The sequence below is a fragment of the Paenibacillus wuxiensis genome (genome assembly GCF_040195695.1).
GTDB classification, from domain to species: domain Bacteria; phylum Bacillota; class Bacilli; order Paenibacillales; family Paenibacillaceae; genus Paenibacillus_B; species Paenibacillus_B suaedae.
The window spans coordinates 209,785-325,127 of the sequence record NZ_JBEFZI010000003.1; the positions used below are offsets into that span (position 1 = coordinate 209,785).

A 115,343-nucleotide genomic window follows, 5' to 3' on the forward strand; every position below is an offset into this window, starting at 1 on the left:
CGCGAGCAATTCGCGGAGGCTGTGCGCAGCGGCAGCATCGAGCTGTCCGGTACGTATTTGAATATGACGGAGCTGCCGGACTATTCCTTATTGCATAGCATTCATCGTAAAGCACAGACATACGCAGAGTCGATTGGGCAACATGTGGACTCAGCGATGACTGCTGACATTAATGGCTATGGATGGGGGTATGCCCAGAGCCTCCTCGACAATGGCATCAAGCATTTATTCAGCTGCATCCACACCCACCATGGCATGTTCGCACTTGGCCGCAAGCAGACGCCTTTCTGGTGGCAGGCGCCGAATGGCGAGAGATTACTCGTCTGGAACGGAGAGCACTACATGTTCGGCAACGAGCTTGGCTTATGTCCCGGTGCACTCGGCAAGTATATGATCCAAGACGAGTTCGATAACCAGTTAATCGATGCGCATCATGACGAGATTGCCCGCGTCCGTATGCACCGTTATGTATGCCGGCTTGAGGAAGAAGGGTATCCCTATGACTTTGTACCGGTCATGCTGTCTGGTCTAGGTACAGACAATGCCGCACCCAACGGCCGAATTATGGAGTTCATTCGTAATTGGAACGATAAATACGGCGATTCGATACGTATCGAGATGACGACGCTTCATGATTTCTTTGCTAAATTGAAGCAGGAAGATGTTGACCAATTACCGGTCTATACAGGGGATTGGCCGGATTGGTGGTCTGACGGCGTCAGTTCGACAGCCATGCATACACAGCTGTTCCGTGACGCGCAGCGCACACTGCGCAAGGTGAAGTGTCTCGACTCGAAGGCCAGCATCGTGGACATCTCGAAGCTGAATCAAGTCGAGCAAGCACTTGTCATGTATGCGGAGCATACGTGGGGCTACCATTCCTCCATCTATGAGCCATGGCACCCGAACGTACAGCTGCTCGAAGTACGCAAGCAGGCCTATGCAGCCGAGGCCAGCCGCCTTGCGCACCAAGCGCTGGATCAGGTGCTGTTCGCGCAAGGTGCTGCACCTCTATATCCTGAGCGTCCATTCCGCTATCGCATTGTGAACACGGAGCATGCACCCGCTGCCAAGCTTGTCACCCTATCCTTGGACGGATGGGAGCCTGCTCTATTCGAAGGTGGATTGGAAGTCGTACATGAAGGAACCGGGAATGTGCTTCCGCATCAGTCCCCTCACCCACAGTCCGTTGTCGTTCAAGTCACGCTCGATCCAGGTGAAGAGTGCTTCCTTAACCTTCGTAAGGCACCAGCTCTCCCTACAAATCTGACAACATCCAATACCCGCCTGATGGGAAGTGATCGAGTCTATGATATGGAGGACTTGCATGCAGAGGAGTCTACACATGGTCCTATTCGTATTGCTCAGCATTCGATTGAATCACCCTATGTACGGATTGAATGGAAGGAAAACGAGGGCATTATCTCTTGGATCGATAAACAAACGGGATGCGAAATGCTGGCAGCCAATCGCGAGCACGGTGCATTCACACCCATTTACGAGGTCACTCCGGCTGCTGATTCAAGCGATCAGAGCCAAGTCTGGGCTGTTCGCAGCCGGATGGGACGCAATCGCAAGGGTATAAACGTAGAGCGAAGCACCGGTCGCCTCGTCCGTGCACGTCCAATCGAGAATGGTCCGTTATATGCGACAATAGAGCTGACTTACGTGATCGAAGGAATGAGCTATTACGCACTATTCCTGAAGGTACATGCTGCATCGAATCGGGTCGAGATATCTGTTCGGCTTCACAAAGACAGCGTATGGCTTCCCGAGAACGTATATGTCGCACTGCCGTTCACGACTGGCGAACATCACAAAGATACCTTGTATGTAGAGAAAGCAGGAGCCATCGTACGTCCATGGATCGATCAGCTGCCAGGCACGTGCCTGGATTATACGTGCATTCAAGAAGGTCTGGCATGGTGCAATCATACGCATGCATCGCATCCTAATTCAGCTGATCCTAGCGATAAACCTCCAGTGACAGACTATACAGGTTCACAGTCCGAAGAGCTTACACTGCTTCTCGCTATGCCCGATACACCGCTGCTGCAACTGGGATCGCTTGAGCATGGCCGCAGACTTGTTCATACCCAGCAGTCGCTGGACACTAAGCCGTCTACCTATGCTTGGTTAATGACGAACTATTGGGAAACGAATTTCAAAGCCACACTCGGAGGCTTCTACGAATTCTGTTATGCTGTGGAATTGCGTCATGATGTAAGCGCAGCGCAATTGTCCAATGAAATTTCCACGCTTGCCACATCGTTTACTGTTGCTCGCATGAGTTAAGGCTGCCGCATCTTTCAAAGTGCAGTATCATCCGCCCCCTGATGCCCGCTCTATCAAGGCGTTAGGGGGATTTACCCTTCATTAACCATCACACACAACCTTGTCTCCTTAATAAAAAAAGACCCAAACGGGCTCCATACTCTCCCATTCAGGCCTTCTTGGCATATTGTTAACTTGCTTGTGTACACGCTGATGCTGCAATTCAAATGAACACTGTACGGGTACTGATGTACGAGTACAGGTACGGGAACTATGAATGTACGAGTACAGGGTACGATGCGTACGTTCAACGTGCGGGTTCTACGTTTGCTTACCAGCAGGCTTGACTATCGGATCAACCTTCTGCCTTCGCAATTTCTGCATCAAGATCGCGGCTCGTCAGGTCAGCGTTCATGAACGCTTCGGTCTCAGGGAAATGCATATGCACCTCTGACGGCTTGCCTATCTGCACGATGCCTGATTTAAGCTGCAAGTCCAGCACATGCCCGCCGCCTGTGCGCGCATCATCAACGAAGTGATGGTGATAGCCCGCTACAGCTATTCCTTGAGCAAATGCTGGCATGCGGAACGCTGCTACAGTTCCCTTTTTCTTCTCCAATGTGAATGTTGGCTGAGATTCGATTGCCTCCAAGAACGGGCGGAATGGCGGCTTCTGCTTCGCAACGGTACGTGTTACTACACATTCGAACTCCCCGTCAATACGAATCGCATAGAACAGGTTCAGGCTCGGGAGCAGGCTGTCTATCAGCTGCTCTAGCTGGCTGCGGCTCATTGGCTGGTTCACACGGAATGTCTTGACTGGCTGGAAGAACGTTACGGAAGCAAATGGAGTTCCGTCTTCCGGCTTCACGGGCGTTACACTGCTGTCGGAGCGCAAGCGATAATAGTCTCCATCGAAGGCGATTAATTCCCCATCCAATTCATTGAATGTGCCTATACCGAAGTCGCCATGCTGCTTCAGCTCAGCCATTGTCATGCTTCCCTCGAATACACCGTCGAGCAGAGCGCTCATGGTAGATGTCTGAAAAATGGCGCTCGGCTGCTCTGAGCGGTGTTCCGCTTCTCGTTCCGTTGTTGTATATGAGTCCGATGGACGTAATGTTTCGTTAACTGGATGTTCCAATACGGCATTCATCTTATCTGTTCCTCCTTGTTGCAAGCTGTACTTTTCTTACGCTGCCAGATGCTTTCTTAGTGGAATTGGTCTGGGAGCAGCGTATCTCCAAGCGCGATATTATCACTGTAATCGACCGGAATGTCGATAACGACAGGCCCTTCTGCTTCAAGCGCCTTCCTCAGTGTCGGTACCAGTTCGGCAGGATCCGTGACACGGTAGCCAGTAGCTCCGTAGCTCTCTGCATACTGCACCATGTCAGGCTGGCCGAATTCGACACCTGCAGTCCGGCCATATTTCATTTGCTGCTGGAACGCAACCATATCGTACGTGCCGTCATTCCAGACGAGATGGACAATTGGCAGTTTCAAGCGTACGGCTGTTTCAAGCTCCATCGCAGAGAACAAGAAGCCCCCATCCCCTGATACGGATACCACCTTCTCATTCGGACGAACCAAGGCAGCGGCGATGGCCCAAGGCAAGGCGACGCCAAGTGTCTGCATGCCATTGCTGAACAGCAGGCGGCGCGGCTCATAAGAGCGGAAGTAACGCGCCATCCATATATAATGAGAGCCCACGTCACACGTTACCGTAACGTGGTCATCGATGACGCTGCGCAGACCATGAATAATTTGCAAGGGATGAACCGTTCCCGGCTTCACCTTCTGCGGCGGCTCGCACGCCTCTACCAGCTTCGCAAGCAAGGAATCGCACAGCACCTTCGCTTCTGGCGTCCGCTGCAAGCCGGCCAAGTGCTTCGTCAATTCCTGCACGGTACGATCGATGCTTCCGAGCAGCTCCATCTCAGGCTGGTAATCATGATCAATGTCAGCTTGGACATCATCGAGATGAATGATGTGGCGCTTGCCATCATGATTCCAGAACTTCGGATCATATTCCACGGGATCGTACCCGATGGTCAGCACAACATCCGATTGTTCAATCAGCTCATCCCCCGGCTGATTGCGGAACAATCCGATACGGCCGAAGAAGTGAGCCTCCAATTCGCGAGAGATAGCACCTGCTGCTTGGAAGGTCTCTACAACCGGAATGTTGGTATGTGCGACCAACTGCCGAATCGCATAGACTGCTTCCGGCGAGCTTGCCCGCATCCCAAGGAGAATGACCGGGATGCGCGCACTGCGCAATGCTTCAGCCGCCTCGGCTATTCCTTCAGAAGGAGCCGCTCCAAGCCGTGGCGAAGGCAGCGGGCCAATCGCCGATACCTGTACCGGACTAGTAATTACATCCTGCGGCAGGCTGACGAAGGTTGCGCCCTGACGCGGCGAGGTCGCTGCACGGAAGGCGTTCGTCAGGACCTCCGGCAGGTTGTCTGGATGCTGCACTTCTGCGCTGTACTTCGTTACCGGCTGGAACAGTGCTGCATTGTCCATGGATTGGTGTGTCCGCTTCAAGCGATCTGCGCGTGATACAGCGCCACCTAAAGCAACCACTGGATCACCTTCCGCCGTTGCAGTAACAAGACCTGTTGCCAAGTTGGAGGCCCCTGGTCCAGATGTCACCAGGCACACCCCAGGTTTGCCTGTTAATCGCCCTACCGCGGCAGCCATGAACGCTGCGTTCTGTTCATGCCGACACACAATTAAAGAGGGGCCACGATCAACAAGTGCGTCAAAAACGCTGTCAACCTTAGCCCCTGGAATTCCAAATATATGAGTGACGCCTTGACGATTCAGGCAGTCTACGACAATGTCTGCTCCACGCATAGTGGATGATTGTGAATGGGTAACGGAATCAACTCGATGGTTTTCAACGCGTTCGCTTGCTTGATGGTTCGTGCGAGTCTTCGTATTGTTCATGACGGTCATTCCTTTCCTCATGGAGATAATTGGCATGATACTAGTACAGTATAAAACACATGTTGTGAAAACACGTGAAAATAATCAGTCTGTATTATATATAATACTCCTTTTTTTTATTTTGTCTATTCGCAATTTTCAATCGGTCATGGTACAGTCGAAAATAGAAGCAATACTAGCAATGACCTTACACCACCTAATTCCAACGTACGAAAGGATAGATTTTCGATGAATGATAAATGGAACAAGCTCCATTCCGCCATGGAGCAAAGCAGCATTGACGTGATGCTGATTACCGATCCGAAACATGTCTATTATTTGACTGGCTTTGCTTGTGATCCGCATGAGCGCTTCCTTGGAATCGTAGTCCCTCAACAGGGCGAACCAACACTCATTGTACCTGTACTGGACGGGGACAAAGCAGCCGCTGTATCTGTGGTGCAGCAGATTGCTACCCATACAGATACAGACAACCCTTATGACATCCTGAAGCAGCATCTGCCACAGCAGGCAGCTCGCTTCGCGATCGAGAAGGGACATATGTCCGTACAGCGCTATGAAGCATTAACGAGTGCCACAGCAGCGGAAAGCTTCGTAGATGCGGGCCCAATTCTGCAGGCGATGCGTGTTATCAAGTCGGAAGAAGAAGTCGTTCGCATGAAGGAAGCAGTTCGACTTGTCGAAGCTGTTCTGCTGGAAGGCGTAAGCCGAGTTAAAGTAGGCATGAGTGAAATCGAAATGGTGGCAGAGCTTGAATATTTGATGAAGAAGCTTGGTTCAGACGGCCCATCCTTCAGCACGATGGTGCTGGCTGGAGAGAATGCAGCACTCCCGCACGGCGTACCAGGTTCCCGCAAAATCAAGGAAGGCGAGCTTCTCTTGTTCGATATGGGCGTATACGCGAACGGGTATGCCTCTGACATCACGCGCACATTCGCCGTAGGTGAAGTGAATGATACTTGCAAGGAAATTTACAATACGGTGCTCGCCGCGAACATGGCAGCCATTGAAGCTGTGAAGCCAGGTGTTACGTTCGGCAGCCTTGATCGCACAGCACGCAAGGTCATTGCGGACAAAGGCTACGGCGATTATTTCACCCATCGTCTCGGTCATGGCCTCGGCATCGATGTCCATGAGTACCCATCTGTACATGAGCGCAACGAGGATGTGCTTGAGCCGGGCATGCTGTTCACGATTGAACCGGGCATCTATGTGCCGAAGGTGGCTGGCGTGCGCATCGAGGATGATGTCATCGTAACCGCAGACGGTGTTGAAGTGTTAACTTCTTATCCAAAGGAACTTACGATCATCGGCGGGTAAGGCATTTCCTTCTAAAAGAATCCATACGTAACTTGGAGAAGCATTGTATGTACCGTACAAACCTCCAAAAACAAACACCCACCCTCCTGCTTATCTTAAGCATGGAGGGTGGGTGTTCTTCTGCATATTCGATTAACCTTAACATTGTCCCAAATTTGAACAAAGATTACCATCAAATATCCATCAATCATGATTCATATTCTCGTTACCATCGACAGATTCCCGGTTCGGGACATCCTTTAGGCGGTAGCTGAGCATGACGAACACGTATTCATCCTTGGTCGTCTGCTCTCGCAATTGTTCATCATTAGCAATCGAGGACTCGTCTGGATTGAAAGGTGGCGGCGTGTAATTAGCTGAGGTTGCTTGCTGTACATAATACGCTTTCTCCGCCCATTCCATCGGCGTCATGGACGAATAGGAAATCTTTGCTTCCGCAAGCAAGTCCTCTCCGTACTGTCCTTTTCGCATTCCGTCCTCGATTACATCTATACCTTGATGGGTAATGCGCAGAAGCTCTTGTACAATCAGACTAGAATGCTCCTGTGATAATTCCTTCCCCAACGTATAGCTACGCTTCTCTTGATTTGCAAGATAATACTTCTCGATTAGATTCCCCTGCTGCTTCGTCTCAACGAGCTCCAGCAGCCCAGCCTCCTCCAGCTTTTTCACATGGTAATACAGTCTGGATGGCTTCTCATCCATTATCTCTGCCATCTGCTTCACCGTAATCGGCTCGTCTTGCGCAAACCGCAATATTTGCATCCGGCGTGGATCTAGCATGATCTTCAACAGCTCGACATCGTTAATTACTCGCTGCTCTTGCAAGCTGTCCCCTCCCTTAGTCTGAAGAAGACATCGCCAGGTCTCCTCCCGTCATTTTCGCTTCGTTCGTAGTCCGAAGTGCTTGGTTATATTTTAACAGAGGGAAAATGACAACGACAATAATAAGCAGCAATCCGGCAAGCGCAGTGGCAAACAATACGCCGAACATAGAAGCGAATAACCCACCTATGCCTATGCCAAGAACCGTGCCGGCTTGCGACACAGAATCGAATACTCCCGATCCGCGGCCTCTCATTTCATCTGGCATAATGGTAATAAACAAACTGCTGAGCGGCACATTCGTGCAGGCAATTGATACGCCTAGACCAATCGACCATACATATACGCTGAGAACCCCGCTCGCTTGGTACAGCGAGTGCAATGGAACAATGAGCAAGCAGAATAAGCCGATAACCCCTACTGCCCCGAGCAGCAGAACATTGGAAGCCATTCGCTTCATGAGATAAGGTGCAGCGAGCGCCCCTAATATGCTTCCCACGGCTACCATACTGGAGATGAAACCAAAGTGCTCGGCCGGGATGCGGAAGGTTTGCAGCAAAGCCGCATTCAAGTTTGTATTAATAACACCCATGACAAGCATGATCGGCACAAGCAGCAGAAGGAGTGCAAATAATCCATCGTGGCGGTAAATTGTGCGCAGCCCCGCCTTCAAGGATTTCCAGTACGGTTCCTTCTCAGCAGCTGACTGCTTGCGCACCCCGCGTTCATCTTGGATATCTTCATGGGTTCGATCAGGAATAGGTATTGCTTTGGACATCGCATAAATAAACAAAGCAGATAGCACAAACGTAAGTCCATTAAAAAGGAATAGCCGGTCAAAATGACCTAGTGGAATTAGCAGCCCCGCAATCGATGGCCCCACCAGCCTCATAGCCATATAAGTAGCCTGCGAGAAAGAAACGGCCTGTGTGATGTTCTCTTTCCCAATAAGACTGGGCACAATAGCGGAACGCGCAGGCTCAAAAAACACGGTGCCGATGTTTTGCAGCAATACTAAAGCATAAATTCCGTATAAATTGTGCTGGGATGCGATAAGAAGGACAACAATGATCGCACGGTAGATATCAGCGGCCATCATGATGTGGCTGCGCTGGAAGCGATCAGCGATCGGGCCTACGAATGTTCCAAGGAGCATGCTTGGCAGTACATTAGCGAGTACGACAAGACTAATAGCCAGCGGATCGCTTGATAAATGAGCGACAAGAAAGATAACAACGAGCCGTGTAATACCGTCACCAAGCTCAGAAATGATTTGGGCAAGCCATAGAAATCGGAATGCGGGATTGTTTATGAGCAGCTTCATAAGGAACCCTCCACTAAGGTTATTTTTATCGTTAAAATTTATTTTAGCGATAAAAATGCTTTTGTAAAGGGGTTATTTTCCTGTTCGTAAAATAAATATGAATTGCTATGCAAGCTCATCTGACAACAAAAAAGACGCTTGCGAGTCTTCGCAAGCGTCTTTCCTATGATCATACGTATTATTTTTGGATACCGAGCGAGAAGATCTCAGCACTGATCAACGCAACACTTACTTCAAGGTTATTCGTGGAAGCAATGTTCTCTTGAACTTCTTCCATGATGTTGCTGCGGTAGAAGCCTTTCGCAGCTTCTGGAAGCGATACGTTCAGAGCAGCTTCTTCATGCTTGAAGTTGAACCAACGGCCGACCATGTCGCCTGTCTCTTCTGCCATCTTCAAGGAGGAGAACGCTACGCCTTCGCCGTTCCATGCCAGGAATGCATGGTTCACTGGGAACTTGCCTTCCTGCACTTCTACTTGGCGTACAACCCAAGGCACTTGGAACGAATGTGCTTCCGCGTAAGCCCCAGAAGCAACTACGTCGCCAGCATGCGGGATGATTGCATATTCAGCCGTATGAACGCCGATGCACTGCGCTTCTGGTGTCGGGAAGTAGCCCCAGTCGCCAAGCTCGCCGGAAGAGCGAAGCAGCGTAACTGCAATCGTGTTCTTGTTGTCTTGCGATACTTCGTATTCGAACAAGCCCTTGTTCGCAACCGTCAAGCCCAGCTTGCCGTCGCTTACGCTGACAAATGTGTGCTGATGCTGATCGTTGCTAGGGTTCTCCCATTCCTTCGCCGGAATGTTGTTGCGGCGTGCCGCTTCGAAGATCGATTCCGCCAGGTGTGTTTCGGACTCAAAGCCGCTCGGGAACAACGCTCTTACGCGGTGATCCTTGGACTTGTTATCCATCGTTACATGAACATCGACGCGCTTCGCACCACGTTCGAGCGTATAGCGAGTAATAATGCGGAATGTAACCAATTCAGTCGAGCGCTGTGCCTTGCGAAGGTTGAAGTCCACAATGTCGCGGCGCTCTTCTTCCAATTTATCGTCAGCGGATACCGGAATGCTCCAGTTATGCGCCACTTCGATTACCGCATGGTATGGCGTATTTTCTACAACCTTGCGCTCTGCCTTCAGCCCTGCCGTCGTAAGCGGCTTGGAGCCTGCAGGCATACGGAACATGTACTCGTTCCCGATGTCGCCTGCATCTTCATATACGTTCAGGCCAGCATGCGTATGGCCAGTCGACTTGTCTGTCAACGTAAGCGAACCATCTTCCGCAACAACTGCCTTCAAGCGATCATTTTCAAGTGTGAACTCGCCTGTCACAAGGCTAGCCCCTTGCTCCTTCGATGCACCTGTCACCCAGGCAAGCGTCTTATAACCGAATGCAGGGATGTCTTGTACTTGCAAGCGCACCTTCACTGCACGCGCCATATATGGCTGACGGAACTTATCCTTCGGCAAGTCATAGCCGAAGACTACGCCCGCATCTTCCCATTCGCAATCCAGCACGTTGCCGTCTGCGTCGACAACTGCGCCTGGTACGATTGGATCCTTCTTCATTTCCGCTGCCAGCTTCATCGGATGAGCTTCGCGGAAGTAGCGGCGAGACAATTCGATTGTCACTTCCACTACGCCGTCGCGATTGTATCCTGTCGAGTTGAATACGGTAAATGGCACAGCTTGCTTGCCGCTATATACGGATGTATCAATCTGCTTCAGCAGGCTGTCTACCGTTTCATTAATAATTGTCTCTGTTGTATGCTTCGACTTCTCGAAGCGTGTCACCATTTCACGGTGCACTTCGTCCACGCTGCAGCCGCAAATGCTATCATGCGGATGGTTCTGCATCAATGTCTTCCACGCATACACGAACAGGTGGTGTGGGTATGGCTTGCCTGCTTGGTGCGCAATTGCCGCAAGCGGCTCTGCTACCTTCTCAAGCAGCGTCTGGTTCTCTGCGTTCATTTGCTTCAAGTACACACGGGAGGACGCTGTATTAACGAGCGTATACCAGCCGTCTGTACGTTGGCTGCGCAATTCGCCGTGTACTGTCTGCAGGTTCTCAGGCAGCTCCTTGCGAAGCTCATCTACATAATCGTTGAAGTTGGAATGAACGAAGTCCACATCCGGGAACAGCTTCTTCGCCACTTCAATCGCTTTGGACAGATCCGTTTGAATCGGCTGGTGGTCACACCCGTTCATGAACAACAAGTGGCGTGTAGATGCGAATTTCTCCGCATTCGGAATTTGCTTGTCCCAATAAGCGACTGCCTGCGGCTCATCAACAGGTACTTCCATTCCGTTACAGTACCAGTTCGCGAACAAAATGCCGATGACGCGCGAGCCGTCTGGGGATTCCCAGATCATCTCGGAGAACGGCGATTCATATGCTGCATCTTCCGATACTTGGTTGTTGAATCCAGTTGGCTTAACACCGCGGCCGAATACAGCCACATCAATGCCGGATTGCTTCAAAATCTGCGGCGCTTGGCCCATATTACCGAATGAATCCGGGAAGTAGCCAACCTTGGAAATGTTGCCGCCATACTGCTTCGCATCGCGATGACCGATTTGCATATTGCGCACATTCGCCTCGCTGCTTGTCAAGAACTCATCCTGCAGGATGTACCAAGGGCCGATATGAATGCGGCCTTCTTGAATGTACTTCGTCAGCTTCTCCTTCATTTCAGGGCGAACCTGCAAGTAGTCTTCCAACATGATCGTTTGTCCGTCCAGATGGAAGCTCTTGAAGCCTGGATCGTTATCGAGTGTATCAAGGAGCGTATCCATCAATTCAATCAATAAAGTGTGATGATACTCGTAAGGCATATACCATTCGCGATCCCAGTGTGTATGAGAAATGATATGGGCTGTCTTTTTTGTCATGTTGTTTCCCTCTCTTCCATGATGTGTGTGATAGAGGTGCCAGTATTCCTAATGATCTGACTTTGCTGCATGAGCAATTGGCTTGCTTATTGCTTATTCCCCTTTAAGCCAATGTTCGCGGAAAATCAGTTCTGAGAACAAGCTGTTCGACCAAGCGAACCATTCACGTGTGAACTGTGCAGGATCATCCACATGGAAGCCTTCATGCATGTAACCTGTGCCTGCATCTGTCGTTGTGAGTAGCTCGATCAGGGAAGCAATCTCTTCCTGCGAGTTTGCTGTCAAGCCTTGCATCGACAAGGCAATATGCCAAATGTATTGATCCGGCGTATGCGGGCTGCCGATACCCTTCGCTGCTTTACCGGAGTAGAAGTAAGGATTCTCTTCACTCAGAATGAAGCGGCGTGTATTTTGATAGATTGGATCGTCTGCCGTTGTATAACCAAGGTACGGAATCGCGAGCAAGCTAGGCACGTTCGCATCGTCCATCAGGTTATAGTTGCCGAAGCCATCTGTTTCATAAGCATAGATTTTGCCGTATTTCGGGTGGTGGAAGATGCCGTACGCTTGAATGCCTTCGTCGATTTCTTCCATCAGTGCGTGAGCCTTCGCGGCAAACGGCGCATCTTCATAAACCGTTGTTGCGATTTCTTCCAAGTACCGCAGCACAACAACCGCGAACATGTTGGAAGGAACCAAATAGCCAAATGTGCACGCATCGTCACTTGGACGGAATGCAGACCATGTCATGCCTGTATAGTTGACCGGCATACCCATGCCATTGTTCTTGAGCGTATCTGTCTTGCGGCAATCCATCCGCTCGAAGCGGTATGGCGATTGCGCAAAGTGACGCTGTTCCGTCGTCCACAGATCCATGATGAGATGGGCAACCGTCTTATATTCACCGTCAAATAGGGAAGTGTCCCCTGTCTCTTTCCAATACAAATAGGACAATTGAAGCGGATAGCAGAGGGAGTCAATCTCATACTTGCGTTCCCATACCCAGCCGTTCAGCTTCGTTTGGTCACGGTGATGAATTTCATCCAGTGCTACTTCTTGTTCATTAAATGCATTTGCATAAGGGTCGATTTGAATATATTTCAGCTGCTTGCGTACTAATCCGGCAATGACGCGTCGCACATCCGCATCGTCCTTCGCAAGCGGCATGTATTGGCGTACCTGAGCGCTGGAATCGCGCAGCCACATGGCTGGAATATCTCCAGTAAAGACGTAGGATGTACCGTCTTCATGCAGCTTAGTTGTTGTTTGCAGCGTATTCGGGAAGCAGTTCAGGAACTGCTCCATCAATTTCGGGTTATAGGCCAATTTCGTCTTTGCTTCTTCCATCACGCGAAGCACGGCTTGTGGTAGACGTTCCATGTCGGCTCTCTCCTTTTCACTTATGATCACAACGCAAGTGAATTATTTGTATTATAGCAAATAAGATAATTAATATATCAATTATATTGTAATGATTAGGATGTGAAAAAACAACCAATTATTTGTCCAAAATAGTACACAATCAGGTGAAGCGAAGCGCTCCACCTGATTGGATACAAAGGGCTATTCATTTCGCTCTGCACGTTGTTGTCGCCATGCTCTAGTTGTCAAATCTGCTGCTGGGCGAAATTCAATCATGCCCCGGTATTGATTACTTCTTGGATGCTTTCCACTCATCCAATTGTTTTTGCATTTCAGCCATTACTTTGTCCAAGCCAGCTTGCTTGAACTTCTCTACTGCTTTAGGAACGTAAACTTTAGGGTCTACAGAACCTGTATACAGAGATGCATAGAACTCTTCTTTTACGTTTGTCAAAGCCGTAATCTCAGTTTTCACGCTGTCAGCGTTGAAGTGGAAGCCGAGAAGCGGCGCATTTTTCGCGGAATCGTTGAATTTCGCGAATTGTTCCCATTTGTCTTTAGGGTCAGAAGGCAACTTATCCAAGATGAAGAAGTTACCAAGTGTAAATGCTGGCATATCGTAACCTTCTGTCTTAGCAGGCAAGTATTCTACTGTGCTATCGTCAATACGTTTGTAGTGAACGTCTTCGATACCGTTGTTCACCAGGTTGCGCAAGTACTTGTCAGAGTTGAGCAAGTTCAAGAATTCCATTGCTTTCTCTGGGTACTTGGAGTTCGCGGAAATACCGTGCATCGAACCCATTACAGACCAGTTGTAAACATAAGGCTCTGTGTAAGGAGTAGATACAACTGGATAGCCGAGCGTTTGTGACCATTGGTTGTCTGCGAACGGTTGAGTGTCCGGCATGTCAACGAACCATTTGCCCGTTTTCATTTCATCGCCGTTTTGTGCTGTAGCCGCGTCTTTCTTTACGTAACCTTTTTTGTAGTATTCATGCATCGTCTCGAAGCTCTTCATCATGTCTGGTTGTTCCAGAACGTTGACGAGTTTCAAGTCGTTCGTATCCGTCAATGCTACACCGATTGGCAAGTTTTCGTTAACCAAGTCGTAAGGAACACCGAACTTGAATTGCTTGTCAGCAGACACTGGATACAATCCAGGCTCGCCTGCTTTTACTTTTGCAAGAACTGGCTCCAAATCGTCCAAAGTCTTGATGGAGTTGATGTCGATGTTGTACTTATCAACATATTTCTTGTTGAAGCGGAATACTTTTTGAGCTGGAAGTTCTTTATTTACAGGAATCGCGTATGTTTTACCTTCGATTTTAGCACCTTCCAAGAAGGATGGATGAACGTTCTTTTTAATATCTTGACCGTATTTGTCTAGCAGCTCATCCAGTTCATAGAACGCGCCTTTTTTAGCGTTCTGTACATAATCAAATGCCCATGAGGACGTGAAAGCGATATCAAAAGGTTCCCCAGAAGCGGCGATTACCTGCATCTTTTGGTTGTAATCGCCCCAGTCGAACATTTTCATTTTGATTGTAGCGCCGATTTTTTCTTTCGTGTACTCGCTGACTTTCTCCATTACCTTGTCAACGTCTTTTTGCGGAGTACCGATCGTGTACCAGATCAGTTCTACTGGCTTTTCGTCTTTTTTGTCTCCTGCTGTGCCAGCCGCTTCATCTTTTTTATTTCCGCAACCTGCGAGAACCAAAGATGCGACCATGATGAGGCAGAATGTCATCATCAGCATTTTTTTTGCCTTAGCCATTTTGTTACCTCCCCTTTTTGTACCACGCTGAATGTTTATATTATTTCCAGAGGCGGCAATGATCATCGCCGCCATCCGGGAATAACCATAGGGTAAAGAGTTATTCTTTTACCGCACCAATCGTCAAGCCTTGAACGAAGTAGCGTTGGAAGAATGGATAAGCACATGCGATTGGCAATGTTGCCAGTACGACAAGCGCCATCCGAGTTGCTTCCTGCGGCAATGTCCGCAGCATTTCGAGCGATTGACCGGAAGAGTTCAACTGTGCGTTCGACAGCAAGAACTGCATACTGTTCTCGATACGCATCAACATGGACTGCAATGGTACGAGCGACGGATTGTCGATATAGAGCAAAGCGTTAAACCAGTCGTTCCAGAAGCCAAGTGTCGCGAACAAGCCGATTGTGGCAATCCCCGGTAATGAGATTGGAAGTACAATCGTAATGAATGCCCGCAATTCACCAGCACCATCAATTTTTGCAGATTCGATAATCGCGTCTGGTACCGTCGTATTATAGAAAGTACGCATGATGAGTACGTAGAACGCGTTCATGATGAGCGGCAAGATAAGCGCCCAGATCGAATCCTTCAACCCCAACACTTGCGTAATGACCATGTACGTTGGTACGAGACCACCGTTGAACAGCATCGTAAAGAATGCGATGAAGGAGAAGAATCCCCGGTACTCGAAGTTTTTGCGAGATATCGCATAAGCATACAAGCTGATAACCACCAAGCTAATCAACGTACCAATTAACGTAATAAATATCGTAATACCGTAGGAATTGAGCAACTGATCCCCAGCTTTGAAAATGTACTCATAAGCCGAGAAGCTCCATTTTTCAGGAAACAGTGTGTATCCCTTACGTGCCAATGATTCTTCATCCGTTAACGAGATTACGATAACGAAAAGGAATGGGTATACACACAAGAGAGCGAATCCACCAGCAATAATATTGAACAAAAGGTTCGTACCTCTGGACAACTCATGAACGTCGCGATGTTTAGTCTTACGCAAAGTCATTCCCCCCTAGCCTAGAACAACGCATTGTCTTTGTTGAATTTTCGAACGATCCAGTTCGAGGTCATGACAAGAATGAATCCGACTAATGATTGATACAAGCCAGCTGCCGTACTCATTGAAATTTCCCCTGTCGCCTTCAAACCGCGATATACGTAGGTATCGATTACGTTCGTTACCGCATACAATGGACCGGAGTCACGCGGAATTTGATAGAACAAACCGAAGTCTGCATAGAAGATACGTCCCACGGCGAGTAGCGTTAAAATCGTAATGAGCGGTGTAATCGCTGGAAGCGTAATGTGGCGAATTTGCTGCCACTTGTTCGCGCCGTCAATCATCGCTGCTTCATAATACGTCTTGTCGATACCAACAATGGCTGCCAAGTATACGACACTGGAGTAACCGACGCCCTTCCAAATATTCAGGAAGACGAGAATGTAAGGCCAATACGTCGTATCGGAGTACCAGGATACAGGGTCTTTGCCCATCCAAGTAAGGAATTGGTTCATTACCCCTTTATCTACACTCAAGAAGCTGAATGTAAAGTAACCGACGATAACCCAAGACAAGAAGTGAGGCAGGAACATCCCGGTTTGATACAATTTTGCCAACCGTTTATTCACAATTTCGCTCAAGATGATTGCCATTGCTACGGCACATACAAGACCGATAACGATGAAAACTACGTTGTATAGTATCGTGTTTCTTGTGATGACATAAGCATCATTCGTTTTGAAAAGGTATTCAAAATTTTTAAAACCTACCCATTCGCTTTGCTGCAAGCTGGCAAGGAAGCCGTCTCGGCTGAAACGATAGTCCTTGAAAGCGATCACAGTTCCGAACATCGGCAGGTAGGAGAAGAACAAAAACCACAAGGCTCCCGGAAGAACCATTAGCAGAAAGATTCGATTGCGGTTTAAGCTCCGAAAGGCATTTTTGATGAATTGCATCCCATCATCCCCCGTTGCTATGTTGTACTTATAGGGTAACTCAACTGATGCGCTTCCAATAGTCAATAAACTTTAGATTTGGTGTACAAAATAAAGAAAGGGCTTACACAGCGTCACTTCGCCATGGATGCCCTTTCCAATGCTGGTTATTATGCCAATTCATTCGCTGCACTATGGATCTCTCGATACTCTTTTGGAGAAATGCCAACATACTTTTTGAACTGCTTGTAGAAGTAGCTTTTATCCCAGTAACCAACCTTGGCTGCAATATCCGTCATCCGATAATTTGTACCTGTCAGCATTTCCTTCGCCTTGTTAATCCGTGTCTTATTCAAAAAATCTGAGAACGTCGACTGGACTTCCTTCTGGAACAACTGTCCCAGATAGACCGGGTTAATATTGTACACCTGACTGAGCGTCTTAAGCGACAGTTCTTCCGCATAACGTTCTTGGATATCATGGAGTACCTGTCTGACGACAGGACTCATGTCCTCCGGTTCACTCATCAATTCAATCACATGTGCCGCCACTTGTAGAACATGATCCTTCAAGGCATCAAGCGTCTGAATATGATACACGTCATCGAACCAATCGCGTTCATCATTCAATTGCAGCACCGCTGACCCCTTCACAGATTGTTTCCATGCGATGAGCAGCTCTACAGCGAAGTTCCGCATATCGCGCGGCGTGACACCGTCCGTATCCGACAAACGCTCGAAATCTGCTTCAAGCTGTTCGCGCAGCCCTTCCTTATTTCGTGCATAGAGCAGCTTCACGTAAGGTTCCGTCTCCGGCTGTACCGAAGAAGGACGCGAGGAGCGATAACTCTCAATTTCATCACAATCTATAATACTGTCATCTACTCGAACGAGATGGTATGGCTGCACCTGCTTCGCATGATCGAAGCTGACAGAGGCTTTGGCATACCCCTCCTGCACGCTGCCGACAGTGACTTCCAGCACCGATTGCAGATTCTGCTCCGTCTCTGCCTTCCATTGCACCAGCTTCTCTATCGCTTCCTGCTTGTCCTCGCGATTATATAAACCAAGAACAATCGCCGTTTCTCCGTCCCACTCGCGCACGCAAAATCCACCGAACTTCTCATCCAACAGATGCTTCGCCTGAGAAGCAACCTCATCTTGCTTCATATAGTCCATTTCATTGTCCTTCCGAACCTCAGGACGAACAAGAACGACCATATAATAAGGATGCACGAAATGAATATCCAACAGATCCGCACGCTGCTGCAGCTCCTCCATATGAATGCGGTCACGCAGCCAGCGGAACAGCACGTTGTCACGCAGGATGTCCCGATTGTGCAGATCCACCATATGATGCATGCGGGATTGATCCAGCTTCTGAACTGTATTCTCCAGCGTAGAGCGGAATTCATCAATGTTGATTGGCTTCAATAAGTAGTTCTCAACCCCGTGCTTAATGCCTTCCTTCACGTAGACGAATTCATTGTACCCGCTCAAAATAATAAAACGTGTATGCGGATGCGCCTGCTTCACCTTCTCAATCAACTGCAAGCCTGTCATCTTCGGCATCATAATATCAGTCACAACCAAATCGACAGGGTGATCTTTCAGAATGTCCCAGGCGGCCTCTCCATTCTCCGCTTGCCCAACGATACGGAGACCATAATCATTCCACTCTAATATAGATTGCAATCCTTCAATAATAAACGGCTCATCATCGACTAAGAATACATCGTACATCTATATCCCCCCAACCCTAGTCACACGAAAGTTTGTCTGCTTTCCATTATGAAGTGGTACTAGAAGTGTTCACCACGCTATTATTGCAGCGGCACCCGAACGGTTGCCGTCGTACCTACATGCAAGGTACTGTCTATCGTCAATCCATATTCATTCCCATACAGAATGCGGAGGCGCTCTTGCACATTCTTCAGACCAAGCGAACCGTGATCCTGAATTTGCGGCTGCTCCAGATCATTCTGAATCTCCTGCAGCCGTTCTGGTTCAATCCCCTTGCCATTATCGCTCACCCGAATGATCAGATCTCCCTGGTGCTGCGTAACCTCAATGCGGATATGATTATCCTTCCGATCCAAGACAATGCCATGTACGAGATAATTCTCGATGAGTGGCTGAACCGACAGCTTCATCGTATTATAGCCGCCAAGCCGCTCATCCATTTGAATGGTGAATTGCAGCTTGTCTCGATATCGTATTCGGGTCAGCTCCAAGTATCGGCGGCAATTCTCAATCTCTTCGTTCACGGTAATGATCGTCTTGTCCTTGACCATATGACGGAACATCGCTGCCAGGCTGTAGATCATTTCCCCGACATCATGAGCGCCCTTGGATACTGCCCGCATCCGGATAACCTCTAACGTGTTATATAGGAAGTGCGGCTTAATTTGCGCCTGCAGCGCTATCAGTTCCGCGTGTTTCTGCTTCAATTCGGACTTATACACCTTATTAATGTACTGCTTCAAATCCTCACACATCTGATTGAAACTACCCGCGATGAGACCGAGCTCATCTTCACGCGTAACGGGCAACCTTGCGTTCAAATTGCCTTCCTGCACTTTCTTCATCGCCATCACAATCGTCTGCGTACGGCGGGATAAATGGAGTACCGATAAATATGTCACCATCAGAACGGCAAATATACAGAGTATCGTCACAATGCCAATCGTATTCTTCAGTCCAGACAAATGATCGGTAATGGCTGCCTCCGGCAATGCGCCTACAACATACAGTCCCAGCTTATTCGTCTGAGAGACCGTTACATAGGAGGACTTCCCATCTACCTGAATCGACTGCGGCTTATTGCGCTCGAGCTTGGACAGTTCCTCAACATCGGCCCATGTCGACGTCCCCTGTGATTGGGAAGCCGGATAGATGATCTCACCTTTTTGATCCAGTACAATCCATTGCTCACCTCGAAGGGAATACCCAATCTGACGCCCAATTCCGTTCGCATTGAAATCAATCGTAATGTGTCCTGCTGTCAGCAAAGATTCTGGACTGCTCACTCGATTCGTGAAGCTGATAAGCGGCAGCTTCTCCGACTCTGACTTAATCACATTGGTCTTTGTAGGAATAGAAGCCTGAGCCTGCTTCTCTAATCGCTTGGATCCATCTTGGTCAAGCATATCGACCAAGCGATCCGAGTGCCGCAGTAACGGTATATCTTGTATATCGGCTGAAGTCTCTTCCTTTTTACTCTGATTCGTATAAGAAGAGACGCGTTCACCATAGCGATTCATCTTCCACTGTGTATTCATCTGCGGATCTTGGCTCCAGTCATAGAGCCCGCCCTTCACTCCATCACTTGTATACATATAAGCGAACTGCTTCGTAGGGCTTATGAGATTAATATTTTGCAAATCGGGATCCTTCCAGAACTGGAGCATGAAGAATTCCTGCATCTTGCGCACATAGAACATGTTGCTCGAGCTGTAGGCATCCAAGCGATAGCGGATATATTGTTCATATCCCTCATTCAGCAAGTAGACGGTATCCTGGATGAGCAGATTATCCTGATACACCTGCTGGACGATCGCCTGGGCTAGATCATTCTTCTGATCAATGTATCGGTTAATGGTATCTACCGTGCGCTGCTGCTCCATGAGTGCGTTGCTGACATCCTTACGCGCAAAGAACTCATAGGCAAACACAGATACCGTCACTAAGGAAGCAACTGCAATGAGTGAATATATCGCAATTAATTTATTGAATAATTTCTTCTTAAAGTGCTTCTGATACATCTGGTGAAACGGTTTCAACAAGGCCTATACCTCCATCCCTTGCCGGCACACGAGCACGGTAGCGGTTCGGTACCGCTTTCTTTTTCCTATACTTCACATTCACAGCTAAGGATAATCACCCTATTCAGCTGCGTGTCTTCAAGCTTTATAATATCATAATCAATATATTGAACATAACTCAAAGTGTGAATCTATTGTTGCATGAGATGGATCTTCGCCCTACCTCTATGATTACATATATACGACACAAACGATATCTTTTAGAATTATTAATATATTCCAATTGAGGGTGTATGAAGAAACCCAGCATCCTATAGAGGGTGCTGGGTTTTATTGCGGCTTCATTCATTCGTTCGCAAGCCGATCAGCAAAATACATTTCAATCTCTTTGTTCACCAGTCTTAGCAGTGTACAAGTAGTCCGCACTGCACTGAATACTTCGTCGCGTTCTTCCTTCTGAAGTCCAGCTGCTGTTATGTGAAATGTAACGTACAGGAGCTTGCCCTGATCACTCACTTCATCCACCGCATCGACTTGAAGGGACTGTAAATCCCATGCTTTCTCCGTTGCATAACTGCGAATCGATTCCGCAACCGCGAATGCTAAGCTCATCATCCATAGGTCGAAGGGCCTATTTAATGAAGCAGATCCAGACGAATCTGCCTGTTGCCTGATCATGATTTGATTATTGCCGCAACTACCGATCCATTCATGTGGTTTCATTTCTTTTACATGGACTTGCAAGACTGTCACCTCTCCTCTGTTCTATTTCACTATTACAGCGTTCTCCGCGCCAGGCCTGAGTTTGCTGCGCCTGTTTTCAGTCGAATATCGAATAAATTGCAACAGAAATAACATCTACTTACATTTCCATTATTATTTTTTCACAGTTCGTATTCAATTCAAATTCCTCAAATCCCTTGCTGTATAAGGGTTAACACTTCGGTTACAGTTTAGTTACATTTTTGTCATTTTTAATACTTCCAGACTATTGCCAGCTTTTTTAAAATTATGTTAGTCTGGTTTTGTCGATTTTTTAGTAATCAATTTACATTTTTAACAGCTGAGGAGGAGATGTAGTGAAAACCGCCATACGGACTGCTCTTGCAGCAAGCGCAGTCATCGGATGCTTGCTGTTTGCAGATAGCACACTAGGTACGAAGGCTTTTGCTGCCGACGCGCCTAAGCAAGCCACGATCCACGTCAACGGTAATGCCTTACAATTTACCGATATTATTCCCATTATTGATGAAAATCAAAATATGTATGTCCCAGTCCGCGCCTTCGCGGAGCAAATGGGTTACTCCCTGTCTTGGTCCGCTGTCAACTCCAGCGTGAACAATGTTGAATTCTCGAATGGTATGACGACTGTCCGTTTCCGTACAGACAGCGCTTCTGCCGATGTGAATGGCGAGACGATTGACATGGGTGGCAAGCCTTGGACATACAGAGATAATACATATATTCCGTTTCGTTTTTTGATGAACGCTTTTGATTTGGATTTTGAGTGGACACCCGATTATTTGAAGAGTATTCCTCGCGTTGATCGCGTTCCGCAAAAGAAGTCTGTCACGACCGCTTCTGTACAAAGCGCAGCTTCTCGCATCATCAACACAGGACGCAGTTACCTCGGCGTACCGTATGTATGGGGCGGATCAACACCTAGCGGCTTCGACTGCTCGGGATATATTCAATATATATTCCGTAAGAACGGCGTATCGCTGCCAAGGACATCCCGAGAGATGTATAATGTCGGATATCGCGTAAGCAATCCAATACCTGGCGATCTCGTATTCTTCGCGAACAATGGCAGCACAATCTCTCACGTTGGTGTCTATATCGGCAATAACCAATACTTGAATGCTTCTTCAGGCAGTGCATACCAAGTCGTAGTGACCAGCATGTCATCTTCATGGTCCAAGCGCACGTATGTCGGTGCCAAGCGCGTTCTATAGTCATCCTACGAGACATTCTTCAGCCCGCAGCTTTTGCGGGCTTTTTATTTTCCCGCTGCCAATCTCGATATGTGCAATCGTCCGTATTCTGAAGATACAGTGCGTTCAAGTATTCATTTAATATGAAAACGGTGTCATTATGGCGAATTTAGCACATTGTCCACGCTTACACAATCTGCTACTCTCGAATCAAACTCACTTCCCATACCTTCTCACAGATGAAATACCGAGTTTCAAGTTCATTATTCCCAAGATACGAAAGCAAGCTCATCACCTTTCGCATAAGGAGGAACAGCATGAAACTATCTATTGGCGGATTTTCGTTCAATAATTTGCGAGTTGAGGGCAAGATGGATATTTTCGCTTATATTGCAACTGTCCATAAACGGTACCAATTGCAGGCCATTGATTTCTGGAACGCCTTTTTTGCAGATACGACACGCCCGCTATGGCAGGTTGCGGATGATGATATGCTGCAGCGAATTCGCGACGCACTTATGGAACGAGAGATGGCTCTCGTGAATATTGCGGTTGATCGAGCCCACATCTGGGATCCCGATCCAGAAATACGCGAGGCACTGCATCAGAATGCACTTGCCCATCTGCGCGCAGCCGAAATTATGGGGGCACAGTCTGTACGTATTGATGCTGTTCACCATGGAGATGATGTGCTCAGCGATGAGGCATTTGAATACATCACGATGCGATACCGTGAGTACGCACAGCGCGCTGCTGAGGGAGGGTACTGGGTTGGGCCTGAGAATCATACCGGCTGTGCGCTGCAACCTGACACGCTGGTTCGCATATCTGAAGCAGTAAATCACCCGAACTACGGAATTCTGCTTCATCTTGGGCGATGGAAGCCTACGGGAGATTCCTTCTCGCTTCGCATGACGTCATCGGACACATTAGACGCTTATGCCGCGGAAGGCGACCTGCAGGCTGCGCCATGGGTACGACATACCCATGTTGATTATCGCTTGATTGAATCACCGCATGCCAAGGAACGATTGGCATCATTGAAGAACGCTGGTTATGACGGGTATTGGGCAATTGAGTACAATGCGCCACATGAACAGCTAACTGCTATGGAAGAGGCTATCGGGAAGCTGAAGGGTCATCTGGCTTCATTGCCCGCCTAACAGGGAGAGCTCCGTGTAATTCCTGTTACGCTGCGCCCCCGCAACAGCGCTCCCGCATGCAGATGCAGCCTAGCTGCTTAGAACAGAGTACCAAGGGGGAGAACGATGGAATCAAAACGTATTGCCATCATTGGCGTCGGACAAATCGGCAAGCATCATCTGGATGAATACGCCCGCGTCAGCGGTGCAGAAATCGTTGCTGTGTGCGATGTGAATGAAGCAGAAGCTCGGAAAGTAGCCGAGCAGTATCAAGTCCCGCATGTGTATACGGACTTCCGCGAGCTGCTGAAGCGTGATGATATTGAGGCTGTTGATGTATGCCTGCACAACAACTTCCATGCGCCAATCACCATAGCAGCATTGGAAGCAGGCAAGCATGTATATTGCGAGAAGCCGATTGCCGGTTCTTATTATGACGGTGCAGCCATGCTTGAAGCTGCTAAGGCAACCGGACGCAAGCTGCATATCCAGCTTGCTACCTTATATAACGCGGAGACGAAGGCCGCAAAGACGCTAATTGAGGATGGGCAGCTAGGCAAGCTGTACCACGCTCGTTCAACGGGCTTCCGCCGTCGTGGACGACCTTATGTTGACGGCTATGGCACTCCGTCCTTCACGCAGAAATCCATCGCTTCTGGAGGCGCCCTATACGATATGGGCGTATACCATATCTCTCAGCTGCTTTACTTGCTTGGTATGCCTCGGGTAACACGGATTAGCGGACAGACCTATCAAGAGATGGAGATGCTCCAGGAACGCCGGGAAACTAGCAAATTCGACGTTGAAGAGCTCGGCCTCGGTCTCGTAAAATTCGAGGGAGGCTTGACGCTCGATATCATCGAAGCGTGGGCAATCTACTTGGATGGCTTCGAAGGAAGCAGCATAGTGGGCTCCAAGGGCGGACTTCGCATGCCATACCAAACGAGCCAAGGACAGCATCCGTTCAGTTTCCATCATACTGTGTCAGATATGGATCTCAACGCAACAGTGGACGTCCAAGCGATGAATCGTCGCAGACACCTTCTTAATCCGAATGAATGGGCTTATGATTCTTCCCAAGGTCATTGGATTGCAGCGCTGAACGGGATTGTACCGCTGCTTCCTACCGCAGAGCTGGCACTGAATACGATGCTGATCAGCCAGGGCATCTATATGTCCAGTGCGCTAGGACGCGAAGTCACTGCCGATGAGATTATCGATGAATCGGTATCTACCGCAGTTCGTCTATAGGAATAGGGATCGGATAATCAATTGCATAAATGGCAGAAAGGCAGGATCGGTAGTGAACTGCACCCCAATTGTTAGACACCATCTAGCGATTGGAGGTGCAGTTCATAGCGCTGTTCCTGCCTTTCCTGTTCATTCCGTATACATGATGAAGATGCTACTCCATTCCCTCTCATGACTCCGACATCATCTCACGCATCATCTTTCACGTACAAGCAGCTTATGATTTCACATTACTCCATACATTAAGGGCAAATACCAAAGCCGCCAGCACTGAAATCACTCCGCCCCCGATCAACAAGGCCGTCGCAGCCGCTACCTCATTAACCGCTAATGCTAATCCAACAAGAAAAATTGGAAGTCCGATGTTGTGCAGCCAGAAATGCACGTTGCCAAGCGAACTATCCCCCGCCTTCGGGAACCTCACGTATACAAGTCCGCTGATGGCGAGCGATACCCATCCCAGCAAGCTGATATGCGCATGAAGCGACGCATATTGAAATTGCTTCGTTGCGCCTGCAATCAGTCCTGCAAGTACGCCGATAACGAAATAAAAAGCAGCCACCTTAATAAATCGCGCTCCTACAGCCATCCTCATCCCCATCCTTTACGTAATCTCGTGATTATACGTATGAATGAAGAAAATCTATTATTCCACACCTCTTGATAAGTTCATTCTGCCTGTCTTTACATCTGATTCCATTACTAGATAGAATCCGTGCCCCTTACATAAAAAGCAAAGACCGGACTCTCCGTAGAGAATCCGGTCTTGTGGGCAGCTCCATCATTGAGCTGTTGTTATGCAACTTAAGCCTAGCCGCTATCCAATAGTCAGCACTTCATGACTGGCTGCGAGTTCGACGAACGTACCCATGCCAGAGATTTGCCCTGCTGCCAGCTTGTCTGCAATTCCATAATGATCAGCACATGTCTTGCAAGCAAGCACTGGCACACCGAGCTTCTCCAGCTCAGCAAGCTGCAAGGATGCGAGCGATTGAGAAGTCAGCGCGAGCACTCCGCGATTCATGCAGAACACTGCGGCTGGAAGCTGTTCCTGCTGCTTCACAAGTGTCAGGAATGTCTCCAGAATCGTTGCTCCAAGGCCATTCTCAGCAGCACCAATTGTATCTGATGTTAGTAATACGACTTTGCCTTTCATCGAAAGACCTCCTTCATCTTCACGCCTGCTAGATGCACTGTTTCACTATCGATCAACAGCACACCAGCAGGTGTCTATCGCGTCAAGATGCGGCGCTATAGGGGACACAAGGTCACTCCCGTTATTTCTTACTGCTTCGGTAATGCGAACGAGCTCTTCAAGGATACCGTCAAGTTGAACACAGGCTTGCCTGGTTCTGAGCTTTTCGGATCCACATTGAAGTACCCGTGACGGAAGAATTGGAACTTGTCATGCGGCTCCACATCCTTCATATTCGGCTCGATGAAGCCTTGCTCCACCACGAGGGAGTTCGGGTTAATGCGCTCCAAGAAGGACGCGGACTCGTCCTCTTCCTCTTGCTCATCAAGAATGAGCGGCTCGTACAATCGGAACTCAGCCGGAACTGCATGTGTAGCATCCACCCAGTGAAGGGTCCCTTTCACTTTGCGGCCGGTAAACCCGCTTCCGCTCTTCGTCTCAGGGTCGTACGTACAATGGATCTCTACTACATTGCCGTTCTCATCCTTCACGAAGTCGTTGCATTTGATGAAGTACGCATGCTTCAAGCGCACTTCATTGCCTGGGAACAGGCGGAAGTACTTGTTCGGCGGATTCTCCATAAAGTCATCTTGCTCGATGTAAATCTCGCGAGAGAATGGGATCTGGCGAACGCCCATTTCCGGGTTCTCTGGATTTACTTCCGCATCCAGCCATTCTACTTGTCCTTCCGGATAGTTCGTAATGACGACCTTAAGCGGCTTCAATACGCCCATTGTCCGTGGCGCCTTCAGCTTCAAGTCTTCCCGCAGGAAGTGCTCCAAATATTTAAAATCAATAACACCGCTCGACTTCGTTACCCCGATCTCGCGACAGAACGTACGGATCGACTCTGGTGTAAATCCACGGCGGCGAAGACCGGATACAGTCGGCATGCGCGGATCGTCCCAACCGTCTACAACATTCTCGTCTACGAGCAGCTTCAGCTTACGCTTACTCATCACGGTATTCGTCAAGTTCAAGCGCCCGAATTCATACTGATGCGGCGTCTTCTCCATCTCGCTTTGCTCGACGACCCAGTCATACAACGGACGTTGATCCTCGAACTCAACCGTACAGATCGAGTGCGTTACACCTTCAATTGCATCCTCAAGCGGATGTGCGAATGCATACATCGGGTAGATGCACCATGCATCGCCTGTATTGTGATGAGTAGCGTGCGCGATACGGTAAATAACCGGGTCACGCAAGTTAATGTTCGGTGACGACATGTCGATTTTGGCACGAAGCACCTTCTCGCCGTTGCCGAATTCGCCACCCCGCATACGAGCGAACAGATCAAGATTCTCTTCTACCGAACGCTCCCGGTACGGGCTGTTCTGTCCAGGCTCTGTGAGCGTACCGCGTGTCTCGCGAATTTGATCCGCAGACAGATCGTCTACGTACGCAAGCCCCTTGTTAATCAGCAATACTGCACGATTGTACATCTCTTCGAAGTAGTCAGACGCGAAAAAGAGTCCGTCCCACTTAAAGCCGAGCCACTCCACATCTTTTTTAATGGACTCGACGTATTCAGTATCTTCCTTCAGCGGATTCGTATCATCGAAGCGCAGATGCGCACGGCCTTTGAACTCACGCGCCAGCTCAAAGTTCAAGCATATCGACTTCGCGTGTCCGATATGCAAGTAGCCGTTCGGCTCAGGCGGAAAGCGTGTAACGATATCGTTTACGCGGCCTTCCTTCAAGTCATCAACAATGATGTTGCGTATAAAGTTGGAGCTATGATTTGGATTCGGATTGTCCACCAGTCATCAACCTTTCTTTGCCCTAACACACTTTGTTAATAAATATACCCGTATCGTCCAGCGAGTTCAACACCGATTGTCCACTCCTCGCGTACTGCGAGTGCAAACTTGAACCCTCGAACAGTTCTATCATCCAAGTCCAAGTACTATCCGATTACACCAGAAGATCGAACAGCGTCTTGTCTTTGTTCACCTCAATGTATTGGATGCCCCTCTTGTTCATCCGCTCAATGAGCGGCTCATAATCTTCCTTATACTTCAGCTCAATGCCGACAAGTGCAGACCCATTGTCCTTGTTATGCTTCTTATTATACTCGAAGCGCGTAATATCATCGTTCGGACCGAGCACATCCTGCAAGAACTCACGGAGGGCTCCTGCCCGCTGCGGGAAGTTCACCGTGAAGTAGTATTTCAGGCCTTCATAAATGAGAGAACGCTCTTTAATTTCCTGCATGCGATCAATATCATTGTTGCCTCCGCTAATAACACATACGATATTTTTACCGCGAATCTGTTCCCGGTACAGATCCAAGGCTGCAATCGGTAGGGAGCCCGCGGGTTCAACTACAATCGCATTCTCGTTATACAACTGAAGAATTGTCGTACAGGCCTTGCCTTCCGGTACCTGAATCACATCATCCAGCAGATTCGAGCAAATTTCATAAGGCAGTTGTCCAACCCGCTTGACCGCAGCGCCATCGACGAACTTATCGATCGTATCCAGCGTAAGTACTTCCTTGCGTTCCAATGCCGCAGTCATCGACGCTGCTCCTTCTGGCTCCACACCGATGATGCGAGTTGTTGGACTAACGGTCTTCACATAGGTGCTTACCCCCGCCGCCAAGCCGCCACCGCCAATCGTTACGAACACATAGTCTGCTGCGCCTTCCAGCGACTCCATAATCTCCATGCCTACCGTTCCGTTGCCCGCCACGATATAAGGATCATCGAACGGATGGATGAACGTACTGCCCTTCTCGTCACAGATGTTCATAGCTGCCTCGTACGCATCGTCATACGTATCCCCAGTCAGCACGACATTGACATATGATCCACCGAAACGCTTCACCTGCGTTACCTTCTGGCTTGGCGTCGTGCTCGGCATTACGATCGTGCCTTGAATTTGCAGTGCTTGGCAGGAATAGGCGACTCCCTGCGCATGGTTGCCTGCGCTTGCACAGACGATACCGCGCTCAAGCTCCTCCTCCGTCAGGTGGCGAATCATGTTATAGGCGCCGCGAATCTTGAATGAGCGGACAATCTGCAAATCCTCACGCTTCAAGTACACGTTGCAGTCATACTTAGCGGACAATATGGGGTCACGCTGAAGCGGTGTCCGAACGATGACTTCTTTGAGCACGTGATGTGCACGAACGATATGTTCCATAGTAACTGCAGGTGCTGCTTGGGTCGTTTCCATTGTCGGTTCCTCGCTTTCGATCGAATATACGTATTTTGTACACAGTGATAATGAAAGTACAACCTCTACAAATAGAAAAAACTCATCCCTAAGAAGGGACGAGTTTGAGCTCGTGGTACCACCCTTGTTCTGCAGCTGTACATCGCTCCCTCTTCGGAAATCGACCTGTTCTGCTGCAGCGCTTGGCCGCGTATTCATCGCGAATCCGGGTAACGGTGGAACTGCCGTCCTTGCTTACTCACACATCTGTGCCCTGCAACCCCAAAGAATAGGAGGCGCACAGTTCGCATTCAGCAGGGAATCTCGGAGAGGATATTCGGCCATGTCAGCCATCGACTCGCACCACCCGTCGACTCTCTTCAGACTGCTTCATAGCGTACTCGTTCTCGTCATCAATTGTTGACCTGTCTTGCAACTATTATCCCTATATTATGAACACGCGGCGTACCCAATGTCAATGGGCCGCCGCAGTTGTTCCGATATTCTATTCGAGCAGGATTCGTGTATGTCTGTTACGGACAAATAGAATCAGCATCTCTCGTATTGAAAAGCATTAGCCTTCCGTACCTGTCGTCCGCTGAAGCGAATCATTCGGCGATGGCTTGCGCGTAAGCAAGATTGGAAGCATCACGAGAATACCCAATATGAAGAGCACGGTTGCTACCTCATATATAAATACAATAGAAGTAAGCTGCTTAATACCTCCTGATAATGACATCGTCAGTACCATGGCACCCGTGAACATCGGGCTAAGAATACCATTAACGCGACCGATGAAATCACCTTCAGTATTTTGCAAAATCATCGTGTTAATCCCGATTTGAATGCAAGGCAAGAACAACCCACTGATGAATTGAGCAACCAACGTCAGCCACAACTGCGTAGAGAGGCCTGCCATCAGCATGCCTCCGCTGCTCATCAGCATCCCGACAGCCAGCATGTGCTGCGGAAGCAGCTTCTTCGAAATGCCCATGGCTAGCGCACCGCCAATAAGCATTGCACCGCCGTTAACCATCACCAAGTAACTAAGATTTTCCTTCGGCAACCCAAGCCGTTCAGTTACAAGGAAGGCACCCATCGGTTGAATCAATCCAATTGCCAATCCAGCAAAAGCAAAACAACCGCCAAGCGGCTTCAATAGGCGACTCTTCATGACATAGCGGAAGCCTGCCGCCAGTTCCTGCGCCACATTCGTTTGCTTATGCTTCTCTTTGTCCTCTGCATGATCAGCAGGAAGGAACAGAAGTGCTACTGCCGACAGAATGAACGCAATCCCTGTAATCACAAGCGACACTTGTATCCCATAATGTTGGAAGATGGTTGTGCCGATTGCTGGACCTAGAACCATGAACAAGGCTACCATCGTCTGGAATATCGACATGCCGGCCTGCAGCATCTCCTCTGGCACGTGCTGCTTGAACAGCTTCATGGATGAAGGCTGCGAGAATTGAGACAAAATAGCCGAAATAAAGGTCGTGAAGAAAACGGCATGCCAATCTCCTAAGACGATCGTCCACATCACGGCGAACACAGACAAAGCACTTAGGAAGTCACACCATATCATGGTCCGCTTTGGACGCCACCGGTCTGCGAATGTTCCTCCGATAAAGGAAAAAATAAAGATAGGCGCAAACTCAGCTACGGATACCATTGAGACGGCGAACGGATCTCCATTCGTCATTTCCATGACAAACAAAAGGACAGCAAAGTTCCGTACCCATACCCCAATTTGCATAAATAGACCCGCAACCATAATCGCTTGGACAAAGCGATTGCGGAACAAACTAAAGACGGACTTGTTCTCGCCCGACTGTACATTCCCAGATTGTGCATGAGTCATAGACAACTCTCCCTCCACATATAACAAATAGCAGTTCATTTATCTCTAATTTGACATGAACTTTATTAGTGTATAGCAATCAGGCAAAGATCACATCAGTTCGAAGACGGATATTATTAGTAATTTTTGTAAAGAACACATCGTACGTTAAAAATACAAAGAGGTTGAGCTTTACAGGAAATGATTGTACGTTGCTATGGTAAAGTGGTAATGTTTTAATTAGGTATCATAGTGACGCAAACGTAAAGTTGAAATAAAGGTGGCATCAGACGATGAATGCAGTACTACTATCATTGGCAATATTATTCGGATTAAGTATGCTTCGCGTACATGTTGTACTTGCGATGCTGACAGCTACTGTTGTAGGCGGGCTAGCAGGAGGCCTTAGCATATCTCGCGTACTCGATGTCTTCGGAGAAGGACTGAAAGACAATGCCGGAATTGCTCTAAGCTACGCACTGCTGGGGGCATTCGCCGCTGGCTTGACGGAAACAGGATTGCCGGACAAGCTGGTGCGCGGCGCGGTAAGCTTAGTACAGGGAAAGGATAGCACGAAGGCTCCTCGTGCCGCTGCACGGTATCTCGTGTTGGCCGCCATTGCACTCATTGCTTGCATGTCGCAAAATGCTGTTCCCGTGCATATCGCCTTCATTCCCGTGCTCATTCCACCGCTGCTCGTGCTGTTCAATTCACTGCACATCGATCGGAGAGCCGTTGCATGCGCGCTTACATTCGGTCTTATTACACCATACATGCTTCTGCCTGTTGGATTCGGGGCAATCTTCCACGACACCGTAGCAGGCAATATAACCAAGAATGGCCTTGCAGTCGATGCATCACTGCTCCCACGAGCCATGCTGATTCCGGCTGTTGGTATGGTGATCGGACTTATTGTCTCACTTGCAATCTCTTATCGCAAGCCGCGTCAATACACAACAATAGAAGGAACAACGCAGTCTGGATCTTCTCCCATTCCAGGTCAAGACGGAAAGACAAACAAGTGGGCAGCTTGGTCAGGACTCGCTGCTATCGCGGCAATGCTGACGGTACAGCTCAGCACGGGATCTATGATCTATGGGGCGGCCGCCGGATTGGCAATCCTCATCCTATCACGCGTCATTCCATGGAGCAGAGCAGATCGTGTCCTAACAGACGGCATGCGGTCGATGGCCTATATTGGCTTCGTCATGATGTCAGCCTCTGGCTTCGGCGCTGTACTGCGAGATACGGGACATATTGAGACACTTGTGCGGGCTTCTGTGGAGGCAGTTGGCGACAACCGAGCAATAGCTGCGCTGTTAATGCTTGCGATCGGACTGCTTGTTACACTTGGCATCGGTTCCTCGTTCTCCACCATTCCGATTATCGCCACTGTATTCGTGCCGCTGTGCATCGGACTAGGATTCAGCCCGCTAGCCACTGTTGCCCTTATCGGAACAGCAGGCGCACTGGGTGATGCTGGTTCACCTGCCTCGGACAGTACACTTGGTCCTACGGCCGGCTTGAACGCGGATGGGCAGCACGATCATATTTGGGATACCTGCGTGCCAACCTTCCTCCATTACAATGTGCCGCTGCTTGTCGCAGGTTTCATTGCTGCAATGGTGTTGTAATGGATTGAAAAGCATCTTGCAGCGAGCTGCGCATGGTACCACCACCTCATAAAAGCAAGGGATTGTCTGTGCTTCGTCGGAGCATTGACTCGTATGGGTATGGACAATCCCCTGTTAAGTATCCATAAATACGCCATCCACATAAATCAGCGAATTCCTATCTACAATCATCTATTCTTATTGACTAAGCCAAGCAGCATACTTGCTGCATCAACATGTGTCCTTTCTACCTTTATACCCCGTAACAGCGCCGCGCATTCGCACGCAGCAGTTTCGTTGCTTCCATGATATCCATACCTCGCAGAGTGGCCCACTCTATGGCAACATCTCGTGCCATCATGGGCATCGTATGTCGGCCTGTATACGCTCCTTCGAATGGCCATGGTCCATCCGTTTCCGTCATCACCTGCTCCACTGGATACTGTCTGGCCAACGCCCGGATCTCATCCTCATAATGGATGTCTGGCGTAAATGAGATGAAATAACCGTTGTCAGCCATGCGGGATATCGTCTTCCCATCTCCCTTGAACCAGTGAAAATGCGCGCGACGCACACTATATCGCTCAAGTAAATCAACGACAATCGGAGCGTCATCGTACACGGCGTGAAGCACAATTGGCAAATCCCATGCAGCAGCCCGCTCTACAAACAATTCAAGCAGCTCTATATAGGGCAAGCGGTCAAATGAGTCGCCGCGCTTCTGCGACTCCTCCCGCATATAATACGGCAAACCAACCTCACCAATGGCAATCATGCTCTCCTTATGCAGCTCAAGCCAGGCCAGCAGCCCTTCCTGCTCGTCAGCACTTGGAAGAGCTTGCTCAGGATGGAATCCGTATGCAGGGAGTACCTTGCCGGGATAACGATTCGCCCATTGCTCGGTGTGGTAGCAAGAGGCAAGATTCATAGACACCGCAATCACATAATCCAAGTATGGATGGTTTAGTGACGCTTCCAGTTCTGCGACTGCTGCTTGCTTATATCCATCAATATGTATATGTGCATCCACAACATGCACTTCATATTCGTTCATTGTGTTCAACCCCCATCTCAAAAAACGCCGCAGGCGTCACGTCTTAGACGAGTATCCTGCGGCGATTCACTTCAAAGGCTACGGCCTTGCTTTCTTTACATTTCTCCGGCTCTCAATTCACTTGCCTCATTCGAATTTCCGCCACGACCCTGACCTTGATCCCCTCGAATCATCCGAGCATTCCCCATAAGCGCAATACATACAAGCGCACATGCTACTGGGATGAGGGCCCATTGGAAGGTGCTAGCAATCGAGTCCGCGAGAGCCGTTGTCAGACCCCGGGCCACTTCAGGCGGAAGATCGCCCATCTGCCCGCTCATTAGTGTCTCGGGTTTAAGCTCCATCGCTGGACCGCCCGCAGGCATTACCTCCTGTAAACGCCCTTGGAACATATGCGACTGGATCGTACCGAACAAGGTGATACCAATCGTCATCCCAAGCGAGCGTGAGAAGGAAGCGGTCGAGTTCGCTGCGCCACGCTGATGAAACTCCATGCCGTGCATAGAGGACATGCTGAGCAAGGAGAAGGAGAAGCCAACACCAAGTCCCGTTAAGACCATATATAGCGTCAACAACGTACGCGGTGTATCTGTCGAAATCGTACTGAGCGCGAACATACCGCCGATGAAGAAAATACCGGATACGATCATCAAACTGCGGTAGCTGCGCTTCGCAACCATAATACCGGCAATCGAACTCGTCACAACGGAACCGATCATCATCGGTGTCAAGACGAGACCACTATCTGTTGCCGAGCCTCCATATACCCATTGGACAAACAGCGGGATATATACGGTAGCAATCACGAACGACACCCCGTAGAAGAAGCCGACACCCTGGCTTGCCGCAAACAAGCGGCGCTTGAACAGATTGAACGAAATAATCGGTTCCTGCACCCGTGTCTCAATGATCAAGAAGGCGATCAAGAACACAAGGAATATCGCAAATAGACTGATAATAACTGTTGAATCCCAAGCGTACTCTTTGCCTCCAAGCTCAAGCGCGAACATAAAGCTGACGATTGCGACAACGAGCGTAATGGCTCCGCCCCAATCAATGCGCTGCTTCTTGGTCGTAGTCTTCTCCTTGTAGAACTGCATAATGAACCATAAGGAGATAAGGCCAAGCGGCAAGTTGATGTAGAATACCCACTCCCAACCGATATATTGGGTAATGTATGCGCCAAGCAGAGGGCCCGCCACACTCGATACTCCGAACACCGCACCAAATAGCCCCGTCATCTTGCCCCGTTTCTCAGGCGGGAACACATCGAAAATAATCGTAAACGCGATCGGCATGACGGCACCGCCGCCAATCCCTTGAATCGCGCGGTAAATTGCAAGCTGAATCATGCTGTCCGCCGTTCCGCACAGCGCACTGCCGACCAAGAAGACGAGCAAACCGAACACATAGAACCGCTTGCGGCCATACATGTCGGACAGCTTTCCGAAAATCGGCATCCCTGCCATTGTCGCTACCATGTAGGCTGACGTCACCCACACGTACAAATTGAAGCCGCCCATCTCGCCTACAATCGTTGGCATCGCCGTTGCAACAATCGTATTGTCCATGGCTGCCATCAGGATACCAAGCAGCAGGCCGGCAACGACCATCCGCAGATTGCTTTCTTTCGTAATCATTTGAATTCATTCCTCCTCAGGACACACCGTCATCTCTATACAGCAATGCACAGAGTTACGGCTATCCATGTCTAACGAGATTTAATTATAATCTTTGCCTCTAACTTTTTCCACCAGAAAATGAACAGCGGGTCATTCCAGGCAGCGGGCAGGATACATATATAAGATTTGAGATGGATAGACAATAAGGGATTAGAAAGGGCTGCATCTCATCTCTATATTCTCCCCAAAAAAAGCTGCCTCTTATTAAGAGACAGCTTCACGCTTCAACGTATAGGAGATGAAGATTGTATACTACGCAGCAGATCGGACAGTTCGCGCTTCATGCGGACGAACTCGGCCTCAGAAGCCAGCGCTTCCGTTCGCGGCCGTACGAACGGAACATCCACTTGCTCTAACACTTGCGCGGGGCGGTTGGATAGTACATATATCGTATCTGACAGCAGCAGCGCTTCCTCAATGCTGTGTGTAATGAACAGCACCGAGCGGCGATTGCGTTCCCACAGGTCAATGAGCCAGCGCTGCATATCACTGCGTGTTAGCGCGTCAAGTGCACTGAACGGCTCATCAAGCAGCATCAGCTCATGGGGGCTCATCATTGCGCGTAGGAAGGCGACACGCTGCTGCATGCCACCGGACAGCTCATGCGGATACGAGCGTTCATAACCCGTCAATCCAACATTGCTTAGCCAGCGGCGCGCTTGCTCCCGCGCCTCCTTCTTCGGCTTGCCTGCAATTTCTGGAGCGAGGATAACATTGTCCTCCACCGTTCTCCATGGGAACAACGCGGGCTGCTGCGGCATATAGCTGATATGGCCTGTCTGACCAACCACGTTCTGCCCATGGACGAGAATATCCCCTTCTGATGGACGAAGCAGACCGCCAATAAGATGGAACAGTGTGCTCTTCCCCGATCCGGATGGGCCAATAATTGAGACGAACTCTCCTGCTTGCACCGTAATGGATACTTGATCGAGCACATGAAGCCGTCCCGCTCGACCGTCAAATGACATGCTGACATCACGCAGCTCAAGAGCGGCCTGCTTCTGTACTGCCTCATGCTGATGCACATGATCAGCATCTCGCTGGGCAACTGGCTGTTGTTCGTTTGTTGTGATCATCTTTAACGCTCCCCCTTCACCCCTGTTTATTGTCACGGCGCCAATGAATGAGCAGCCGTTCCAATGCACATACGAGGCCGAACATGGCCAAGCTCAATAGAATGACAACTGCGATTGCCACGAACATTCGATCCGTGCGATAAGCTGCTTTTTGCAGTACCATGTAATAGCCGATCCCTTTGTCCGTCCCGAGCCACTCGGAAATAATCGCACTCATCACGCTATACGTCCCTGCTATTTTCAAGCCTGAGAAGACAGATGGAAGTGCATGGGGCAGCTCCAGCTTCCAGAACAGCTGCGACCGGCTCGCGCCCGCCATACGCATATAATTCATCATCGTACGGTCTGTCTGGGCAAGACCATCCAGAGTAGCCACGCATACGGGAAAAAAGCACACCAGCGTAATGGTGACAATCTTCGGCATGAGACCGAAGCCGAACCAGATCATGAGCAGCGGCAGCAGCGCAATTGTCGGGATATTCTGACTGACTATGACAAGTGGATAGATCGCCCGCTTCAGCCACGGCATTGGATGAAGCGCACAAGCCAGCAGCAGGCCCACAGCTGTGCCTACACAGAAGCCAATGAGCGTCAACTGAACAGAAGCCCATGTGTGCATAAGCAGACCGCCCCCATTGCTTACAGCCTCTTGTGCAATATCGAGCGGACTGGGCAGCATCCATTTCTCAATGCCTGACACCATTACTCCTGCCTGCCATATGGCGAGGAATATAATAAATGCAATGATCGGGGGGCCGATCTTCGCGATTCGACGTCCACTCATGGCCGGTACTTCACTGTCAATTCATCCATCGTAATGCCAGATGGCTTATACACAATCTTCACTTGCGACAACACATTGCTGCTTCCCATCTCAATCATGGCCTTGTTCATATCCTCAATAATACGGAAGAGTTCGCTAAGTTCGCCTTCCATCGTTGTCTCCAGTGGATTTACCTGATATTTCACACCCGATGCTTGAATGACTTCGATTGCACGATCTACATAGGGAATTACGTCTTCCCCATTTTTCGTCTTCGGAACGATCTGAATGCTTACTAAACTGTTCGCCATCTTGCTTCTCCTCCTCTTTCTCAATCCTCATGTAATGATCAACTTGTAACGGTCTTGGTGACGATTATCTCGTATCGATACCCTGTAACGATATACACAGGTAACGATATACAGCAAAAGGGCGCATATGCGCCCATTGCCGATTCCTATAACCGTATAGGCTTATGAAGCTGGCAAGAAGTCATTCGTAAACGCCTTGTCTACATCAATGCTCTTATCCATTAATTTGTTCCCCACGAGCCAATTCATGTAATTTGCCCATACGTCACGCTTTTGCTCGCCCCAGCGAGGTGCATCGTCCTTATACTTCGGACTCAGCCATTTCTGGCTTGCGATAACTAGGTCTTTGTTCAAATCCGGCACAGCTTTAAGCAGCAGGTTGGCTGCATCTTCTGGATTGTCGATCGCATATTGATAGCCCTTGGACGTAGCACGCATGAATGCCTTAATCAATTCAGGATCTTCTTTGATCAGCTTCTCGCTTGTCGATAGAACCGGTGTATAATAGTCGAGTTCCTTCGCATATTGATTGACGTACAGCATATCAATCGGCTCACCGCGAAGCTCTGCTTCGATACCTGTCCAAGCGTAGAAGATCCACGCGAAATCAATATCCTTCTTCACGGCTGTAAAGTAATCGGCATTGCCCATGTTGACGCTCTTCAGCTTGCTGTAGTCGCCGCCGTCCTTTTCCATAATCGTGCGGATAATCATCTCCTCAACCGGAGAGCCCCAGCCGCCATACGTTTTCCCTTCAAAGTCCTTAGGTGACTTGATGTTCTTGTCCTTCGGCGCGGCAAAGCCTGATGTATTATGCTGAATGATCGCACCAATCGACACGATCGGAACATTTTGTTGTCGAGCCATCGTAATACTTTCCTGAACACTAACACCGAATTGCGCTTCTCCCGATGCGATCATCGCCTCTGATGCGCCAGTACTCGGCTGCAATATCTCAACATTCAGACCTTCTTCCTCATAGTAGCCCTTCTCCTTAGCGACATACAAGCCAGTATGGTTCGTATTCGGCGTCCAATCAAGCACAAGCTTAATGTCGCGTTTCTCCTTCGACTTATCCGTTCCTTGCTCCTGAGTCGTGTTCCCCTCTGCCTGACTCCCTTGTCCTGCTTCTTGACCCTTGCCGCCGCAAGCAGCGAGCGCAAATGTCATCATGATAACGAGCGCCAGCATCAACCCTCGTGTAAAGCGTGTCCGTTGCATATGATGAATCCCCCTTCTCTTCCTTCCCTCACTAGTGGAGAGCCGATCATGAAATTAGAAAGTGCTTCGATAACGCCTGCCGCGTTCACCAGTTGGACGATCCGCTCGATCGTATATGTGTGGATGAGCAAGTTCCCGTCCCGCCGTCCTGCAACACGATTCAGATCCACAAAAAAAAGCGCCCCCTCTGGGACGCTTTGTGTGCCGTTCTACGCGTATATGCGAATGTGCATCATACGATGAATCACGTCAATAAGGTCATCCGGCATTCGTTCATCCGTACAGCAATTATGTCCATTCTGCCCAAAGCAGCGCACATTCATGCAGAGCATGACGAATAAGCAAGCAACCTAATTATAACAATAATGACGCGGTTCAACGTCTTTCCTACGCTGGCATTACCCAGATCAGGTGTAAGGGTCGGTATCTTAATGGGATACAATCTCAGCCGGCCAAATTCCAGCACCCCTAGCGTGCATATGCAGTTATCGAAGCTACCATATTACACGGGTAATTATAGTCCTCATCCATCAGAAAGTCCAGTGACAAACAGAAATTGCAAAGTGTCCGCTGATCATTGGGGCAATGCTTATATCTCCCATCAACTTCGTTATTCGTATGCTTTATGACAGCAGATTGCTCATATTCACTAGATTCCTGTCGAAAAAAGTTCCATGTGAAACAAGGGACAATCTTCCATTTTAGCTCAAAATAATTACCTCATTGATTTCTTGGCGTAGAGGATGTCTGTATGATACGATCACCAAATATCAATTCAATTCGAATACCGGATTCGAGCAAGGGGATGAAGAGTAGTATGACAGAAGCGTTAATCGGCAGCACCATTTCCGCCTTATCCACAGGCATCGGGGCCATCCCGATCTTGTTCATGAGGAGCATGTCTCACCGTATGAGGGATATCCTTCTCGCCTATACAGCAGGGATCATGACAACAGCTTCAATGTTCAATCTTATCCCCGAAGCGCTTGCCAGCTCTAATGTGTTCGTGATTGCATTCGGCTTACTGCTTGGCTGCTTCGTGCTGCTGTGGCTGGAGCATTCCCTGCCTCATATGGATTTGGAGAATCCGAATCAACGAATTCGCATCAATATCGAACAGAAATCATTCCTTATCATTGCGGCCATCACCCTTCATAATTTGCCGGAAGGCTTGTCTGTCGGCGTCAGTTATGCGAGCAGCAATGATACACTTGGGCCGTTAATCGCGTTTTCCATTGGATTGCAGAATGCACCAGAGGGCTTCCTCGTCGCCCTATTCCTCGTCAATCAGAACATCAATCGCTGGAAAGCGCTTGGCATCGCCACCTTAACAGGCGTCGTTGAGATTGTCACCAGCATGCTCGGATACACACTTAGCTCTTATGTGAGCAATCTGGTTCCATATGGGCTGTCCTTTGCAGCAGGGGCAATGATGTTCATTGTGTATAAAGAACTGATTCCTGAAAGTCATGGAGACGGACATCAGCGGTCGGCCACCGTCTCCTTCATTCTTGGCCTTATTACGATGATTGGATTGACAGACTGGTTCTAAACAATGATGCTTCAATCGTTTAATAGAACATGTTCATCAATCAAAGCTCATGCAAGGGCTACCAATTGACTAGGCAGCGTTTTATATCATTACTTAACCGGCGTAATATTTACTGTTCTGCTTGGATTATCCCACTTTACGCTGGCTCCCATGACTTTCGAAATAAAGCTTAACGGAACAAAGGTGCGTTCCCCGTTTTTTTCAACCGGACCATCGAGTTGGATCTGTTGATCACCTGCCAATGCGGTTTTACCTCCCACGTTAACTGAATTGATTTTGCCGTTGTAGTTGATTTGAATGGTTTGAAAATCATTATTCCATTCCACTGTTGCACCCAAAGCCTCTGAAACGAAACGTACAGGAACATAAATGATGTCGGCTTTGGATTTATAATAAGGATACTCTTCACTTTGAATCGGATTGCCTTTAACATTGACCTTGACATCATAATAAATATCATCTTTATCGCTTACAGTATCAAGAATCATACCAGCCTTCACATCCACTCGAGAAATGGAGAGATCGCGATTAAGGACATAAGCAAAGTTCCCATCCTTGCTGAAGCTGATCGCTTGCCGGGGCTCTAAAAATCCTTTTATACTCCCGATGCTGCTGTTGTCGGAGGTGCTGATTATATTAATGGAGTTATCCAGCTTGTTGCTGGCAAAAAGGATCTTTCCATCAGGAGAAAGGGATGCGCCGTAAGGATCGCGCCCAACCTTTACCTCGCCAATTATTTTGCCTTGTGAGATGTCCACTATGGCAATACTATTACGCCCGCCGTTTGCCGCATACATGGTAGAGCCATCGGCGGATATTGAAATCGCTCGAATCTTCGAGAATCCGTGGATCTCATGGACGATTGCATTGGTTTTGACATCCACAACCGATACCTTGTCTCCCTTGAAGTTAGTAACAAACACATAACGACCGTCGGGAGATACTTTTATCCCTTGACGAGGTTGGGAGAATCCCTGAATGACAGCGGTCGTCTTATGCTGCCCGATATCAACAACCGTTACTGTACTTTTGGCTTCATTGTTGACATACATGGTATTTCCGTCCGCGGTGACATCAGTTCCAAATGCGCCTTGACCCACTGCAACCTCATCCTTCAATGCCAGGTCTTCCGTGTTGTAAAATCGCAGGGTGCCCAGTGTGCTATCCGAAACGACAAACTGCAAACCGCCGTTAATGAACATAATGTTTCTTGGTGTGACAAAGCCGCGGATCTCCTTACGCAAAGTTCCTTGGGCAAGATCATAGACTCGAATCCATGGCTGACGACTATCCGAGACAACCGCAGTTTGCTCGTCGGGACTTACGGCCAGTGAGTTATTGATAATCTCGCCGTCAAAGGGGCGAATTGCCGCAATGGTGTTGTTTCCTGCAGCCGAGATCGAAGCCAAATTGTTGTCAGCAGCCAAAATAATGGCCGGTTGAATAACGGAAAGTACCATTCCGGCAAAAAGTACAGGTTTTATCATTTTGTTTACCATCATTCACTCATCGCCTCTCTGAAAAGGTTTTGAGCCAACGTAAGACGGGGCTCTTGACCAATGTAACGGAGAATTGTAAAGATCATATAAAGAACACGAGAGCATCATGTCTGATAAAATGATAGCCGTGGAGGTGAATGTTCCGATGGATAAGCTGCAGCTTGAAGGCCCTATTCTGATTGCGGACGATGATGCTTCGCTCGTCTCGTTTTTGCAGGAATACTTTGGGGCACTGAACTGCCGAGTGCTTGCCGCGAGCGATGGGCAGCGAGCTGTTGAACTGGTGAAAACTAAGGCTCCATCTTTCATCATTCTGGATATTATGATGCCTTTCATGGACGGTACTACGGCATGCTGGGAAATACGCAAAATCAGCAGCGCGCCTATCGTCATGCTTACGGCTAAAATCGAGGAAGAGGACAAAATCCGGGGTTTGGAACGCGGGGCCGACGATTACTTGTGCAAACCGTTCAGCCCGCGAGAACTCGTCGCCCGGATGCAGGCAATTCTACGCCGGATGCGTACGTCGGAGCGGAAAGCTTCGGGGCTCATTTTGAACAATAACGCGAATTTGTTATACGAATCCGAAAGCCATCGGTTTTATTGGAAGAAAGCACCCCTGCAATTCACGTACCAGGAAGCTCAAATTGTCATCACCTTGCTCAAAATGCAAGGAAAAGTCTGTACCCGCGAGCATTTGCTGAACGTGCTGTATCCGCTGGGCGATAAAGATGTTGTCGACCGCATCGTGGATGTGCATATCGGCAATATCCGGCAAAAGATCCGTGATACTGATCCCGGATTCGATCTCATTGAAACCGTCCGGAGCATCGGCTACCGGTTAAAGGAAGGGTAAACGGTGAAAATCAAACTCATTTACAAGCTCCTGGCGATTAACGCGCTAGTCTTAATTTTGCTGGTAGCCGGAATAAGCATTGGATTTAGTCAGTACACGCTTCAACTGATAGAAGAAAACCGCTTGATGGTGTACCAAAATTTCCTCATGTTCCAATCGGCTACGGGGCGTTATCTTCTATATACCAGTCTAGCGATCATCCCCCTCTCCATTGGGATTAACTGGATATTCACCCGTTCGATCGTCCGCCCCTTGTCCGGGATGCGGAAGCTGACTGAGCGAGTCGCGAGCGGGGATTATACCGTGAGGGCAAAGATTCGATCGAACGACGAAATCGGCGATTTGGCTCGTTCATTCAACCAAATGGGCAAGGAACTTGAGAGGATCGAACAGCTTCGAAGAAGCCTTGTGGCGGACGTAGCCCACGAGCTCAGAAATCCGCTATCTACGGTACGGGGCTATATGGAAGCGATGAAAGACGGCGTCCTCTCCGCAAAGCCCGAAACGCTCGATAAATGTTACCACGAAGTAGAGCGGCTCGTTTGTCTGGTGGAGGACATTCACCGTCTGGCTGTGGCGGAGAGCGATTTGAAAGCGGCCATTCCCTCAAATCCGGTCGATCTCCGATCCGTTGCCCAAGAAGCCGCTTCAAGGTATATGCCGATATGGGAGGAAAAAGCAATTGTTTTTCAAGAGGATGTACCTTCCTCCCCGGTCTGCGTCATGATCGACAAAGTTCACGCCCTACGCGTATTTGAGAATCTGTTCGACAACGCGATGCGCTATACGCCGAATGGTCATTCGGTTCGTTTATCGATGCAAGCAAACGCTAAAATGCTCCGCGTGGAGGTTATGAATACTGGAGCGGAGATTGCACCCGAGCATCTGACGCTTTTGTTCGAACGATTTTACCGGGTTGATCCTTCACGCTCGCGCACGTACGGTGGTGCGGGCATTGGGCTTTCGATCGTGCGCGACATCGTGGAACGGGCAGGAGGACGCGTGTGGGCAACGAGCGAGAATGGTTCCGTGACGATACATGCGGAACTGCCGGTTGAATCATGATCATAAAAAAAATCCCTCAGGGAGCGAACCGCTCGGACAAACTCCCTATACAAAGACCCCAACACCATGATAGGCTCCCATCACTTGACAGGGAGAACTTCATATCGGTATCGGGGTCTTCATTTATTAAGAAAGCTAGAACCGGTTACTAAGTCAACCATTGGCGCTCCCTACTTCGCTTGCTGCCCTTCCATATCTTCACGAACAGGGAAGCTTCTAGCCCAATATAGAACTGGTGTCGACAACACCGAGATGATGAGCTTAATGACATAAGTAGTAATAAAGATTTGGAACCATACATCCCAAGGGACGATGCCGGCAAACGCAATCGTACAAAATACGAGCGAATCCGCCATTTGGCTAATTCCTGTACTACCATTGCTTCGAATCCACAATTGGCCTGCCTTCGGGTATCGTTCCTTCACCCAACTAAAGAGCTTCACATCTAAGAACTGACTGACGAAATACGCGGTCAAGCTTGCTACGACAAGGCGCGGCATCAAATCAAAAATATTCGACAGCGATGCTTGTGCCGTACGCGCCATATCAGAAGCCTCAGGCGTAAAGCGAAGAGCCATCTGCATAATAATCGTCGTCATAATCAACGTGAAGAACCCGAACCACACTGCGCGCTTCGCTTCCTTACGGCCGAACTTTTCATTCAACAGATCCGTTGTCAAGAACAGCGTTGCATTCGCCGTGTTGCCGAGCGTCATGACGATGCCGAACATTTCAATCGTCTTCCCAACTTGGATATTGGCGATAACCGTCATTACACCAATCCAAGCATATAGTCCCGACTTGCCAAATGCCCGGTAACAAATCAAGAAGAAGGCAAAGTTCGCAAGTACGAACAGAATGCCCCAAGTAAAGTTGAACATATAATAAACTTCCTCCCTAGTTTTGATTACGCGGGATGGTTACGAACCGCGGCGCCTAGGCGCAAGCCATAACTTTACCATATGCATATCGTTCATGCCAATAGAAAAATATCACTGAAATGCGATGCAATTATCCTTTATATTAAGTGGAAGCAATTATTTAACATGGATGGATGAACGTTACCGTCGCATCTCTCGTATATTGTGAGCGATATGGAGGGAATATATTGTCATACATAGCTGCATCGTCAATGCGCAGCTAATAAACCGTCGTGGAAAAAGTTTGGTTTAGTTAAAGATTTACCCTTTAAGTGTGACATATATCACATTCAATAGAGGTAGTTAATGTTAAAATGACAGTGTAAATCAGTTAGTTATAATTTTCACAAAGTAATTTTGAACTAAAGAAAAGGTGGGGACTCTTTATGAAAAAGAAACTTGTACTGTTACTATCCGCAGTATTGGTAGTAGGTATGTTGGCTGGTTGTGGAGATAAGAAAGAGGAAACTGCAAAACAACCTGAAACAAACACATCAACAGAAGCGAATAAAGACGCTGCTCAAGTAACATTGAAAGACGGCGACTTCCATGCAGAATCTCCTGATTTCGATGAGAAATCCGGTTGGAAAGAAACAATGGACATCACAGTTAAAGACGGCAAAATCACAGCTGTAAACTGGGATGGCGTTCATAAAGACGGCGGAGATTCCAAGAAAAAGCAATCTCAAGACGGCAAATACGGTATGAAAGCTGGCGGTGCTTCTTCTGAATGGCACGAGCAAGCTGAAAAAATGGAGCAAGAACTTATCGCTAAGCAAGATCCAGCTGCGATCGCTGTAAACAACGAAGGTAAAACAGACGCTGTATCCGGCGTATCCATCCACGTTGGCAGCTTCGTGAAACTTGCTCAAGAAGCACTGGCTAACGCGAAGTAAGATAAGTCTACTCCTTCCTTGATCACATAGAGATAACACGGAAGCTCCGCAGTAGGAAAGCAAAATGGGCACAAGCAGCGTATGAATGCTTGAGAGCCATATATCGCTTTTTTATTCGCGGAGCTCCCTTGTTCGCATTAGATAGTTCAATTTTTAAATATTGACAAATAAGCATTACAACGGGGTGAAACCATGAAAGAGATCGTTGTATTGGGCGGCGGTTATGGTGGCGTACTGACAGCGAAAAAGCTGGCGAAGCGTCTGAAGAAAGACAAAGACATTCGCATTACGCTCATCGACCGTAAACCTTTCCATACGATGATGACGGAGCTGCACGAGGTTGCAGCATGCCGCGTCGAAGAAGAAGCAATCAAAATGGACCTGAAGCAAATCTTTGCAGGTCTGAAAGTAGACGTTGTGCTGGATGAGATCGAGAACATTGATTTCAACGGACAGAAGCTGCATGGCAGAAAGAAATCCTACAATTACGACCATCTTGTTATCGGTACAGGCTGTAAGCCATCCTTCTTCGGTATCGAGGGTGCAGAAGAGAATTCCTTCTCCCTCTGGTCGTTCGAGGATGCAGTTAAACTGAAACAACAAATTCGTCAAATGTTCATGGACGGGACGAAGATCTCAGATCCAGAGCTGCGCAAGCAAATGCTCACATTCGTCGTTGTTGGCGCCGGCTTCACTGGTGTCGAAATGGTCGGCGAATTGGCGGAATATCGCGAAGAGCTGTGCCATGAGTTCCATGTGGACGAGTCTGAGGTTCGCCTCGTCGTAGCAGATATGGCTCCGAAAATCCTGCCAATCCTGCCGCAGAAGCTCATTGACAAAGCGGACAAGTATCTCCGCAAAATGAAAGTTGAAATTATCACAGGTGCGAAGATTTCCGGCGTTACGCCGAATTCCGTTGTCCTTGGCGATAATGAAATCAAATCGAGCACGGTTATCTGGACTGCCGGTGTCGAAGGTTCTGACCTTGTAGGCAACCTCGATGTTCAGCAGCAAGGACGCAAGCGCATTTTGACAAATGACAAATTGCAGTCCGTTGATCACAAAAATGTGTATGTTGTCGGCGACAACATCTTCTATATTCCGGAAGGCGAAGAGCGTCCTGTACCGCAAATGGTTGAGAACGCCGAGCACTCTGCTGGTCTTATCGCACATAATATCGTGGCTGACTTGAAGAATGGCACACATAAGTCGTATAAGCCAACCTTCCACGGTACGATGGTATGTATCGGTGGACGCTACGGGGTAGCCGCTATCGGCACGCCGAAGAAAATGTTCCACTTCACTGGCTTCATGGCCATGTTCTTCAAGCATATGATTAATATTGTGTACTTCCTGCAAGTACTTGGCTTCCATAAGATCTGGTCTTACATGATGCACGAATTCTTCCATGTGAAGAATCGCCGCAGCTTCGTCGGTGGACATTTTGCTAAGCGTTCCCCGAATTTCTGGCTTGTTCCGCTTCGGATCTATATCGGTTTCATGTGGTTATCCCAAGGTTGGGAGAAGGCATCGAAATTGCTGAAGGATCCTTCGCAGATGTTCCTCATCCCGCCTAAGGCGATGGATGGTGTGACTGCAGCTTCTCAAGCGGTTGATGCAGTTCATACAACGGTTGACGCACAGACAGCAGCATCCGCTGTTGAAGGTGCAAGTACGGCTATCAAGGCGATTCCAGTGCCTGATTTCGTCAAGGGCATTGTCGATTGGTCGATGGATTTGATGTTCTATACAAACGATGGCGGCTATACAGCAATGGCTTACATCTTCCAAGGCTGCATGGTTGCAGCTGAGGTTATCTTCGGTATTATGTTGATCTTGGGCTTGTTCACAGCGATCGCATCGATCGGAACTGTTGCGATGGGCGTCATGATCTACACGTCCGGTATGGCTCCTTATGAAATGTTCTGGTACTTCTTCGGCGGCATCGCGCTTATCGGCGGTTCCGGCAGCACGTTCGGTCTGGACTACTACCTGTATCCACGCCTGAAGCGAATTTGGAAGAAGATTCCGTTCGTGAAGCGCTGGTACCTGTATACGGATTAATTGCTCAACAAGAATAGATGGTATGGTGTACTGGAAAAGTAATGTGTACTTCGTGTCACATTACTTTCCTTATTTCTGAGGGAAGCGGGGGGTTCCCATGAATCGGCAACTATTGAATCAAACAAGTGACCTTCTGGCACAGCATCTCCCGCCGATCACCGGCATTCAATTGGCGGCTGGAACGGATGAACATCTGCTGCTCGACATGGCTCGCATGCTGAATGCGTACGATATGCAGCAGCAGGAACGTCAAGTGCTGCTCGGCTGCTACTGGCTGCTTCGTCAAGCACTGCGTACACATCAACATGTTCCGCAGGATGAACAGCTCGCGGGCAAGGCTGTGTTGGACGGTGATTTCCTGCTCAGCCTGTACTATCAATTCGCCGTTCGCCACGGAATGACACAGCTCATTATAGACTTGGCAACGACGAACAAGCGCATCCAGATTCGCCGTGTCGAGGGCACTGCCTCGGATATGATGCTTCATCAACGAATGGGCCGTTTCGTGTCCACTCATTATAAGCAGGTGGCTTCCTATGGCATCATTTAACGGTACGCTGAGCGATCAGCTGAACATCTCCCTAAGGCGAATTAATCGGGATTTGGAACGCGTTATTCTGCACGATCCGGATGTCCCCTCCCGATCCATTGTCGCGAAGAGCGTGTTGGATCTCATCCGTGCAGGAGGCAAGCGTCTTAGACCTATGATGACAATCGTAGGCAGCCGCTTCGGCACAGACGTGGAATCCGAAGATGTCTACCGACTTGCCTCTGCTGCCGAGCTTATTCATGTAGCGTCACTTATTCACGACGACATCCTGGATCAGTCTGATACGCGCCGAGGCCAGCCAGCGCTGCACTGCAAGACAGGCATTTATGACGCGGTTCACATTGGCAACTACATTATGTGCCGTGTCATCGAATTGCTAACAGCTAGCGGCAAGGATCATGAGCCTTACGCACATGATCTGGCGTCGATTACAACGACACAGCTGTGTCTAGGTGAATATCAGCAGCTGGAGTTGAAATACAACTTCGACCTGTCACTTGATGCGTATTGGGAGAAGACGCGCAACAAGACGGCACTCTTGATGGCAACTTGCCTGCAGCTAGGTGCGAAGGCAGCAGGCGCTGATGAACACGTAATCGATCAGTTGTACGCATTCGGCGATCAGCTCGGGATGGCGTTCCAAGTCAGAGATGACATTCTCGACTTCACCCAATCTTCGGAATCACTCGGCAAGCCTGCTGGGGTCGATCTGCGAAACGGACATGCAACGCTGCCGGTCATTCTGGCCATGCGTGACGCATCGATCGCAGCGAAGATACATGAGTTGAAGGCAGATTCACCAGATGATGCATTCGACGAGGCAATTGCGCTTATTCATCGCAGTGGCACATTGGATGAAGCGCTCCAAATGAGTCATGAGTTCATGAAGCAGGCTTGGAATATAACGGAGCAGCTGTCTTCTTATCCTGCCCACCGGGATTTGAAGGCACTGTGGCATTATTTCGAAGCCCGCACCTACTAGTAAACTACGTTAAATGGCCGAATCCTTGTTCAAATAAGGGTTTGGCTATTTTTTTAGTATCAATTGTTTACAAATTGTACCGTTTACTCTTTTGTGCGTTAGGGCAAGGTGGTATTATAAATATGTACAGGCTGCTTGTCTGTCACTTACACCATAGATGAAGGAGGTTGAGGTACGACGATGAAGCCTCGCCAATTCGTAATAGAAGCAGTCATGCTGGCGGTCTATGGTCAACTGTCTGTGCCGACGCGTCCAGTCGAATATATAATTCCATACACGACGATACTCGAGCTGTACGAAATGCGTCTGGAAGGTGACCAGGTCATGCCTGATCCCGAGGAAGATGTATATGCCAAGCAGCAAATTGAGGAGCTCATCTCCTACTTCGAGAGCGAGCTGAACAAGAAGAAGATCGAACGTGCACTGACAGCCCCTTGGCGCCACAGTCCACCGCTTATTTTGCAGGGCAACGTATCCTGCATTGTCGTCAATGCGATGGATAACGCCCGCTATGGCGAGACATTTGACCCCGTCGAAACGGAACTTATCCTTACCGCTATACGTGAGCAGGCTCCCTTACTTACTGATCAGTTCGAATATGTAGACCGCCTGATTACGAACGAAATCCCGATTCCCATTTACGATATCGATGATTTTGAATATGCAATGGAGCACGAAGAAGTGTCCGGTGATTCAAGTACGAAATAACAAGAAACCTGCCCCTATTGTTAAGGAGGCGGGTTTCTTGTTTTATATGGCTCTTCAATTCGGAGCAAATGGCCACAGCATTTGAGAATATGAAGTGCTTAACCGCCCTGCTCACCTGTTCCACGATTTCTCTGAGTATCCGTTTCCCCCATACTCCAGGATATTCATCCCCCCCACTTACATACACTTGCTTCTCTCTGCTCTGAAGCGTATCCCAGCTACCCTCCAAAAACACCCAATTAACAGCATCGAAAAAAGAGTGATGAATACCTCAGTCATGTGGAATAGTAATATTGGAAGAAGCATATTTATTTTTACTTATATTGCTATCTGTGGATGGTTGCTGTAAAACCACAATAAGTATTATAATTAATTTACATTCATTATTATACAATTCGCTGCAGCAGGATATCGACATCAAAGGAGAGTTGTTATGCCCAATTATGATAAGAAGAAGATAATAGAAAGTGTCCCACAACAAGGGTTTTTTGGACATCCTAAGGGCCTTTTCACCCTCTTTTTCACTGAGTTCTGGGAGCGATTTTCTTACTATGGGATGAGGGCTATCCTTGTATTCTTTATGTATTATGAGGTGACGCAGGGCGGACTTGGGTTACCGGAAGACATCGCGCTTGCCATCATGTCCATTTATGGATCACTCGTATATATGTCAGGAATCATTGGAGGTTGGTTGGCTGACCGAATATTCGGTACGTCGAAAGCGGTTTTTTATGGTGGAGTCTTGATTATGTGCGGGCATATCGTGCTGGCCATACCGGGAAATACCGCGCTTTTCTTTGTATCCATGATCTTGATTGTATTAGGTACAGGACTGTTGAAACCCAATGTATCCAGTTTAGTGGGGGATATTTATAAGGAAGAGGATAATCGCCGAGATGCGGGCTTCAGTATTTTTTATATGGGGATTAACCTAGGAAGCTTCCTCGCTCCTCTGGTTGTAGGAACAGTTGGGATGAATAATTTCCACCTTGGCTTCGGTCTTGCCGCTGTCGGGATGCTGCTAGGTCTAATTGTTTTCGTAGTAACTCGTCCTAAAAATTTGGGTATTGCCGGTACAGTCGTCGTTAACCCGCTGTCACCTGCCGAGAAGAAAAAGGTATTTACCATTCTTGGTGTAAGCATTGTTGTTCTCGCTGCTTTAATTACGATTGCGATACTATTAGGCGCACTTACGTTTGACACCTTTATCAAGCTTGTTGGCGTGTTGGGAATACTGATTCCAACCTTGTATTTTGTCGTGATGTACCGCAGTCCGAAAACAACGCCCGTTGAGCGTTCCCGAATCATTGCGTACATTCCTTTGTTTATTGCTGCGATTATGTTCTGGGCCATTCAGGAGCAAGGATCTACGATTCTGGCTAACTACGCGGACAAGCGTACCCAATTGGACTTCGCGGGTATTCATCTTTCACCGGCTTGGTTTCAATCGTTGAATCCACTATTCATCATCCTATTCGCACCTGTATTTGCGTGGCTGTGGGTTAAGCTCGGCAATCGCCAACCGACTGTACCGCAGAAGTTCTCTCTGGGCTTGCTGTTTGCTGGTCTGTCCTTCTTGATCATTTTACTGCCGGCTTACTTTGGCGGTGCTGGTTCGCTCGTTAACCCATTGTGGCTCGTCCTCAGCTACTTCGTCGTTGTACTCGGAGAGTTGTGCTTGTCGCCAGTTGGCCTCTCGGCTACCACGAAGCTTGCACCTGCGGCCTTCTCGGCTCAGACCATGAGCTTATGGTTCCTGTCGAACGCCGCTGCTCAAGCCATTAACGCACAGATTGTGAAGTTCTATACGCCCGAAACTGAGATGCTATACTTCGGAGTTATTGGTGGGGTGGCCCTCGTGCTGAGTCTGGTGCTTTATTTGCTGTCACCTAAGATTCAGAGTTACATGAAAGGTGTAAAGTAAGTAGCACACTTCTCCAAATAGTGTGATCCGTTGTTTCCAACATCAAAAAATCAACAAACCCGCCTCTTAAGATAAAGGGGCGGGTTCTTATTGCTTGTATAAGATTTGGATTAGATCTGGTGGGGGGCAGAATATCTATACAATACTTAACACAACGATTAGAAAAGATGCACAACGGCTTCTTTTCATCAATTTACGTAACACATTACAGGCTCATCTGACATTGACACTGTGTATTGATGTAATTGTGGGTTTTCGCTGAGCAGTTCATACATCATCAGGCATTAATTTGGCCGAGATGAGTTTTGGTTTTGTAAACCGTCGACTTTCAATAATAATAAAATAGTTTTTATTCACCTTCAACGTTTGAACAATTTCATCAGTACTGTCTATTACAATTCGCTCTTCTTCCCTATTTAAAAATACAAGTGATTTCTTATTTTGATCAGAGTTGCAACAGCGCCTGTTTTGTCTGTGCTCAGTAAAAAAGGCATTATAACAAAAAGGAAAAAGCACAAAACAAATAATACAAAAAAATTCCTTTTGACAATACAACCCCCTAAATATTTACGATTTATTATATATACATTCTACTAAAAAAGAACGGCATACACAATTTTACAAATTAGGAGGGGTTTTATTGAAGCTCTTATCGCGTCAATATGTTTTATCAGTTGTTGTCCTTTTGTTCAGTTCATTTTTTCCGTCGAATGTAAAAGCACAATCACAAGTGGAAGCACTTAAAACACTTACACTCAACAATGTTAGTGTTCAACAATTTGAGGAAGGGTATATCAAAGGCATTACTGCGCCTCAAGAGCTATCTGTAGATCAAAAAGACGCAATTCTCAAACTTTTAATTTTCACTGATGAAGATATTATTGATATTCCTGATTCATTAAAAAATCAAAGAAGGCGGCGTCAAAGTTAACGTATCTTTGGACAATATGAAGCATGTTTATACTGATTTAAATTAAATGGTAACGCCTATCCCTTATTAATATTATCAATTTGCCCGAAACCCATAATTCAGCGGCAGTTAGCGGGGTATCGATACTGTTCGTAGCACTTCCAATATAAGAATTGAATTCGTCTTGGTCATGAAGAGGTACTTAGCAACTAGGGTACGTCATGAATTATTTCTTTTAATCTCTATGCGAACAAATGTAGATAAAAGAAATGTAGTTATGTAGAAGTAAAAAATGTATAAATTAGTGGAACGATCTTGTGAAACATATATTTTATTGTGGCAATGGCACATTAACACTTATTTGTTGTTGAATGTTTCTTTCTAAACAATCATTCATTTCTATACTAAGTTATAAACATAAACTTGTATCAAAACAATTGCAATAAAAGTTATAGCTCCGATCACCTTGGCAGGATGAGTCTGCTTGTAAGTATTGAAAGGCGAGATCCGATTAACAGTCATCCAAAACAATAAAGCACCAACGAACAGGATCAATCCGCCCGAGATGTGGTTCATTGAATTTGCAATACTATTAATATGTTTAACAAATATGACCCATAAATAACCAAGAAAAGCATAGATAACAATTGATAGTACTGCCTCTTTAATATTCATACAACCCTCTCCTTTTTTTCTGATATCTATGCATTATTGAAAGCAAGTCAAAGCAGATGATTTACATTTGCTTTGACTTGCTTAATAAAAATTACCCCTTAAATCCCTCAACAGGACATCTAGTATTCCATCGTCCCTCTGCACAAATTTTGTAGGGTGGAACGTAACAACCTATTATGTAGGCTCCCGCACAAATGAGTCTGCCATAAGGAACTTTATCACCCCATAGACAGGCTGTGCCAACTACAGTCTGACACATACCTTCATATGTACCACCATATTCCTCATACTTTGTACAAGTCCAACAATAGTTATCTACTAAAGTCGCGTTATTATCATTTGATTTTTTAAGTGCTTCAGTTTTTTCCGTCAATGATGCAAGGTAATTTTTCAAATTCTTATTTGCATCAACTTGGTAAGAAGTTTGGACATTACCTGCATAATCCCTTACATATATTTCTCCATCAGAGTACGATTTACTATAATCGATGATAAGAGTCTCAACTTGTTTTTTCTTTATGTCATAAGTGAAAGTCAAAAGAGAAGCTAATTGAATTATTTCTTTCTCTTTATAACCGTACTCAAATTCGAACTGAGCAATATAACCATACGGATTATTATTCTCATCTCTCAAATAATTAACTAATTTTGGTTCGCTTTTGATAAAATCTTGTTGGTATTTCACGTAGTTCCCATTGCTAATCACCATTTGCAAAAACTCTTCTTTACTTGGCAATTCATTACCCGCAGTTGCAAATGAATCTGTACTGAAAAAAATACTACTCACCACAAACACAGTTAGTAACATAACAAGCGTTGTTTTAGTAATGCTTTTCAAATAGAGTCTCCTCCTTATTCTATGATCATTCAATTTATGTATGACCCTGTTGTGATAATAATTAAGGTATTAGAAACTAAAAAGTTCCCTTATTATCTTTTCGAAACGTTAAAAAAACTAGAAGGTAACATGAACCCAGTTGTTTGCTGTGCGTTGGTTTTGATGAGTCCAGGTAATTGTGGCAATGATAGTTTGGTAGGTAATCGTTTTCATGGAAAGATTCATGGGGACAAACATATTGTGAATTGCTTCTGAAGGATTTTTATGATATTCCGACTTAAATTTTAGTTATAAATTACATCCAATAATCAGCCCCTCCATCTTCAAGATGATGGTAATAAATGAAATATGTAGATATATTGTGTTAATTAGAAACATACCATATTTTTACCTAAGTGTAAATATTGATAATATCAAGGACTGTCGGGACATCGGACTTAATCCATATATACTAGTGAACGACATAAGATTTGTCCATATAGGATAGAATCGCACTCCAAATCAAACAAACACTCGTTTTAATCCAAGCCTGACGGCCTCCAAAATCATTCAACAACTAATTCTAATCATCTCCTGTGAAGATCAACATATTTTAGTTCCCAGATATCCTAATTACTAAGACTGTCAAGTAAAATATAGATACGATCAAGTTTCTGATGTTAAATAGTTTCTACTTAATGGATACTGAACAAAATATAAAAAACAGGAGCGGTGTCATTGAGACAAAACTCCTGTTTTTATTTATCCTAATTCTTATTTCAGGAAAAAGTCAGCCATCGTACAAAACAGAATGGTCATGCTGATAACTTGATTCAAGTTGTACGACGCGACATTCATCCGTTTGCGGCTGGATGGCTTGATGATGTTATGTTCCAGCATCAGCAATATGACCGCGATACCGATGCCGATTAAGTAAACGGTGCCTAGACCCCGAATGACGAACAGTACGAGCAGCAGCACGACCATGATCGTATGCAATGAACGCGCGATGAAGAGCGAGTCTTCATAGCCAAAGATGCTCGGCACCGACCATAATCCGGTCTTGCGGTCGAACTCAATATCCTGCGTCGCATAGATGATATCGAATCCCGCAATCCACAGCATGACGATTGTGCCCAATATAAACGGCGTTACTGCAAACTTCCCAGTCACGGCGAACCAAGCACCAATAGGAGCTGATGCAATCGTAAAGCCCAAGTACAGGTGGCACAGCCAGGTGAACCGCTTCGTAAACGAGTACGAGCAGATAAGTACAATCGCCACAGGCGACAGCCATAGGCAGAGAGGGTTCAGCATCCCTGCCGCTGCGATAAAGATCGCAAAGTTGATGATGACGAACAGCGTCACTTCACGCCCATGCAGCAGCTTCTGCGGCATATGCCTATGCGCCGTGCGCGGATTCGCTGCATCGAATGGCAAATCGGCCAAGCGATTGAACGCATTCGCTCCATTACGGGCTGCTACCAGCGCGATGAGCGACCAGAGCATAACGTGGAAGGAAGGAATCCCTCCTGCTGCCCATACCATCGAAATGATGGCGAACGGCAGTGAGAACAGCGTATGGGAGAACATGACCAGTTCTCCGAACATGCGCGTTTTGCGAATAACCTTTTGAATAGTAACCATAGCTTACATACACCCCATGAGTGTTCAAATATCTATTCTATTGTCCTTAACAGGCAAAATTCCAACCCGCTAGATGCGATCATGTTGCCCTACTAGGAGCTCTCTATTCAACAGAGCCCAATGGACGTTTCCTAATCGAGGCGAAGCAGCCTATTGCACCGCCTCCGCCAATACTGCATCCAGTTCCTTCAGCATCCCCTCAATATCTTGCTCGTTCATCACGAGCGGTGGCTGGAAGGCTAGCACGTTACGGCCAATGCCGTTTTTCCCAATAATATAGCCGCGATCCTTCATCGCTTCCAATACGCGATCCGTCAGTGCTGCGCTATCTTGTTCGTCTGTACCGTGCAGCTCCGCACCAAGCATCATGCCCTTGCCGCGTACATCAACGAGTACCGCATGCTTCGCCTGCAGTGCCTGCAAGCCTGACTTCAACTGATTCCCGAGCCGTTCTGCACGGCCTACCAAGTCTTCCTGTTCAATATAATCGAGTACAGCCAGCGCAGTAACAGAAGATACCGGATTACCGCCAAATGTCGATGCCGACGCACGGTTGAAGCTTGCCGCGATCTCATCTGTTGTCGCAAATGCACCGATTGGCACACCGTTGCCTAGTGCTTTTGCCATCGAAATAATATCTGGCACAACGCCGTAATGCTCCATGGCAAATATACGGCCTGTACGACCGAAGCCGGTTTGGATCTCGTCGGCTATCATCAATACGCCATGTTCCTCAAGCAGCGCCTTCACCTCGCGGAAATACCAATCTGGCGGTGCAATCATGCCTCCATTGCCTTGAATCGGTTCCACGAGCATCGCTGCAAATGTATCTCCCTTCTCCTCCAGCACCTGCTTCAGCGCCTCAATCGAGCGGCGTGCCGCCGTCTCATCGTCTGTCTCTGGATCATATGGACGCGGGATGAAGGTCACTCCGCTGTCCAAATAATCATCAGCACGCCACATCGGGATGCCCGTTACGCCCATCGTCAGGAATGTGCGCCCGTGCAGGCCATACTCCAGCGCAATGAAATTGCGGCGCTTCGTATAAAGTCTAGCAAGCAGCATCGCACCCTCATTCGCTTCCGAACCGCTGTTGCAGAAGAAGGTACGTTTCAGATCACCCGGTAGGATACCGTTCGCGAGCCGCTCCGCCAAATCGACCATCGGCTGCGTCAAGTAAATCGTTGTCGTATGCTGCAGTGTCTCCAACTGCTTGATCGTTGCTCCTGTAATCGCTGGATTGCAGTGACCGCTCGCCACGACCGATACCCCTGCGAAGAAATCAGTATATTGTGTGCCCTTCTCGTCGTACAAATACTGCATCGAGCCGCGTACAATTTGCGGTGGATTGCGATAGAAGTGATGCGTGCACGGGAAGAAATATTGCTTCCGCTTCTCTATAACACCCTCTGGTCCGATATACGTTGTTTGCTCCTTGCTCACTTCGTAGCCACCCTTTCTCATCTTGAACTGAAGAAACGACAGACTGTAACTTGGCCATTCAAGTCAAGCCCTGCCGCTTCTTGTTCTCTCTACTCCATTACTGCCTTTATTCTCTATATAGGAAAAACTATTTAGGACACCGTAATAGCAAAATAAGAAGCCTAAGCCCGCCGCTATAGATCTATTAAGAATGCAAACTAAGCATGAACTGGCTGTAAATCAATCGACAGCGCTTCGCCGAATTGCAGCGACCCTAGTGTGTAGCCTGCATATTCCGGCTTCATGCCGGCATACAATTCACCACAGAGCGACAAGTCCTGCAGCGCTGTACGGTACGTGCCTACGATGCTGCGCAGCTGCTCAGTTGTGTACGACTTGCCCTCGATACGGAAGTGGTTCACGCCCGCTTCATGCAGTTCCTTCAAGAACGGCAAGTAACACAGTTCCTTGGCCAATGCCAAGTGGTTGCGTCCGCTCCAATCGCGGTACACCGGATTCTCGCCCTTGTCTGTCATCAGCACCAGGTGCTGATTGTCGACGTACTTGTTGTCCTCCTGCATGATCGGCTCTATCGCGACTGTATTTTCATACAGATCCAATTCCAGATACATGGCGATTGGCGAGCCGTGAACGATCATCTCGACCGGCACCTTCTCCGTCTCTTGCAGCAGATTCGCTAGGTCGTTCAGCGGAAGCTCTAGAGACGCATGTACCCGCTCCAATCCGAAGTGTTCATGGTACAGCTTCGCCGACATATGATTATATACGTTTAGATTGAAATCGCCAACCATCGGTAGACCGATATCACGGAACTTATGCATAGCCCCAATATTGCTGACGAGCAAACCATCAAGCCCATATTGCCCGCCCCGCAGGAAGTGATTGTATTGCTCCATGTGCAGCTCATTCATCATGCGCGGCATACCAAGAATGATTTGCGAAGAGCCCTTCATCTCAACCAGCATCTCAATATCATGGCGTGTGAATGGCATATCTGGCTGGAATACGTCTCCTGTCAAATAGACAATGTCTGCACCCGCTTCGAGCACCGTCTTCGCCTGCTCCACATTGTTGACATGTACAGACAATTGCGGCTGCTTCATCTTCTCCGGCTGACGAACTCCCGCCAAGGCATCACGAACCTGTTCCAGTCGCTCTGGCTTCACTTCACGCTCAGCTGTTGGTGTACTGAATACTTTACCTGTACTATAGAATTTCCCGGTTCCCTCATAACGCGTGTTGATATAATCAAGCCCTGGCTTGCCGAACGCATAGGCCGTCGAGAAGTCCCGCTTGCGGTTCTCATACAGCGTGTCGCTGTTCTCCTTCCGATCATAGCCGAACGGATCCGCAATGTAGCGATCAATTGCATCGCCATAGCTGTTCACAATCATCATCAGGAATTCCAGATCCCGCATCCGTCCCTCTAGCTTGAACGAAGTAATGCCCGATTTAATTAGCTCTGGAATATGCTCATACATGTACATATCCTTCGCCGCCAGCGGATATTCGGTTGGATACACGTTGCCGTCCTTCTTCACCCGATAATCCCAGCGGCAAGGCTTCATGCAGCGTCCACGATTCGCACTATTGCCATACAACATCGAGCTGTAGAAGCAGTTTGCACCATGCACCGTACACATATCCCCATGGACGAAATATTCAAACTCCATGCCTGTCTTCGCTTGCAGCAGCTCTGCGGTATGCAGATCCATCTCGCGGGATGCCACAACACGTGTAACGCCCATTTCCTTCAATGCTTCGATCATCTCTAAGTTGTGCACGTTCATCATAACTGAAGAGTGAACCGGTACATTCGATAAATTCATGTCTTGGATGAGTGGGAATACGGCCAAATCTTGCGCAATAATCGCGTCTGGACCTACCTCGTTCAAGAACGACAGGTAACGCTTCGCTTCGTCCAGATCACCTTCATTGAGCAAGTTGTTCACAGTAATATAGGCACGCTTGCCGCGGTCATGCGCCATGTTCACGGCTTCACGTACTTCTTCATAGCTAAGATTGTAGCCCTTGCGCATCATCCGCATGTTCAGAGACGGTCCCCCGAAGTATACAGCATCGCAGTTCATATCAATAACAGCTTTGAAGATGTCAAACGTTCCGGCAGGTGCCAACAATTCAATTTCTTTCCCATTAAAATATCTAGCCACAGTCGCTCTCCTCCAAGTCCATTCGTTTCAAGTAGTAGTCACTTCTAAGGTATCGCCTTGCGTTCTTTCGAATAACCAAATATTTATATTCTAAATATAACATATTTAAACTGTCATTGTGACAAGTTTCACAATATATACAATAAATACGCGCAATCCGCTGCCGCTCCTCTTTTTCTTAGAGGAAAGCAACGGATTGCGCACCGATCTACCATAGTAGAATAAGTACTAACATCCCAATAAATAACGCCATGAACCAGGTATCAGCCTGCTTCCATTGCAGTTGGCGCAGCGACGTACGCGGTGCATTCAATACATAGCCACGTGCCTCCATCGCCTGTACCAGTTCCTCCGCACGACGGAAGGCACTCACGATTACTGGCACCATTAGCGTCATGACCAGCTTGCCCTTCTGCGTGAAGGACAAATCCGCATAATCCGCTCCACGTGAAGCCTGTGCCTTCATTACCTTCTCCGCTTCCTCGAATATGGTTGGAATGAAGCGCAGCGATATCCCTATCATCATCGACCAGCGCTGCGGAGAGCCTCCTACGAATCGAATTGGCTTGAGTACGCGCTCAAGACCCAGATTCAGTTCAACGGGTGCTGTTGTAAACGTTAATATCGCAGTCAGCGTCACGAGCAGCGCCATTCTCCATACGGCATATGCCCCATAAGTAACGCCGCCTGTCGTAATCTTCAAACCGCCTACTTGGACAAGTGCACTGCCGCTTGAATCAAATAGAAGATAGAAAATAAACATGAAGGCCATAATGAGCCACAGCGGCCGGGAGGCGCGGAAGTAGCGGTATAGCGAGATACGCGAGCTTATCATCATGAGCAGCGCGAACACCGTAAGCGCCGCAAGCTCAGCGAACTGCTCTGCAAGAATGACCGCGATTAGATAGATGACCATCGCAGTCAGCTTGGCGCGCGGATCAAGACGATGAATCCATGAATCGGCTGCCACGTAGCGGCCGAGCATCATTTTCGCCTGCATAAGGCTACTCCTCCTTCTCCTCCAATGAATCTGCCTGCTGCCCCAACTGCTTGCCTGCAAAATGTGATCTTCCTTCGATCCCTACGCCTGCAATCGTGGCAGCGAGCCATTCCGTCCATCCCTCTACCGAGCAAGGAAGCTGATCCATTGGCACACCTGATCGCTCCATAACAAGTGCTGCTAGACGCATCGTTGCAGGCAGAAGAATTCCTGCCTCCCCTAGTCGTTCCGGCTGCGCCATAAGCTGCGAACGCGTGCCTTGAAAGGTCACTTGCCCATCCTTCATTAAGGCGAACGAATCTGCATAGGCAAACAGCTCATCCAGACGATGCGTTACCATAATGATCGTCTTGCCCTCTTCCTTGCAGAGTTTATGCAGCAGCGCAATGAGCTCTGCTCTGCTCACCGGATCAAGGGTAGCCGTCGGCTCATCAAGTACGACAATCTCAGGATTCGAGGCGAGTACGGTCGCAATCGCTACCTTGCGAATCTGTCCGCCGCTCAGCTCAAATGGACTGACCTGCAGCAGCGATTCAGGCAGACCTACCTGCATCATTGCCTTGCGAGCGGATGCCTTCGCCTCCTCCTCGCTCTGTCCGAACTGCAAGGGTCCGAACAAGACATCCCGCTCCACCGTTTCCTCGAACAGCTGCTGCTCCGGAAATTGAAAGACAAGCCCAACACGGCGTCTAAGTTCCTTCAAGCCGCGCTCTGGCGTGCCTCCTTGGAAGGTGAACTCTAGTACCTTCAAGCTTCCAGAAGTCGGCTGCAAGATCCCGTTCAAATGCTGAAGCAAGGTTGACTTGCCCGAGCCCGTTGAACCGAGAAGCGCGACGAATTGTCCTTCCTCGAACGTGACATTCAATCCATCTAGTGCGGGGACACCATGCGCCCCTTGCCCTTGATAGCGATACGTGACCCGTTCCGCAGTTATGATCGCCATAGTGCATTCACCAGCTCTCTCTCGTCATTCGTATCCGGCACGTCCATGCCTCTTGCTTGCAGCGCCCTAGCCAATTGGAGGGTAAATGGCGCCTGCAAGCGGCACTCCTTCATGAGCGCCTCGTCTGCGAACAGCTCAGATGGCGTCAGATCCGCCGCTATCGTCCCGTCCTTTACGACAATAACCCGATCCGAAGCGAGTATTTCCTCCGCATCATGTGTAACCGATAGAATTGTGTAGCGCCCAGACGCATGCAAGCTCTGAAGCTGAGCTGTCAGCTCCCGCTTCGAGCGCTCATCCAACATCGAGGTCGCTTCATCGAATATCAAAATGTCCGGATTCAATACCATCATACCTGCGATCGCCACGCGCTGCTTCTGTCCCCCCGACAGTTCTGCGGGATGCCGATCGAGCCATTCCCGCACACGGTACTCATCTGCTACCTGCTCCAGTCGGCGTTCCATGTCAGCAAGCGGCAGTTGGCGATTCTCCATGCCGAACGCAATATCATCGCGCACCGTTGTGGCGAAGAACTGATTGTCTGGATTCTGGAACAAAAAGCCGACTTGGCGGCGAATATCTGCAACGCTCTCTTCATTGAGGTGCTTCCCGTTGACATAAATTTGCCCAGCATGCGGGGTGAACAATCCATTAATGAGCTTCAACAGTGTCGATTTGCCCGAGCCGTTAGGCCCTATTACGGATACCCATTGCCCCCGCGGAACTTGAAGCGATATCCCATGGAATAGCGGAGAGCGGTGCGGATATTGGAAATGGATGTTCTCCATAAACACTGCACTTTCATATGCAGAACTGGCATGGGCAGTACCAACATCATTGGCAGTGCCCGCAACAGCAGCAGTAACATTAGCGGCACTATCAGCACTTGTCTCCTTGCCATGCGCCACCCCAATTTGCGGCGCAAGCGAGTCGAACAGCGGCAGCTTCGCCAGTGCTGCGACGATGTATTTAACCGCGATGCCGATAAAGATGCCTGTTACAACACCCGTAATAAGCAAAACCGGCAAGTAGTAGAAAATATTTGCCGTACCAAACACAATATACGCCGCAGTCAGCTGACCGGCGTTGTGCGCGGCGCCGCCTACGACGCTAATACCTATCAGGCTGACGTTATCGCGGCCAATTTTCAAAATGGCGTACATCACCATGAAGCTGAACAAAGATCCTAAGAAACTAAATAGGAAGGCAGAGAAGGTTCCCAGCATGAGCGTCATGAGCAGCGTCTTCAAGATGACGAGCGTCAATGCGTCCCTTCCGTTCAAGAAGTATAAGCATGCCAAGATCATAACATTGGCTAAACCGAGCTTCGCCCCCGGGATAGGCAGAATCGTCTGCACCGGGAGCATGGCCTCTACGAAGCCGAGAACAACAGCAACAGCGCTGAATATGGCGATAATGACCGCCTTCTTCAACGCTTCGGACTGTTTGGACACGGCAATTCGATTCGCATTATTGTACGACGGCATCGATGTCACTCTCCTGGCCAGCATCGCCCTCGCTGAATAGCTCGACAAGCACGCGATGAGGCAAACATACGATTGTATCATTCGGTCTCGATACGAAGCCGAACGACAGGCATACCTTGTCGGAGCAATCGGCATCAATCATTTCGATCCCCTTGTCATGCACCTTCAGTAGGTTGAAGCCATGATCGGTTTCGACGCGAATCGTTTGTTCTTCCTCAGTTAATTCCACTTGTTTATAAGGTTTCCCATCTACGGAAATATGAGCGACCACCTTGGAATTGTGCAAATTTTCACTTTCGTTTTGAAAGAACCACTTCGGCACAAGAAATGCGAGCGCCGCGACAATAATGACTCCGATGAGAATCAGATCTCCACGTTTCATCTTGTTGACTCCTCGGGTTACATTTTAATTTTGAAGCTATTTTTATTATACCTCTTCGTGAAAGAAGGTTCAATGTTCGTCCATGTCATAACCGTGAACTTCAGCGGAATATGCACGTGATAGTCTGCATTTCTGTGATATGCTTGGTTTGCAACTTTTTGGGGAACTGCTATAATAAAATGCTTGGTTACGAGCCTATTTCCTTAATACAAGGATGTTCAAATCCTGTCTATTTCATTACACATATATATGGAGGAATCGCCTTATGATACGTTCACGCAGCCTGCTTCGCAGTGCCATCGTTCTGTTCTCTGCTTGCGCCCTTATTTTGAGTGGTTGCGGCAGCAGTAAAGATGCATCTGGAACGAGCGATACTGCAAGCCAGAAATCCGCCATTAAGCAGCAATCCTACTTTATTTTTGATACGATCGTTACCGTCAAGATTTATGATGAGCGAGCGGATCAAAAACAATTCAAAGATATCGAGAACCTGTTAAAAGAAATCGATTCACGCCTGAACCGTACGAAGGATACGAGCGAGCTAGCGAAGATCCATGCTGCATCCGGCAAGCAAGCTGTCGCGGTTACGCCAGAATCCTATGATCTGATTGCCAAGTCGCTCGATTACGCGAAGCGTACCGAAGGGCGATTCGATCCAACCGTCGGCCCGATCGTGGACTTATGGAATATTGGCCATGAGAATGCGAAAGTGCCGGATGCGAAGAAACTCGCAGAAACCTTGAAGCTGGTTGATTATAAGGATGTTACACTCAACCCGGACAAGCATGAAATTAAGCTGAACCGTGAAGGCATGGAACTGGATATGGGCAGTATCGGTAAAGGCTATGCAGCAGACCGTATTGCTGACTACTTGCGCACGAACGGCTTCCCCAGCGCCATTATTGACCTTGGCGGCAATATTTTTGCCGTTGGACCGAAGCCTGGCGGTTCCGACTGGACCATTGGCGTCCAAGACCCGGATGAATCTCGCGGCAACCAAATCGGCAAGATGAGGGTAACTGATAAGACGATTGTTACATCCGGCGTCTATGAGCGTTACTTTGTGGAGAACGGCAAACACTACCACCACATTCTTGACCCAGCTAACGGGTATCCGGTTGACAATGGTCTTAGCAGTGTAACGATTGTGACGAACAACTCGACGGATGCCGATGCGCTGTCAACTTCTTTATTCGCACTCGGTGTAGAGAAGGGATTGAAGTTCGTCGAGGCAGATCCGAATATTGAAGCCATCTTCATTACTACGGATCATAAGGTGTACGTTACATCAGGCATTAAGAAAATTTTCGAGCTGACGAACGATAAATATAAGATTGTTAATTAACACGAGAGTCCCTCGTGGACATAGAGCGCCCGCTGTCTCAACTGATCCGCTTCATACAGACGATCATTGAGGGCGGGCGCTTTTTTTTGCTTATATATTACATTCACTCATTCAAATGCAAATGGGTCGCAAGCAAGTCGCACTGAACAACGAACCGGAAGATTCCTGCTATCCACGCTATCCCCACATGCTGATCAAGGCCATACCGGCTGCTACGACCCCCGAAGTCGCAATTCTCGTCCAGCCCTGCTGTTCCTTCAACACAACGATGCCTAGCAATGTCCCGATCACAATGCTGAATTCACGAATGGGCGCCAAGTGTGCAAGCGGACCAAGCGTCATCGCGAACAAGAACAGCAAATAGGAGCCTGGCGAGACGACGGAGCCAAGTACAATCGTGTGCCAATTGATGCGCCATTCCTCGCGCAGCCGCTTCGTTCTCAGGACAGAAGGCGCTAAGAATAGGAGTGCACCTAAGTTCGATATTTGAATCAGACCCAAGGGGCTGAAGAACTGCACCACCATCTTATCCGTCAGCGTATAGCTGGCCGTACACAATCCTACCGTCGTCGTAATTGCCAAGGTAAGCCACCATGTCCTGTCACGCGGCTCCTTCGCGGAGAACATGCCGCTAAGTGCGAACAAACCTCCAACAATGAGCAGCCAGCCGAGCCAGCCAACAAGAGACAGGCTCTCTCGGTATAGCACCACACTAACAACTGGCACAATGAGTGCGGCCGTTCCACGCATCATCGGGTATACCTTGGACAGATCCCCAATCTGATAGGCCTTGGATACGAGCCAGAGGTATATCCCTTGCAGCAGTAAGGACACAACAAGCAGCAAGCCATTCGTCCAAGTCCAGTGCATGATCACAAGATCATGGATGAAGAATGGCATGAACACGACGGTTGCCAACCCATGTAAGCAAAATAAAAAGGATTCCTTATGAATGCTCCGCTTCGCGAACATATTCCAAGCTGCATGCGCGAAGGCTGAAGCAATAACTAGCAGGAGGGCGTATATAGCCAATCTAGCATCTCCTTTGCAGCAGATATCTTCCATCATCCGATTTCCCATCGTATAAAAGGTGAAGCTCCATCATGCCTAGCACCACAACAACAAGAAAACCCGGGTCGTAACCGACCGGGCCCCCTCGCTGCTGTATACAGCAGCCTATTACCATAGTTCGCTGTAGCAGCATCGTGCTTGCCATCGAACCTTGCACATGTCTCCTGCAAGCACGATAAGGTATTTACATCCCATTGACTTCGCTGCCTGACGATATTAGATTGCCGAGAACACGGTACCCGTCACCATGCGATGGAAGAACGGCTGATGTGCGATGCGATCCCCTGCCACTGGATCATCACTGTAGAATGGCAGACGTTCTGCATCAAGCTCCTCCAAGCGATCTACGCGGCCTTCCACGAAGTCGAGAATCCGATCTTCCGCCGACTGCAGCCGTGCAAGCACGGTACCATAGCGGCTGTCGAGCACTTCCCAGCCGAATGGCTTGCTTGTCGCCATCCATAATGCACGATGCGCCTTGCGCGCTTCATCGACCAGCGGACGAACGGACGGAATGACATCAGCGGCAATGCGGCGAAGCTCATCCTTATCACCATTCTGGTACGCGCGCGTGACCTGCACGCCAAGCATCGACTTTGCGCCAACAGCCTTGGACAACTTCGCATACATATCAAACACGAGCGCATGATCGCCTGCGGTATTGTCTCGTGCAGCCAAGAGGCGTTCAGCAAGCTCACCGTAATGCTTCGGCAGCTGCGACTCCAGCTCTTCTGTCAAATAGATATCAAACAACCCGATCAGTGTGTCTTGGAACAACAGGAACTTCGAACCGTTCGAACCGTGCATGTTGTTCTTCGTTACACCCGGTGTCTCATCCAAGTAAGTGAGCTGCCAGTAATCATCGAAGCTCTGTCCGGTGCACAGCTGGAAGCGTTCCTTCATCTTCGCTTCATCGACTTCCCCTTCGGTATAGCCGTGCTCAGCGAACAATTGCAAGCCTGGCAGAATTGTCATATGATTCGTCTCCTGCCCGTTGTCGCCCCATGCTGTCGCGAACACTTCCTTAATGCCCTTCGACTTGCAGGCAAGCAGCGCCGGATTCGTATTCTGCCACGTCTTCCCGTAGTTCGGACTCATCGCGCCCCATACCCAGACGCCGCCAGCGAATACCGGATCAGAGCCCAGTTGGCGATGCTTCTCGATAAATTCCTCGTAGAAGCCTTGATCATCATGGTAGTAATCCCAGTAGACGAATTGTACACCCTTCGGAATTTGATCAACAACTTCATTCGAGAAGTTAATGTCGAGATCATAGTAGTGGCCGCCGTTTTTCATAAGCAGGTGGAAGTACATATCACTCCACATCATCGGCGTAAGGCCATGTTTGCTCGTAATCTCTAATACGCGCGCCAAATGCTCGTTCATAATATCGAATCGTTCGCGGAAGCCATGCTTGTGCATATATTTGCCTAGACCAAGCCCGAACGCCTCATCCATCCCGATGTGAATGCGCTTGGAACGCAGCGGCTTCGTTGACGCTACAATCATATCCTCAATGAATCGATAGGTCTCCTCTTCTCCTACAAGAAGGACGTCCTCTGTATCCTTCATCTCATTCGCATAGTCCCATTTCAGCGCCTGCGCCAAGTGACCAAGCGTCTGAATGCATGCCACTACCTCAATTCCGAACAACGCGGCATACTGGTCAATCTCATAGAGTTCCTCCGCGGTATAGCGTCCGCGCATGTAGCCGAAATACGGACGGCCTGGAACCTCATACGTATCTTCGGTATATATCATTGCGCCGTTCAAGCCCATTAACGCCATTGAGCGCAGCGTCTGCTTCATCATATGTACATTCGGAACTGCGTTCCGAGATGCATCAATCATCGTTCCGTTATACGTGAATTGCGGATGCTCTATAATATCGAATGGCTGCCCCTTGCGCAGCTGCTCAACGAACAAGCCCAGTGCACGGAAGAAATGAATATCCGACTCATAGCGGATCAAGCCTTCTGCACCATCCCATGCGGCACGAAGCGGCCCCTCTCCCTGCTCTACGCGAACTGTAGTGCCTTCTGTCCCCACTTCCACCTTCAATAATGACTTCAATTCGAGAATCCCTGGTAATACATGTTCGATACTGCCCGTAAAATGCAACTTCACAGCCAGATCCCTCCCCACGAGTTAGTTGGATACGCTTACAGATACAGCGAGGTATCGGTATCTTTTTATAGAATGCGAAATGCGGAAATAAATTTGTCACCCGTAGTTTACCACATCTATCTCCCGCGAAAGTGACAAGCCCGTGAATTCCTATGAAAAAAACGTCATATCGATGACGCAAAAAAGGCCTAGCCTCGATGGACTAGACCTTACCAATCTTCTTTTTCAACATCACTTGGCATGCTCTAATCCCAATACCCTCTAATGGACAGGTGCACTTGCACTTCCTGACGATGCCACCTTGTTTGCATTGCCCACTTCTTGCACATCCATTGATGTGTTTGAGACACCTGCCGCAGCTGCCTGCTTCTGCTCTTGCTGCGAACGCAAATATACTATATAGTAAGCCCCTGCAACGAACACGACGCCTCCAACCAAATTGCCTAGCCATACCGGCACGAAGTTCGTCAAATATTGTCCCCAGCTAAAATGACCCTCAAAGATCGCAGCCGGAATTACGAACATATTCGCTACAACGTGCTGGAAGCCAATCGCAACGAACGCCATCGTTGGGAACCATATTCCCATGATTTTGCCGCTGAAGCTCTTCGCTCCATAGGCGAGCCATACCGCAAGTGCAACTAACCAGTTGCAGCCAATCCCACTTACAAAGGCTTGAATGAAACTATCGTCCAGCTTATGCGCAGCCACATCTACCGTCTTCTGCAAATAAACGCCGGAGCCAGTCAAACCAACCACGTGACCGAAGAAGTATGCCACGAACAGCGCACCTAAGAAGTTGGCAATCGTAATGACGACAAGATTGCGAATGACCTCTACCGTGGATATGCGTCCCTTCATCCGAGCAAGCGGCACAGCCATCATATTCCCTGTCAACAGCTCACCCCCTGCTAACAAGACCAGAATAAGACCAACCGGGAACAGCGACGCTCCAATTAGGCTATTGATGCTCCCCCATTCCGCAGGTGCTCCAGCTGTTACACGTATATATAAGAGATAACCAAGCGCAATAAATGCGCCGGCAAGGAATCCTAGAATCATCATGGCGGACAATGGGTTCTTCGCTTTAATTGTTCCGGTATCTACTGTCGCTTCCGCAATTTGCTGCGGCTTCAAATATCCTGACATCGACATGACCTCCTGCTTATGCTTATTCGGATGCAAGCCCCATCATTTCCAAGGCCACACCCCATCCGCACCTACTCAGATACGAATAATTCCAGTTGGAATGTCAGCTGAACAGGTTGCAAATTCATTGTAACGGAGCCCCAATTCCGATGTTGTGCATTTTATCACAAAGTATATTTCAAATATTGTCCATTTTGCGTATAACCCCGTGCATATCCGATCTACGCAAAAAAGCCAGTAAGTCGCACAATCGACTCACTGGCCTTAAGCTGTATATGTTATTGACCTGCAATGTGAAATTATGCGCCGCGCTTTGCAACAATGCTCCGTGCAATGTGTACACCTGCAGCACCCGCTTGTGCGAGTCCACGCGTAATGCCCGCGCCGTCTCCACCGCAGTACAAGCCATCAATTTCAGACTCCAACGTCGTGTCCAGCTTCGGGCGAGCGGAGTAGAACTTCGCCTCTACCCCATAGAATAACGTATGCTCAGAAGCGATGCCTGGTGTTACGCGATCAAGCGCTTCAACCATCTCGATTAGACTCTTCATCGTATTATACGGAAGAACAAGACCTAAATCTCCAGCAACAGCTTCTTTCAAGGTAGGCTCCAAGAATCCTTCTTGGATGCGCTTCTCTGTAGAACGGCGGCCGCGAATGATATCCCCGTACTTCTGAACGATAATCCCGCCTCCGGACAAATCATTTGCACGCTTGCAGATTTCACGAGCGTACTCATTTGGCTTGTCGAACGGTTCCGTGAACTTGTGCGAGACAAGCAATGCAAAGTTCGTATTCGCAGAGCCAAGCTTCGGATCCTTGTAGGAGTGCCCATTGGCACACATGATCCCACTATGGTTCTCAACCACGACATGGCCAGATGGATTGCTGCAGAAGGTACGCACTTGTGTGCCGACAGACGTGTTGAACACGAATTTCCCTTCATACAGGTGCTCGTTGATTTCGCGCATGACAATATCCGATGTCTCCACACGCACCCCAACGTCCACTTGGTTGTTGTACATTTTCAAGCGGCGCTTCTTCAATATCTCCGTCAGCCATGCAGAACCGTCACGTCCTGGTACGATGACCACTTGATCCGCTTCATGCTTCTCGCCGCTCTTCAGTTCAATCCCCTTCACAATATAGCGTCCATCCTGCTTCTCTGTAACCAGATCCGCTACTTCAGTCTTATAGGCCATATCGATACGAGTCTTCAAATATTCATAAATGGATTTCAAAATCTCCAAGTTCTGTTCAGTGCCCAGATGTCGAACTTGTGCGCGAAGCAGCTTCAAGCCAGCAGAATATCCAAGCTGCTCAATACGGCGAACCGTTTCTGTCGTTGGATCGGTAATGTCCGTCGTCGCTCCATGCTCCAAGTTGATTGCATCTACATATTTAATCAAGTCCAGTACTTGCGAAGCTGGCAAGAAGTCTGTCAGCCAACCCCCGAACTCTGTAGTTACGTTAAATTTCCCATCACTATATGCCCCTGCTCCACCGAAGCCGTTCGTAATCGAACAAGCTGGAAGGCAGCCTGCAAAGTCCTTCTTCCCTGCCGCTGGAGGACACTTCTGAATCTTCTCCTCCAAAATCGGACAGTTGCGGCGATAAATATCATGTCCCTTATCTACAAGCAAAACCCTCAATTGCGGTGCCTTCAAAGATAATTCATAACAAGTGAAAATACCGGCCGGACCTGCTCCTACAACAATTACATCATATTTACTCATTGTTTCCTCCTCGATGCTCACGATGTCTCGGTCTATTTCTCTTCTATCCGATGAGCCTGCACCTATTTGGGCAAAAAAAATATCCCGTTACGTTCAGGTATGCCAAAGCATACCTACTCGTAGTCAGGAATTTACGGCTCCTGGTAGAGACCCCTAGACCTTATCTCTGGGATATACGAACAGGATAAACAAAAAAATGGCCAATCAATCCTTGCCACCCACTTCTGTGGGAGCAACCTTATTGTATCGAAATTTAGCGAACAAGTCAACATCATTCCCGCCCAATGTTCGTAAATTATTTCTAAATATCATTTTTCTTTACTTTGGTAAATGACATTATGGTCGAAATCCGAACATTAACAACACGTCCCCCTTGCTTAATGTCTTACTCTATCTCTCCCCCCAGCAAGGAAAGTACATATTAGTCAGGTTAATATCTACCCAAATCTAGGTTCTCGATATATCATTTACCTATATGATCTATCTCACAACAATGAATGGGCATACTGATTGGAGGTTCGCGTATGAACGCGCAGGAACCCCCCTACGGGGAAGGACTTATTATTGATAAGTTATATGTGACGAAGGGCAATTCCACACTGTTAGATGCGCTGAGCGTACAAATACATCCCGGGCAATGCATTGCAGTGCAAAGCAACCATATTACGGGACAGTTAATTATCGATCTGCTTATGAATCGAGCTAAGCCCTCTGCCGGCAGTGTAACCTGGCGTGGAGTGCCACTCTCCTCTGCCTCACTCGCCTCCAAGATCGGCTGGATTCGGCAGGGCGATTCCCTCTACGAGCGATTAACACCGAAGGATGCCCTTATCTTCTATATGAAGATGTATGGAGCCTACCATAAAGATCGACTTGAGCAGCTATTGAAGCTAACCGGTCTGCATGAGTGCGCGAATACACCGCTTGGCAAATGTACGTTATCTGAGCAGCGCCGATTCCACTTGGCGAGAGCCGCTGCTCATCGTCCGGAACTAATCGTCATCGAGGATCCCGAATTCCACATGGATTTGGAGAGCAGCTACCTGCTTCGGCAATGGATCAACACTATGTGCGAAGAAGGCGCTTCAATTTTCATGACCGTGCCTTCCTTAGAAAGCGCGCTCACGATGACCAATCATGTCGTTCGCTTAACACCAACGGGCTTCAAGTCCGTTATTATTGAGGATGAGGTGCCTGTAGCAGGAACACTTCAGGAAGTCGAGATATTTGAAGCGCATAGGCATACAAACGATGCTGAACAGCAGGTGTTCGTGGCGGAAGCCGAAGATGGTGGACAAGAAGGCACCGGAACGACGGAGTCTCTGAATGAAGATGTTAGCAGCCTACCATCAACCAAGGACAAGAAGTCCACAATACAAGCCGCTGAGAACGAAGAGGATGAGCCTGAATCCTCTTCAGCTGGAGCTGGACAACGCTTCGTCCCTCAAATCAGCTTTGATAAGATTCCAGCGCGCATCGAAGACAAAATCGTGCTTATCGATCCACTGGAACTGAATTATATTGAAAGCCAAGACGGGGCTTCTCAGCTTCATATGCATTCGGGTTCCCTCCCCTGTACAATGACGCTGACGGAACTGGAGCGTAAGCTTAAGGCATTCGGATTTTTCCGCTGCCACCGTTCTTACTTAGTCAACCTGCAGCGTGTACGCGAGGTCATTATTTGGTCGCGCAACAGCTACAGCCTTGTCCTCGATGATGAGAATAAGAGCAAGGTACCACTCTCCAAGAATAAATATGAAGAAATGAAGGCCATTATGGGGATCGGATAATTCATCATCTGCGCCATTCATCAGGAAAAGCTGTATTATCCACTCTCTCATTGGTTCCATTCCCCCCGCGAAATGCTCCATTCAACCTCTGGAGCACTCTATTCGCGGGGTTTTTGAGGTGATGATCACTCTTTCGCGATACGATAAGGATGTCGACAGGGGCGGCAGCGCAGCAATGAGCCGTCTCAGCCGCAAGCGAATAACAGCGGCACCGGCATTCACATCGTACACAATATCATTTATATAAAGCGAGGGTGACTCACATGGAACCAATTATCGAAGTGAGAGCAATGACCAAGACATTCGGCAACAAGCAAGCCATCAAGCCAATTGACTTTACAATTGAACGCGGTGAAATCTTCGGATTTCTGGGACCTAGCGGCTCCGGCAAGACGACAAACGTTAAGATCCTGACTGGTCAACTGCTTCCTACGTCAGGCACAGCCCGCGTATTTGGCGTAGACATCGCAAAGATGAAGGATTCGGAACGCCAGCAGCATCTATCTCGCATCGGCATATTAACGGATAACAGTACCTTGTACGATCGGCTCACCATTGAAGACAATCTTGTATTGTTCTGCAAGCTGTATAATGTGCCAACGAGCCGAGTACAGGAAGCGCTGGAGCAGGTTAACTTAACGAATGAACGCAAAACGGCCGTCAAACAGTTGTCCAAAGGGATGAAACAGCGGGTAACTCTCGCACGTGCCTTGCTCCATAAACCTGATATTTTATTCTTGGATGAACCAACATCTGCTCTTGATCCAACAAATACAAAACGAATTCATGAGGCGCTACGCGAACTGAACCGCATGGGCACAACCATTTTCCTGACGACACATGACATGGAAGAAGCAGAATCGCTGTGCGATCGCATTGCACTCCTCCATAATGGATGCATTGCTGCCATGGATACACCGCAGCAGCTGCGGATAGCCCATATGGATCATGGCATTACGGTTGTTACAACAGATGGAACCCACACCGTTGAGCGCGACGAGAGTGGAGCCAAGCGCATTCATGACTGGATGACTTCCGGCAAGCTAGTATCGATCCATTCGAACGAACCGACATTAAGCGATATTTTCATTAAAGTGACTGGAGGCGTATTACAATGACATTTTCGATAAATCGTGTATCTGCAATGATTCAGAAGGAATGGAAAGACGCTCTGAAGAATCAGATGCTTTTAATCACTGCCGCTTTGCCGCTTATTTTCGCTTTTATGTTCAGCAAAGGAGAAGCCAGTGATGGCGCCACTCTTCTGATGATGCCAGTTAATATGGCGCTGCTCATGACCTGTTTATTTGTTCAATCTATGATCGTTGCGGAAGAGAAGGAGAAGCATACGCTGCGCGTACTGATGCTGTCCCCTGCCAAGCCGATCGAAGTATTGCTGGGCAAGAGCGCAATCTCCGTATTCTTGACCGTATGTGCGCTTGTCGCAACATTTCTGATTGCAAATACACCAGCTCTTCCGCTTGTCGGTCTTGTTATGCTGATTGTACCAAGTCTGATCATGTATGTAGCATTCGGAACTCTTACCGGTTTGCTTTCCCGTACGATGATGGAAACTTCTTTTGTAGGTATGCCGCTGATGATCATCTTCTTGATGGGGCCAATGTTCAAGTCTATCTTTAATAGCACCCTGGTAAATACGATTGTGGATTACTTGCCAACATCTCAATTGTCAGCAGCAGCCGAGAAACTGTGGGATGGACAAGGAATGTCATCCATTTTAATCCATACTGGCATCATCTCCATCTGGATGGCTGCAGCGATTATCATTACATTGATTGTATATCGCAGCAAGCGTTACGACGCATAATGAGCTTGTCCGACAGGAACACCATTATTTCCCGAGAAATATACGGCGTCTTTCTACTCAAGCTGCAACACGAACAGCACAGCCCTGGAAGAGTACACGCTCTCGGCTGTGCTGTCTTTGTGTGATGCAGGTATTACTTGGATTGCTCTTCTACAGATTGACCCTCCTGCTTGCGTTCGAACAAGTCACTAAGACCCCATCTGCTCTTCTCCGCGGTCGATTCATCGATGCCAAAATGCTTCACAGCCCTCACGCACGGCTCAGAAAGCAGCTTCTCCAGCAGCTTATCGATATGCCATGTACGGCATTTCAATGTTACCTGCAGCAGCACACAGCAATAGCTATCTAGTTCACTTGATTCCTCTAATGGTGGATAGACGGTTGCTCTAGCCTCCGCTCCTCGATCCACAGGTTCAATGGAAATGTCCGATATGGCAATGTTCTGTTCCTTCAGAATAAATAGAACCTTCCCGATATGAAGCGGTCCGTCCGAAATAACAAGCGCAAGCTGCCTTACAGAGGCAGATTTCGAGAAGAGCGAGAATTTCTTCTCCAGCTTGTTCAACATGAATAAGCTGAAGAATGCTGTAAATGCGGTCAGTAGCGCTCCGTAGTAGAAGCCTGCTCCAACCGCCAAGCCTATCGCGGCAACTACCCATAAAGAGGCGGCAGTCGTTAGTCCTGATACGGTCATGCCCGTCCTAAGTATCGTTCCCGCACCAAGAAATCCGATCCCACTAATCACTTGAGCTGCTAGCCGGGCAGGATCCATGCGTACATTCGTTTCATAAATAAAGCTTGAAAAGCCGTAACTCGACAACATCATAATGAGCGCAGAACCAAGACAAACGAGAATATGCGTACGGAATCCAGCCGCATGCTCCCCAAATTCGCGCTCTAATCCAATTGCTCCGCCCAACACAACGGCAGTGATGACACGCAGGGTAAGCTCCAGCATGCCGATTTGCCATACTTCTGGATGAACGCCTAATTCCATAATTCGTATCAGCCTCATTCGTAGATGCCCGGTTCCAACCGCAGATCAAATAGTGGAGAATGAGTATGGGCACATTGTTATTATTTTTTGTAAGCGCTTCCTGTAAGAGATCTGTTAAATCCTCTCACCCCCGCACTACATCTGGATGCAGCTTCTCAAGCAATATCCATGTTGAACATCATCGTCTCTTCGAATAAACCTTAGAGTTCCTGCTCCATATAAGTAAGGCGGGAAAATCGAGTATATAATCTGGATTATATGCGCTTGTCACCAAAGTAGAACGAATCGTTTATTATTCTTCATTCGATAACGTGACACTTGAGAGATTATACTCTCACTTACAAAAAATTCTTGTTGTTACCTGTTTAACTGTATTTCGTACTAAAAGTAGAATGCCATACACGATAAAGACATTTACCGCATATAAATCAAGCCTCCATGAACATTCTACTGCATTTCTCCATAAAAAAACTTCACTTGCATGACCTAACGGCTCCTTTGGACCATAGAAAACAAAGGGAACCGGAAATCCTAATTGTTTGCCATTATTTCCAATTAGTAATAAAAGAAAAGGCAAGATCAAGCTAACAACAAAAATAAATTTACTTTTCATCAACACAATCTCCTTTTTACCATTGAAACTTACATATACACAAAAAATTAGGAGAGTATTACATGTCTAAAAACTTACTTCATTGTTTTTTTCACTAGTACCGATTTTTTCACTGGCAAGTTCTGCGTTTGCTGAAGAAGGAAAAACGTTTTAACGTTCGACCAGAAAGAACAATTGAAGGCTATTGAAAAAAAGTATGACGGCGATGTTGAAATTTTCTTTCCTGATTCTATTGGATCAGAACAGTTATCCTTGAACTCTACCGATTCTTCGGAAAGAATGAAATTCAATTCCGTAGAAGAACTTGAAACATTTATCGATGTTTTAAAATCTGAACAAATCGTCGCCTTCCTGGCGATAATTATACGGAATACCTGCAGCTCGTGCTTTTACTATAGCCTATGCAGCTAAGCGCTTCTGCTCTACTGCTCCGCTGTTCGTTATTTCAAATATGTTTCCATTCCCCCCTCCTATTGCTCCTTTCAACCGACAATAGGTACTTTTCAACCGGAATATAAGGAATGAACATATAGATGCCTATAGAATAAGGGTATCAAATCAATCGAGGGGACGTTGAATCAAATGATGAAGAAGCAAAATGAAAAGAACACTTGGACTTGGAGCGCATTGAAATCGAAGAGAGCATTTTGGTTATATTCCGGAATCGCATTAGGTGCGGTTTTGGGTCATCTTACTAATAATCTGGGTACATTCGTGGCTGTTGGCTTATGTACCGGTGAGGCCATGTGGAAGACGTATCAGAGACAAGTTAGCGCACAGCATGCAGAAGGATAAGCTGTACATAAATGAAGTGAGACTGCCGAACACGGCGAACAGTCTCGCTTTTTTAGTGTTATCAGCCCTGCTTAACGGCCTTACTTCTGAAATAAACGCGCTTGCAGGCTCGCATCTGCCTTCGTAGGACGGAAGGCAATATAATGATATTTCGCCACACCATGTACAAAGAAAGGATCCTGCTCGATATAGAAGCGAGCTTCCTCCTCTGTCTGCGCATCAACGACGATAATTCCGCCTGTACGAGGCTCCTTCGGCCCGGATAGCAGAAATACACCTCTCGAATAATGCTCGTCCAAAAAGGCACGATGGGCATCCAAATATACATCCACATCGCTCATCGGCTTCGTATAGCTTAGCTCTACAACATACATGCTTGTACTCCTCCCTGATCTGCTTCATACATAGAAGCAGCCGATGCATCAAGTATTTCGCACGAACCGAATGAAGTCAAGAACTGCTCTGTTGACTCCTAGATACACCTCGCAATGAATGACTTAGAAGAGATTATCAAAACATAGAAAATACAGGTGTGCTGCACCTTATTTTATTGTCACTTTTTGCTAACCATTCAACTCTTGGAATTCAACTCTATTTGTATTAAAGTAAACGATGTTGCATAAATATACCGCACTCCAAGGAGACTTATTCATACATGATAGCTAAGAACGACAACAATCAGCAAGATCCCTTGCATTCCCAGCAATTGAATATGGGTGGACTGCTGCATTTCGCAATTCCATCCTTGCTCGGATTGTTTCTCTTCGTCATTCCGATTCCATGGAATGGTGAAGTGACCGTACCCATTGCATTTCTGGCCAAGCTCATCGGACAATGGCTTGCGCCGTGGCTCCCGCTTGCCGCCACAGTCATCATTGTATTGGCGTGGCTGGGGACGGCTTATACTTACTTGCGGAAGCCGGCTAATCTGCTGCAGCTTCCATTATGGAAGGCACTGTTCGCCATCTCTCCCTTCTGGTTCGCCGCACGGACGGTAGGCATGATATTTGCTTTCATCACCTATTTCCAGATTGGACCTGAATGGATATGGTCGGAGCATACTGGAGGCATGCTGCTTACGAGCTTGATTCCAGGCTTGTTCGTCGTATTTATGCTCGCTGGCCTGCTCCTGCCGCTATTGGTTGATTTCGGACTGCTTGAATTTTTCGGTACGCTTATGACCAAGATTATGCGGCCTATCTTCACCTTGCCGGGCCGTTCTTCCATCAACTGTATGGCATCATGGCTTGGCGACGGTACAATCGGAGTCATGATGACAAGCAAACAGTACGAGGCTGGGTACTATACGAAGCGTGAAGCTGCCGTAATCGGCACAACATTCACAGCCGTATCTATAACTTTCAGCTTCATCGTTTTAAGCAACGTGAACCTGGCGCATATGTTTCTTCCGTTCTATGTGACGGTCACATTAGCTGGCATGATCGCAGCCATCATTATGCCGCGCATACCGCCGTTGTCGCGCAAGCCAGACACGTATGCGCCAGGTGCAACCCCAGCAGAGGATGAATCGATCCCATCTGCATGGAGCCCTTGGCAATGGGGACTTCGTCAAGCGGTAAGCAAGGCACGACAACATGAAGGAGCCGGTTCCTTCATGCGGGAAGGCTGTAAAAATACGATTGACCTATGGATTGGCGTGATTCCCGTTGTTATGGCCATCGGCACTGTCGCCGTAGCCATTGCAGAGTATACCCCAATCTTCCAATGGCTCGGCGCACCGTTCATCCCGATTTTGCAGCTGTTGGGACTCCCCGAAGCAGCGGCGGCTTCGCAGACGATATTGGTTGGATTCGCGGACATGTTTCTGCCTACGGTGCTGGGTTCTGGCATCGAAAGTGAGATGACCAGGTTCGTCATTGCCGCTCTATCCGTCACGCAGCTCATCTATATGTCTGAGGTAGGTGGATTGCTGTTAGGCTCCAAGCTGCCTGTCAATATGAAGGATCTATTTATTATTTTCCTGCTCCGTACGTTAATTACATTGCCGATTATCGCAATCGCTGCACATCTACTGTTCTGATTGTGAAAATCTAAGATATGGCTCTGTCTTGCGAGATATTTTCTAATTTTCTCCAAGATAAGGGCCATTTTCTATATTGCAACAATGATCAAAAACGATTATCGTTACATCATTCCATCCTTATGACAATCGTTCACCTTAGAAATAGATTTTCTCTCACCCTTGAAACTTCATCTTATTAGAACTATGAACCACCGGCTGAGCCGACAAGGCAGCTCTTTCGCCTGATTTCCAATGTCGATCACTGCTCTGCTATGGATTCGCCTCAGGAAAGGAGTTCTTCCATGGACAACAAATCATCTTCATCATCTATTGCAGCATCCTCACAGGGACATTCGCCATCACGAACGGAGTCCCCAAGCTTGGAGCCAAAAGCACATCTTCAAGCGGACACCATATTCCGCATTCTGCTTGCGATCAGCTTCGTTCACTTGTTCAATGATTCGATTCAGGCTGTTATTCCAGCAATCTTCCCTATCCTCAAGTCATCGATGAATCTTACATACGCCCAGATCGGTTGGATCTCCTTTGCGATTAACGTGACTGCCTCCCTGCTTCAGCCTGTGGTTGGGTATGCTGCGGATCGCAGACCAACACCTGCACTGCTTCCTATCGGCATGTGCTTCACCTTCGCTGGTGTATTGCTGCTTGCCTATGCACCGAATTATATTCTGGTGCTGCTTGCCGTTGTGCTCGTCGGCTTCGGATCAGCCGCCTTCCATCCAGAAGGGATGAGAGTAGCCCATATGGCTGCCGGCGCCCGCAAAGGGCTGGCCCAATCCATCTTCCAAGTTGGCGGCAATGCAGGGCAATCCCTTGCACCGATGCTGACCAAGTGGATATTCATCCCCTTCGGACAATCAGGCGCGCTCGTATTTACATTCGTTGCAGGGGCAGGTATCGCGGTACAAACCTATATTGCACGCTGGTATCGAGCGATGCTCGATAGCGGTTATGCATTCAAGAAGCGGCACCAGGCACGCACGATGGATCCATCGAAGCGCAGCCGTATTCAATCCGCTACAATTATTTTAGTTGTGCTCGTCTTCGCGCGTTCGTGGTACACTGCCGCCATTGGCAGCTATTATTCGTTTTACTTGATGGAAGCCTATCATTTGACGCTCGATGATGCGCAAATTTATATTTTCTTATTCCTCGGAGCAGGGGCAGTGGGAACATTCTTCGGCGGCCCGCTTGCAGATCGTTTTGGAAGACGCAATCTTATTCTAGCATCGATGCTCGGCACTGCTCCCCTTGCCCTTGTACTGCCTTATCTGCCGCTGTTCTGGGCCGGTGTTGTGCTCGCGATTACAGGATTCATCCTCCTATCCAGCTTCTCGGTTACCGTCATATACGCGCAGCTGCTGCATCCCGGCAACATCGGAACCGTATCGGGGCTAATTACGGGATTTGCCTTCGGAATGGGCGGGATTGGCGCATTGGCACTTGGTTATTTCATTGATACATGGGGGATTGAAGCTGTAATGATCGTGTGTGGATTTCTCCCCTTAATCGGCCTCCTCACTTGGATGCTGCCAAGCGACAACACGCTCCATCAATGGGCAAAAGAAATATCGTAGCACGTCGTTGTCAGCTCCAATGAACAACACACCTCTTATGTCCCGATGTTATCCGGCACTTGATTGAGCAGGTGCTGGGTAGCATCGGCTATTCGTGCAAATTCACCCTTGAAGCTTCCCCTGCAGCAAATCGAATTAAATATTATTAGAAAATGGAAGCCCGCTTCCCCTTGCCCCAGACGCGATGTAGGTCTACAATATTGTCAACTTCACTTGAGGGGTTAATGCCATTCATTGCAGTCTAAGAGACGATGTCCTCCCATAGATAAGTGAAGGAATGAACCCGAAACCGGACACATAACGATGAGGACTGATTAGGTATACACGTCAATCCATCATTTCAACAATCATGGATTTGCAATGCAATACAGACAACAATGGAGTACATCATGGAGGTGATGGAGGATGCCACAAGTAGACAATGAGGAACGAGAACAAGCCACGGTGAATGAACAGCCGAGTGAGACCGCTGAAGAGCAAGCCACAGCTGAGGAAGTAGAGGCTAGAGTCCGTCTCCAAGAGGCGATTCATCACGTGAATGAATTATATCAGAAGCAGAGATACCAAGAAGCATTGGAGGAAGCAATGCGTCTGCAGCAGCAGTATCCAGAGCACCCGACCGTCATGGCGCTGACAGCAGTCGTCCATAAGCCTGTCGCACCCGATCAAGCGCTCTATTGGGCCTCTGAAGCGTTGAAACGCGATACAAGACTGCCTGACGCCTGGCGCGTGCGCATGTCCATCTATTACGAGCGTCAAGAATGGCCAGCCTTCGAGACTGCTGCGAGGCAGCTTGCTGCGGTAACTGAGGAAGATCCTACGCCTCATCTGCTGCTTGCACAGTACCAGCTGCGCAAAGGCGCACTGGATCAAGCGCTCCTGTCGCTGGAACGCAGCATTGACATCGAGCCTGCCGGCATTGCTTACGCTACCTATAGCTATGTACTGGCGCAATTAAAACGTTATCCAGAATCCCGCGAAGCAGAACGCAATGCATTAGCATGGCAGGAAAGACATTCCTACACGCTTATGCAGCTTGCTTGGGCAGCGGATCAGCGCGGTGAGCCCGAACGCGCCATGCAATTCATGCAAGATGCCATACGTCTTAATCCTGAAGATAATCAGGTAAGAGTAGAATATATGGATGCCCTGCAGAAATCTCACCCTTGGTTCCGCTTCGTATGGTGGCCTGCGCAGATGCTGCAGAAGCTGTCTCCATGGATTTTAGTCATATTATGGGCTGCATTTGCAATTATTCAACCCACATTGCTTATCGCATTTATCGTGCTTCATGTATCGACATATTGGATTAGCCGAGGATTCGTAAATTGGAAGGTATATGGAAAGTTATGGGTGTCTTGAACGGCACCCTACTCTTCTCAAAGTCTCGACAGCATGCCATCCCATCATTTGAGCACATAAGATAACATCCGAACAACGCTCCACACCTAAGTACAAGCTCATAACTCAAGCGGCTCGATTTAAAATGTTAGTCCGAATGCAACCCGGTTCCTCATTTTTCTTTGACTCGATAAGCACTCTCTCAGTGCCTCTCCACAGCGTCAACTTCTCTCCACTTTCCCATTCAGATCTATCACATCTCGACCCCTTATGAACTCACTTAGCCGACTGTTCAACTGCCCTTGCAATGTTCTTTATAAAATAGGAAAATGTTCGTAAATGAAAATCGACCATTTACATCCACTCTGGGGAACGATATACTAGTGAACGTTTTGGAAAATGATCGACCCGAATGATGATCCAACGTACGCAAGATATTGAAACAGGATTCGATCCTTCCTCACTACTTATTTATGGCTAAAGGAGACGTTCACATGACTTCATGGAGAAAACGGACGATGCATTGGACGCCTGCCCGTGTGCTGGTTCTTGGTTTTTTGTCCATTATCACAATTGGGACATGCATCTTGATGCTGCCGATATCATTGGCAGCTGGACACTCCCTTTCCTTCATTGATGCCTTGTTCACCGCTACTTCTGCGGTATGCGTAACCGGTCTGGTTGTTGTTGATATTGGGACAACCTACTCTGCATTTGGACAAGGCGTAATTATATCACTCGTACAAATTGGCGGCATCGGCTTCATGTCCGTGGCCCTGCTCTTCTATCTCATGCTCGGCAAGCGCATTTCCTTGCGGGAACGACTTATTTTGCAGGAGTCGATCAACGCAAATAGCATGGAAGGCATTGTACGAACCATTCGCCGCGTGATTATATTTGTTTTTATCATCCAAGGAACGGGAACCATTATACTGACGCTGCGCTGGGCATTCGACATGCCGCTGCTGCAATCCTTCTATTACGGACTGTTCCATTCGATCTCCCTGTTCAACAACGGGGGATTCGACCTGTTCGGTTCCAGCTTCCAATTGCATGTGGATGATTTCGTAACGAATGTAGTTGCCATCTTCCTCGTGCTGTCTGGCGGACTTGGCTTCATCGTACTTGCAGAATTGTATGAATTTCCGAAATCGCGACGATTGACGCTGCACTCGAAGGTGGTATTGTCCATGACCGGTATTCTGGTCGTCGCAGGAGCTATCTTCATCTTTATCTTCGAGTTCCAAAATGCATACACGCTAGGATCGCTCAATTGGGACGGCAAAATATACGCATCCTTCTTCCAGTCTATCTCCGCTCGTTCCTCGGGAACGACAACGGTAGATGTGTCTCATATGAAGCAGGTCACACAGTTCGGTCTTATTATTCTTATGTTCATCGGCGCTTCTCCAGGCTCTGCGGGCGGCGGGATTAAGACGACGACGTTTGCTATCCTCTTGGCTGCCGTATACGCGATGCTGCGCGGACGCGAAGATGCGGTGCTGTTCCGTCATCGGCTTGCTAAGGATCAGATCATCAAGGCGTTGACGATTATCTTCCTTGCCATCTTCATGGTACTCGGTGTATCTATGCTGCTGGCGATAACGGAAGATCAGCCGTTTATCACCTTACTCTTCGAGACAGTGTCCGCTGTAGCAACCGTAGGATTGTCCATGGGGCTTACACCTGAAATGTCGGCATTCGGCAAGTTCGTCATCTGTGCCACCATGTTCATCGGCCGGATTGGTCCAATGACACTCGCCTATGCGCTCGGCAACCGCAAGGAACAGTCTCTGTATCGTTACCCAGAGGGCAAGATCATGATTGGATAGAACAACACAGCAAAAGGCAGCAAGCATCGCTTGCTGCCTTCTTTATTTCTCTGTATATATGACTACTATTGAATTACGCAAAACGTACTTCAGATTGAACCATAAGCACACAAGGTTCTACTAGGCCGTCTGTTCCCCGCCAGAACCCACCACAGTGGATTCCGACATACCTTTCCTCTTGCCGCTTGGGATAACCAAATTCAGAATCAATGCCGCCAGCGCCCCGACAGTAATACCGGAGGACAATACGTATACCGCGAAATCAGGCAGACCCGTCAAGGCGCCCTCAGGAAGTACAGTTACAGCCATCGTAAGCAGGATTGGCACGCCAATAATCATCATCGCACGCTCATCCAAGTCAACGAATTGAATGACCTTCAATCCATTCACGACAATGGCTACACAGACAACACCGAATATGCCGTTAATAACTGGCTCTGGAATGCATGTAATCGCTGCAGACAGCTTCGGCATCAGACCAAGCGCTATCAAGATACCGCCGCCTGCCATAATTGCCATCCGGCTTCCTACACCTGTAACCGCGATCAGTCCTGCATTGGAAGAATAGCCTGTCATTGGCGTTCCTCCGAACAATGCCCCAACGAAGCAGCCTAGGCCTTCCCCAGCCGCAGCACGGTTCAAGCGCTCATCCGTGAGCTCCTTGCCTGTAATGGAAGAAATAACGAACCACGTTCCTGTTGTTTCAATCAGAATGATGAAGTAGACGAACATCATCGTCATAATCGCACTGAGATTGAATTCAGGCGCACCGAATGGGAAAAAGCTAGGAATCGAAAATGCGTCAGCCTCTGCTACCCGTGAGAAATCAACCTTGCCAAACATGGATGCAAACAGCGTACCCGAGACAATAGCCACAATGACCGAAATGAGGCGCGATACCGTACCCAGCTTCTTCGATTGCCGTCCAAGAAGCATACAAACAATAAGAATCCCCGCTGATACAGCAGCGATGAGAATATTCGTCCACAAGTCTCCTTCTGCACGATAAATATTGTTCATTCCCGTTGGCATCAAGGAAATACCGACAATCAGTATTACGGTTCCCCCTACCAGCGGGGGAATCATACGGCGTACAGCCTTCGCGAACCATTTCATCGGCATGCCGAGCAGCATCATGAGCAATGCCCCCGGTATTAAGCTCCCTGTCATGGCCCCTAATCCAAGCTTGCTTCCAATCGCCCCCATCGCGCCGATAGGCACATAGGACGGCCCCTGTACGACTGGCAGCCGCAAGCCGAAGCCCGTTTGGATTAAGGTCGCAATTCCTGTTCCGATAAAGCACATTTGAATAAAGAATGATGTGTCAGTTGCATTTAGTGACAGCAAGCCTGCAATAATGATCGGTGCGATGTACAAATCCATAGCCAACACGTGCTGGAGTCCTAATAGAAAGGCCTTCCCGGCACCAATCTTATCATCCACCCCAACGACAAGCGTGTTCGACTTCGCTGATTGTTCCATGTGTGCTCATTTCCCCCCACGTATGCTGTAACGTTCGTTATGATTTTGATCACACCCTGATTATAGAGGGAACATTTCATTTTGTATAGATAAATTACGAATGTTTATTATTTATATTTAATTATTGTTCGTGTTTTGTGTTGACTCATCCCAATATATTTCCTAAAATAGATGTGTAAACAGCAATAATACGAAGATTGCATTTATTTCATCCAATAGATTAAGAACATTACATTCGGATTCAGCTATGGATACCCGGATCTTTAAAAAGGAGACTGTCTACATCATGATCGTAAATGATGCCGTATTGCGTAATGAATGGATTGTTGCTTGCCGTGCACAGGATGTGCAGGAGAAGCCGCTGCAGGTGCTGATAATGGGAGAGCGTGTCGTCATTTTTCGGACAGAAGAAGGCGTGCATGCGTTCAAGGATTTGTGTGTGCATCGCGGGGCTGCGCTGTCGCTAGGCTGTGTGAAGGATGGGAAGCTTGTCTGTCCGTATCATGCATGGGAGTTCGAGGGCTCCGGCGCTTGTTCACGCATTCCACAGCTGCCAACGGATCAAGCCATTCCGAAGAAGGCGCATGCGATTACGTACGGTTGTGAGGAGCGTTATGGCCTTATATGGGTCAATCTCGGCAATACGGATACACCATGGTTTCCATTCGAAGAGTTCGGTGCCGAGGGCTGGCGCAATGTAATATGGGGGCCGCAGTCCGTAGAAGCCAAGCCACCGCGCATTGTAGAGAACTTCCTCGATGTAGGTCATCTCGCTGTCGTCCATGAGGGCTACTTAGGTGTAGAAACACACACAGAGATTGGGGATTACCGAGTTCATCGTGTACCGGAGGGCATCCGTTCTGAGGAAATTGAAGTATTTCAGCCCGATCCAGACGGTTCCGGTCAAGCGAAGAATGTCTATTATACGTACGAGATTGCCCGTCCGCTTACAGTGAAGTTCACGAAGCGCGATAAGGAGACCGGACATCTCATGTCTATTCTGCTTACGGTGCAGCCGAAGGATGCAACGACCTCTGTAGCTTACGGGGTTCTGTCCTTCAGTTATGATCCGGGCCTATCAGACGAAGAGATCGTAAAGTTCCAAGACATGATATTCGCGCAGGACAAGCCAATCGTAGAAAATCAGAAACCAGAGGATCTGCCGCTTGATTTGCAAGTCGAGCTGTCACTAAAATGCGACCGTGTCAGCATCGCCTACCGCCAATATCTGAAAGAGCTTGGTGTTGTGTGGGGAACGGCGTAATGTAACCGGAATGTTGAGATGTCTATCCTTTCATGCCTTGTTGCGATTAATTCTTGTTGCAGGGAAATAGAGAAAAGCCTGGGAGTGGGGTTCCCAGGCTTTTGGCGTTACATACAATCGCAGCATTTCTGCTGTGACAAACATAAGCTTAGACATATGAATATGGATTAGCTCAAGCTTCCAGGTACAGACTTGGACAAGCGTCCAGTCTTGATGGATGTTGGCTTCGCTGCTGGGCGAATCACTTTCACTTTCTTACTCACCTCCTTGCGATCATTGGATGTTCAGCATATGCAAGACCCGCTGTCAGAATGACAAGGCCTAGGTCGCTATAGTTATTGAATAGCTGACATGTGCTCTACAGATTGAAGCCAAATCGTACGCAGCACCTGCTTAATCTGTCGCTTCTCATAGGAGCATGGCCGCTCGCCTGACCGCATCCGATATAAAGGGCAGTGATTACCCTGACAGGCTGGGCGGAAGAAGCAGGATTGACAGTTCTCATCTGTTTCTTCACCGGAAGTGGTCCAGACGGCCATTTTGTCCATATCGAGCTCTAATGTCCCATCTCCATGAATACACCCTAATTGATTGTTCGCTTGTTCAAGTGCTACCGAGCACTTATACAAATTGCCATCTGATCCGACAATCATCGAGTTCGGCTTCGCCGCATAGCAGACCGCCCCTGTCGGCAGCAAAATGTCCTTAATGAAGGAGCTTACTTGCAAGCCTGCCTGGATAGCTTCTTCATTCAATGCCCATATCTCCTTATCCTTAGTGCGGGCATCACATACCGGGAGCATCAGATCATTCTCTCCCCCCATGCAGCCGACTGGACGGAAGTAGACGGAGAACCGCTTGTCAGCGCCGAACAAGTCATGCAGCACAGGGATGAATGCATGAACCGCATCCAGATTACTGTTGTCAAAGTTCACGCGAATGTTAATCTCGAATGGGCGCTTCACCTGCTTAAGCGAGAGCAAATTCGCAATGATGCGCTCATAGGTATCTCCGCCCCCAAATAATCCTCTTCGCGCATTGTGCACTTCAGCAGGACCATCAATCGTAACCATGTACCGATCAATATGTAAATCTAACAGTTGTTCGAACAGCTCCCGTGTTAAGTAATATCCATTCGTGGATATTTCCGCTTGATAAGCGACATCGTATTTGTCGCAAACATCGATGAACGCGGTCGACAGCTGCTCGATCACATGCGGAGCAAGCAGCGGCTCGCCCCCATGCCAGCTGATGGTCAAGAAGTTGAGCGTCTTGGCCCGCTGCTCCATATAGGCAATTAATCCCTCTACGACTTCGTCCCGCATATTGCCCCGTGGGAAGTATTCGTAACAGTAGTTGCAGCGGAAGTTGCACGCTTCTGTTACAAGCAGTACCAAATGCATCGCATCAAGCTGGTGCATCGCCTGATGAAGGAACTGTGCGCGCCGCATCTCGTCCGTGTAAGCCGGAACAAGGAAGCCATGCTCCAATAAATCGCGATAGACAGCATTGTTCGGTTCCACCTCAGCCTGTCCCGGCCGCAGCCAAGACAGCACTCGTGTCTGTTCTTCCGCAGAGAACGAAGCAATTGCTCCAGAATAGCTGTTATATAGTACGAGCCCTCCATCATCAACCTTAGTCTGCGCATTGAACCGTGAAGGACGCCAAGTCACCATTGGCTGACTAGAAGAAGCCTTGTCAGCTGCATATTGGCTATTGCAATGAGTGGTTGAAGTTGAAGCTCCTTGTGAACAGGTAGAGGCGCCCTCATTGTTTTCTGAATTTGGCTCTTGTTTCGCGCAAGCCGCACCCTGATAAGGCTGCTGCATGTTAGATGAGGAAGCTTGCCGAGAAGTATGTTGTGAGTCTTGTTGTGCCATGTCGTAATCCCATCCTTTTTCCTGTTAGCACACGTGCTTCTAGTCCTTCCATGATGACGCTCAGCACACAACAGGACAATGACACCCGTCACGTTCTCGTGGACAGGTATTCAAATCCAGCAACCCTCCGTCCTTCTAACACAATGCAAAAAAGCTGCACCCAACCTTACAATGAAGGCGGGTACAGCTTCTTATTTACCTTAACCTCTCAACAATTCTTACTGCTCCACTCTTTCTGCCATCAGCTTCTTATACTGCATCATCATAGCCAAGCGCCATGGCAGCAGCATGCCGAATGCCAGAATAAAGAACATGGACGCACTCTGTGAGATTGACACATACTGCTCCACAACATCATGCAGAATGAGCCGCAGTACGAGCAATCCAACAATGACGACAATGAACATATTCGATCGCTTCAAATATACTTCCTCGCCAATTCGTTCGAACCGGGATGTGCGAATAAGCGGATAGGCGAAGATCAATGCCCCTGCGAGGAAAGCTCCGATCGCCCATAGCCACGGTATACGCATCGCAGGTATGATGAACATACCGAATCCAGTTGCCATACCGATAGGCGGCATGATTATCTTCTTCATTGAGGTCGGCTTGTTCGCCGCACGCAGACGCAGTACGATTACCCCCGTCCCCGCACACAAGGACACAATCAGTGACATCAACTGTGATGACACGAGTGCATGTGACATGCACCATCACCTCCACTAAGTACAAGCCTATAGTTATCGTTATTACTACCTACTATTCATTAGACCCGTTGGTCATTTCCTGTATGATCTATTATATCGAATTTTATATTCACATACCAATGGCCAGTGAGGGATCTTAACATTGCATACCCAAGTCTATTTCTTATCCGGAGCCGGTCTGGTGCGCCGGGTCGCAATCGCCTCTAGAGGATTATCCGGCCAATAATGTTTGGGATAGCGCCCCTTCAAATCCTTCTTCACGTCAAAATAAGTCGTCGCCCAAAAGCTGGCCAAATCCTGCGTTACCTGTACAGGCCTCTGTGCTGGCGAGAGCAAGTGCATCGTCAGTGCCACTCGTCCGCCCGCAATGCGCGGCGTATCGTGCAGGCCGAATACTTCCTGCAGCCGTACAGCCAGCAGCGGACGATCAGGATCCTGATAATCGACCGCAATGCGCGAACCGCTTGGCACTGCAATATGTGTCGGCGCCTCCTTATCAAGCTGCTGGCGCTGTTCCCACGTCAGCATCGACTCGAATACCGTCGTAAGGCTAAGCTTGCCAAGTTCATCACGACTGCGCATACCGTATATATGCGGGCCTAGCCACTCCTCCAAGGTGGCTAAGAGGGCTTCTTCACTGGCATCCGGCCATTCCTCAGGCAGGTGCCGGTGCATGAATTGGAGCCTCGCCTGCCACTGGCGCGCCGGCTTCGTCCATGGCAGGAGGGCAAGCCCCTCTTGGACGATGCCTTCCAGCAAGGCATGCTGCACCGCATCTGCATCAGGTGCGCTGTGCGGCATATCCTTAAGCGTGAGCGCCCCTAGACGAACGCGTTCCCGAGCTCGAACCGACTGGGTCGTCCGATCCCAAGCAATCAGGTCTTCCCGTGTAAACTCCCTCGCGAAGTAACGCTCCAGCACCGCCCTGCCAAGTGACGCTGCAAGCACAATCCGACCATCGGTGCCAGCATCGTCAAGCTGCACCGCCACAATATAAGGCGACTGTGCCAGCAGGGTTCCGCTTGCAGCAGCTTGGGTAAAGGCCGCGCCGCGTCCATTGCGCAGCAGGTAGCGCCCATCCGAACGACGCTCGGCAATCCGATCCGGATAAGCGAAGGCAGCAAGTAAACTCCATGCTTCCTCGTCTGCTAAATCCGCATTGCGCTGTACTAGTTGCTTATCATCCTGTCCCATACGGATGACTAACTTGTACTGCTTCGCCTGCTCACGAATCCGTCGCAGCACACTCTCATCGACATCCCCTTGACGAGAATGACGTGATGGTGAATGTATTCCTAGCGTCAACAGTTCCATGCGCAGTCCTAAATCGGGGTTCAACGCTGCAGGTGGCTGTCCCGCTTGCCCGAATCCCCCCCTTGAGTTAGCACTGCTACCACTATGGCGAATGACATCCCGCTCCTCCAGCAGCGCAGCTAGCGTACATGCTGCTTCTCCCAGTCCAAGCTCCATCCCCTTCACGATCATATGTGCGAAGCGAGGATGAAGCCCCAATTTGGCCAGCGTACGACCGTGCGAAGTCAGTGTGCCGGACTCGGACAGCGCTCCGAGATGAACGAGCAGTTCTTCCGCTTGTTGCAGTGCTGCAGGAGGCGGCGGAGTCAGCCACTTCAGATCAGATGCCTCCGTCCCCCATGCAGCCAGCTCCAATGCTAACGAGGCGAGATCAGCCGCAAGTATCTCCGGCACATGATGTGCTGGGAGCTGTCTCTCTTCTTCTCTCGTCCACAATCGGTAACAGACCCCAGGCCCAAGACGACCCGCACGACCACGGCGCTGATCGGCTGAGGCACGTGACACCGGAACCGTCTCCAGCCGCGTAAGGCCTGTACGTGGAGAGAAGCGCGGCACTCGCATCTGACCGCTGTCGATCACGATCCGTACTCCTTCCACAGTTAGGCTCGTCTCTGCTATGGCAGTAGCCAGCACGATCTTGCGCATCCCATTCGTTGAGGGACTGATCGCAGCATCTTGTGCAGCCGCCGACAGTTGTCCATATAATGGGGCAATATATGCACGTTCATTCCACCCGTTCCTCGTCAACTCCTTCTCCAGATCAGTCTGCACGCGTCGAATCTCCCCCGCTCCAGGGAGGAATACCATGATGTCTCCTTCATGACGATGAAGCGCCAGCTTAATCGTCCTTACGATACGCGGCTCAAGTAGAGTATCTTCACGCCGTTCAGCATATATCGTCTCGACCGGATAACTGCGACCCTTGCTGACCACTATTGGCGCTCCTCCCAGCATGGCCGCGACTGGTTCTGCCTCAAGCGTCGCCGACATCACGAGGATACGGAGATCCTCGCGCAAGACAGATTGTGATTCGGCGGTGAGGGCCAAGCCGACATCTGCATGCAAATGCCGCTCATGGAACTCATCGAATATGACGAGTCCTACCCCTTCCAAGGAAGGATCCTCTTGGAGCATGCGCGTCAGAATTCCCTCCGTAATGACCTCAATGCGCGTCTTTTTACTTATGCACGTATCCAAACGTACGCGATATCCTACTGTCTCACCGGCCTGCTCACCCAGTGCACGAGCCATGTAGCGTGCAGCAGAACGCGCTGCAATACGCCGCGGCTCCAGCATGAGAATCCGCAGCCCTTGGAGCCATGACTCATCCAGCAGCGACAGCGGTACACGGGTCGTCTTCCCCGCACCTGGCTCAGCTACCAATACCGCCCCTGTATGGCTGCTCAGCGCCGATTTCAATTCTGGCAATACATCATCTATCGGTAAATGATTCCCGCTCATTTCCATCCTCCATACGATAAAAAAGCTGTCTCATCCATCATAGACGAGACAGCTTCCCTACATCAAGATTATCGAAATTACACTTCATTGATTCCGATCATCAATTATTATATACGCTCTTGCCGTTAGCCTTCATCGTCTGCGCTGGTTCTACTCCGCTCATGCTTATGGAGAAGGTCTGCTTATGGCGGCGCTTCAGCAAGCTCAAGCCGAACACGGCTGATACAATGATCACGCTAATGACAATGAGCGAGGACGACACTGGCAGCGTATCCGTCAACACTCCTCCAGCGATTGGTCCAAGCATCATCCCCGCCGCATGAATCATATTGAATAGGGCGTATGCCACCCCATAATCACCGCCCGATGAATCGCCATCCACGATGGCACCTAATGTTGGCAATGTCGGCGACAGCGTAAATCCTACTGCTGCCCCTACCAAGCAGCCTGCCATCATCAATAGAGTCACATTGCCTGCAAATGCGATTAATGGTAACGTGAGCGCCAAACCAACAAGCCCTATTAGCATGAGTCGGAAAGGATTATGCTTGGCTGTAAGTGTTCCCGCTATTGGAGCGATCATTCCATAGCTCAGTGTCATGACACCGAACAGCATGCCAAGCGCAAGCGGAGACATCTGGAATTGCTCAGTAACATAGACCGGAAGGAGTGGCTCCAGCATCGTCAATGTCGTCTCAGCAAGCAGGATAATCGAAGCAACGAATAGAATCGTCCGATGCCGCAGCAGGGAGAACGTGCCTCCTCCTTCGGCCTGACGCTCCTCTCTGACAGGTTCGCGCAGTGCAAACACGACAATGATCGAAATAACTGCCGTCAATGCTGCTGCGAACCAGAATGGCGTATGGTGATCGCCAATCTCAAACAACCAGCCTCCAATTGGAGCTCCGAGCAGGGAGCCCGATGATATCCCTGTCATGGCGAAGCCCATTGCCGCTCCGCGTACCGGCCCAGAGAACAGATCAGCCAGCAGCGCCATTGCTGCTGTCCATGACGCAGCCGCAGCTAAGCCTTGCAGGAAGCGAGCCGTAATGAGCATTGCCGTCGTTTGCGAGAATACGAACAGCATGGTAGATATCATCATGAACACAAGACCCGTTAAGATCGTCTTGCGTCTGCCAAATTTATCTGCAACCCGCCCGAAAAAAGGCGTGGTAATGAACAGAGCTGCTGCATAACTGCCGAACAGAATACCAAGTGTGGTCGAAGACATCGCATACTCGGTTGTAAAATACGGCACGACTGGAATGAACAAACTGTACAACAACATGTCAATAAATAAAATACCGATAACGAGCACGAGGCCAATCCACTGTGCGCGACTAATCTGCCTCATGAAAGACATAATCCCACTCCTAAAACTAATTTGTTTTTATAAGTTTTCTTAGGCAAAAGACTGAGCCTAATGGTTCAGTCGATATAACCTGATGATTCCAATATGAACGACCTCATGTCCCCAGTGTGAAGCATGAGCCTTGCATTAGCGACAAGATAAATCCCCTTGCATGGATTATCTTTGTTCCTCAGATTGATCTCTAGCAACAAGCCCATACAGCATAATATCTGCAATCGACTTTAATGCATCCGGCAGCGAAATGTTCTGCTTAGCAAAAAATCGCTGATCCAAGGTTGAATTGAACGCATCCGTAATTACCTTCACGATAAAGGCCGCATTGTGCCTTAATATGATGCCTTCCTCCATCCCCTGCTCCAGCAAGATTCGCAGCATCTCCCAATCATCCCGGAGAGCCTTATCAATCTTTGACCACTGCTCAGGGTATACGCGCTTCATTTGCTCCAAGATTCGGTTGTCATACAGCTCAAAGTGATTCGGAAGCACGGTCATTACCGCTTTCAATTTATCCAGAAGCGACAAGGTGTCATTCTTCATGATTTGTTCAGTCTTCGCATCACTTTCGTGCATCGTCTGTTCTATGATCGTATCTAGCAGTTCCGCTTTTGAAGAGAAATGCTCATACAAAGTGCGCTTGCTCATCCCAAGTCGACGCGCCAAATCATCCATCGTGAATTTGATCCCTTTGTCTTGCAACTCCTCTATAAATGCCTTCATAATCCGTTCGCGCATGAAATTCCCTCCATTCACGCCGACATAAAACTATAAAAACAAAAGTAGTTTTCTTAGTTAATGTCACTATTATACCCTACCTTTTTGACAACAAGCAAGGCCGCAAAAACACCCCTCTTTTTCACACAGAAAAGCAAAGAAAACACACTCCGCATGATAAGAAGTGTGTCTGCTCAAGTCCAATTTGATAGGTAACACAAAAAGAGCCTGCCCGTCTTATGACGGAACAGGCCTTAAGGTAGGAGCAGGAGCCTTCCCATGAACTGAAATCACCTTGCTGTGGACCAATGCATATGTTGGAGTACATCTTACCAGCTACATGACTTATCGAATCGGCTTAATTGCAGATACCGCTTCAACTTTCCGTGCTGTCATCTGAATGCCCTGCGGAGATTGCGGCTTCGCATCACTCTGAATGACCTTGATTGGGCTGCTGACCTTATTCATCTGGTTGCAGAAGCACATCATCTGTCACCTCCATTCCCTATATCCGTTTCTAGCATATGCAGTCTCTCACTAGATGGATTGGACATGTCGACATCTGCCAAGCGGAAAGGAGAATGTATGATGATCACCTGGATTGAGCTGTTCATATTAGCGCTGGCTTCCTTTCGCCTGACCCATCTGCTCGTCTATGACGACATTATGGAATGGCTGCGCAAGCCTTTTTTGTCTGTTACGTATGTAACCGATGAGAATGGCAATGTATCGCGAATTACGGAACCAAGAGGCAAGGGGCTTCGCTATTGGCTGGGCTCACTAATAAGCTGCCATTGGTGTACAGGCATTTGGTGTGCCACCTTGCTGACAGCACTGCAGTTCTACGCCCCCGTCACCTATCCATTTATCGTATTATTAGCTGTCGCTGGCATTGCCGCGCTAATCGAGACCTACTTGCTGCGAAAGATGTAATGTTGCACGCTTGCTAGGCAAGCACACAAAAAAGGAGCCCAAGCTTAGCTTGAGCTCCTGTCCTATTCATAAATACGCATCTTATCGATTGTTCTTGCCCAGCCTTGCGATCATCGGCAAGATCAAGCCTAAACCAAGCAAAATGAATGGCGTGATGACGTTCAGCATTAGCTGGAAGTACCATTCTGACGTAAATGCCTCAACTTTAGGGAACATCCCCATAATACAAGCAAAAGCCGTAAAGACGAAACACCACAAACCGATCACGAAGCCGACCTTGCGATTTTTCACAAATTTATAATCGGATTGGAACTTGTCCCCTAGCTTCATGAGCGCCATGAAGGCTGCGAATACCCATAGGTAACGAAGCGGCATTACGATCGAGTTCAGATCAAGCAGCCAGTTGAAGAGCGAGTTCATGTTGCCAATTCCGATCGCCGGAATAACAATCAGAATCCCTACAAGCACAGCCGTCATAATGTATCCATTGACTGGCGTGTTGCGCTCGTTCGTCTTCATCAGCTTCTGAGGCACGAACTTCTTGTCCGCATCAAGCAGCAATACTTTCAGTGGTGCATCGATAGAGAAGGCCAACGCCGAAATTTGTGCAAGTGTGTTCGCTATCGCATACAGCACGAGGAATGTATTGCCGATTCCATAATATTCACCAAGCATCTTGAACGCATAGTACTGTCCGTTCATCTTCAAATCTGCCGGAATGTTGTTCGAATCGAACATCATGCCCATTGCGAACGAACCGAGCAAGGCACATACAGCAACCATCCCCGCCAGAATCAGCATCCCGCGAGGGAATTCCTTCGAAGGATTGTTCGTATTGTTGACGTATGGTGAGATTTTCTCTGCTCCACCTACGGCAAATACGAGCATGGACAATGTTGTAAAGTACGCGAAGTTAAAGTCCGGAATGAACGAGCTGACCGACATATCTGCCGTCGCAATCGTCGCGCCCGTCAGTGCAGGTGCTGTCACCGCAAGTACAATGTACAGAAGCGACATAATGAAGATGGACATCCCTGCAATCGTACCGATCTTCTTCAAGGAATTGAGCCCGCGGGAAGCAACCCACAGGAATACGAGAAATACGGCCAAGCAGATAAGCTGCAGCGTCAATGTGGAAAACTGATTAATAAAGTTCCCACTGCCTGTTACTGTCCAGCCGAGTGCGATCAGGATCCCTTGCGGCTTCTGAGCCAGATATGGAATGTGAACAACCCAGTACGTCCAAGCAGCCAAATAAGCGACTGTAGGTCCCATCGTTTCTTTTACCCAGGAACTAACGCCGCCTTGATCGTTTTTGAATGTTGAACCCATTTGTCCAACCATCAGTGCGTAAGGCACGAAATACAGCGCGATAATAAGTATCCAAGATGTTACAACCGTTAACCCTTGGTTTGCATAGTTATTAACAACGTTGCCAAACCCCCACACGGAGACGAAAGCTATCAAGGCAATGTTATACCATCGAAGCTTTTTGTTATCGTCGTTGCGGTTCATGTTGCAAAAGCTCCTCTCACTACTTGTGGAAATATGTTACAATTATGTGTGCAGACACTTTATTAGTATACAATTATCAAGATATGGATTCATAAAGAAACTTCTTCATTTGTTGGATCATATTGGGGCATTCACATTACCTATAAATTTCCCAGTTCGTGTACACTTTATGCCACTACGACCACTCCTAGCCTATCAGACGACTTACAACAAATAAGGGTTTGATCCGAATTCAAAAATATAAAAAAGCCCCGGAGCTGAGTTCCGAGGCTTTTCCTTACGATATTGGATTCCTGCCAACAACCTTAGTGGGCTGGGAAGAAAGCCATTTGAATAGCGAAAATTACGCCAAATACATATAGAATCGGATGGACTTCTTTCCCTTTGCCGCTGAATAGCTTCATAAGCGGATACGTAATGAAGCCAATCGCAATACCTGTAGCAATGCTGGATGTAAGCGGCATACTGATCAGAATCGCAAATGCCGGGAAAGCTTCGTCGAACTCTTTCCATTTAATACGTGCAAGCCCGTCCATCATGAAGCAGCCAACAATAATAAGCACTGGAGCTGTAATCGCTGGCAAGGATGAAATCCCTGCGAGAACCGGCGAGAAGAATAGGGACAGGAAGAACAACCCCGCTACAACAACGGAGGTCAATCCTGTACGTCCACCAGCAGCAACACCTGCCGAAGATTCAATGTACGCACTGGATGGTGTCGTCCCCATCAAAGAACCTGCTGTTGTCGCAAGCGCATCCGCCATCAATGCCTGTTTCGCACGCGGAAATTGATTGTTCTTCATTAGACCTGCCTGCTCCGCTACCCCAATCATCGTACCCGTTGTATCGAAGATCGTAACGAGCAAGAAGGCAAATACAACTGTGTATAGGCCATGAGAGAATACACCCGCTATATCCACATCGAACAGCACTGGTGCTGTTGGAAGCGCAATAAAGCCGTCAAACTTCATCAAGCCCATGAAGTAACCGATAAGCGCCGTAGCTGCCATACCGATGAACAGGGCACCCTGTATCTTACGGGCCATCAGGATAAGCGTGATGAACAATCCCGCCAAGGTTAGCACCGTTACCGGTTTATGCAAATCCCCGAAAGCAATCATGGTTGCCTCATTCGGCACGACAATACCGGAGGATTTCAAGCCGATAAAAGCGATAAAGAGGCCAATGCCTGCCGTAATCCCAAACTTCAACGAACTGGGAATTGACTCAATAAGCGTTTCACGCAGCTTCGTAAACGTCAGCAACAAGAAGATAATACCTGCCAGGAACACTGCTCCAAATACAGCCTGATAGCTCACACCCTGTGAAGCTACTACAGAAGCAAAGTATGCATTCATCCCCATTCCTGGTGCTACAGCAATTGGGTGATTCGCGAACAAAGCCATATATAACGTACCGATAATTGCCGAGATTACCGTTGCGGTAAACACTTGCTGGAATGGAACTCCAGCACTCGACAATATCGCTGGATTCACGACAACGATATATACCATCGTTAAGAACGTTGTAATGCCCGCCGTCACTTCTGTGCGCGCGTTCGTTCCGTTTTCTTTTAATTTAAACCATTTTTCCATTGGATCAAGCTGCTCCTTTCATAAGCAACAAAACTAACACTTAGGCATCTTATTAGAAAGGCGATTCTTTGTCAATAAATTTGTACATTTATTCGTTTTTAGGTCACATATATTCCAATATAACACAGAAAATTAGCCAGATAACCCAGCTAAATACGAACATTATGTTTATCATCCAATTTCATCACAAGCCGAGTAAGCCCATCTTTACCAATTGTGACTAAATGAATCAACGATCTATATAAGTGTTCCCTTCCTTGAGAGAGAGATTCTTCAATGCTTGCCTGCTCCCCTTATGGATAGTATGTCTACAATTGGAGTCCTCACATTCTTCAAACACCGTTTTTCCGGGGCATTCCGACAATGTCCACATAAAATCATCATTTCTATTCATCCCCCAAACTGCTCCATTCATCCCAGAAGCTGCTCTATTCAAGCAGAATATACGGCAATTGCCTTCCATTTAGGATATGCTTGGATCATCAACGACACGAGAGGAGCCCGGGAGTTTATGAACAAGACTACAACGAAGATGGGTCTGCAATTTTTGCTTGCTTGCGGAGTATCAATACTTGTCGTATACGTCATCAAACATATGGCTTAAACCAATCTATTCCTGCTACAATCATATTCACCGGTATTTCCCGGAAAATAGTATCAGTTTACATACTCATCACTATAAATCGTAAGGAGACATCATTTTATGAAATCATTTTCGACGACTTGGAAACGAAAAAGCATTCCTGTATTGTTTGCATCCGTCATTGCATTAGGCTCAATGCTTAGTTGGCAGTCAACTGTACATGGACAAGCCGCAACAGCAGCAACTAGCATGCAAAGCACAACAATTGCCGGAACATCTTCAACAAAATTTACAGAGGATTGGCACAAATGGATTAAAAATAATGCTTATACATTAGATACCATCACCCCAGAGAGCACGAAAGACGGGGCCGTCACAGGCGAGCGTTTCAAAGACTTGGACATGCTGAAACCGCTTTTGTCGGATAAACGCATCGTATACTTGGGCGAAAGCTCTCATGGTGTAGGTGAATTCAATTCCGCCAAGACACGATTAATTCAATTTCTCCATCAGGAGCTTGGGTTCAATGTCATCGCCTTCGAATCACCGCTCGGTAATGCAGCAACCGCGTTCGGCAATGTAAAGACAAGCGAGGCGGAGCAATTGATGAAGAAATCCGTATTTCCACAATGGTGGGCTAAAGAAACGACTCCATTGTTCCAATACATCCAAGATTCACAGTCAACGGAAACGCCGATTAAGCTTGCTGGATTTGACATGCAATCCTTGGGACCATTTCTCAACGGAGAGATCCTGAAGGATGAAAAGCTAGCAACGCAATTTGCTGAAACCGAGAAGAAGCTGTTCCGCTGGACCAATTCCGAAGACCTTGCTGCTTACTCCGCAGTGAAGCCGGAATTGCAAAAGCTTTACAAAGACGTTAAGACAAAGGTTGCAGCCAACGAAGCTCAGTTGAAGGCCCTGTACCCGGACAATCCGCATATCGTTGCCATGGTGAACCGAACGCTGGATGACCGCCTTCGCGTCGTAGATGAGTACATCGAGCTGTCGATCAAGTCGAATATTGCTGCGCAGACTGGCGACTATGCAGTAGCGACGAAGATGATGGAATGGCGGGATAAGGCGATGGCCGACAATCTGCTCTGGCTGGCAACTGAAATCTATCCAATGGAAAAGATTATCGTCTGGGGACACAATGCCCATATCAGCAAGGCCGAATCTAAAATGGAGCAATCATTCATGCCTGTCGCAGGGCGATTCATGGGTGAACTTATGCAGGACTCGATGTTTGGTCCTTATAGCTACACGATTGGTCTCTATGCAGGAAGCGGAACTACCCATGACAATTTGGGCGAGCCGTTAGAGGTTCAACCGCTCCCGCCTAGCTCCATCGAATCCATTATGAAGACAGCTAATCAGCCGTATTCCTTCGTCGATATGCGCTATGCAATGAAAGGCTCTGGGACATCATGGATGGACGAGCCGCGTACCGCACTGTACTTCGGAGTGCTGCCAGAGGTATTCGTACCTCGCGAGCAATACGACGGGATTCTCTACATCGACAAGGTACAGCCGCCAACACCGATTAAGTAACAACTGCTTGCACCGATAGATGCATCGAACGATTGAATGAAACCGCAGCCGGCAAGCGAACAATGCAACACAATGAATCGCAGCTGCGATACCTAACACTTGGAGGACAATCCGATGAAATCAATAAAAGGCACATGGAAACGTCAAAGCCTATCTCTAGCTCTCGCTTCCGTTATCGCACTTGGTACAATGCTCTCCTTCGGAGCCCCTATACATGCTCAGGCTTCATCTGATAAGCAGGGAGATCAGCTGGAGCAAGCACGTACCAGCTCACAAACACGTGAAGATTGGAAGAACTGGCTGAGCGACAACGCAGTCTCACTGAATTCGATCAATCCTGAACAGACTGGATCAGACGCACGAATCGCACCCGAGAAATTTGCCGATTTAGAGGCCTTAAAGCCATTACTGCAAGACAAGCGAATCGTCTATTTGGGCGAGAGTTCACATGGGGCAGCTCAATACAACTCCGCCAAAACACGTCTCATTCAATATTTACATCAGGAACTTGGGTTCAATGTCATCGCCTTCGAGACGAACTTAGGCAATGCAGCCGGCGCTTATGGCAATGTAAGCTCGCAAAAGCCGATTGCGACAATGAAAGATTCCATATTCCGCATCTGGCAAGCACAAGAGACCGTGCCACTGTATCAATACATTCAAGATACGAAGCGTACCGATAAGCCGCTCACGCTGGCCGGCTACGATATGCAGCCGCAGGGCGTCATGTTCGCTGCTGATTGGATGGGCGATGCAAAGCTTGCCAAGCAGTTTCAGGAGATTGAACTAGCACTGGACGAATGGGAAATGAGCTCGGATCTGGAGGGGTATCAGAAGGTAAAACCAGGCTACTTGAAGCTGTATGAACAAATAAAAGCGACCATTCCAAAGCGTGAACAGGCGCTGCGCAAGCAGTTCCCGGACAACCCGCATATCGTACAGCTTGTACAACGCGCAATCGACAACCGAATTCAAATTGTTCGTGAATACATGGAACTGACAATTAAGTCTACTCTATATATGGAGGGCAAAAACCTCGATTATATGTCCATGATCCAATCGTGGGAGTATCGCGACCAAATGATGGCAGATAACTTGGTATGGCTCGCTGACAACGTCTATAAAAATGAGAAAATCATCGTATGGGCACACAACGGACATATTAGCAAGGCACATTCCAAAGAGTTCGGCATAGCATTGCCGCTTCGCAATATGGGCGAGATTATGCAAACAACCAAGTACAAAGACCAAGGATACGTGATGGGCTTATTCCTAGGTAAAGGACAGAACGCGCATGTCACACGCGAAATTTATGACGTACTTCCGCCTATGCCGCATTCTATAGAGGAACTTATGACAAGCATCGGCAAGCCCTACTCGTTCATCGATATGAGCCATGCTCCAGCCGTTCCAGGCACTACATGGATGTCGCAGCCAATGACGTCATACGTAACAGGCATCTCGCCAATAAGCAGCATTCCGAGCGAGCAATATGATGGCATCTTGTTCATCAACGATGTCACACCTCCAACTTACTTGGAAAAGTAACAAGCAGCCGCTATCTTGCTATACGCTGACAAGAGAGACACAGATACGAGCAACGCAAAAAAGGACGCGAAGACGTCCTTTTTCCACTTCTATTCTATGAGATCGCCACAATCAGACGATTCCGACCTCCCTGCTTCGCCCGGTACAGCTCCTGATCAGCCCTCGCAACCAGCATATGCGGCTCCGAATCATCAACATCCTCAATGCTGCACGAAGCCGCGCCAAGCGAGCAGGTAACGACATGGCTAGCATCTGAATCGGCGTGCGGAATCCCGAGCGATTCCACGCGAACTCGAATCTGCTCTCCGATAAGCTTCGCCGTCATTAAGTCCGTTAACGGCAAAATAACGCCGAACTCTTCCCCGCCGTATCTCGCGACAACGGCAAGCGGCGGCGTAACTACTTCCCGAATCGCCTGGGCGACTTGGTGCAAGCATTCATCCCCTGCCAGGTGGCCGTACGTATCGTTGTACCGCTTGAAGTAGTCGACATCCAGCATAATGAGCGATAGCGGCCCCCTCTGCTTTTTAACGCGTTCCCATTCCTGATTCATGATCTGATCGAAGTAGCGTCGATTATATACACCTGTCAGCCCATCAGTGTAAGAAAAGTCCGTCAGGAGGCGATTCGCCATTTGCAGCTTCTTGTTCGCTTCCTTCATCTGTTTTTCGGCTACAATTCGCTCCGTCACATCATGGAAATAAACGGACACCCCGTTGCGTGATGGAAATACACGATACTCCAACCATCTGCCATGCATCTTGTCGAACTCCGTGAACTCCCGAGGCTGCCCCTGATACATCACCTGATGACATATCTCATACAATTTCGTTTGATGCAAGTGCGGACTCACCTTCCATATAGAGAGCCCCTTGACAACACCGAAAATAAAGCCCAGATACTTCTCCGCTTCCTTGTTCATATAGGTATAGCACCACTGCTTGTCCACAGCAAGGAAGGCATCTGTAATGCTGTCGAGAATGACGACAACCCTCTCCTGCGAGTTGCGCAGCGCCTTCTGAGAATAGATCAGCCTTACATAGAGCCGATTCACTTGATAAAAAAAGACGAACAGCACCGCCGTCGCGGATAATAGTGAATTCAAGCACGCCACATACCAACCAAGGCTGAATTCCTTATCTGAAAATATGGCGAGCGTTACATCCAGAAAGAATGTAAACACCGAGACCAGCAGCCACAGGTGAAGCAAGCTTTTTCCCCGGGTTGTCAGGAATAAAAATAGACACGCCGCGAAGTTGATTGACCAGACAATCGGGCCTACTCCAGTAGGAATGAGCTGTTGATATCCTTCATCCTGAATCAGCACTGGCAGCACATCTTGATACCCGATCAACACATACGTAATAAGTCCGACGAGCACAATGACGATCGCGAATATTTTTATCGCTGTTGCGTATTCATGACGCACCGACGAACGTGAATTCTTTTTGCGCAAGCTTGACGTATACAAAATGATTCCTGCGGGATAGCCGACATGCCAGCACACCCAGAACCACATCGACGTTTGCACACTGACATCCAGTATTTCCTCTTCTGCAAATACGCCTGGAGAGGTTAGCATATGCGGAATCATGATCAAGCCCGTAAAGAGGAACGTTGCGGACAGAATAAGTACCGGCTTATGCCTAGTCGCGTGAAATTGGATGTATAGCAAATGAGATGTCAAAAGATTCCCGAACAATATCCATGCAATAAATACCGGAAAGAAAACCGCTGTCTTCCACAGCGGCATTGATGCATATGGTAATACTAGAAGAGCGAAAACCAGCATCACTGAGCCAATAATCATAGCTTTCCATTTCTGTTTGGACACAGTTGGCATGTTTATCAAGCTTCTCAGTGGGTCACGCATGCGATGCATGGATTATTCTCAACCTTTCCGCCTAACGCTTGTACGTTCCGTTATCTTGTTACTTACTATAGTAACATATTTTCATAGGGAGGAAGTCTTTCATGTGGGATAGGAAACTCTCCCCCTGAAGGGGAGCATGATTTCAAACGGGGATACGAGCAATAACTTGCATTAGGCATGAGGCATATGGCAGAGAAAGGTGCGGGAAGTATGAAAAAACGATTTATTTAGGCTCTACATAAATATTTATTTGGGACACACCCTCTTTGACATAGACAAATTCCGTTTTTGCCAGCGTGTATTCCTTATTATTTAAAACAATGCTTTGAATGTCCTTTATTACCGAAGCCCAAGTAATCTCTCCGTTGAAGGGTTCAATAATTTTGCTCCCGTTTAGATTACAAAAATTAATATTCACCTGACACCCATCCTTTTTTATCGTTTATATACTTGCAACTAGTATTGCGAAAGAAATACTTTTTAATACACCCGGTTCGATGTAAAGCGGGTCAAGCAAACGTAAAAAAACGACCGGTTTCCCGGTCGCCTTTAGTTTATAAAAATAGTTTATTTAGCTATCGTGAACGACGTCCGCCGCCACGACCGGATGAACGACCTCCACCTTGGCTCGAACGGCCGCTGGATTGGCCACCAGACTTGCCGCGGCTCTCTTGGCGACCAGCGCCTTGGCTTGACTGCGAACGAGAACTACGGCCCTGGCCTCGTCCGTCGCGCGCACTGCTGCGTCCTCCATGGCCTTCATTTCTCGCTTCACGCCGTCCGCTACGGCCACCCGCATCACTGCCTTGCTTGCCGCGAGCAGCACCGCGTCCACCTCGACCTGCACCTTGACCACGTGCATCCTTCGCGTCGCTTCGTGTTCCACGACTATTGCCGCGTCCACCACGTCCGGAACTGCGTTCATTGTCTGACTTCTTGCCACGACCAGTCCGAAAATCGCCAGCAACCTCAGTGTGCTCCCCATCTTGATTACGACGCTCCAGCTTCTGTCCGATGCCGCGCTCGATCAGCTCCACAGCCATACGATCTCTAGGAGAAGCGAATGTGATCGCGATCCCTTGCGCACCTGCGCGGCCTGTACGGCCAATGCGGTGGATATAGCTCTCTGCATCCTGAGGGACATCATAGTTGAACACATGTGTAATACCCTCTACATCCAGCCCTCGTGCCGCAACATCCGTCGCGACAAGCAGTTGCATCTTCACCTTGCGGAAGCGTTCCATAACCTGCTCCCGCTTCGACTGCGACAAGTCGCCATGCAGTTCGTCCGAATCATAGCCCATTTCAAGCAATTCTTCATTCAGCTTGCTTGCTCTGCGCTTCGTCCGGCAGAAAATAATGGCTTGATAAGGGCGATGCTCATCAATAAGCTTGCACAGAGTCGCCTGCTTGGCACGATCTGTCGTTTGCACGACAATCTGCTTCACGTTCTTCACGGTAATACGCTCGCTCTGCACATGGATATCAATCGGACTGCGCATAAATCGCTCAGCCAAGCGTCTTACATTCACTGGCATAGTAGCAGAGAACAGCAGCGTCTGGCGATTCGTTGGAATCTGGCGAATAATTTCCTCCACTTCCCCAAGGAAGCCCATATGAAGCATTTGATCCGCCTCATCCAATACCAATGTCTTCACTTTCGACAGCGAGATTGTCCCGCGTCTCAGATGATCAAGCAATCGACCTGGCGTTCCGATGACAAGCTGACGACCGCCCTGGAGCTTGCGCATTTGACGTTCTACATCTTGTCCACCGTATACAGCAAGCACGTTCACGCCTTCATAAGCCTCGATAAGCTTCTTCGCTTCTGCCGTAATTTGCAGAGCCAGCTCTCGTGTAGGTGCAACAATCAATGCCTGAACATGTGTTGAACTTGCATCAATGCGTTGAATAATTGGCAGCAGGAAGGCCAGCGTCTTGCCTGTCCCCGTCTGTGCCTGAGATACAACATCTTCTCCCGACAGTACGACCGGAATCGTCTTAGCCTGAACCGGTGTTGGCACCGCAATTCCATGTTGATTCAATGTGTGCACCAATTGCTCCGTTACTCCCAATTGTGCGAATCCTCGTTGATTTAAGCCCGTCAGACAGGCCACCCCATTTCTGTATAATTCAATCTAGTCCCTATCTTGTGATGATGTATGGAAAATCGACTTCACTCTGCCTACTTGTCCATCCTGCAGGCGTACCTTGATGCCGTGCGGATGAGATGGAGAATTCGTCAGAATATCCTTCACGATACCTCTTGTCGTCTTGCCCGTACGCTGATCCTGCTTCAGCACAATATCCACCTCAAGACCAGCAAATATATGCTTTCGCTGCTGTCCATTCTGTTCCATGAAGACACTGCTCCTTGCTCATTCTATCCTTCGCTGCAAACTTGCAGTTGAACCGACTTCGCCGATATTTCCATGCATATGATCGACATCGGTATCCACATATTATACACGGAAACGTCCCTATGGTATAATGGACCATCAAGATCGATTCCATCGTATAAATTCAGGAGGTAACATGCTGACGTTTGGACAGAAACTAGCGGTTATCGAATCGTTCCCAGAGCTTGAGCGTAATAATGTATCACTGGGACGAGTGAACTTCCACTATGAAGACAGCATTGTGGAGAAGAAGACTGTCGTCTATCACCTGCATCCGAACGGCAACGGATTCGTCTATGCCGGCTATGTATCGAGTTATGATACAGATGCCAAAGGCATGGTCAACATCCGTGAATACTCGGAAGAGGAGCTTCGCAAGCTCATTCGCGCCTCCATTGATTCCATGTCGCCTGCTTCACAGGAGGCTGACGTCGAGATGGAAGACACTGCTGAAGAGAGCAGCAGAGAGCGCTATATCAATGACAACAACGAGACACTATGGCTCGAGTATGACTTTGAGTTGTGGAACATCTATGCGGGCGAGAGCCTGGAAATGACATTCGAGACGCGTGAGGAAGCAGAGGAGTACTTGCAAGAGGAAGGCTTCTCACCTGCAAATTCATAGCAGCCATCGAAGGGGGAAAGAAGTGCCGTACAGACTCAGGCAGCATCTTTCCCCTAACTTTATGATTTCTTGCATATTCAGCTTACTATATGCCTCCTTGCACTTCATGCATATCCAACCATGGATATCACTACCGTACACACTCACGCTTCACCTCTTTGTCAAACAGACAGGGGGAACGACGCTATCAAGCAATTCACTCATACATATAGAGTAGCCACCATGCGCAATCCCCATCAATCCTCCCGCCTAATGGAGGCAGAAGCACAGGGCGTTAAGCAGCGGATCAACATTCAAGCGCTCGATGCAACTGATTCGAATAGCATTGCCGCCACTGCACAATATATCCTTGACACGTATGGGAGCGTTCGTCTTCTCGTGAACAATGCTGGATTTGCAATAGCCGGAAATAAACGACTAGGACAAGGAGCAGCCTGTTTCCTTAATCGCACCAACATGCCCGATACGTAGTATGCGAACAAGCACAATTTATAAGAATGAAAATCAATTGTATTATCCATAAAACGTTCATTTGAGAAAAAAGCGAGGTATGGATACAATACATCATACTCATTCCTGTATGAGAATTTTACTTTAATTAAAAAGGATGGTCCATATGACTCACCACGACTACCACCATCTCAACCATGTGAAGGAACAAGTCACTTCGAAGCGTACATTGTGGATTACATTAGCCTTGACCCTATTCTTCACCATTGTTGAAATTGTGGGCGGGCTTCTGTCCAACTCACTTGCTCTCTTATCCGACTCTGCTCATATGATATCGGATGTTATCGCGTTAGGTCTCAGTATGACCGCCATTTACATGGCAACTCGGGAACCCAACCAGCGATATACGTTTGGCTATCTCCGATTCGAAATTATTGCATCCTTCCTAAATGGACTGGCTCTGATTGTGATTGCAATTGGAATCGTTGTCGAAGGTATTAAGCGGATGGTTCATCCGCAAGATGTTGATCTGCGGCTGATGCTGATTATCGCTACGATCGGCTTGATCGTAAATATTGTCCTGACGCTCGTATTGAGTCATAGCACGAAGGAAGAGGACAACCTGAATGTAAAGAGTGCCTTGTGGCACTTTATCGGTGACTTACTCAGCTCTGTAGGTGTTATTATATCGGCCATTCTCATCTATTTCACAGGACTGTACGTGTTGGATCCATTGATTAGTATGGTGATTGGAGCCATCATTTGCATTGGCGGCGCGAAAATCATTCGCGAATCCATCCTCATATTAATGGAGGCTGTCCCTGACAAATACGATCTGGAGGAAATACGTGCGGAAATGAACCATGTGGAAGGAGTAGAAGATGTCCATGAGCTTCATCTGTGGGCGGTATCCACCGATCACTATTCATTGACAGCGCATGTCTTCATCCGTGAGGATATTCAGCCCTTCTGCGTCATTCTGGCTATCAATCATATGCTTAAGGCGAAGTACGGCATTGAGCACACCACGATTCAAATTGAGCATCCTGCCATGCATGATCATGGTGAATATGGCAAGCAATTTTTGCAACAAGCGGGGAGCGCAGAAGCTAACCCAGTGTAAGAGATAAGCCTCGCGAGTATCCTAGTCGCCACAATGGAAAGCAGCCTGCCGAGTTACTGCTCAGCAAGCTGCTTTCTTTTTAGGATATAAGGGATATAAACAGCATCAACCGACTTCTTGCTCGCCTATATGACTTACATGATAAATATACGACCCAGGAATTGATTTCATCTGTTCGATCACACCATGATAGGTAGCGTAATCGATCATGTACACATAGGCCCCTGGTAAATCCAGTTCTTCCGCACATTTGTCCGTAAATTCGGAGAGCCACTCTGCCTCTTGGCCAGCAGCCTCCTGCGGTACGTCAACAACTACCCCATATAGGTACACTCCATATTGATCAGGGAAATGCTCCAATTTCTTCTGAACCAGATACGCTTCTTGGATGATAGGGATAGAAGCAAGCTTCTCTCTGGCATCCTTCAGCTCTTGCTCACTCAGCCCATGATGGATATAGGTGTTGTCCTGAAAGGTTAGATGCGTACGTTCCTCAATCGCATCCTTGTTCTCTTCCATCCAATCCATCGCGCGTTCCGCATAAGAATCAGCTTCATCATATCGCCCCATGTGAACCAGATAATTGTAGATCCACCGGCACATCTGATTCGTCCGGAACATATCCAGCTTCATCACTCGTTCAAGCAGATGAATTCCGCCTTCATCTAAATACTGCAAGCGGATGCGCCCTTCTTCTTGCAGCGGCTCAATCTGATCCACATACTCCTCATTAATACGTTCTAGAAGAGGAAGAGCTTCTTCGCCGCCATACAGCAATTCCGTTGTATGCGCATAGCGGCACCCCTGCTCGAAGCTCAGCTTGCCTTGCTGCTGGAGCTCTTGCTTCAGCTCTTCATGCTCCGCCCGTACCGGCGCATAATCGTGGTGTCGCTCTTGCCAGCTTGTTGCAATTTGTGCAATCCAGCGGTTGTCCACTTCTTCCAGCAGCACCTTGTACAAGCTGCCTAGAAAATATTCTGCCGCCGTAGAGCCGCTTAATGGTTCCCAAGAAGGAACATGAGGCGCCTCAGAAGACTGCTGAATCGCCTGCAGCCGATCCGACAAGGACGGGTGCGTGTCCGTCAGTCCCGTTCGTTCAGCTAGTGCCGCCTGCCCCCATTGCCGCACCGTACGTTCTGGAAGGCCCTCTTTCAAGAAACGTTCCAACGAAACGTAAATACGAGGAGGTTCCGATACGCGCTGTGCAGCCCGATACTGCTTCGGCCAAAATACTTCCGACAAATAAGCGCCTAACACATGGACCTTATACAGGGAGGAGACCGTTACTTCAGCGCCAGCCAGCTGCACTGAGGCGCGGTCTGCACTATATTCGTTCGCCCGCCGCAGTACGAATGTATATGCGGAGTAGTAAGGATAGAACTTGTTAAAGAATTTCTTGAACAACCCTGTACCGAACTGATTTTTCTCCTCCAGCTTCCCTACAATCGTTCCCCATGTCTTCACGACCCGGTATACCCAGCCTGAGAACCGGCTGTCACCGCCAGACAAATGGCCAAGCTCATGCGCGATTGTCGAACGGAACTCTTCTGGCGTAGAGGCCATCATGTAAGGCAATCCAACAATCAATATATTTTTGTGCCAACCAAACATACCTAAGCGAGGATGCTGCAGCATCGCAGCATTGAATTGTTCATCTACGATGATGCTGTCCACGCGAGGGGCCTTTAATTCACGCGCCATTCGATCGACCTCTGCATACAGTTCCGGCACTTCCGAACGCAACAATACGCGCCCTTCCGGCTGCTCGAAGCGAACCCATAATGAACGTAGAATAATAAGCGCAAGCGGAATAAGAATAATGAATAGCTTCACTTCACCCGCATTGACTCGTCCAGTGGAGATGGAATACCAGATGAGACCGCCTACTAAACCAAGCAGAATTGCTAAAATGAGATAAATATAGCTGAATCCAAGCACTGTTAATCCAAGTACGCGCAGCTTGTATGCTTGCGGAGAGCGCTTCGCGGACTTCTCTAGACGTTCGATGAGAGCTGCGAACTTCTCGTAATCGACTTCCATTCTGTTATGCACCTGCTTCTTATGTAGTCATACATACGATATCTATCATGCTGCTTCCTTCAACCCTTCACATCCAGCGTACTGAAGCCGCAGACTGATCCGCACGTTCCATATCCTGAATATACCGGAGCAGCTCTTGCTGACGCTCCGTCAGGAGGCGCCTTCGCATGACAAGCTCTGATTGGAATTTGCTTAACCGTTGCTTCATCTCATCAGCAGAGATACCAACCCAATCCTGAAGCCTCGCAAGCTGCTGCTGAACATACTGCTCATTGCGCTCTAGCAGTTCTGCCAACTGACCAATCTGCTTGTGCGCTTGGCGCAAATCATTCAATTCGACCAGGATACGGTCGTTCATCATATTCCCTCCTTTGCTTCTCGACCTTCCATTCATTTCATTAAGCCAAATCAGCTGCCTTGAACTCATTGGCCTTGCGATCAATATAGCCTGCAAGCTCCTGCACTGCAGTCGCATACCATTCCGTCATCTGCGTAAGTTCTTGCGTGGTGTTCTCTGCTATCGATACGATGCGCTTGCTCTGACTCGTATGAATCAACTTCGTAATACTGCCAACTGCCGAGCCCGCCTGATCATGGAATTGTCCAGCATGCTGCTCTAGCGTTCGCGCCACACTGCTGAGCTCTTCGGGGCGAAGCGCAATCAGCTTGCCTCCACCTAGTCCCCCCATGGCCGCGCTTAACGCAGCTTGAACGAGCCCCCCGCCTAATGACATCCCCGCAAGAAGAACGGAATCACCTTCAAGCAGCGCACGCGGCGAAATCGTCAATTTTTCCCCTGTCGCCCGATTGATCAGCTCATTCTTGATATCGCCATCCTTATTGAACTTGTATTGATCCAAGGAATGAAAATTTTTATCGCCGGATATGGTATCAATAAACCGTTTAATTCGTCCCTTAATACCCTTGTATTCGCTATTCGCGGTCTTAAAATCTTCGCCAAGATAATACGTTGAGCCAACATGGCTATCATACTCTTTGAGCGGTCCCGCTCCTATCGAATCGCTCGGGTGCACATAATTGATAATCTTGTCGTCAAACTCTCCATTTTTGGCCTTTTCCGCTAATTTGTCAGGCAGCAGATTCGTTACGCTTGGTGCACTGTACGTTACCGCACCAACACTATTTTTAGCGCCAGCATACTGCGCCAAGCCGCCGCCAAGGGAGTGTCCGGTCAACGTAACCTCATATTCGGGATACTCCTCCTTCACCTGCCTCACGAGCACATCAGCTTGCCGGAACTGATTATGCTTGTAGTCATGTATATCTTGCTCCATATTTTTCCTCGGGTCTAGGTACGAGAGAATTATATTTTCCCTGGAACTGAATCGTTCCTCCAAATCCTTCGCCTTGCCGAGAACAACATCATTTAAATCCGTCTTGAAATCAGGTAGTGAACGATCAAGGCTTGATGACCCTTCTGTACCTCGAAATCCAACAACTACTTGCTTCGTATCCTTATTGCGGAACACGACTGCATCGAATCCAGATTCAGAATCATGCAGCATCGTGCCCTTCGGCTCAACAACCTCCCACGAGCCACTTGCGCCATCATATGCGCCAGGTGGAACCTTATCATAAGCTGAACTGGACATTTTCCAATAATCTTCATCTGATATGCGTGTTTTTTGGGCCATAGGATCTCCTGTCTTTTCATTTTTTGGTATCTATCATACAATATTATAAAAATACTTCCTGTAGGAGTGAAGACGTTATGCAAAAAAATGTCCGCTATACAGGTTTTTTGATTCTCATTTTTGCAATCTTAATAGGATGTGAAGCCGCTATGAACCCTGAACAAAAGCAAGCAGCTGTTCAACAAGCAATGGCAACAGGAACTGAATATTTTAAGGACAAATACGGTTTGGAGACGGAATGGACAGAGCATCAATTCCAGCCTGAGCATGCCTCCAGTCACATTGCGTTATACGGGCATGTCAAGGATAAGCCTGAGGACAACATTTACATTCTTATCAATTACAAGACGTTCGAAGTGATCAGTTCGGTGCACCCGAAGGAAGAAATTTCATAAAAATAAAAAGTAGATTCAACTTGAATCTACCTGAACCGATGCACAAAGAACCCTCATCATGAGGGTTCTTCCCTTATCAGTAAGCTCATATTTACAACGCCACAGAAATGCCGCCCCATTCCAATTCCTCTTGGTAGACAGGCTGTACCAGATTGCGCAAATCACCCTTAAATACAAGCTCCAGCAGCTCGGAGCTGCGGAAATTATCGGGCTCTACAGCTGCCGCAGGCTTACCGACGACGTTCAGGCCGCATTCCTCGAATAGCGAAGCGACGAATTGAGAACAGAAAAATGCCTTCTCCCGCTCAACCTGCAGCTTGAATGGAATGCCTAGCACACCAAGCAAGTTATACGAATATTTAGCTTCATTGAACATCATGGTGATGATGCGGGCACGAATCATATGGTATTGCGCAGCATTCACCATACAACGGTACATGGCGCATATCGTCGGCTTACCGTCGGCACGCAGTAGATCACGCTCTACCTCTTCACGCATGAAGCCTGCTGTTAACGGATTTCGGGAAGGCTTCTGTCCGAAGCTATATACTTCCCGCAACGCCGGATCGAAGGCTATAGATACATGATTCAGCGGTGCCTTGGTGTACATTCGAATAAGCTTAGAAAACAGTGTTCCTGTATCGGTCAGTACGATATAAATCGGATACCTCTTCACATCACCCTGTTCTGTGCCCGTTCCCGCATTGATTGTGCTGTCCATCCATCCACCCATGCTACATTCGCCCCTATCGCTCTCTGTTTTGCTGTTAGTTCCATTTTATATATTGGTCATCTATTCCAACACGTGCTGGCGACGGGTTCTGAACTGGACTTTCGTCGGGTGAGCGCATCCAACCTGCTATTGACTCTCAGATTTACCTGAAAAGCAGCCACCACTCACTCCTTATTAGCGGATTCATCCACAATGTATGACCGTCCCTTCCATTATTTTCGTGAATATGCATTTTTAGATCCCTCCATGTACACAAAAGGAGCCTAATTCCTAAGAATTAGACTCCTTCACCGTTCCAGGTATACCATTGCCATTGTGTTCTACATCTTAACGCAGTCTGGCAGCTGGCCCGCAGCTCTCCCGCACGATCAGCTCTGTTGGTATCATAACCTTCTTGCCAATGATCCGCTGCTTCTCCAGCCGCTCCATCATGAGCTCCAGCGCCGTATCCCCGATACAGTCACTATGAAGTCTTACTGTGGTAAGCGCAGGGGTCATGAATTGAGCAACCGCAATATCATTGAAGCCAACCACACTGATATCCTCCGGCACTCGCATGCCGTGCTCCTGAATGGCCCGAATCGCACCGATTGCCATAGAGTCATTCGCCGCAAGGACGGCGGTACAGCCGCGCCCAGATGCAATTAGCTCCTTCGTCAAACGGTAGCCATCCTCGGCTGAGAAGGTTCCGACACGCACCAAGGATGAATCGAAGATTCCCGCTTCCTTCATCCACCTCTCGTAGGCGACCTCGCGCCGATCCGCTATCGAGGCTCCGTCCAGCACGTCTCTTCCGCCTACATACGCAATACGCTCATGTCCTAATGCACGAATATGCACCAGTGCCTGATCTACAGCATCATGCAGATCGACCGTCACAATATCCGATTTGCGATCCCAAGGGACATCATCCACATATACGATTGGAGAGGAGGAGCGCTGGAGTTCATGCAGCTGGCCTGACCCAATCGGCCCAACCACGATGAACCCCGATGCAGCAGAAGCAGGAAGGGAGCGTTCTCCCTTCTTCCCTACCTCTACAAGCTGCACGCCTCGCTCCCGAGCTGCTTCTTCTATCGCAAGCCGCACCGTTAAATAATACGGATCATTCAGCTCCTCACTCTTGTCATAGGTCATGACAATTCCGATCGTGTTCTGACTCGCCCTGATTTGCACAGGAGCAGGCGGTTCCGCTATCGGCACGGGCATCGAAGGCTCCGGCGCAGCCATCTCCATCGTCCGCTTCTTCCGCTTGTACTTGTTATAGCCGAGCTCTTCAGTCGTTTCCATAATGCGGCGCCGCGTCTCGTCTGATACCGACAATGTCTCATCGAAGTTCAGCACGCGAGACACCGTGGATATCGACACACCAGCCCGCTCCGCAATTTGTTTCAGGGTAGCCATTTCGCCCTCCAATCGTGATGCGTCGCCAGCAATCCGTCATTCCGTCATTCTTTCATTTCCTTACGATTGTACTGTATTCTTGCCCAAAAGCATAGAGGAAAGCCTCGCGATTGCTAGTTGCGGCGCAGCGTTTCCTTCGCCTTCATCACATCTGAGATTTCCTTATTTGAATATACAGACAGCTTCAGATTCAACTCAAACGGCTCAAATCCATTGCGATATTGACTCAGCTGGCGCTGTCCACAGGAATTCGATCCTAGACCATTCTGCTTCGCATCGAGATGCAGCACAATGTAATCCCGCTTCTTCAAATCAACCGTATGCTTGGCAGCATCCAAATCCTTAACTTCATAATAAGAAGCACTGAAGTCCATCTTCGGATACGCAACTGCCATGATCCCTACCCCATAACGATCCGCCAAGCGAACCCAGCGGCAGTCCGTATGATTGCCATTTTCCTGTGGGTGCACGTAATTTGTGAACATTTCATCCACCGTCCGCTCATAGACGCCGAATTGATTTGCCTGCTTGGAATCTACATACGACTCTCCAGGACCTCTGCCATACCATTTGCCATTCTCACAAGCAGCACGCACACGAAGCTCCACGCCAATGCGCGGAATCATCTCCGGCGCCTGCTCCTTCACGCCACCAGGCTCACCGCTCACATCGAGCAGCACATCACCATTCGGATAGATGCGATAATCATAGCGGGAACGGTAATGCCAAGCGGCGTTCGTTGTTCCATTCAAGACAGACACCGTCACACGGACAACATCGCCTTCCTGTGCATAGGTGACACCTTCTACAATTTCATGCATCAAATGCATAAATGTCTTAGTTCGGTAATCATCCACGACATACATATCATTATCGATCGGCGCGCGCCAGAACTGCAGCTTCGGACCCTCTTCCACAACCGTAGTGCCATGATGTGTCCATGAGGTCATGCGGCCCTTGACTGTATCGAAGCGAATGCTGAATTCTTCCCCGCGGACGATGAGCTCACAGTGTCCCTCTTCCATCGTAAGCGTGCCGCTCGGCTCGATGTACAGCATCTCAGCGACAATCGGCAGGAGGAATTGTGCCGTCGCCAATTCATGTCCTGCTTGTGCCCAGGCGCAATCACTCTTCAACGTATAAGAAAGATTCACGTAATAATCCGTTCCCGGTTCAGGTGTGAAATCGAGCGAGTACCCCAGCTCCACTTCCTTGCTTGTACGCGCAGCGATGCCAGTAATGTCCGTTTCGCCTGTCTGCAAAATGCAGTCATCCTTCACAATGGAGTAGCGAAGTGC

The 115,343-nt window shown here is 48.4% G+C and carries 94 protein-coding genes, 2 riboswitches and 1 other annotated feature (2 of these 97 only partly in view); of the genes, 33 read left to right on the forward strand and 61 right to left on the reverse strand.

Annotated elements, in window-relative coordinates; translation table 11 throughout:
• Window positions 1-2,295, forward strand: the 3' portion of a protein-coding gene (locus tag ABN764_RS07265) for a glycoside hydrolase family 38 N-terminal domain-containing protein (protein ID WP_446671433.1). It extends 273 nt beyond the left edge of the window; the window shows 2,295 of its 2,568 coding nt (coding positions 274-2,568); the start codon falls outside the window, past its left edge; the stop codon is at window positions 2,293-2,295.
• A 334-nt stretch (window positions 2,296-2,629) separates the two neighbouring features.
• Here ABN764_RS07265 and budA read toward each other — a convergent pair whose 3' ends face one another.
• Both budA and alsS read right to left on the reverse strand, forming a co-directional pair.
• Window positions 2,630-3,430 carry an acetolactate decarboxylase gene (budA, locus tag ABN764_RS07270; protein WP_446671434.1) on the reverse strand — a complete coding sequence of 267 codons (801 nt, stop codon included), beginning with the start codon at window positions 3,428-3,430 and terminating at the stop codon, window positions 2,630-2,632.
• Between the two features lie 56 nt (window positions 3,431-3,486).
• The gene (alsS, locus tag ABN764_RS07275) at window positions 3,487-5,136 is read right to left on the reverse strand and encodes an acetolactate synthase AlsS (RefSeq protein ID WP_446671640.1); all 1,650 of its coding nucleotides are present in this window, start codon (window positions 5,134-5,136) and stop codon (window positions 3,487-3,489) included.
• Window positions 5,137-5,457: 321 nt separating this feature from the next.
• On the opposite strand from alsS, the gene ABN764_RS07280 reads away from it, so the two are divergent.
• Entirely contained in the window at window positions 5,458-6,549 is a 1,092-nt protein-coding gene (locus tag ABN764_RS07280; protein ID WP_268624105.1) for a M24 family metallopeptidase, read from the forward strand.
• A 183-nt stretch (window positions 6,550-6,732) separates the two neighbouring features.
• Here ABN764_RS07280 and ABN764_RS07285 read toward each other — a convergent pair whose 3' ends face one another.
• From ABN764_RS07285 to ABN764_RS07330, 10 genes are all read right to left on the reverse strand, one after another.
• On the reverse strand, window positions 6,733-7,377 hold the full coding sequence (locus ABN764_RS07285) for an ArsR/SmtB family transcription factor (protein ID WP_268624106.1): 645 nt from the start codon (window positions 7,375-7,377) through the stop codon (window positions 6,733-6,735).
• Window positions 7,378-7,390: 13 nt separating this feature from the next.
• The gene (locus ABN764_RS07290; RefSeq protein WP_446671435.1) at window positions 7,391-8,698 is read right to left on the reverse strand and encodes an MFS transporter; all 1,308 of its coding nucleotides are present in this window, start codon (window positions 8,696-8,698) and stop codon (window positions 7,391-7,393) included.
• A 178-nt stretch (window positions 8,699-8,876) separates the two neighbouring features.
• Entirely contained in the window at window positions 8,877-11,594 is a 2,718-nt protein-coding gene (locus tag ABN764_RS07295; RefSeq protein WP_446671436.1) for an alpha-mannosidase, read from the reverse strand.
• Window positions 11,595-11,687: 93 nt separating this feature from the next.
• Complete coding sequence (locus tag ABN764_RS07300) at window positions 11,688-12,974, reverse strand: glycoside hydrolase family 125 protein (protein ID WP_446671437.1); 1,287 nt, start codon at window positions 12,972-12,974, stop codon at window positions 11,688-11,690.
• Window positions 12,975-13,245: 271 nt separating this feature from the next.
• A complete protein-coding gene (locus ABN764_RS07305; protein ID WP_072729094.1) occupies window positions 13,246-14,730 on the reverse strand; it encodes an ABC transporter substrate-binding protein in 1,485 nt (494 codons plus the stop codon).
• Between the two features lie 100 nt (window positions 14,731-14,830).
• On the reverse strand, window positions 14,831-15,754 hold the full coding sequence (locus tag ABN764_RS07310) for a carbohydrate ABC transporter permease (protein ID WP_028533372.1): 924 nt from the start codon (window positions 15,752-15,754) through the stop codon (window positions 14,831-14,833).
• 11 nt (window positions 15,755-15,765) lie between these two features.
• Window positions 15,766-16,704 carry an ABC transporter permease gene (locus tag ABN764_RS07315; protein WP_065293760.1) on the reverse strand — a complete coding sequence of 313 codons (939 nt, stop codon included), beginning with the start codon at window positions 16,702-16,704 and terminating at the stop codon, window positions 15,766-15,768.
• Between the two features lie 149 nt (window positions 16,705-16,853).
• The gene (locus ABN764_RS07320; protein WP_446671438.1) at window positions 16,854-18,425 is read right to left on the reverse strand and encodes a response regulator; all 1,572 of its coding nucleotides are present in this window, start codon (window positions 18,423-18,425) and stop codon (window positions 16,854-16,856) included.
• Window positions 18,426-18,505: 80 nt separating this feature from the next.
• On the reverse strand, window positions 18,506-20,467 hold the full coding sequence (locus ABN764_RS07325) for a sensor histidine kinase (RefSeq protein WP_446671439.1): 1,962 nt from the start codon (window positions 20,465-20,467) through the stop codon (window positions 18,506-18,508).
• Window positions 20,468-20,791: 324 nt separating this feature from the next.
• On the reverse strand, window positions 20,792-21,190 hold the full coding sequence (locus ABN764_RS07330; protein WP_028533371.1) for an OsmC family protein: 399 nt from the start codon (window positions 21,188-21,190) through the stop codon (window positions 20,792-20,794).
• A gap of 335 nt (window positions 21,191-21,525) precedes the next feature.
• On the opposite strand from ABN764_RS07330, the gene ABN764_RS07335 reads away from it, so the two are divergent.
• The 3 genes from ABN764_RS07335 (at window position 21,526) to ABN764_RS07345 (ending at window position 24,773) form a co-directional block, all read left to right on the forward strand.
• Window positions 21,526-22,401 (forward strand): C40 family peptidase, encoded by an 876-nt coding sequence (locus ABN764_RS07335; RefSeq protein WP_446671440.1) that lies wholly within the window; start codon window positions 21,526-21,528, stop codon window positions 22,399-22,401.
• A gap of 296 nt (window positions 22,402-22,697) precedes the next feature.
• Window positions 22,698-23,543 (forward strand): sugar phosphate isomerase/epimerase family protein, encoded by an 846-nt coding sequence (locus tag ABN764_RS07340; RefSeq protein WP_446671441.1) that lies wholly within the window; start codon window positions 22,698-22,700, stop codon window positions 23,541-23,543.
• Window positions 23,544-23,648: 105 nt separating this feature from the next.
• Complete coding sequence (locus tag ABN764_RS07345) at window positions 23,649-24,773, forward strand: Gfo/Idh/MocA family protein (RefSeq protein ID WP_268624113.1); 1,125 nt, start codon at window positions 23,649-23,651, stop codon at window positions 24,771-24,773.
• Between the two features lie 217 nt (window positions 24,774-24,990).
• On the opposite strand, the gene ABN764_RS07350 is transcribed toward ABN764_RS07345, so the two are convergent.
• The 5 genes from ABN764_RS07350 to ABN764_RS07370 all read right to left on the reverse strand — a co-directional run bounded on the left by ABN764_RS07350 (window position 24,991) and on the right by ABN764_RS07370 (window position 30,991).
• On the reverse strand, window positions 24,991-25,362 hold the full coding sequence (locus tag ABN764_RS07350; protein ID WP_446671442.1) for a cytochrome-c oxidase: 372 nt from the start codon (window positions 25,360-25,362) through the stop codon (window positions 24,991-24,993).
• Between the two features lie 228 nt (window positions 25,363-25,590).
• Window positions 25,591-25,929: a DsrE family protein gene (locus ABN764_RS07355; RefSeq protein ID WP_021257232.1), complete on the reverse strand. Its 339-nt coding sequence runs from the start codon at window positions 25,927-25,929 to the stop codon at window positions 25,591-25,593.
• 128 nt (window positions 25,930-26,057) lie between these two features.
• Window positions 26,058-27,731: a glutamine--tRNA ligase/YqeY domain fusion protein gene (locus ABN764_RS07360; protein ID WP_268624114.1), complete on the reverse strand. Its 1,674-nt coding sequence runs from the start codon at window positions 27,729-27,731 to the stop codon at window positions 26,058-26,060.
• A gap of 154 nt (window positions 27,732-27,885) precedes the next feature.
• Complete coding sequence (gene ilvA / locus ABN764_RS07365; RefSeq protein WP_021257234.1) at window positions 27,886-29,151, reverse strand: threonine ammonia-lyase IlvA; 1,266 nt, start codon at window positions 29,149-29,151, stop codon at window positions 27,886-27,888.
• Window positions 29,152-29,242: 91 nt separating this feature from the next.
• Window positions 29,243-29,553, reverse strand: a binding site (T-box leader).
• A gap of 151 nt (window positions 29,554-29,704) precedes the next feature.
• Window positions 29,705-30,991, reverse strand: coding sequence for an MFS transporter (locus ABN764_RS07370; RefSeq protein WP_021257235.1), 1,287 nt, complete (start codon window positions 30,989-30,991; stop codon window positions 29,705-29,707).
• Between the two features lie 272 nt (window positions 30,992-31,263).
• Here ABN764_RS07370 and ABN764_RS07375 point away from each other — a divergent pair, with 272 nt between their 5' ends.
• Window positions 31,264-32,604 carry a Na+/H+ antiporter family protein gene (locus tag ABN764_RS07375; protein ID WP_446671443.1) on the forward strand — a complete coding sequence of 447 codons (1,341 nt, stop codon included), beginning with the start codon at window positions 31,264-31,266 and terminating at the stop codon, window positions 32,602-32,604.
• A 232-nt stretch (window positions 32,605-32,836) separates the two neighbouring features.
• On the opposite strand, the gene ABN764_RS07380 is transcribed toward ABN764_RS07375, so the two are convergent.
• From ABN764_RS07380 to ABN764_RS07410, 7 genes are all read right to left on the reverse strand, one after another.
• A complete protein-coding gene (locus tag ABN764_RS07380; protein ID WP_446671444.1) occupies window positions 32,837-33,637 on the reverse strand; it encodes a TatD family hydrolase in 801 nt (266 codons plus the stop codon).
• 95 nt (window positions 33,638-33,732) lie between these two features.
• Window positions 33,733-35,277: an MDR family MFS transporter gene (locus ABN764_RS07385; RefSeq protein WP_142544872.1), complete on the reverse strand. Its 1,545-nt coding sequence runs from the start codon at window positions 35,275-35,277 to the stop codon at window positions 33,733-33,735.
• Window positions 35,278-35,543: 266 nt separating this feature from the next.
• Window positions 35,544-36,398 carry an ABC transporter ATP-binding protein gene (locus ABN764_RS07390; protein WP_174810661.1) on the reverse strand — a complete coding sequence of 285 codons (855 nt, stop codon included), beginning with the start codon at window positions 36,396-36,398 and terminating at the stop codon, window positions 35,544-35,546.
• A gap of 16 nt (window positions 36,399-36,414) precedes the next feature.
• Window positions 36,415-37,182, reverse strand: coding sequence for an ABC transporter permease (locus tag ABN764_RS07395; protein WP_174810660.1), 768 nt, complete (start codon window positions 37,180-37,182; stop codon window positions 36,415-36,417).
• The gene (locus tag ABN764_RS07400; protein ID WP_021257241.1) at window positions 37,179-37,472 is read right to left on the reverse strand and encodes a thiamine-binding protein; all 294 of its coding nucleotides are present in this window, start codon (window positions 37,470-37,472) and stop codon (window positions 37,179-37,181) included. The genes ABN764_RS07395 and ABN764_RS07400 overlap by 4 nt, the downstream gene beginning before the upstream one ends.
• Before the next feature lie 162 nt (window positions 37,473-37,634).
• On the reverse strand, window positions 37,635-38,693 hold the full coding sequence (locus ABN764_RS07405) for an ABC transporter substrate-binding protein (protein WP_021257242.1): 1,059 nt from the start codon (window positions 38,691-38,693) through the stop codon (window positions 37,635-37,637).
• Window positions 38,663-38,863 carry a hypothetical protein gene (locus ABN764_RS07410; RefSeq protein ID WP_021257243.1) on the reverse strand — a complete coding sequence of 67 codons (201 nt, stop codon included), beginning with the start codon at window positions 38,861-38,863 and terminating at the stop codon, window positions 38,663-38,665. Before ABN764_RS07410 ends, ABN764_RS07405 begins: the two co-directional genes overlap by 31 nt.
• A 196-nt stretch (window positions 38,864-39,059) precedes the next feature.
• Window positions 39,060-39,173, reverse strand: a riboswitch (TPP riboswitch).
• A gap of 337 nt (window positions 39,174-39,510) precedes the next feature.
• On the opposite strand from ABN764_RS07410, the gene ABN764_RS07415 reads away from it, so the two are divergent.
• Window positions 39,511-40,245 (forward strand): ZIP family metal transporter, encoded by a 735-nt coding sequence (locus ABN764_RS07415; RefSeq protein WP_021257244.1) that lies wholly within the window; start codon window positions 39,511-39,513, stop codon window positions 40,243-40,245.
• Between the two features lie 89 nt (window positions 40,246-40,334).
• On the opposite strand, the gene ABN764_RS07420 is transcribed toward ABN764_RS07415, so the two are convergent.
• Window positions 40,335-41,747, reverse strand: a complete 1,413-nt coding sequence (locus ABN764_RS07420) for a stalk domain-containing protein (protein ID WP_446671445.1) — start codon at window positions 41,745-41,747, stop codon at window positions 40,335-40,337.
• Between the two features lie 103 nt (window positions 41,748-41,850).
• Here ABN764_RS07420 and ABN764_RS07425 point away from each other — a divergent pair, with 103 nt between their 5' ends.
• The gene (locus ABN764_RS07425; RefSeq protein WP_081819963.1) at window positions 41,851-42,600 is read left to right on the forward strand and encodes a response regulator transcription factor; all 750 of its coding nucleotides are present in this window, start codon (window positions 41,851-41,853) and stop codon (window positions 42,598-42,600) included.
• A 3-nt stretch (window positions 42,601-42,603) separates the two neighbouring features.
• On the forward strand, window positions 42,604-43,665 hold the full coding sequence (locus tag ABN764_RS07430; protein WP_446671446.1) for a sensor histidine kinase: 1,062 nt from the start codon (window positions 42,604-42,606) through the stop codon (window positions 43,663-43,665).
• 170 nt (window positions 43,666-43,835) lie between these two features.
• Here the strand turns inward: ABN764_RS07430 and ABN764_RS07435 are convergent, their stop codons facing one another.
• The gene (locus ABN764_RS07435) at window positions 43,836-44,546 is read right to left on the reverse strand and encodes a queuosine precursor transporter (RefSeq protein ID WP_446671447.1); all 711 of its coding nucleotides are present in this window, start codon (window positions 44,544-44,546) and stop codon (window positions 43,836-43,838) included.
• 425 nt (window positions 44,547-44,971) lie between these two features.
• On the opposite strand from ABN764_RS07435, the gene ABN764_RS07440 reads away from it, so the two are divergent.
• From ABN764_RS07440 to ABN764_RS07470, 7 genes are all read left to right on the forward strand, one after another.
• Entirely contained in the window at window positions 44,972-45,481 is a 510-nt protein-coding gene (locus ABN764_RS07440) for an FMN-binding protein (protein WP_446671448.1), read from the forward strand.
• 192 nt (window positions 45,482-45,673) lie between these two features.
• Entirely contained in the window at window positions 45,674-47,545 is a 1,872-nt protein-coding gene (locus ABN764_RS07445) for an FAD-dependent oxidoreductase (protein WP_028533364.1), read from the forward strand.
• A gap of 97 nt (window positions 47,546-47,642) precedes the next feature.
• Window positions 47,643-48,095 carry a hypothetical protein gene (locus ABN764_RS07450; RefSeq protein WP_021257251.1) on the forward strand — a complete coding sequence of 151 codons (453 nt, stop codon included), beginning with the start codon at window positions 47,643-47,645 and terminating at the stop codon, window positions 48,093-48,095.
• The gene (locus tag ABN764_RS07455) at window positions 48,082-49,077 is read left to right on the forward strand and encodes a polyprenyl synthetase family protein (RefSeq protein ID WP_065293880.1); all 996 of its coding nucleotides are present in this window, start codon (window positions 48,082-48,084) and stop codon (window positions 49,075-49,077) included. Before ABN764_RS07450 ends, ABN764_RS07455 begins: the two co-directional genes overlap by 14 nt.
• Before the next feature lie 180 nt (window positions 49,078-49,257).
• The gene (locus tag ABN764_RS07460) at window positions 49,258-49,785 is read left to right on the forward strand and encodes a hypothetical protein (protein WP_021257253.1); all 528 of its coding nucleotides are present in this window, start codon (window positions 49,258-49,260) and stop codon (window positions 49,783-49,785) included.
• Between the two features lie 433 nt (window positions 49,786-50,218).
• Window positions 50,219-51,709, forward strand: coding sequence for a peptide MFS transporter (locus ABN764_RS07465; protein ID WP_021257254.1), 1,491 nt, complete (start codon window positions 50,219-50,221; stop codon window positions 51,707-51,709).
• 640 nt (window positions 51,710-52,349) lie between these two features.
• Window positions 52,350-52,640, forward strand: a complete 291-nt coding sequence (locus tag ABN764_RS07470; RefSeq protein ID WP_446671449.1) for a hypothetical protein — start codon at window positions 52,350-52,352, stop codon at window positions 52,638-52,640.
• A 378-nt stretch (window positions 52,641-53,018) separates the two neighbouring features.
• Here ABN764_RS07470 and ABN764_RS07475 read toward each other — a convergent pair whose 3' ends face one another.
• The 9 genes from ABN764_RS07475 to ABN764_RS07515 form a co-directional block, all read right to left on the reverse strand.
• Complete coding sequence (locus ABN764_RS07475; protein WP_315746465.1) at window positions 53,019-53,294, reverse strand: hypothetical protein; 276 nt, start codon at window positions 53,292-53,294, stop codon at window positions 53,019-53,021.
• Window positions 53,295-53,385: 91 nt separating this feature from the next.
• The gene (locus ABN764_RS07480) at window positions 53,386-54,132 is read right to left on the reverse strand and encodes a hypothetical protein (RefSeq protein ID WP_446671450.1); all 747 of its coding nucleotides are present in this window, start codon (window positions 54,130-54,132) and stop codon (window positions 53,386-53,388) included.
• 753 nt (window positions 54,133-54,885) lie between these two features.
• Complete coding sequence (locus tag ABN764_RS07485; RefSeq protein WP_446671451.1) at window positions 54,886-55,758, reverse strand: UbiA-like polyprenyltransferase; 873 nt, start codon at window positions 55,756-55,758, stop codon at window positions 54,886-54,888.
• Window positions 55,759-55,908: 150 nt separating this feature from the next.
• Window positions 55,909-57,201, reverse strand: coding sequence for an aspartate aminotransferase family protein (locus ABN764_RS07490; RefSeq protein WP_446671452.1), 1,293 nt, complete (start codon window positions 57,199-57,201; stop codon window positions 55,909-55,911).
• A 197-nt stretch (window positions 57,202-57,398) separates the two neighbouring features.
• Entirely contained in the window at window positions 57,399-59,372 is a 1,974-nt protein-coding gene (locus ABN764_RS07495; RefSeq protein ID WP_446671453.1) for a peptidase U32 family protein, read from the reverse strand.
• Between the two features lie 208 nt (window positions 59,373-59,580).
• Entirely contained in the window at window positions 59,581-60,372 is a 792-nt protein-coding gene (locus tag ABN764_RS07500) for an energy-coupling factor transporter transmembrane component T family protein (protein WP_021257260.1), read from the reverse strand.
• A gap of 4 nt (window positions 60,373-60,376) precedes the next feature.
• Window positions 60,377-61,315, reverse strand: a complete 939-nt coding sequence (locus ABN764_RS07505; protein ID WP_446671454.1) for an ATP-binding cassette domain-containing protein — start codon at window positions 61,313-61,315, stop codon at window positions 60,377-60,379.
• Complete coding sequence (locus tag ABN764_RS07510) at window positions 61,303-62,802, reverse strand: energy-coupling factor transporter ATPase (RefSeq protein ID WP_446671455.1); 1,500 nt, start codon at window positions 62,800-62,802, stop codon at window positions 61,303-61,305. The genes ABN764_RS07505 and ABN764_RS07510 overlap by 13 nt, the downstream gene beginning before the upstream one ends.
• Window positions 62,786-63,184, reverse strand: a complete 399-nt coding sequence (locus ABN764_RS07515) for a NusG domain II-containing protein (protein WP_021257263.1) — start codon at window positions 63,182-63,184, stop codon at window positions 62,786-62,788. The genes ABN764_RS07510 and ABN764_RS07515 overlap by 17 nt, the downstream gene beginning before the upstream one ends.
• Window positions 63,185-63,449: 265 nt before the next feature.
• On the opposite strand from ABN764_RS07515, the gene ABN764_RS07520 reads away from it, so the two are divergent.
• Complete coding sequence (locus ABN764_RS07520; protein ID WP_072729123.1) at window positions 63,450-64,529, forward strand: FAD:protein FMN transferase; 1,080 nt, start codon at window positions 63,450-63,452, stop codon at window positions 64,527-64,529.
• A 177-nt stretch (window positions 64,530-64,706) separates the two neighbouring features.
• On the opposite strand, the gene ABN764_RS07525 is transcribed toward ABN764_RS07520, so the two are convergent.
• The 4 genes from ABN764_RS07525 to ABN764_RS07540 form a co-directional block, all read right to left on the reverse strand.
• On the reverse strand, window positions 64,707-65,561 hold the full coding sequence (locus tag ABN764_RS07525) for a DMT family transporter (RefSeq protein WP_446671456.1): 855 nt from the start codon (window positions 65,559-65,561) through the stop codon (window positions 64,707-64,709).
• A 255-nt stretch (window positions 65,562-65,816) separates the two neighbouring features.
• The gene (locus ABN764_RS07530; protein ID WP_446671457.1) at window positions 65,817-67,727 is read right to left on the reverse strand and encodes a beta-N-acetylhexosaminidase; all 1,911 of its coding nucleotides are present in this window, start codon (window positions 67,725-67,727) and stop codon (window positions 65,817-65,819) included.
• A 261-nt stretch (window positions 67,728-67,988) separates the two neighbouring features.
• Window positions 67,989-68,876 (reverse strand): formate/nitrite transporter family protein, encoded by an 888-nt coding sequence (locus ABN764_RS07535; protein ID WP_446671458.1) that lies wholly within the window; start codon window positions 68,874-68,876, stop codon window positions 67,989-67,991.
• Window positions 68,877-69,175: 299 nt separating this feature from the next.
• Complete coding sequence (locus tag ABN764_RS07540; RefSeq protein ID WP_446671459.1) at window positions 69,176-70,612, reverse strand: NAD(P)/FAD-dependent oxidoreductase; 1,437 nt, start codon at window positions 70,610-70,612, stop codon at window positions 69,176-69,178.
• 100 nt (window positions 70,613-70,712) lie between these two features.
• Window positions 70,713-70,811: riboswitch (purine riboswitch) on the reverse strand.
• Between the two features lie 325 nt (window positions 70,812-71,136).
• On the opposite strand from ABN764_RS07540, the gene ABN764_RS07545 reads away from it, so the two are divergent.
• The 3 genes from ABN764_RS07545 to ABN764_RS07555 all read left to right on the forward strand — a co-directional run bounded on the left by ABN764_RS07545 (window position 71,137) and on the right by ABN764_RS07555 (window position 74,230).
• Complete coding sequence (locus ABN764_RS07545; protein ID WP_446671460.1) at window positions 71,137-72,402, forward strand: LytTR family transcriptional regulator DNA-binding domain-containing protein; 1,266 nt, start codon at window positions 71,137-71,139, stop codon at window positions 72,400-72,402.
• A 263-nt stretch (window positions 72,403-72,665) separates the two neighbouring features.
• On the forward strand, window positions 72,666-73,520 hold the full coding sequence (locus tag ABN764_RS07550; protein WP_446671461.1) for an ABC transporter ATP-binding protein: 855 nt from the start codon (window positions 72,666-72,668) through the stop codon (window positions 73,518-73,520).
• On the forward strand, window positions 73,517-74,230 hold the full coding sequence (locus ABN764_RS07555) for an ABC transporter permease (RefSeq protein WP_446671462.1): 714 nt from the start codon (window positions 73,517-73,519) through the stop codon (window positions 74,228-74,230). The genes ABN764_RS07550 and ABN764_RS07555 overlap by 4 nt, the downstream gene beginning before the upstream one ends.
• A 133-nt stretch (window positions 74,231-74,363) precedes the next feature.
• Here the strand turns inward: ABN764_RS07555 and ABN764_RS07560 are convergent, their stop codons facing one another.
• Window positions 74,364-75,227 (reverse strand): MgtC/SapB family protein, encoded by an 864-nt coding sequence (locus tag ABN764_RS07560; RefSeq protein WP_446671463.1) that lies wholly within the window; start codon window positions 75,225-75,227, stop codon window positions 74,364-74,366.
• A gap of 334 nt (window positions 75,228-75,561) precedes the next feature.
• The gene (locus ABN764_RS07565) at window positions 75,562-75,840 is read right to left on the reverse strand and encodes a hypothetical protein (protein ID WP_138188523.1); all 279 of its coding nucleotides are present in this window, start codon (window positions 75,838-75,840) and stop codon (window positions 75,562-75,564) included.
• A gap of 582 nt (window positions 75,841-76,422) precedes the next feature.
• On the opposite strand from ABN764_RS07565, the gene ABN764_RS07570 reads away from it, so the two are divergent.
• On the forward strand, window positions 76,423-76,635 hold the full coding sequence (locus ABN764_RS07570) for a hypothetical protein (RefSeq protein WP_174808780.1): 213 nt from the start codon (window positions 76,423-76,425) through the stop codon (window positions 76,633-76,635).
• An 80-nt stretch (window positions 76,636-76,715) separates the two neighbouring features.
• Here the strand turns inward: ABN764_RS07570 and ABN764_RS07575 are convergent, their stop codons facing one another.
• Complete coding sequence (locus ABN764_RS07575) at window positions 76,716-77,009, reverse strand: YciI family protein (protein WP_174808781.1); 294 nt, start codon at window positions 77,007-77,009, stop codon at window positions 76,716-76,718.
• A 281-nt stretch (window positions 77,010-77,290) separates the two neighbouring features.
• On the opposite strand from ABN764_RS07575, the gene ABN764_RS07580 reads away from it, so the two are divergent.
• From ABN764_RS07580 to ABN764_RS07595, 4 genes are all read left to right on the forward strand, one after another.
• Window positions 77,291-78,676 (forward strand): YjiH family protein, encoded by a 1,386-nt coding sequence (locus ABN764_RS07580; RefSeq protein WP_446671464.1) that lies wholly within the window; start codon window positions 77,291-77,293, stop codon window positions 78,674-78,676.
• Between the two features lie 284 nt (window positions 78,677-78,960).
• The gene (locus tag ABN764_RS07585) at window positions 78,961-80,256 is read left to right on the forward strand and encodes an MFS transporter (RefSeq protein WP_021257278.1); all 1,296 of its coding nucleotides are present in this window, start codon (window positions 78,961-78,963) and stop codon (window positions 80,254-80,256) included.
• Between the two features lie 405 nt (window positions 80,257-80,661).
• Entirely contained in the window at window positions 80,662-81,618 is a 957-nt protein-coding gene (locus tag ABN764_RS07590; protein ID WP_021257279.1) for a tetratricopeptide repeat protein, read from the forward strand.
• Between the two features lie 473 nt (window positions 81,619-82,091).
• Window positions 82,092-83,429 carry a TrkH family potassium uptake protein gene (locus ABN764_RS07595; RefSeq protein ID WP_028533357.1) on the forward strand — a complete coding sequence of 446 codons (1,338 nt, stop codon included), beginning with the start codon at window positions 82,092-82,094 and terminating at the stop codon, window positions 83,427-83,429.
• 120 nt (window positions 83,430-83,549) lie between these two features.
• Here the strand turns inward: ABN764_RS07595 and ABN764_RS07600 are convergent, their stop codons facing one another.
• Complete coding sequence (locus ABN764_RS07600; RefSeq protein WP_072729136.1) at window positions 83,550-84,911, reverse strand: nucleobase:cation symporter-2 family protein; 1,362 nt, start codon at window positions 84,909-84,911, stop codon at window positions 83,550-83,552.
• 286 nt (window positions 84,912-85,197) lie between these two features.
• Here ABN764_RS07600 and ABN764_RS07605 point away from each other — a divergent pair, with 286 nt between their 5' ends.
• Window positions 85,198-86,175, forward strand: a complete 978-nt coding sequence (locus ABN764_RS07605) for a Rieske 2Fe-2S domain-containing protein (protein WP_268624161.1) — start codon at window positions 85,198-85,200, stop codon at window positions 86,173-86,175.
• A 335-nt stretch (window positions 86,176-86,510) separates the two neighbouring features.
• Here the strand turns inward: ABN764_RS07605 and ABN764_RS07610 are convergent, their stop codons facing one another.
• The 6 genes from ABN764_RS07610 to ABN764_RS07635 all read right to left on the reverse strand — a co-directional run bounded on the left by ABN764_RS07610 (window position 86,511) and on the right by ABN764_RS07635 (window position 94,109).
• Window positions 86,511-87,851 (reverse strand): radical SAM protein, encoded by a 1,341-nt coding sequence (locus ABN764_RS07610; RefSeq protein WP_446671641.1) that lies wholly within the window; start codon window positions 87,849-87,851, stop codon window positions 86,511-86,513.
• A gap of 422 nt (window positions 87,852-88,273) precedes the next feature.
• Window positions 88,274-88,762 carry a CcdC family protein gene (locus ABN764_RS07615; protein WP_021257284.1) on the reverse strand — a complete coding sequence of 163 codons (489 nt, stop codon included), beginning with the start codon at window positions 88,760-88,762 and terminating at the stop codon, window positions 88,274-88,276.
• Window positions 88,763-88,918: 156 nt separating this feature from the next.
• Window positions 88,919-91,537, reverse strand: coding sequence for an ATP-dependent helicase HrpB (gene hrpB, locus ABN764_RS07620; RefSeq protein WP_446671465.1), 2,619 nt, complete (start codon window positions 91,535-91,537; stop codon window positions 88,919-88,921).
• A gap of 100 nt (window positions 91,538-91,637) precedes the next feature.
• A complete protein-coding gene (locus ABN764_RS07625) occupies window positions 91,638-92,900 on the reverse strand; it encodes an MFS transporter (RefSeq protein ID WP_446671466.1) in 1,263 nt (420 codons plus the stop codon).
• Window positions 92,901-93,065: 165 nt separating this feature from the next.
• On the reverse strand, window positions 93,066-93,641 hold the full coding sequence (locus ABN764_RS07630; RefSeq protein ID WP_446671467.1) for a TetR/AcrR family transcriptional regulator: 576 nt from the start codon (window positions 93,639-93,641) through the stop codon (window positions 93,066-93,068).
• A 324-nt stretch (window positions 93,642-93,965) separates the two neighbouring features.
• Complete coding sequence (locus ABN764_RS07635) at window positions 93,966-94,109, reverse strand: hypothetical protein (protein WP_155987347.1); 144 nt, start codon at window positions 94,107-94,109, stop codon at window positions 93,966-93,968.
• Between the two features lie 99 nt (window positions 94,110-94,208).
• On the opposite strand from ABN764_RS07635, the gene ABN764_RS07640 reads away from it, so the two are divergent.
• Window positions 94,209-94,553, forward strand: a complete 345-nt coding sequence (locus ABN764_RS07640; RefSeq protein ID WP_021257289.1) for a DUF1360 domain-containing protein — start codon at window positions 94,209-94,211, stop codon at window positions 94,551-94,553.
• 81 nt (window positions 94,554-94,634) lie between these two features.
• Here the strand turns inward: ABN764_RS07640 and ABN764_RS07645 are convergent, their stop codons facing one another.
• Both ABN764_RS07645 and ABN764_RS07650 read right to left on the reverse strand, forming a co-directional pair.
• Complete coding sequence (locus ABN764_RS07645; protein WP_028533352.1) at window positions 94,635-96,068, reverse strand: amino acid permease; 1,434 nt, start codon at window positions 96,066-96,068, stop codon at window positions 94,635-94,637.
• Between the two features lie 305 nt (window positions 96,069-96,373).
• On the reverse strand, window positions 96,374-97,663 hold the full coding sequence (locus ABN764_RS07650; RefSeq protein WP_072729141.1) for an NCS2 family permease: 1,290 nt from the start codon (window positions 97,661-97,663) through the stop codon (window positions 96,374-96,376).
• A gap of 703 nt (window positions 97,664-98,366) precedes the next feature.
• Here ABN764_RS07650 and ABN764_RS07655 point away from each other — a divergent pair.
• Window positions 98,367-99,800, forward strand: coding sequence for an erythromycin esterase family protein (locus tag ABN764_RS07655; RefSeq protein WP_446671468.1), 1,434 nt, complete (start codon window positions 98,367-98,369; stop codon window positions 99,798-99,800).
• A gap of 114 nt (window positions 99,801-99,914) precedes the next feature.
• Window positions 99,915-101,348 (forward strand): erythromycin esterase family protein, encoded by a 1,434-nt coding sequence (locus ABN764_RS07660; protein WP_446671469.1) that lies wholly within the window; start codon window positions 99,915-99,917, stop codon window positions 101,346-101,348.
• A 94-nt stretch (window positions 101,349-101,442) separates the two neighbouring features.
• On the opposite strand, the gene ABN764_RS07665 is transcribed toward ABN764_RS07660, so the two are convergent.
• The 4 genes from ABN764_RS07665 to ABN764_RS07680 form a co-directional block, all read right to left on the reverse strand.
• Complete coding sequence (locus ABN764_RS07665; RefSeq protein WP_446671470.1) at window positions 101,443-103,191, reverse strand: sensor domain-containing diguanylate cyclase; 1,749 nt, start codon at window positions 103,189-103,191, stop codon at window positions 101,443-101,445.
• Window positions 103,192-103,444: 253 nt separating this feature from the next.
• Entirely contained in the window at window positions 103,445-103,639 is a 195-nt protein-coding gene (locus ABN764_RS07670) for a hypothetical protein (RefSeq protein ID WP_446671471.1), read from the reverse strand.
• Between the two features lie 157 nt (window positions 103,640-103,796).
• Window positions 103,797-105,296 (reverse strand): DEAD/DEAH box helicase, encoded by a 1,500-nt coding sequence (locus ABN764_RS07675; RefSeq protein ID WP_446671472.1) that lies wholly within the window; start codon window positions 105,294-105,296, stop codon window positions 103,797-103,799.
• Between the two features lie 63 nt (window positions 105,297-105,359).
• Entirely contained in the window at window positions 105,360-105,581 is a 222-nt protein-coding gene (locus tag ABN764_RS07680; RefSeq protein WP_021257296.1) for a YwbE family protein, read from the reverse strand.
• Window positions 105,582-105,756: 175 nt separating this feature from the next.
• On the opposite strand from ABN764_RS07680, the gene ABN764_RS07685 reads away from it, so the two are divergent.
• The 3 genes from ABN764_RS07685 (at window position 105,757) to ABN764_RS07695 (ending at window position 107,818) form a co-directional block, all read left to right on the forward strand.
• Window positions 105,757-106,245, forward strand: a complete 489-nt coding sequence (locus ABN764_RS07685; protein WP_446671473.1) for a hypothetical protein — start codon at window positions 105,757-105,759, stop codon at window positions 106,243-106,245.
• Between the two features lie 222 nt (window positions 106,246-106,467).
• Window positions 106,468-106,716: an SDR family NAD(P)-dependent oxidoreductase gene (locus ABN764_RS07690; protein WP_268624171.1), complete on the forward strand. Its 249-nt coding sequence runs from the start codon at window positions 106,468-106,470 to the stop codon at window positions 106,714-106,716.
• A 145-nt stretch (window positions 106,717-106,861) separates the two neighbouring features.
• Window positions 106,862-107,818, forward strand: coding sequence for a cation diffusion facilitator family transporter (locus ABN764_RS07695; protein ID WP_446671474.1), 957 nt, complete (start codon window positions 106,862-106,864; stop codon window positions 107,816-107,818).
• Window positions 107,819-107,923: 105 nt separating this feature from the next.
• Here ABN764_RS07695 and ABN764_RS07700 read toward each other — a convergent pair whose 3' ends face one another.
• The 3 genes from ABN764_RS07700 to ABN764_RS07710 all read right to left on the reverse strand — a co-directional run bounded on the left by ABN764_RS07700 (window position 107,924) and on the right by ABN764_RS07710 (window position 111,513).
• The gene (locus tag ABN764_RS07700; RefSeq protein WP_446671475.1) at window positions 107,924-109,858 is read right to left on the reverse strand and encodes a M48 family metallopeptidase; all 1,935 of its coding nucleotides are present in this window, start codon (window positions 109,856-109,858) and stop codon (window positions 107,924-107,926) included.
• A gap of 67 nt (window positions 109,859-109,925) precedes the next feature.
• A complete protein-coding gene (locus ABN764_RS07705; protein ID WP_021257301.1) occupies window positions 109,926-110,216 on the reverse strand; it encodes a hypothetical protein in 291 nt (96 codons plus the stop codon).
• A gap of 40 nt (window positions 110,217-110,256) precedes the next feature.
• Window positions 110,257-111,513 carry a lipase family protein gene (locus ABN764_RS07710; RefSeq protein WP_446671476.1) on the reverse strand — a complete coding sequence of 419 codons (1,257 nt, stop codon included), beginning with the start codon at window positions 111,511-111,513 and terminating at the stop codon, window positions 110,257-110,259.
• A gap of 149 nt (window positions 111,514-111,662) precedes the next feature.
• On the opposite strand from ABN764_RS07710, the gene ABN764_RS07715 reads away from it, so the two are divergent.
• The gene (locus tag ABN764_RS07715; RefSeq protein ID WP_446671477.1) at window positions 111,663-111,908 is read left to right on the forward strand and encodes a hypothetical protein; all 246 of its coding nucleotides are present in this window, start codon (window positions 111,663-111,665) and stop codon (window positions 111,906-111,908) included.
• Between the two features lie 91 nt (window positions 111,909-111,999).
• On the opposite strand, the gene ABN764_RS07720 is transcribed toward ABN764_RS07715, so the two are convergent.
• From ABN764_RS07720 to ebgA, 3 genes are all read right to left on the reverse strand, one after another.
• On the reverse strand, window positions 112,000-112,641 hold the full coding sequence (locus tag ABN764_RS07720) for a hypothetical protein (protein ID WP_446671478.1): 642 nt from the start codon (window positions 112,639-112,641) through the stop codon (window positions 112,000-112,002).
• A 327-nt stretch (window positions 112,642-112,968) separates the two neighbouring features.
• A complete protein-coding gene (locus tag ABN764_RS07725) occupies window positions 112,969-114,045 on the reverse strand; it encodes a LacI family DNA-binding transcriptional regulator (protein ID WP_446671479.1) in 1,077 nt (358 codons plus the stop codon).
• Window positions 114,046-114,158: 113 nt separating this feature from the next.
• Window positions 114,159-115,343, reverse strand: the 3' portion of a protein-coding gene (gene ebgA / locus ABN764_RS07730; protein WP_446671480.1) for a beta-galactosidase subunit alpha. Its footprint extends 1,890 nt past the window's final position; only the last 1,185 of its 3,075 coding nucleotides appear in the window; its start codon lies off the right edge, out of view; the stop codon is at window positions 114,159-114,161.

Coding starts and splice junctions, on each gene's coding strand:
- budA (WP_446671434.1), bottom strand. CDS start 3,430: ATGAATGCCGTATTGGAACATCCAGTTAACGAAACATTACGTCCATCG.
- alsS (WP_446671640.1), bottom strand. CDS start 5,136: ATGCGTGGAGCAGACATTGTCGTAGACTGCCTGAATCGTCAAGGCGTC.
- ABN764_RS07280 (WP_268624105.1), top strand. CDS start 5,458: ATGAATGATAAATGGAACAAGCTCCATTCCGCCATGGAGCAAAGCAGC.
- ABN764_RS07290 (WP_446671435.1), bottom strand. CDS start 8,698: ATGAAGCTGCTCATAAACAATCCCGCATTCCGATTTCTATGGCTTGCC.
- ABN764_RS07295 (WP_446671436.1), bottom strand. CDS start 11,594: ATGACAAAAAAGACAGCCCATATCATTTCTCATACACACTGGGATCGC.
- ABN764_RS07300 (WP_446671437.1), bottom strand. CDS start 12,974: ATGGAACGTCTACCACAAGCCGTGCTTCGCGTGATGGAAGAAGCAAAG.
- ABN764_RS07305 (WP_072729094.1), bottom strand. CDS start 14,730: ATGGCTAAGGCAAAAAAAATGCTGATGATGACATTCTGCCTCATCATG.
- ABN764_RS07310 (WP_028533372.1), bottom strand. CDS start 15,754: ATGACTTTGCGTAAGACTAAACATCGCGACGTTCATGAGTTGTCCAGA.
- ABN764_RS07315 (WP_065293760.1), bottom strand. CDS start 16,704: ATGCAATTCATCAAAAATGCCTTTCGGAGCTTAAACCGCAATCGAATC.
- ABN764_RS07320 (WP_446671438.1), bottom strand. CDS start 18,425: ATGTACGATGTATTCTTAGTCGATGATGAGCCGTTTATTATTGAAGGA.
- ABN764_RS07340 (WP_446671441.1), top strand. CDS start 22,698: ATGAAACTATCTATTGGCGGATTTTCGTTCAATAATTTGCGAGTTGAG.
- ABN764_RS07345 (WP_268624113.1), top strand. CDS start 23,649: ATGGAATCAAAACGTATTGCCATCATTGGCGTCGGACAAATCGGCAAG.
- ABN764_RS07350 (WP_446671442.1), bottom strand. CDS start 25,362: ATGGCTGTAGGAGCGCGATTTATTAAGGTGGCTGCTTTTTATTTCGTT.
- ABN764_RS07355 (WP_021257232.1), bottom strand. CDS start 25,929: ATGAAAGGCAAAGTCGTATTACTAACATCAGATACAATTGGTGCTGCT.
- ilvA (WP_021257234.1), bottom strand. CDS start 29,151: ATGGAAACGACCCAAGCAGCACCTGCAGTTACTATGGAACATATCGTT.
- ABN764_RS07370 (WP_021257235.1), bottom strand. CDS start 30,991: ATGACTCATGCACAATCTGGGAATGTACAGTCGGGCGAGAACAAGTCC.
- ABN764_RS07375 (WP_446671443.1), top strand. CDS start 31,264: ATGAATGCAGTACTACTATCATTGGCAATATTATTCGGATTAAGTATG.
- ABN764_RS07380 (WP_446671444.1), bottom strand. CDS start 33,637: ATGAACGAATATGAAGTGCATGTTGTGGATGCACATATACATATTGAT.
- ABN764_RS07385 (WP_142544872.1), bottom strand. CDS start 35,277: ATGATTACGAAAGAAAGCAATCTGCGGATGGTCGTTGCCGGCCTGCTG.
- ABN764_RS07390 (WP_174810661.1), bottom strand. CDS start 36,398: ATGATCACAACAAACGAACAACAGCCAGTTGCCCAGCGAGATGCTGAT.
- ABN764_RS07395 (WP_174810660.1), bottom strand. CDS start 37,182: ATGAGTGGACGTCGAATCGCGAAGATCGGCCCCCCGATCATTGCATTT.
- ABN764_RS07400 (WP_021257241.1), bottom strand. CDS start 37,472: ATGGCGAACAGTTTAGTAAGCATTCAGATCGTTCCGAAGACGAAAAAT.
- ABN764_RS07405 (WP_021257242.1), bottom strand. CDS start 38,693: ATGCAACGGACACGCTTTACACGAGGGTTGATGCTGGCGCTCGTTATC.
- ABN764_RS07415 (WP_021257244.1), top strand. CDS start 39,511: ATGACAGAAGCGTTAATCGGCAGCACCATTTCCGCCTTATCCACAGGC.
- ABN764_RS07420 (WP_446671445.1), bottom strand. CDS start 41,747: ATGATGGTAAACAAAATGATAAAACCTGTACTTTTTGCCGGAATGGTA.
- ABN764_RS07425 (WP_081819963.1), top strand. CDS start 41,851: ATGTCTGATAAAATGATAGCCGTGGAGGTGAATGTTCCGATGGATAAG.
- ABN764_RS07435 (WP_446671447.1), bottom strand. CDS start 44,546: ATGTTCAACTTTACTTGGGGCATTCTGTTCGTACTTGCGAACTTTGCC.
- ABN764_RS07440 (WP_446671448.1), top strand. CDS start 44,972: ATGAAAAAGAAACTTGTACTGTTACTATCCGCAGTATTGGTAGTAGGT.
- ABN764_RS07445 (WP_028533364.1), top strand. CDS start 45,674: ATGAAAGAGATCGTTGTATTGGGCGGCGGTTATGGTGGCGTACTGACA.
- ABN764_RS07450 (WP_021257251.1), top strand. CDS start 47,643: ATGAATCGGCAACTATTGAATCAAACAAGTGACCTTCTGGCACAGCAT.
- ABN764_RS07455 (WP_065293880.1), top strand. CDS start 48,082: ATGGCATCATTTAACGGTACGCTGAGCGATCAGCTGAACATCTCCCTA.
- ABN764_RS07460 (WP_021257253.1), top strand. CDS start 49,258: ATGAAGCCTCGCCAATTCGTAATAGAAGCAGTCATGCTGGCGGTCTAT.
- ABN764_RS07465 (WP_021257254.1), top strand. CDS start 50,219: ATGCCCAATTATGATAAGAAGAAGATAATAGAAAGTGTCCCACAACAA.
- ABN764_RS07475 (WP_315746465.1), bottom strand. CDS start 53,294: ATGAATATTAAAGAGGCAGTACTATCAATTGTTATCTATGCTTTTCTT.
- ABN764_RS07485 (WP_446671451.1), bottom strand. CDS start 55,758: ATGGTTACTATTCAAAAGGTTATTCGCAAAACGCGCATGTTCGGAGAA.
- ABN764_RS07500 (WP_021257260.1), bottom strand. CDS start 60,372: ATGCAGGCGAAAATGATGCTCGGCCGCTACGTGGCAGCCGATTCATGG.
- ABN764_RS07505 (WP_446671454.1), bottom strand. CDS start 61,315: ATGGCGATCATAACTGCGGAACGGGTCACGTATCGCTATCAAGGGCAA.
- ABN764_RS07510 (WP_446671455.1), bottom strand. CDS start 62,802: ATGCCGTCGTACAATAATGCGAATCGAATTGCCGTGTCCAAACAGTCC.
- ABN764_RS07515 (WP_021257263.1), bottom strand. CDS start 63,184: ATGAAACGTGGAGATCTGATTCTCATCGGAGTCATTATTGTCGCGGCG.
- ABN764_RS07520 (WP_072729123.1), top strand. CDS start 63,450: ATGATACGTTCACGCAGCCTGCTTCGCAGTGCCATCGTTCTGTTCTCT.
- ABN764_RS07535 (WP_446671458.1), bottom strand. CDS start 68,876: ATGTCAGGATATTTGAAGCCGCAGCAAATTGCGGAAGCGACAGTAGAT.
- ABN764_RS07540 (WP_446671459.1), bottom strand. CDS start 70,612: ATGAGTAAATATGATGTAATTGTTGTAGGAGCAGGTCCGGCCGGTATT.
- ABN764_RS07545 (WP_446671460.1), top strand. CDS start 71,137: ATGAACGCGCAGGAACCCCCCTACGGGGAAGGACTTATTATTGATAAG.
- ABN764_RS07550 (WP_446671461.1), top strand. CDS start 72,666: ATGGAACCAATTATCGAAGTGAGAGCAATGACCAAGACATTCGGCAAC.
- ABN764_RS07555 (WP_446671462.1), top strand. CDS start 73,517: ATGACATTTTCGATAAATCGTGTATCTGCAATGATTCAGAAGGAATGG.
- ABN764_RS07560 (WP_446671463.1), bottom strand. CDS start 75,227: ATGGAATTAGGCGTTCATCCAGAAGTATGGCAAATCGGCATGCTGGAG.
- ABN764_RS07565 (WP_138188523.1), bottom strand. CDS start 75,840: ATGAAAAGTAAATTTATTTTTGTTGTTAGCTTGATCTTGCCTTTTCTT.
- ABN764_RS07570 (WP_174808780.1), top strand. CDS start 76,423: ATGATGAAGAAGCAAAATGAAAAGAACACTTGGACTTGGAGCGCATTG.
- ABN764_RS07575 (WP_174808781.1), bottom strand. CDS start 77,009: ATGTATGTTGTAGAGCTAAGCTATACGAAGCCGATGAGCGATGTGGAT.
- ABN764_RS07580 (WP_446671464.1), top strand. CDS start 77,291: ATGATAGCTAAGAACGACAACAATCAGCAAGATCCCTTGCATTCCCAG.
- ABN764_RS07585 (WP_021257278.1), top strand. CDS start 78,961: ATGGACAACAAATCATCTTCATCATCTATTGCAGCATCCTCACAGGGA.
- ABN764_RS07590 (WP_021257279.1), top strand. CDS start 80,662: ATGCCACAAGTAGACAATGAGGAACGAGAACAAGCCACGGTGAATGAA.
- ABN764_RS07595 (WP_028533357.1), top strand. CDS start 82,092: ATGACTTCATGGAGAAAACGGACGATGCATTGGACGCCTGCCCGTGTG.
- ABN764_RS07600 (WP_072729136.1), bottom strand. CDS start 84,911: ATGGAACAATCAGCGAAGTCGAACACGCTTGTCGTTGGGGTGGATGAT.
- ABN764_RS07605 (WP_268624161.1), top strand. CDS start 85,198: ATGATCGTAAATGATGCCGTATTGCGTAATGAATGGATTGTTGCTTGC.
- ABN764_RS07610 (WP_446671641.1), bottom strand. CDS start 87,851: ATGGTGACTTGGCGTCCTTCACGGTTCAATGCGCAGACTAAGGTTGAT.
- ABN764_RS07615 (WP_021257284.1), bottom strand. CDS start 88,762: ATGTCACATGCACTCGTGTCATCACAGTTGATGTCACTGATTGTGTCC.
- hrpB (WP_446671465.1), bottom strand. CDS start 91,537: ATGAGCGGGAATCATTTACCGATAGATGATGTATTGCCAGAATTGAAA.
- ABN764_RS07625 (WP_446671466.1), bottom strand. CDS start 92,900: ATGTCTTTCATGAGGCAGATTAGTCGCGCACAGTGGATTGGCCTCGTG.
- ABN764_RS07630 (WP_446671467.1), bottom strand. CDS start 93,641: ATGCGCGAACGGATTATGAAGGCATTTATAGAGGAGTTGCAAGACAAA.
- ABN764_RS07635 (WP_155987347.1), bottom strand. CDS start 94,109: ATGATGTGCTTCTGCAACCAGATGAATAAGGTCAGCAGCCCAATCAAG.
- ABN764_RS07640 (WP_021257289.1), top strand. CDS start 94,209: ATGATCACCTGGATTGAGCTGTTCATATTAGCGCTGGCTTCCTTTCGC.
- ABN764_RS07645 (WP_028533352.1), bottom strand. CDS start 96,068: ATGAACCGCAACGACGATAACAAAAAGCTTCGATGGTATAACATTGCC.
- ABN764_RS07650 (WP_072729141.1), bottom strand. CDS start 97,663: ATGGAAAAATGGTTTAAATTAAAAGAAAACGGAACGAACGCGCGCACA.
- ABN764_RS07655 (WP_446671468.1), top strand. CDS start 98,367: ATGAAATCATTTTCGACGACTTGGAAACGAAAAAGCATTCCTGTATTG.
- ABN764_RS07660 (WP_446671469.1), top strand. CDS start 99,915: ATGAAATCAATAAAAGGCACATGGAAACGTCAAAGCCTATCTCTAGCT.
- ABN764_RS07665 (WP_446671470.1), bottom strand. CDS start 103,191: ATGCCAACTGTGTCCAAACAGAAATGGAAAGCTATGATTATTGGCTCA.
- ABN764_RS07680 (WP_021257296.1), bottom strand. CDS start 105,581: ATGGAACAGAATGGACAGCAGCGAAAGCATATATTTGCTGGTCTTGAG.
- ABN764_RS07685 (WP_446671473.1), top strand. CDS start 105,757: ATGCTGACGTTTGGACAGAAACTAGCGGTTATCGAATCGTTCCCAGAG.
- ABN764_RS07690 (WP_268624171.1), top strand. CDS start 106,468: ATGCGCAATCCCCATCAATCCTCCCGCCTAATGGAGGCAGAAGCACAG.
- ABN764_RS07695 (WP_446671474.1), top strand. CDS start 106,862: ATGACTCACCACGACTACCACCATCTCAACCATGTGAAGGAACAAGTC.
- ABN764_RS07700 (WP_446671475.1), bottom strand. CDS start 109,858: ATGGAAGTCGATTACGAGAAGTTCGCAGCTCTCATCGAACGTCTAGAG.
- ABN764_RS07705 (WP_021257301.1), bottom strand. CDS start 110,216: ATGAACGACCGTATCCTGGTCGAATTGAATGATTTGCGCCAAGCGCAC.
- ABN764_RS07710 (WP_446671476.1), bottom strand. CDS start 111,513: ATGGCCCAAAAAACACGCATATCAGATGAAGATTATTGGAAAATGTCC.
- ABN764_RS07715 (WP_446671477.1), top strand. CDS start 111,663: ATGAACCCTGAACAAAAGCAAGCAGCTGTTCAACAAGCAATGGCAACA.
- ABN764_RS07720 (WP_446671478.1), bottom strand. CDS start 112,641: ATGGGTGGATGGATGGACAGCACAATCAATGCGGGAACGGGCACAGAA.
- ABN764_RS07725 (WP_446671479.1), bottom strand. CDS start 114,045: ATGGCTACCCTGAAACAAATTGCGGAGCGGGCTGGTGTGTCGATATCC.